Source organism: Streptomyces sp. MGP-BFMKR1 (assembly GCF_057766585.1).
This window is the reverse complement of the sequence record NZ_CM173408.1, coordinates 3,158,645-3,273,987: the sequence shown is the minus strand read 5'-3', so window position 1 is coordinate 3,273,987 and position 115,343 is coordinate 3,158,645. Positions and strand designations below refer to the sequence as shown.

Here is a 115,343-nt window from a genome sequence, read left to right as displayed (position 1 = left end):
CTGCCCTCGCTCATCGGCACCGTCGGCCAGCGCGAGATGCGCCGCTTCGCGCCCCGCCTGGAGGCCGCCAGCGGTACCCGCCGCGGCCTGGTCGGCGCCGGCGGCGGCGCGGACGAGGCGGCCAGGGACAGCCGTCGGGGCTGACCCGACCCCGGCGCACACGCGAAGGGACGCGCCCCCGTGGCGCGTCCCTCCGTCGCATCCCGCGCGGGTGGCGGGGGAGCGGTGTCACGTGAAGCGGTCCTTGGCGTCGCCCAGCTTGTCCTGGGCACGCTCCTTGGCCTCGGCGCCCTTCTGCTGGCCGCGCTCCTTGGCGCCGCCCTGGGAGCCCTTCTCGCCCTTGCCCTTGCCCTTGCCGGCCTTCTCCTTGGCCTGCTGCTTCATCTGTTCGGCCTTGTCCTTGAACTGGTCCGAAACGCCCATGGTGTCGTCCCTCCTCAGGGTGATCGGGGATGGGCCCCGATCAGCCTGACACGACCCCGCACACTTCGCATGTTGGGCCATTTCGCCCAGCTCGGAGACGCCCCGCTCGTGCCGGCCCCAGCCCGTGCCCGCCCAGCCGTGACTGCCCCGCTCGTGCCGGTCCAGCCCATGGCCGCCCAGCCGTACCCGCGCGGCCCGTGACCGTGCGGCCCGAGCCCCCGCGTACGCCGGGGCCCGGGTCAGGCGCGCGGCGGCAGCGGCGGGCGGCTGCGGTCCGGGACGCCGGAGTAGTCGGGCGGCTCCGCGGCGGGGTGCCGCTCAAGGAGGTCGAGCGCGGTGCGCACGGCGACGGCCAGTTGCGGGTGCTTGCCCTCGGCCCAGTGCAGCGGCGAGCGCAACGCCTCGATGTCCGGCTCCACGCCGTGGTTCTCCACGCCCCAGCCGTACGCGTCGAACCAGGCCGCGTTCATCGGCACGGTGATCGTCGTGCCGTCCACAAGCCGGTGCCGGCCCGTCATCCCGACGACCCCGCCCCAGGTGCGCAGGCCCACCACGGGGCCCAGGCCCAGCAGCCGGAACGCGGCGGTGATCATGTCGCCGTCGGACGAGGTCATCTCGTCGGCCACGGCCACCACCGGCCCGCGCGGCGCGTCGCTCGCGTAGCTCACCGGCTGGGCGTTGCGGGTGAGGTCCCAGCCGAGGATGGTGCGGGTCAGCTTCTCCACCACCAGCTCGCTGATGTTGCCGCCCGCGTTGCCGCGTACGTCCACGATCAGCGCGGGCCGGGACATCTCCATCCGCACGTCCCGGTTGAACTGCGCCCAGCCCGAGCCGCCCATGTCGGGGATGTGCAGGTAGCCGCACTTGCCGCCGCTCAGCTCGCGTACCACCTCGCGCCGCTTGGCCACCCAGTGCTGGTAGCGCAGCGGCCGTTCGTCGATCAGCGGCACGATCGCGACCCGGCGCGGCGGCCCGGCGCCCTCGGCGGGGGTGAACGTCAGCTCCACCGTGGTCCCGCCGGCCGCCGCGAGCAGCGGCGCGGGCCCGGCCACCGGGTCCACCGGCCGCCCGTCCACGTGGGTGAGCGTGGCGCCCTCGCGGATGCCCGAACCGGCCAGCGGGGAGCGGGCCTTGGAGTCGGACGAGTCGCCCGGCAGGATGCGCGAGACGACCCAGGAGCCGTCCTTGGCGTGCGTGAAGTCGGCGCCGAGCAGGCCGATGGCCCGCTGGTAGTGCGGCGGCCCCTCGTTGCGGCGCGACGGCGAGACGTACGCGTGCGAGGTGCCCAGTTCGCCGAGCACCTCGCGCAGCAGGTCGGCGAACTCGTCGGGTGAGGCGACGCGTTCGAGCAGTGGCCGGTACTGCTCCAGGATCGCGTCCCAGTCCACGCCGCCGAGCCCCGGTTCCCAGAAGTAGGCGCGGATCAACCGGCCCGCCTCCGCGTACGCCTGCCGCCACTCGGCCGGCGGGTCGACGTCGTGCAGGATGCGCCGCAGGTCCATGTGGACGGTGGTGTCCGCGTCCGCGAGGTCGGTCGCGGGCACCACCCGCAGGTCGCCGTCGTCGTTGACGACCAGCCGCGAGCCGTCGCCGCTGACCGCGAACCAGTCGACCGAGCTGGTGAGTTCACTGCGCCGCGCCTTGGCCAGGTCGAAGTGTTCCAGCGTGGGCCGGCCGGAGGTGTCGGCCGGGTTGGCGAACGTCTCGCCGAGCGCGCCGGAGATCGGCCAGCGCAGCCAGACCAGGCCGCCGCCGCTGACCGGCCGCAGCGCGGAGTACTTGGACGCGGCGACCGGGAACACGGTCACCCGACTGGCCAGCCCCTCCACCTCCACCAGCACCTTGCTGTCCAGGTCGCCGGCGGTCACCGCGGCATCGAGCCCGCCGGCGGCCGGTCGGCCCTCGGGCGAGAGCGCGAACGGCGACGGCGTCGCCGAGGACAGCGGCACCAGGTACGGGCGGCAGCCCAGCGGGAAGGACAGGTCGCCGGTGTGCACGTCGTAGACCGGGTCGAAGCCGCGCCAGGACAGGAAGGCCAGGTACCGCCCGTCGCGCGTGAACACGGGCTGCTCGTCCTCGAACCGCCCGTCGGTGACGTCCACGATGGCCCGCCCGAGGGTGCCGGTGGGCCGCAGCCGGGCGATCTTGATCTTCCGTAGCGAGCGCCCGATGTGCGGGTGCGACCAGGCCAGCCACGCCGAGTCGGGGGAGAAGGCCAGGTCCCGCACCGGCCCGTTGGCGGACCGGGTCAGCTCGCTGACCTCCGGCGCCTCCGGTCCCTCTGGGCCCGCGTAGTCCGCCTCGGGGCCCACGCCCGGCAGCGGCTCGGTCATGGCCCGCGCCTCGTCCTCCGGGCGGGGCGTCGCGTCCACGAGCAGCAGCCGCCCGTCGTGGGTGGCCACGGCCAGCCACTCGCCGTCGGGCGAGGCGATCAGTTCGTGCACCCGGCCGAGCTGCCCGGCCGCGAGCCGGCGCGGCCGGGACGGGCCGGTGGCCCGCGGGAGCTGCGCGATCTCGATCGCGTCGGCCCCCTCCGCGTCGGTCACGTACGCCACCCGCCCGGTCGGCCCGAGCATCTCCGGCAGCCGCACCCGCACCCCCGGCGTGTCGGCGATGGTGCGCGCCGGCCCGTCGCGGTGGGTGAGCCAGTACAGGCTGCCGCGCACGCCCACCGCGCTGGCCCGGCCGGTCTCGTCCACGGCCAGCGAGCGCAGGTGGGCCGCGGCCGGCACCTGGTACGTGCGCCGCCCGGCGCGCGGCCCGCCGAGCCGCACCGGCACCCTGCGCGGCACGCCCGTCGGGCTCAGGTCGTCCGCCAGCCACAGGTCGCCGGCGCACTGGTAGACCACGCGGGAGCCGTCGGTGGCGGCGTGCCGGGCGTAGAAGTCCGCGTGGTCGGTGTGGCGCCGCAGGTCGGAGCCGTCGGGCAGGCAGGAGTAGAGGTTGCCGACGCCCTCGTGGTCGGAGAGGAAGGCGATCCGCCCGGCGACGAACATGGGGCTGTCCAGGTGTCCGACCACGTCCGGCACCAGCCGGGTGCCGTGCAGCCACAGCCGGCCCATCGCCCCGCCCCGGTACCGCTTCCAGGAGGCCGGCTCGTGCGGCGGCTTGCCGGTCAGCAGCAGCGTGCACCGGTTGTCCGGGCCCTCGCCGGCCAGCTCCTCGCCGCCCAGCTCGACCCCGGCGAGGTCGGCGCCGGCCAGGTCGGCGACGGCGATGTGGGAGACGGGACCCCACGGCAGCCGCCCGCCCGGGCTGCCGTCGGTGGGCAGGCTGTAGGCCCAGGAGTAGTACGAGAACGGCTGGCCGTGCGAGGAGACGGCCAGGATGTCCGAGCGCTGGTCCCGGTCCGGCGGCGTCCAGCCGCACACCCGTGTGTCGGTGCTGCCCCAGTAGGTGAGCCGCCGGGCCGGGCCGCCCTCGACCGGGGTCAGATAGATCTCCGGGTCCAGACTGCGCCAACTGGTGTACGCGATCCACGAGCCGTCGGGCGAGAAGCGCGGATGGCCCACCCGGGTGCGATCGACGGTCAACCGCCAGGCCCGTTCCGGCGTCCTGTCAGGTGCGGTCAGGGGCGCGACCCACAGGTCGTCCTCGGCCGCGAAACAGAGCAAGTCCCCGTGCAGATGCGGAAAGCGGACATAGGCGTCGTCGCTAGCGGTCACCCGTCCATGCTTTCGGTCCCGGGGTCGCGCGGCAACTCGGTCGGGCGCACTTCCTGCGTGCGAGGTGTTTTACCCGCGCATGGTTGCGCTGTGATGCAGAACACGAGCGAAACGTCATCGTTTCGTTGACGCGCGACGTATGCTGAGCGAGTACGAAACCGTTTCGTTCGGATGGGGGTGGACTCATGCAGGTCGCAGAGCGCAAGACCACGTCGCGGCGTAGCAGGCTGACCCCAGAGCGGGAGGGCGAGCTCTACAACGCCGTCATCGATCTGCTCCGCGAGGTGGGTTATGAGGCGCTGACGATGGACGCGGTCGCCACACGCACCCGGGCCAGCAAGGCCACGCTCTACCGCCAGTGGAGAGGCAAGCCGGAGCTGGTGGCCACCGCACTGCGGTCGCTCAAGCCGGGCACGCTCAAGGAGATCGACACCGGTTCGCTCCGGGGTGATCTGCGCGAGATGGTGCGGTGCGGCGAGCACAACGCGGAGCGTGACGCGGACCTGCTGCGCGGGCTCGCCCACGCGGCGCACGACAATCCAGACCTACAACAGGCGCTTCGGGAGCTGCTCATCGCACCCGAACTCGTCGCCCTTGACGCGCTGCTGACCCGCGCTGTCGCCCGGGGGGAGATCGCCGCGGGAACGCCCGCCATGCACTTCGTGCCGCACATGATGACCGGGGCCTTCGTGGCCCGCCCGCTGATCGACGCCGCGCACGCGGACGACGCCTTTCTCTACGAGTACATCGACGCCGTGATCCTCCCCGCTCTCGGCGCCGACCCTGACGTCTCCGCAAGCCTGGCCGTCACCTAGATTCGGTTTCACCCGAACGTCCCCATCCCAGCGCGCCGCTCTCGTCGCTGGGCTGGTCCTGCACGTCCCTGCCACTCCACTCACTCGACGGGAGCACCCCTTCTCGTGGCCACCTTCCTATACAAGCTCGGCCGATTCGCCTTCAGGCGACGCCGGTTCGTCGCCTTGTTCTGGGTAGCGCTCTTGGCGGTCGCCATCGCTGGCGCCGTCGCCGCCCCCAAGCCGACCAACGAGAGCTTCTCCGTACCCGGCACGGAGGCGCAAGAAGCCTTCGACCTGATGGAGAAGCGCTCGCCCGAGTCCAACGCCGACGGCGCCAGCGCCCGCATCGTCTTCCACGCGCCCAGCAATGAGAAGATCACCGACCCGGAGAACAAGAAGGAAGTTCTCAAGGTCATCGCGGACGTCAAGAAGAGCTCCGACGAACTGAGCCGCATCGGCGACCCGTTCGCGGACGGCACCGTCAGCAAGGACGGCACCACCGCCTTCACCACGGCCACCTACAAGGTCACCTCAATGGAGCTTGAGGACGAGACCAAGGACGGCCTGAAGGAAGCGGTGGTCGAGTACGACGACGAGGGCGGCAAGAACCCGACCGTCGAGATCGGCGGCGACGCGCTGGAGGCCATGCCCGAGCAGGGCGCGACCGAGATCATCGGTATCGCCGTCTCCGCGGTGGTCCTCATCATCACCTTCGGCTCGCTGGTGGCCGCCGGGCTCCCGCTGCTGACCGCCCTGATCGGCGTCGGCATCGGCATCGCCTCGATCACCGCGCTGGCCAACGTGCTCAACCTGGGCAACACCACCTCCACGCTGGCCATGATGATCGGCCTCGCGGTCGGCATCGACTACGCGCTGTTCATCGTCTCCCGGTACCGGGCCGAACTGGCCGAGGGCAGGGAACGCGAGGAAGCGGCCGGACGCGCTGTCGGCACCGCGGGTTCCGCGGTGGTCTTCGCCGGTCTGACCGTCATCATCGCGCTGGTCGGCCTCGCGGTCGTCAACATCCCGGTGCTCAGCAAGATGGGCTTCGCGGCGGCCGGCACCGTGGCCATCGCCGTCCTCATCGCCATCAGCATGATCCCGGCGCTGCTCGGCTTCGCCGGAAAGCGGATCTACGGCCGCAAGGCCCGCAAGAAGAGCGAGAACGGCATTCCGCCGATCTCGGAGAAGCCCAAGATGGGCACCCGCTGGGCGCGCTTCGTGCTCCGCCGCCCGGTGGCCGTGCTGCTCTTCGGCGTGGTCGCGCTCGGCGCGGCGGCGGCCCCGGTCGGCAAGCTGGAACTCGGCCTGCCGGACGACGGCGCGCAGCCGACGAGCACCACCCAGCGCAAGGCGTACGACCTGGTGTCCGAGGGCTTCGGCGCCGGCTTCAACGGCCCGCTCATGGTGGTCGTGGACGGTGCCAAGGCCAAGGACGCGACGACGGCCGCCAAGACCGTCGCCGCCAGCATCAAGAAGCTGGACGACGTCGCCAGCGTCACCGACCCGGCGTTCAACAAGGCCGGCGACACCGCGACGGTCACCGTCGTCCCGGCGTCCAAGCCGAGCAGCCTGGAGACCGAGGACCTGGTCGCCAACATCCGCGACAGGGCGGACGGCTGGCAGGGTGAGACCGGGGCCAGGGTCCTGGTCACCGGCACCACGGCGATGAACATCGACGTGTCGGCGAAGCTGAACGACGCGCTGGTGCCCTACCTCGCGCTCGTGGTGGGCCTGGCCTTCCTGCTGCTGATGATCGTCTTCCGCTCCATCCTGGTCCCGCTCAAGGCGGCGCTCGGCTTCCTGTTGTCCGTCGTCGCGGCGCTCGGCGCCGTGGTCGCGGTCTTCCAGTGGGGCTGGCTGTCGGGCCTGTTCGGTGTCGAGCAGACCGGCCCGGTGATGAGCATGATGCCGATCTTCATGATCGGTGTGGTCTTCGGTCTCGCGATGGACTACGAGGTGTTCCTCGTGACCCGTATGCGCGAGGCGTACGTCCACGGCGAGAGCCCCGAGCAGGCCGTGGTGACCGGCTTCACGCACGGCGCCCGCGTGGTGTCGGCGGCGGCCGTCATCATGATCAGCGTCTTCGCGGGCTTCATCGGCTCGCACGACCAGATGGTCAAGATGATCGGCTTCGGCCTCGCCATCGCGGTGCTGTTCGACGCCTTCATCGTCCGCATGACCATCGTCCCGGCGGTGCTCGGGCTGCTCGGCAAGAGCGCCTGGTGGCTGCCCGGCTGGTTGGACAAGATCCTGCCGAACGTGGACGTGGAGGGCGAGAAGCTGCACAAGGAACTGGGCGACCCGAACCAGGTGCAGCAGGACTCCGACCCGGACGCGCGACTGACCCGGGTGTGAGCGCGGGTCCGCGCGGTCCCCTCCCGGGCCCGCGCGGACCGACCTGGCCGCCGCCGGCCGAGTGACTCGGCCCCGGCGGCCCCCGGTGGTCAGCGACCACCGACGAGACGCCCGGGAACGCGGGAGGGCGGCGATCCTCCCGCCGACCGGGCAGTGCCTGCCCGTGGGGACGGGGACAGGCACGCGTAGTGAGAACGGCGGCGGCTCCCTGGGGCAGGGGGTCGCCGTCGGCGTTCTCCGCGGTCCCCGCGTACCGGGTCCGGGGCCGGGGCCCCGCGTACCGGGTCCGGGGCCGCGCCGTCGGGCCCGTCGTCGTCGTCCTTCGCCGGCGCTTGCCGCCGGTCCCCGCCGGGCCCGCCCCGCTTTGGGTGGCTTCGCGGTGGCGCGGCGGTGATCGGGCAGGCCGGGACCCGGCATAAGACGGCCACGGGACGCATTGCACCATGGAGGGTGCACAGCGCGGCGAAACGGAACGTGGGAGTAGACAACAGTGGTGGACGTCCAGGGCACGGTGGCGCCCGGTTTCGAACCGGTCCGGGACGCGTTCGCGGCCAACTTCGCGCAGCGCGGCGAGCGGGGGGCCGCGGTGACCGTCTACCGGGACGGGGCCAAGGTCGTCGACCTGTGGGGCGGCGTCCGAGACGCGGACGGCCCCGCCGCGCGGGAGGCCGAGGGCCCCGATGGCCAGGCCGAGCCGGAGCGCGCGGCGCCCTGGGAGGCCGGGACGGCGCAGGTCGTCCGCTCGGCGACCAAGGGCGTGGCCGCGGCGGTGCCGCTGCTGCTGCACCAGCGCGGGCTGGTGGACCTGGACGCCCCGGTGGGCACGTACTGGCCGGAGTTCAAGGCGAACGGCAAGGAGCGCGTCCTCGTACGGCACCTGCTCTCGCACCGGGCCGGGCTGCCCGTCCTCGACACGCCGCTCAGCCCGGCCGAGGCGCTGGACGGGGTCAGCGGGCCGCGGGCGCTGGCCGCGCAGGCGCCGCAGTGGGCGCCGGGCACGGCGCACGGGTACCACGCGCACACCTACGGTTGGCTCATCGGCGAGTTGGTGCGCCGCATCACCGGCCGCACGCTCGGCACCTGGGTGGCCGAGGAGATAGCCGGCCCGCTCGGGCTCGACCTGTGGATCGGACTGCCGGACGCCGAACGGCACCGGGTGGGCCGCATCGCCGCGATCGAGGCGCCCGCGCCGCCGGCCTCGCGCGGGCTGCGGGTGCGGGCCAAGCAGACCGTGGCCGACGCGTACCGGGACCCGGCGTCCCTGACCCGGCGGGCCTTCGGCGTGATCGACCCGCTGCCCGACGAGAACGACCCGGCCTACCGCGCCGCCGAACTCCCCGCCTCCGGCGCCGTGGCCACCGCCCGCGCCCTGGCCCGCTTCTACGCCGCCCTCATCGGCGACGTCGCCCCGGACCCGGGCCACGGCACGGTGCCGGGCGCCACGGACGCGGCGCCCGCCGGGGGAGCGGGGACGCTGCCCGGCGCCCGGCGGCTGTTCGCGCCGGCGACGCTGACCCTGGCGCGTACGGAGGAGTCGGCGGGCCCGGACGAGGTGTTGGTGGTCCACACGCGCTTCGGGCTCGGCTACATGCTGCACGGCTCGGCGGCGCCGCTGCTGGCGCCCGGCTCGTTCGGCCACCCGGGCCGGGGCGGCTCGCTGGCCTTCGCCGACCCGGAGTCGGGCATCGCGTTCGGCTACGTCACCAACGGCATGCAGAAGAACGTGACGGCCGACCCGCGCGCGCAGGCGCTGGCCCGCGCCGTCCACCGCAGCCTGGCCTGACCGGCCCGGCGCGTACGGGCCGTCCACCACGCCATCCCTTACGTCGAGCGCGCTCGCCGCTTACCCTGCCGGGACCAGATGATCAACGGCGGAAGGGCGGCACCTGATGCGGCGGTTCGAGGGGTACGGCGTACTGATCACCGGGGCGGCCCGTGGCATCGGCGCGACGACGGCCCGCAGGTTCGCCGACGAGGGCGCGAGCGTGCTCGTCACCGACCTCGACGGGGCGCGCGCGGAGGAGGTCGCGGAGGAGATCCGGGCGGCGGGCGGAGTGGCCCACGGCCTCGCGTGTGACGTGGGGGACCGGGCGGCTGTGGAGGCCGCGGTGCGGCAGGCCGTCGAACGGTTCGGCGCGCTCGACGTGCTGGTCAACAACGCCCTGTCGTGCAACCCGGACACCGACCTCTTCGAGGACCAGGGCGACGAGGAGTGGGAGCGCGACCTCGACATCACGCTGACCGGCGCGTTCCGGTGCGCGCGTGCCGCGCTCCCGGAGCTGGCCAGGGCGGGTGGCCGGGGCGCGATCGTCAGCGTCGGATCGGTCAACGGCGAACAGGACTTCGGCAACCACGCCTACAGCGCCGCCAAGGCCGGGCTGGCCAGCCTGACGCGTACGCTCGCCGGCCACGCGGCGCCGCGCGGCGTACGAGTCAACCTGGTCGCGCCCGGCACGGTGCGTACGCCGGTGTGGGACGGCCGTGACGAGTCGCTGCGGCGGGCGAGCGCGGAGTATCCGCTGGGCCGCGTGGGCGAGCCCGAGGACATCGCGGCGGCGATCACGTTTCTCGCGTCGAGCGACGCGGCGTGGATCACCGGGGTGACGTTGCCGGTTGACGGCGGGCTGCTGGTGAGCAATGTCGCCTTGCGGCGGGCTTTGTCGGGGGAGTAGTCGCCTCGCGGCGGGCGGGGTGGTCGCTCGCCGTGAGGCCGCCGTTTACGTGTACTCCCGCAAGTAGTGGCGGATCAGGGCAAGTGAATCGGCTGGTGTCAGGGCCTGTGCGCATGCCACGTTGAACCTGTGCTGGTGGTCAACGACCTGCCGGGGAGCAGAAATCACTTCGCCAGCGGCATAGCTTTCCAGCAGGGCCGTTGTCGTTCCGTTCTCCAGCGTCAGCAAGGTGAGGCTGCCGCCCATCACCGGGTGAAAGAGCTCGGCTAATGGCATGACTTGAAGGGTGATGTGGGGCTCTGCTGCAACGCGGAGCAGGTGCTCTAGCTGAATGGTCATGAGGCGGGGGTCGGCTGTCAGCCGCCGCAAGGCCGACTCATCCATGATCGCCCAGTACTGCGGGGGGTCTTCGCGCTTGAAGAGCTCCTGCCTTCGTAGCCGGAACGCCACGATCTCCTCCAAGGCGGGCAAGTCTTCCCTCGCGAGCCCGATCGAAAACGCCCCTCTGGCGTACTCCTCGGTCTGTAATAGTCCGGGCACCAGGTTGCTGCTGAAGACCTGAATGCGAATGGACTTGGACTCCAGGGGAAAGCAGTCCCGGCTTTGCTTCGTCACCATGGAGTCCTGGGCGATGGTGAGCAAATCACCGAACAGGCCCCCTGTTGCGAAGAATTCGTCCAGCGCCTTCGCCAATGCTTCGGACGGTAGTTGTTCGTAGTGCTCGACGCGGCTGATGTACGAGTGCGGGTAGTGCAGCTTTTCTGCGAGCGCACGCAGTGAGAGGCCCGACTGTTCGCGTAAGCGTTTGAGGTGCCGTCCCGGGAGCGTGCGTGCCGTAGCCCTGATGCCCTCACTGGGCAGGGCATGGAGTTTCATTCGCATGCCTTTCTCGTATGGGCGGTACCTGCGATTCCCAGGTACCGGGTCGCCGGTTGTGAGCGTAGCCCCCGCAGCGCAATCCTGTGAGGAGTCGATCACCATCTGTCACTGTGCTCAGCATTCGTGTTGCCAAGTGCCAACTCCGCTGCGCCTAAGTGACGTTGTCAGCCGTCGTGAGGAACGAGCACCGTCGTATGGAACTGCACACGCTGACCCTGCGGGTCTACCGCCAACGCCCCGGCGAACAGCCGGTTCCGGTTGCCCCGCCCACCACCGTCCATGTCGACCCCAACGCCGTCACCCGTGGGGAACTTGAGGTGCTGCACCTGCCCACCGCCTGGGGGCCCTGCCGCTGCCCCCGGCACCGTGCGGGAGGTTCCGGTGAGTGACGCGACCGAACCCGACGACGTACCGCCCGCCACGGACGGCGAGTCCGGATTCTCGGGGGGATACACGCGCGCCCTGCGCTACGTACTCTCCGGCGAGCACGAGATTCACACCGTGGCCGGTGTCGTGCTGAGGTTCTTTCTCGCTGATGGCGGAGGGAATGGGGCGGCGGGCGGCTGGCGGGCCGTAACTGACCGGGAGTTCCAGTTCGCGTACGAGAACTCGCTGTTCGACATGGAGGCGGCGAAGAGGAACGAGATCCGACCCAATGCGCGGCACGTGCAACTCACCCTGGACGCCCTTGCCGGGGCGGGTGCGTACTTCTGGTCGGACGGGTTCGGGGCGGCTGGGGTCATGACGGCGAACGGGAAGACGCCCGAGGAGTGTGGGTTCCGGGTGCCGGAGGCACCGGGGCAGTCGGGTTGTGGGGGTGGCGCGTGAGGGGGGCGCATCGGTTGCGGGTGGTGCTGGTGGTGTGGAAGCCGCGTAACGCGGACGATCCGTCCGACGTCACGACGGCCGGCTGGCCGCACGTGCTCCAGGTGCAACTGGCCCGTGACCGGGAGGTCTGGGAGCCGCCGGGCGTCATCGTACGGCCCGGGGAGCGGGTGGTGACGGCGGCGGTGCGGGTCGCGGACGCGGTGGGGATCGGGCTGCCGAACCTGCACCGGGTGCTGGCCGTTGACGAGCGGCCGGCGGTGGGCGGGGCGCCGGCCGAGCTGACGCTCCTGGTGGACGGCGGGTGGTGCACGGACGCCGACGTGGTGGAGGTGCCCGACTGCCTCTGCGCGCACGAGCGCGGGTGCCGGCACCGGCGTCGGTGGGCGACGGCTGAGGTGGCGTGCGCGGATGACGCGGCGCTGGCGGTGGGGCTCGGGGCGGCGGTGGGGATGGCCCCGGCGCTCGTCGTCGCGCGGGAGGGCGGGGGCGCGGCGAAGGGCGCGGCGTACCCTCGGCCGTCCGGCCGCTGACCTGCGCGTCCGCGCGTCCGGTGTGGACCGCCCTACGGCGCCGGGGCACAATCGGTGCTCCGCGTGTGGCACATGAGGCAGGTCGAGGGGGAACGGTGCGGATGGTTGTCGGAGCGGCCGAAGGACAGCGGGGGGCCAGGCCACCCGCCGGAGCGGTGGCCGGTGCGGGACGGGGGTGGTAGCCGTGGAGGTCATGCCCGACCCGGCCGCGTCCCGCGCCGTACTCATCGGCACCACCGGTAACGCCGAGATCGCGCCGCTGCCCGCCGTGGCGGCCAACCTCGTCGCGCTCGCCGACGTTCTCACCTCGGACCGCTCCTGGGGCCTGGCCCGCGACCACTGCGCGGTACTGGCCGAACCCGTGACCTCCGACGCCGTCGCCGCCGTGCGCACCGCCGCCGCCGAGGCCACCGACGTCCTGCTGGTGTACGTGGCCGGACGCTGCCGCGTCGACCCGGCGAGCGGCGAGTTGGTCTTCGGCCCGGCCGCTCCGGCGCCGGGTCGGTCGGCCACGGGGCTCGACTACGCGACGCTGCGCCAGGCCGTGTTGTCCGGGCGAGCGCGGCGCCGGGTGGTGCTGCTCGACTGCTGCCTCACCGAACCGGTGCCGGGCTTGCCGTCCGACCCGGCGTCCGGATCGGCGCCCGGCTCGGCGTCCGATGTGTCGGGCGGTGCCGTCGCGGTGGCCGACGCGGCCCAGCTCGCCGACGGTTACCTGCTGGTCGCCGCGACCGGCGACGTCGACGCGTACGCCTCGGAAGAGGGCCAACACACCCCTTTCACCGGCGAGTTGCTGCGGGTGGCGGCGGACGGCATCGCGTACGGGCCCGAGGTGCTGCGGCTCGACACGGTGTACGAGCACGGCCGCGCGAGCCTGGCGGGCCGGGAGCGGGCGCTGCCCGAGCGCCGCGACCTGAGCGGCGCGGCCGAGGCGGGCCGGGTGCCGTTCGTCCGCAACGCGGCCACGACGACCGGGGCCGCGCCCTTCGGGGCGACGACCCTGCTCCGGGCCCTGCCGCCGGCCACGCCGCCGGCGACGACGCCGACCGTGACGCTGGGCACGGCGGGTGACCCGGCCAGTTCCGAGGCCAGCCCCGACGCCGGGGCAGCCCCCGTGCCGGACGCCGCTGCGGCTTCGCCCGCGAATGCCGTACCCGAGGACGCGCCGCCACCCGCCGATGCCGTACCCGAGGCCGCGCCACCTGTAGACGCGCCACCGACCCCGCACCCGCCGGCCCCGCCGGCGCAACCCGCGCCGGGGGCGGCGCAACCCGCGCCGGCGCAACCCGGCGCGTTCGGGGCGCCTCCGCCCGCCTTCGGCGCCGCCCCGCCGCCGTTCGACGCGACCCCACCACCGCCCTTCGGCGCGGCGCCGGGACAGCAGCCCGCCGCGCAGCCCGGCCAGCCGCCGGCCCCACCGGCCGGGCCAGCCGGCCCGCACGCCGTCCCGCCGCCACCCGCGCAGCCGGGAGCGCAGCCGGGTGCGCAGCCGGGTGCGCAACCCGCCCCGTACGGCGCGCCGCCCGCCCCGTACCCCGGATCGCTACCGGCGCCGCCCCCGCCCTTCGGGCCGCAGTCGGGCGCCCCGGGCGCGCCACCGGCGCAGGCCGCGCCGTCCGCGCCCGGCGCCGGGGCGGGGTTCGCGCCGCCGCGCGCGGACGGGTCCGACGGGCCGTGGTGGCGGCAACGGCGGGTGCGGTACGGCGCGCTGGCGGTGGCCCTCGCCGTGGTCGCCGGGGCGGTGATCACCGTCGTGTGGCCGGAAGACGACGGGGGCAAGGACGCCCCGTCGGACCGGCCCAAGTCCAGCCAGAGCGCGAGCGGGAGCCCGGGGGCCGAGGGCGACAAGCCCGGTGGCGGGCCCGGCGCCGCCGCGTACGACGCCGCGACCAAGGGCGTCGTCAACCCGTCGAAGCGGCAGGGCGGCACCCTCAGGTTCGTCTCCACGATGGACGCCGACTCCTGGGACCCGCAGCGCGCTTACTTCGGGTTCGTGTGGAACTTCTCCCGCTTCTACACCCGCCAACTCCTCACCTACGCCGGCGAGCCGGGCGCCGGGCCCGCGCGCCTGGTGCCGGACCTCGCGACCGGGCGGGCCCGGGTGGGGGACGGCGGCAAGACGTACACGTACACGCTGCGCCCCGGGGCCACCTGGGAGGACGGCTCGCCGGTGACCTCCAAGGACGTCAAGTACGGCATCGAGCGGGCCTGGGCCGCCGACGTGATCAGCGGCGGGCCCTCCTACCTGCGCGAGGTGCTCGACCCCAAGAGCGACTATCCGGGCCCGTACAAGGACAAGGCGAAGGACAAGCTGGGCCTGCGCGCGATCGAGACGCCGAACGACCGGACGATCACGTTCAGACTGCCGCAGCCCTACCGGGACTTCGAGCACCTGCTCGCGATGCCCTCCGCATCGCCGGTGCCACGGGCGAAGGACACCCGGGAGAAGTACGCGCAGCGGCCGTTCTCCTCGGGCCCGTACAAGTTCGACGCGTACCAGCCGAGCAAGTCGCTGTCCCTGGTGCGCAACGAGCGGTGGCAGCGGTCCTCCGATCCGGTGCGCACCGCGCTGCCGGACCGAATCACCCTCGACATCGTGGCCTCGCCCACCACGCGGGACGCGGCGCTGCGCGCGGGCCGCTACGACCTGGACGTCAGCGCCTTCGGCGTCGACGCCAGCCAGCGCGTGGGGTTGCTGGCCGACGCGAAGACGAAGGCCCAGATGGACAACCCGTACACCGGGATCGTCCGCTACGCGGCGCTGGCCTCCAACGTCGCCCCGTTCAACGACGTGCACTGCCGCAGGGCGGTCTTCTACGCGACGGACAAGCGGTCCGTGCGGACCGCGATCGGCGGCCCGCAGGTGGGCGACGAACTGGCCCCGCACCTGCTGCCGCCGGGCGTCTCGGGCAGCGAGCCGGACTACGACCCGTACGGCACCAAGCGCTCGGGCGGCGCGCCGGACCTGGAGCGGGCGCGGCAGGAGTTGAAGGAGTGCGGCAAGCCGACCGGTTTCCGCACCACCGTGACCGTCTCGGACGGGCCGCAGGACGTGGCGATCGCGGAGGTGATCAAGGCGTCGCTGGCGCGAGTCGGGATCACGGCGAAGGTGGAGCAACTGCCGTTCGCCGAACTCGCCACGACGATCGGCAAGCCCGACCAGGTCAAGCGCAAGGGGTACGGCATCATCCTCAGGCGGTGGAGCGCCGACTACCCGACCGGGCGCGGCATGCTGGAGCCGCTGGCCGACGGGCGCCGGATCACGCCGCAGGGCAACGTCAACGTCGCCCTCCTCAAGGACAAGGCGCTCGACAAGCTCTTCGACACCTCCCGGACCAACCAGGACGCGGGGCGGGCGGAGAGCGACGACCAGCAGATCAACCACAAGGTCTCCGACGCCGCCGCCTACCTGCCGCTGACCTTCGAGAAGGCGCTGATCTGGCGCAACCCACGGCTGACGAACGTCACGACGACCAGCGCGTACGGGGGCGGCTACGACTTCGTCTCGCTCGGCGTGCTGCGGTAGCCGGCGGCCGGCTCGGGGTCGGGCGGGGGTGCCGGCTCGGGGCCGGGCGGGCCCGGTGGTGGTCCGGCTCGGCCCCGTCCGGCTCAGCCGGCGTAGAGCATCAGGCCGATGCCCGCGACCATCAGACCGGCGGCGGCGATACGGGCCGTGCCGAACCGCTCCCTGAGGAACAGCGCGCCGATCGCGGCGCCCACGATGATGCTGGACTCGCGCAGCGCGGCGATCGGCGCGAGCGGCGCCCTGGTCTGCGCCCACAGCACCAGCCCGTACGCGAAGACCGACAGCACCCCGCCGCCCAGGCCGCGCACCGCCACCGGCCGGAGCTGGCCGACGAGCGCGCCGCGCCGGGTGGCCAGCGCGTACGCGGGGATGGCCAGGCCCTCCAGGATCATCAGCCAGCCGATGTAGCCCATCGAGGTGCCGGAGGCGCGCACGCCCACGCCGTCCACGACGGTGTACGCGGCGATCGACAGGCCCGTGGCCACCGCAGCGGCCAACGCCGCCCAGTGCGGCCGGGCGCCGGAGCCACGGATGCCCCACAGGGCGAGGCCGACCAGGCCGGCCGAGGCGACGACGACGCCCGCCGTCTGCCAGCCGCCCGGTCTCTCGTGCACGAAGACCGCGGCGAGCACGATCACCACCAGCGGCGCCGTGCCGCGCGCGATGGGGTACATCTGCCCGAAGTCACCGAGCCGGAACGAGCGCATCAGCAGCGCCTGGTAGAGCACGTGGATCACGGCGGAGGCCACGAGATACGGCCAGGCCCCCGCCGCCGGCACGGGCGCCCACACGGCGATGCCGAGCCCGCACACCAGGCCGCCACCGGAGACCAGCGTGAAGGCGAGGAGCTGGTCCCTGAAGCCGTGCGCGATCGCGTTCCAACTCGCGTGCGTGACGGCCGCGATCAGGACGACCGCCGCGACGACCGGGGTCACGCGCACACCTGGCGCGCGCGGGCGGCGGGCACCTCACGCGCGCGGGCGGCCGGTGCGTGGTCGGTGGGGCAGGGGAGGTCAGGGGGACAGGGGGGAGCGTCGTCCATGGCGGCCACCGTAACCGAAGTTGTATAGCCAACACGATGAGGTGGGTCACGCGGGGTGCCCTCCGGGCGGGGTGCGGGGTGAGGGGTTTCGGGTGTTCTGGGAGTTTCGGGCACGGCCGGGCTGGCTGGGGCCTGTATCGAAAGTGGCTGGTTGTGACTCTGTGGCCTGTGTTTCCATGCCCGAGTGAACATCGAGAGCTCCGGGGTGCCGGACGAGAGGCCGAGCCGCTGGGTCCGGCACAGGGCTGATGGCGATGTCGAGGAGTGCGTGCGGGTCCTCGCGGAGGTCCATGCGCGCGACGGCTACCCGGTGAACTGGCCGGCCCAGCCCGGCGAGTGGCTGTCACGCGGCCCCCTGCTGGGCTCCTGGGTCGCCGAACTCGAAGGCGGCCTGGTCGGGCATGTCAGTTTGTCGCGAGGCGGCGAAGGCGATCTGGCCCCGACGTTGTGGAGCGAGCGGAGCGGGGCGACGCGGGACACGACCGCCGTTGTCAGCAGGCTGTTCGTTGCCCCGCAGGCGAGGGGGCACCGGATCGGTGCACTGCTGATCGGCCAAGCAGTGGAGGAAGCGCGGCGACGTGGCCTGCATCCGGTGCTCGATGTCGTCGCATCGGACACCGCGGCGGCAGCCCTGTATGAGCGGCTCGGCTGGGAGCTGATGGCCACCGTCGAGCAGCGGTGGAGTCCGCACCAGACGGTGGTCATCCGCTGTTACGCAGCGCCGTCGTGAGGTGGTCAGTCACCGCCACTCGTTGACGGCCGCTACGAGGACGGTCGCCTCGTAGCGACACCGCCGGGCAACTCCTCCTACAGATCCCCCCTTTCCTCTCCTCGCCCCGGCGGCGTGCTGGAGAGCGCGGGCTGGGGAGCGGCCCGCCCGCCGCGGCCCGCGCCGTCGTGCGCCGCCCGCTCGTGGGCCGCCGGTGCGCGACCGGACACGCGGCGGCGCGCGGGAGGGGGCGGGCGCGCGGCGTGGCGCTGGAGGACCGCCGTCCGCGGCGCGGACGGGGCGCGCGACGGCGGAGGCGCGGGGCGCCTCGTGCTGCGAACACCACGGCGGTAGGGGAAACCCGGGGCGTCGGGACGGCGACGGGCGTCGCTCCAGTGGGCACATAACGAGAGCGAGGACATCGCCACACCGCAGCCACACCGCCCGGAGGAACACATGACCAACACCGTGGGCCGTACCGCCCTGCGCCCCTGGGGCGTGGGGCGGATGCGCCCGTACCCGCCCATACGCCCGGCCGGACACGCCCGCGTCGGCGTCGACCCCGCGACCCAGCTCACCGTGTACTGGGACAGCCGGGGCCAGGTCATCGAGATGGGGAAGCACGGCACCGCGCGGGGCACCGAGACCGCGGCGGAGAGCACCAACCTGGACAGCCGCAACGACACCGACCACGATCAGGACAGCGAGCAGGACTGATGCCACGGACCGCCGGGCCGGTGCTGGTCGTGACCGAGCCGGACGACGTCACGGCCAGCATGGTGATCGCCGAGCTGAACCGCAGGCGCGTCCCCGTGGTCCGCTTCAACCCCGCGGACATCGGCGACGCGCTGCACGTGTCGGCGCGCTTCGGCGCCGGCGCTCCCCCCGTGTCCGGATCACTGCGCACCTCCTCCAGGGCAGCCGCGCTGGAGCAGGTGCGCGCGGTGTACTGGCGGCGCCCCGTCTGGCCCCGCTTCCCGCACCTGGCGCCGCCGGACGCGCGCTTCGCCACGGCCCAGGTGCGCTACGGGCTGGGCGGCATCCTGCACGCGCTGACGGAATGCCGGTACGTCAACCACCCGTTACGCAACTACGCCGCCGAACACAAGCCCCTCCAGCTCGCCACCGCCACCCGCATGGGCTTCACCGTGCCCCCCACACTCATCTCCAACGACCTGGGGGAGATCCGATCCTTCGTGCGGGACCACGGACCCGTCGTCTACAAGGCGTTGCGCTGGACGGCGTACCACGACTCGGACGGTCAGGGGCTGACGACCTGGACCGAACCGGTGGACCCCGCGGAGCTGGACGAGAGCGTCAAGGTCGTGCCGCACCTCTTCCAGTCCCGCGTGGACAAGGCGGCTGACGTGCGGGTGGTGGTCGTGGGCGGGCGCGTCTTTGCGGTACGCATCGACTCGGAACTACTCGACTGGCGACGCGACTACGGAGCCCTGACCTACCGCGTGATCGATCTCCCCACTCAGACCGCAGAGGGACTCGTGCGTTTCTTGCGTCACTTTGGACTGGCCAGTGGCAGCTTCGACCTCGCCCTCGGCCGGGACGGGACGCTGCACTGGCTGGAGTTGAACCCCAACGGCCAGTGGGGATGGCTCGAAGACGCGGCCGGGCTGCCGCTCGCCGCCGCGTTCGCCGACCTCCTCGCCCAAGGAGAGCCATGAATGGCCACAGAGCCGCACCCGAACCCCGCTGCTCCGCCCTGAGCGCGGCGCGCGGCGCCCTGCTCGACCGCCTCGAAGCCGAGCGGCACATCGGCCCCGGCTGGGCGGCGGCCGTCCGCGCGGTGCCCCGCGAACGGTTCCTCAGCGGCGGCGTGTTCCTGCCCGAGGGCCACGCCGCGCGCTGGCGACCCGTGACCCCCGACGGGCTGCGCCCCGAGGAGTGGGCCGAACTCGCCTACAGCGACCAGTCGCTGGTCACCCAGCTCGACGGGACGCTCACCCCGGACCGGGCCACCGGCCCCGTCGAGGGCTACCCCACCTCCTCGTCCACCTCGCCGGCCACGGTCGTCGGCATGCTGGAGGAGCTGGAGGTGCGCGACGGCGACCGCGTCCTGGAGATCGGCACCGGCACCGGCTACTCCACGGCCCTGCTCTGCCACCGCCTCGGCGAGGACAACGTGACCACCGTGGAGGCCGACCCGGAACTCGCGCGCCGGGCCGACGACGCGCTGGAGGTCGCCGGCTACTCCACCTGGACCGTCACCGACGACGGCCTCCTCGGCCACCCGTCCCGCGCCCCGTACGACCGGATCATCGCCACCTGCGCGGTGCGCCGCATCCCCCACACCTGGCTCCGACAGGCCCGCCCTGGCGCCATCGTCCTGGCCACGGTGGGCAGTTGGTCGTACGGGACGGGCCTGGCCAAGGTCGTCGTCGCGGCGGACGGCACGGCCGAGGGGCGTGTCACCGGCCCGTCGTCGTTCATGCCGGCCCGCGCGCAGGCCGCCGCGCCGCTGGGCGGGAGCCTGGCGGCGCGCGCCGCGTACGCCGACAGCGTCCGCCGCGCGCGCGTCGCGCCCGGTGTGCTCCGCGACTGGATGCCGGCCTTCCTGGCGCAACTGGCCGCGCCCACGGCCCAGTTGGTGCGGGCGGCGGCCGGGGGGACGGAGAAGCAGTACCTGATCGACGCGGGGCGGGAGTCGTTCGCCGAGCTGGCGCCGGAGGGCGACGGGTGGGTGGTCCGGCAGGGCGGGCCGTTGGCGCTCTGGGACGCCGTGGAGCGCGCGATCACCGGATGGCGGACGGCGGGGGAGCCGGGCATCGACGCGGTACGGCTGCGCGTCACGCGGGAGGCGCACACCTACTGGATCGACGCGCCGGGCCACCTCGGACTGCGCTGGGAGCACCGCCACCCGCCGCTGCCGTGAGGGCGCCGAGGATCTGGGGCAGGGGCGCGCCACGAGACAGGGGTGAGGGCGTTCGGCGGGGCGGCGGCGCTCGGTGGGGTGGGGGCGTCCGGCGGGACGAGGGTGCTCGGCGGGGCCGTCAGGCCACGGGCGGCGGGTCGTTCGGGCCCGGGACGCGGAAGGGCGGGGTGCTCGTACCGGTGACGCGGTAGCGGTCCCACGGGTCGGGGTCGGACAACTCGCCCCGCGCCTCGCCCTGCGGGGTGCGGACGAGGGCGGCGGTGCGCTTGCCGCCGAGAAGGGCGACGAGTTCCGGGGCGCCGATGACGCGGCCGTACCAGTGGTAGCGCCCGTCGACCGGTTGGAACGTGCCGCGCAACTCCACGTCGACGGCGCGCTCCTCACCCCCGAACTCCAGCGTGGCGGGCCCACGGTAGCCGGCTTCGTGATCGTGGTTGTGGTCTTGGCTGTCCCCGTCCTGTGTGCCCGGTGCGTCCTGCGTGCGCTGCGTGCCCTGCGTGGCGCGCGGGGGTGTGGTGGCGGGGGTGGGGCCGGCCGACGGTTCCTGCGGGGGAGTGACGGCGTTCACTACACGGCTCCTTGGGACGTTTCCTCGACGCCTTGGCGTGGTGCGGCGGGCCCGGCCGCCCTCGCCCGTGCGATGGGCGCGCCCGCGGACGTCGCTCGCGAGCGCATCCGCCGACGTTGCTGGCGGGCGCCGAGCCCTTGACTCCCGTAACGAGAGATTCCATGCTCCTGAGAGTGGCTGTTACCTCGGGTAACACCTTAGTTCGTGAAGGAGTGGAGCGCCATGGCCCGTTCACTGCCCGATACGAAGGTGGGCGACAGGGAGAAGACCGCCGCCCGACTGCTGGCCTCGTCGGCGAAGAAGTTCTACGACCCCGAGGTGGACGTCGACTGGGACGCGCCGCTGGTCGACGGCAAGCACTACCTCCTGCCCCACCGCATATCCCTCTACGGCACCCCGATGTGGGACCGGCTCAGCGAGGAACAGCGGCTCGAACTCGGCAAGCACGAGGCCGCGACCATCGTCAGCGTCGGCCTCTGGTTCGAGCTGCTGCTGATGAAGATGCTGGTCAAGGCCGCGTACAACGGCGACACGCGCACCCGGCACATCCAGTACGCGCTGACCGAGGTCGCCGACGAGTGCCGGCATGTCACCATGTTCGCCCGGCTCGTGGAACGCATCGACTGCCCGGCCTACGGCCCGCCGCGCCACCTGCACCAGGTCGCCAAGATCCTGCCGGCCATCGCGTACGGCCCGGCCATGTACGGCTCCATCCTGGTCGCCGAGGAGATCACCGACCGGCTCCAGCGCGAGATGACCGGCAGCGACGAGATCCAGCCCCTGATGCGGATGGTGAACCGCATCCACATCATGGAGGAGGCGCGCCACGTCACCTTCGCCCGCGAGGAGGTCGTCCGCGGCATGGCCGGGCTCGGCCGCGCCGAACTCCACTACCAGCGGCTGCTGACCGCCCTCGTCTCGTACTGCATCTGTCGCAGCCTCATACATCCACGGGCTTACGCGGCCGTCGGCCTCAACCCCAGGGAGGCGTGGCGGGTCGCCCACACCAACCCGCACTACCGCGAGTCGATGCGGTTCCTCGGCGAGCGCATCGTGCCGTTCCTGGACGACGCCGGCCTGGTCGGCGCCCCGGGCATGCGACTGTGGCGTGACTCGCACCTGTTGGGCTGAGCGCCGGCCTCTCGGCTCTGTCTGGCTGGGCGCCGGCCCTCGGCTCCGGCGGGCCGCGTACCGGCCCCCGGCCCCGGCGGGTTGGGCGCCGGCCTCTCCACCAGGGCTGGCCGCCGTCGCCGTCGGTACCCTGCCTGCCGTGATCAACTCATCTGCGGGGCCCGACGACACCGCCCCCGCCACCGACGCCGCCCCCGCCACCGACACCGATGCCGGGGTCGCGATCGCCGCGGCGCGGGCCGGTGCTGACGTGGTGCGCGACCTGTACGGCCAGCGGCTCACCCGTATCGACAAGGGCGGCGGGGACTTCGCGACCGCCGCCGACGTGGCGGCCGAGCAGGCGATCGTCCGCGTCCTCCGCGCCGCCCGGCCCGACGACGCCGTGCTCGGCGAGGAGGGCGGACAGCAGGGCGCGCCGGAGGCCACCCGCCAGTGGCTGGTGGACCCGCTGTGCGGCACGCTGAACTACGCCGTCGGCACCGCGCTGGTCGCCGTCAACGTGGCGTTGCGCGGCGGGCCGGCGGCGGTGGCCGATCCGTTCAGCGGCGAGGTGTTCCACACCGATGGCCACACCGCCTGGGTACGGCGGGACGGCGCCGACGCCCCCCTGGCGCCCACGTCCGCCACCCGCCTCGTGGACGTCAACCTCGACCCGCCCTTCCCCGGCGCGCCCGGCTTCCGGGCGGTGGACCTGCTGGCCGACGATCGGTTCGTGGCCCGCTTTCGCCCCCGGGTCGTGTCCACGAGCCTGGCCCTGACCTGGGTCGCCGCGGGCAAGCGCGCCGCGTACGTCACGGACGGCGGCGACCTGTCGGAGAGCGTGCACTTCGCCGCCGGGATCGCGCTGTGCCGCGCGGCCGGGTGCGTGGTGACGGGTGTCGACGGAGAACCGGTCGGGCGGTCCGGGCAGGTCGGGCAGGCCAGACGAGCGGGAGCGGCCGGCCAGACGGGGGCGGCGGGGCCGGCGGGCCGTGGGTTGGTGGTGGCTGCCGACGCTGAGACGCACGGGCTGCTGATGTCGATGATGCGGGGGTGAGGGTGTAGGGGTGTGAGGGCGCGGGGGTGCGGGGTGGGTGACGGGGGAGGGTGCGCGCGGCTTCGGGGCGTACGACCGTGGGGCGACGGCTGACCGGCTGCCGGGCCCTGGGCCGTACGACTGCGTTCGGTCGTATGGCTACGCGGCGTACGACTCCGGTCGGTCGTACGGCGCGGCGTACGACTCCGGCGAGCGCCCCGGTGCTACGTGCCGTCGGTGAACAGCTCCGCCACGTGCTCCGCGAGGTGTACGACCTGGTCCCGATCCGGCCCGCTCCGGGCCACGGTGTACCCGTGCCGGCGGCCCCAGAACGCGGCGCGCACGGCGTGTAGTTGGGCCCAGCGCCGCACACGTACCCGGTCCAGCTCGGCCGCCTCCGCGAAGACCTCCACCGCCCGACGGAGGCCCCCGGCCAGATCACCGCCGGACTCGACGAGCGGTACCGCGCACGACGTCAGCAGCGCACCGGAGTCGTACGCCGGGTCCCCCACGTACCCCTTGGGGTCGATGGCCAGCCAGGGTTCGCGGTCGGCCCGCAGGATGTTGCGGGCGTGCAGGTCGCCGTGGACGAGGGTCTCCGGCTGGTCGGGGCCCAGCTCGCGGAGGGTCGCGGCGGCGGCGTCCAGGACGCGGGGCGACATGCCGTGCGGCAACTCGGCGGCGTCCGCCCGGAGCTCCGGCTCCCACTCCGCGACCCGGTCCCGCAGCCGCGGCAGGCCGGCGGGCGCCGGGACGGCCAGCCGGCGGCTGAGCTGACCAGCGGTCGCCGCGACCTCGTCGCCATCCGTGACACCGGCCAGCGTCTCCGGATGGGCCCGCTCCAACAGCATCGCGAAGTGCTCGTCGTCGCGCTCGTGCAGGAGCACCGCCCCGCGCCCGCCCCACACCGCGAACGCGTCCGGCTCGTGAACGTTGCCCGGGTGCGGAAACGACACCTTGACCACGGCCGGCGCCGCGTCCCGCCGCCGCACCACCGGTACGACGATCCCCACCGCCCCGTGCCCCACGTCCCCGTCCAACACGCACTCCCAGCGGCCCAGCAACTGGTCGGTCAGAGCCGGTAGTTGCTCGACCCACGCCGCCCCGGCCGCGCCCTCGCGCTCGATGGTGGTCCGCCTGAACTGCTCCGGTACCTCGATCATTCGGGCACAGTACGCGCCACGTCGCGCGCGCTGTCGAGTAACCCCCCGGCCAGGCTTCGGGGCGGTCTCGGGTAGGCGCCGGGGCAGGTGCCGGGCTGGCTTTCGGCCTCGCCGGCGGGGCGGGTGACGAGGTTACGGGGGTCGGCCAGGGCGCTGCGGCGGGGCCGGAACCGGGGTGGCGGGGGCTCGGGAGAGGGGCGGAGGGGCCGGGCCCGGGGTAGCGACAGTTCGGAGATGGCTGGCGGTGACGACGGACGGCGCGGGGGCCGAGCCCCCGCGCCGTCAGGTGTCATCTGTCGGAGTGGTCGTCGCGGGCCTCGGGCCCGCCCGGCATCCCCCCGCCTCGCGTCGGGTCAGCCCGCGCGCAGTAGCGAGGCCACGATCGGGCCGGCCGCCTCGCCGCCATGGCCACCCTGCTGGACCACGGCCGCCGCGGCCACGTCACCGCGGTACGCCGTGAACCAGCCGTTGGGCTTCTTCTGGCCGTCCACCTCGGCCGAACCCGTCTTCGCCCCGATGTCCCCGGACAGGCCCGACATCGCCTGCGCACCGGTGCCCGCCGTCGCCGTGAGCTTCATCAGCGACTTGAGCTGCTTGACCGTGTCGGGCTTCATCGCGCGCGGGGCCTTGGCCAGCGTGCGGTTGTCCAGGCTCGGGGCCACCAGGTACGGCTGGCGGAACGTGCCGGTGCTCGCGGTCGCCGACACCGAGGCCATCGTCAGCGGGTTCATCCGCACCCCGCCCTGGCCGATCAGCGACGCCGCCTTGCTCGCGTCCTGCTGCACCGGGACCGCGCCGTCGAACGTCGGCACGCCCGTCTGCCAGTTGAGCCCGATCCCGAAGACGTCCCGCGCCTCCTTCGTCAACGCGTCGTCCGACACCTTGGAAGCCTGGGTGATGAAGGCCGTGTTGCAGGAACGGGCGAAGCTCTGATCGAAGGTGCCGCCCTTGATCTCGAACTTGTCGAGGTTCTGGAACTTCCAGCCACCGTACGAGGCGAACTTCGGGCACGGGTGCTGCTTCCCCGTACCCGCCAGCCCCTTGTCGATGAGCAGCGCCGACGAGACGACCTTCATCGTGGAACCGGGCGCCAGCGAGCCCTGGAGCGCGGTGTTGAAACCCTCGGCCGGCGAGTTGGCGAGCGCCAGCACCTCACCCGTACTCGGCTTGATCACCACGGCCGACGACTTCGGCTTCTTCGCCACCTGCTGCTCGGCGACCCGCTGCAACCCCGCGTCCAACGTCGTACGCAACGTGCCCGGCGTCCCCTTGGACAGCACCTTCAGCGTCTCGTCCGGCGTCTTCCCCGCCCGATCGACGTACAGCTCCACGCCCGCCGTGCCGCCCGCCTTGGCCCCGTACTTGTCACGCAGCCCGGACAGCACCACCTTGAGCGTGGGGTGCTCGGCGGGGACCAACTCCTTGCCGTTCCGATCCACGGCCTTGATCGGCGGCTTCTTCGCCGGCCCGGTACGCACCGTGTCCCCGGTCCGCAACGTCGGGAAGACCACCGAGGGCTTCCAGTCCACGCGCGCCTCGCCCGTCCCCGCGTCGCGCACCACGGTCAGCGCGGAGTCGTACGCCCACGTCGCCCGCTGCTCCGCGTGCGTGATCTCCGCCGAGACGCGGAACGGCGCCTTGGCACCGGTCGGCGTACCCGGCGTCAACGTGACCTTGTTGACGCGCGCCTGCTTGCGGTAGCCGTCCAACGCGGCGCGGGCGGCCTTCTCGTCGCTGGTGAGCGCGGCGGCCTCGGCCGCGTCCCCCCGACCCCAGGCCGCGAGGAAGTCCCCCACGGTCTTCCGCACCTCGGCATCGCTCGGCGGGCCGGTCTTCACCGGGGCCTTCGACTTCGCCGCGCCGTCGGTCTTCGCGCTGGTGACCGTACCGTCGCCGGCGGAGTCGCCATCGTCCGAGGTCAGGCTGTACGCGCCGTACCCGGCCGCGCCGACCATTGCCACGAATACCCCACCGATGACGGCGGCCTTCGCACCCTTGCGCATTCGAGAACCCCCACAGTTCCTCAGCCCCCTCGTCAGTTGCTGAAGGGGGCGGCGCGGGGCACTCTACCGGCACTCTTCGTAAGCCTTTGCCCGCCCTCCGTCGCTTTCGGGCTGGTCGCCGTCGCTGAGGCGCGCCGTGGGGGCGCGTCGAGCGGGGCACGTCACAGGGGGAGCCGTCAGGTGGCCGTGACGAACTCGTCCGTCTCACCCACGCGGTAGACCAGGCCCACACCGTGGTCCGCGAGGAGTTCCACCAGGTCCGCGTCGGGCAGCCCGGGCAACAGGACGACCAGGGCGGGCGGCACGTCCGGCTCGGCGTCGGTGCGGACGTAGCGGCCGTAGTCCAGGAGTTGACCCAGCGCCATCCGTACCGACTCGCGCCTGGTGCTGCCCTTGACCTCGTACAACACGTGGTCGGTGGCGTCGTACAGGTCGGTGAGTAGGGTGGAGGTCTTGCCCTTGAGACGTATCTGGAACCGGCCCACCGCATGGCCCCGCGCCGTGAGCTGGGCCTCGAACGCTTCGCTCAGCTCGGCCTCGCGTCGCCGGACGGCGATGGCGGCAACGGCGGCCCGCTCCCCCTGTCGACTCTTGTTCTGCTCCGGCTCGACCATCTTGCTGGTGGTGACGTCGGCGGGGACGAGTTCCATCTCGGTGTCCTGCGCGGGCGGGATCTCGTCGCCGGCCGACCGCTGGAAGGCGCCGGTGGGGCGCAGCCGAAAGATGATGGCCCTGCGGAGCACACCGCCCTTGCCCGGGGTTTGCCGCATCACATACGGTTCGGCCGCGTCGAGCGCGAACGCCCCGACGTAGCGGTGACGCTTGGCCTTTCTACCGGGCACTGTGCCCACCGCGACGAAGAGATGCAGCGTGCGCCCCTTGTCGGCGTGGTTGAGGATGGCGGAGTTTTTCTGACCCAGCGGGCCATCGAAGACCTGGTCACTGCGGCCGGCGCCGGTGTATTCGAAGACGGGCCCGAGCTCGTCCTCCTCCCGCAACCAGCCGTCGTAATAGCCGTACTCGGCCCCGGCCTCGGCGTCCGAGAACAGCAGCACATTGGCCTTCTCGTCGGACGGGACGATGCCGCCGTACAGGCTGCCGCCCAGCACGGGTTTGATCTCCTCGCGCGTGCGGACGTCGCCGGGCTTGATCGGGAGCGCGTCGGTGGCCATGGAGGGACGGTAAACGATCCCACTGACACTCGGGTGGGGCGCCGGCTGTCGTCGCTGGCGCTCCGTCACGCGCGCCGGGCCTGGGCGTGGACAGCGACTTCGGGACGGACACGGCGTGGATCGCCGATTCCACCCCGGTGCCGTGCGGCATGTCGCCTCCGACGGTGCGGGACGGGCATGCCGATCATGTGGGCACTGGCCGCTGTATCTGGCACAACAACAAGATCGGCGCACCAGTCACCCGGTCACTGATCGCCCACGACCACTGATTCAGGTATAGGCCGCCGTGTCGCGCACTTCACCGAACCGGGGAAAGATCTTTTCCACGGTGAGGTCGTGTTCGTCAGCAGCGAAGCCGGACATCGCGTCGGCGACGAACTCCAACTCGTAGCCGTGGTCGCTTGCGGCCCGCGCGGTGGACTCGACCCCCATCGTGGTAACCAGCCCGGCGAGTACCAGCGTGTCCACGCCCAGATCGCGCAACTGGTTGTGCAGGTCGGTGCCATGGAACGCACCGACGGTCCGCTTGACGACCACGATGTCGCTGGGCTGGACCAGACCGACAGCGAAGCCGCTGCCTGGTGGCTGCTCGGTTGTGTTCGGCCTCTCCACCCGAACCAGCACCACCGGGCGATCGCTCGCCCTGAACACCTCAGCCAACCGACGGCAGCGCGTCAGCACCTCTTCGCCGGAGTGCGGGGCGAGGGGCAGGGCGATGATGCGTGGCATCAGGTCGATGAGGATCAGCGCGGAGGTCACGGAGTCGATGGTAAGCCAGGGTCCGAGGCCGCATCGTTCAGATGTGCGAACAGGTGAGCGCTTCGGACTCGTTGGTCTAGATCCACGTATCCAGCCACATCCGGTCCCGCCACGCCTCCAGCGGGATGGCCTGGCCGGTGTAGATCGGGAAGAAGTAGATGAAGTTCGCTCCGGCCCGGCCATACAGTCTCTGACCTGCCTGTATGGCCGGATCGCGGGGCCGCGTCTACGTGTGGGCCGTCTGTGGGCCGTGATCTTGGTTAGGGCGACCGTACAGCCCCTCGACTGCGCGGCGAGTGCGCTCCTCGCTGCTAGGCATCAAGTGTGTGTACGTCCGGAGCGTGAAGCCGGGGTCCGAATGCCCGAGGTAGCGACTCAGCGCCTTGATGCTCTCTCCAGCGTCCAGCAGCACTGAGGCGTAGAAGTGCCTCAGCGCATGCATACCGTGTTCGCGAGCGGCATCGTATCGCTGACCTTTTTCCGGCTTTGGAATTAGGCCGGCTGATGCGAGTGCGGGTTTCCACATGAAGTCGTTGAAGTAGCTGGCGCGCACGTGTAGCCCTCCTGTGCCGCTGAAATAGAGTCGGCGGGTGCGCGGCTCCCCATTCACTGTCCTCCATGGGAGAGTCACGGCTATCGGAGGGTAGGTCTCAGTGTGAACCTGGAGTGCCTTCGCGACGGGTTGAGAAAGGGGGACCTTACGCGTTTTGCCGCCCTTAGGTGGCGCGAAAACGAAACGCCCACCAAGCCGCTTGATCTGGTAGCTAACCGTCAGCCAGCCCTTAGCGAAATCGGCTTGCCCGATACCCAGTCCGAAAATTTCCCCCTGTCTGAGCCCGCACCCGGCGCCCAGGTCCACGGCCGCGCGGAAGCGCTCGGGGAGCGCGCTCTGTACTGCGAATGTCTGCTCTGCGGTCCACGGGATGATTTCGTCATCACTGGACTTCGGCATCTGAACTGATTTGGCCTTGAATGGATTTCGGGCAATGAGCCCGTCATCTACTGCGGCATTGAATACGGCTGAAACCGTAGCGGCGATGGCTCGTCGATGAGAATCATTGGGAACCGTTCTTTTCAAGCTCGCAAGCCATTCGCGAATATGCTCCGGCTTGAAAGCCCCCAGGGGGCGCCTGCCTAGAGAAGGATAGGCGTGCAGCCTCAGACGTCTTTCGGCCCCCGCGCCGCTGTTAACTTCCCCGGAGTGCGAGTCGGACCAGCGTTCGCCGTACTGTTGAAAAGTGGTTCGCCCTGCCTTCGGGTCGATGTATTGACCGCTTTCCATGTCGGCAGAGATTTTGTCAAGCCATTTCTCGGCGCGGCGCTTCTGTCGGTCAGGGAAGCTCTGAGACGTCTCCGAGCCATCGGGGCCGACGTACCGCGCGCGGTAGCGCATGCCGGTGCCGTGGCGGTCGGTCTTTACGCGGCGGGGTTTGCCGTCAGGGCTGATTTCGGTTTTGAACCAGCGGTCTTGGACGTGGCCTGCCATGGGGTGTTGTGCTCCCTGGTCGCGCGCGGGGCGGGGGTGGCCGTGGTCGGCCGCCCCCGCTCTGCGGGTTCTGGTGTTGTGGCTACGCGGCGTCTTCGATCGCGCGCTCGGTGACCCAGCGGTGAACGGCAGCCGGGTCGTACCGCAGGTGCTTGCCGACCCGGAAGCCGGGCGGTCCGGTGCGCTTCTTGCGCCACTGGTAGACGGTCTCCAGCGGGACGTCGAAGAGTTCGGCGACGTCGATCGGGGTGAGATAGCGGTCCGGCAGTCCGGCGCGGAGGGTGGCGCGAGGATCTGACCGAACGGGGGCGGTGGGCACGACGGGTCCTTCCTGCGCTGACGGGCGTCCGGGCTTCCCGTCGCTCGTGTGTGTCCGAGGTGTGGATTTCTGCGTCACCACGTCATGCGCGTCACGTGTGGCTCTGACCTGCGGGTATGCGGTGACGCAGGATGGCCGGGTGTGTCACAGGGCAGGGGGGCGGTCCGTCACGCGTGACGCGGGTGACGCGGGGTGTCGCAGGCGCCGGGTGTCTGCGTCACGGGTTGCGCCGCAGGTCCGACCCGGTTTCTGGGTCGGTGGTGACGCGGGTGACGCAGCGTCTCTTCCCTTAGGAAAAACACGAGTGGTGTCTGTAGTAGTGCCGCGCGGCTCAGCGCGTGAAGAAGGAGCCGCTTCGCGGCGCGTCTTGTGCAGCGGCGCGAAGCGCCGGACAAGCAAGAGGAGCACGCGGGGCCGGGTGCTCCTCTTGCTTGTTCAGGACCGTGGCGTGGTCAGAACGCCGGTTCCTGCTGGTGCGGGGGCTGGTCGGCGCGGGTCATCTCGATGTAGCGGCCAGCGCGGGTGCGGCCCCAGTCGATGAGGACGCCACGGGCGGCGAGAGTGGGTTGGAGGCGCTTGAGGCGGTCGGAGAGCACCTTGCCGGTGGTCGGCCAGCCTTTGGGTAGGGGTCGGCATTCCTCGCCGCTGTGGAGGGTGCTGAGGCAGTGCAGCCACTCAGAGGAGGTCATACGGGCTTCCACACCCGCGTCCAGCCCAGCCGCGTACTTCAACACCGTCTGGGCCAGCAGGTCGCCCTCGATCACGTCGTCGTTGAGGTCGTCCAGGCTGGCCCGGTAGGCGGCCAGAGCCCCCAGTCCGGTCGCGGTGTCGAACTGGGCGCACAGGTGCGCGAAGTCCGCCATACGCAAGTCGGTGGGAGTCTCCGCCTCAGCCGCGCGGACCTTGACCGTGAGGTCGAGCAAAGACCCCAGGATGACGGGCAGAGCCTCAGCGAACTCCGCCCACAGCTCCGCTTCACGGCGCCGCACACGCGGGCGCTCCAGGCGCAGCGGGAGAAGGCGTTCGGCGAGGTCGGGCCGGATGACACCGACGTCGATGCCGGTCAGCAGCATCGGGCGGCGGTAGCGGGAGCGGACCACGTCCCCGTCGGTGAACAGGGCGCGTTTGATGCTCTCGGCGCCGGTGACGATGCAGCACATGAGGTCGGACATGTCCGGGGGCAGGTGGGAGAGGTTGTCCAGCGCGGTGACCCATCCGGCGGCCACGGCCGTGATCAGGTTCTCCTCGTCCTTCGGGGCGCGGCGTAGGTCGCCGCTCATGCCCTCGATGATCCGCACCAGCATCCGCCCAGCCGTGGACTTCCCCGCACCTTGAGGGCCGGTGAGGAACGGAGCGGGCACGGGCACGGACGGCTCCAGGCAACCGATCAGCCAGGCAATGGTCAGGCATTCGGTCTCGGCGCTGGCGAAGTTGGTCAACCGCAGCAGCAGGTCGATGCCCTTGCCGTCGGTGTCGCGGGCGGGCAGAGGGAGTTCACCGGTGAGCTGGGTGCGGCGCCAGCACACTTCCTGCGGGTCGGGGGTGCGGATCTCCCAGCCGGTGGGGTGGATGCGCACCGACTGCCCGTCGGTGCGCCCCAGGTCCAGCCATGTGGCCCCATCGAATCCGGGGGCAACGCGGATGTGGGCCGGTTGCACGGACTCGGACAATGCCAGTGCTTCGATCAAGTCCAACGCCTCCTTGAGGGCGGTGCCGTTGAATACGCCGCGCCCGTCCTTGAACAGGCCGACCATGAGTTCTTGGCGGTGGCTTCCGGTGGTGCCTTGGGAGCGGATCGGGCGGGCCACGGGGTGCCCGTTGTGCTGCGCGTATACGGTTCCGTCGGCGGTGCGGAAGTACCGGAAGTGCGTCTGTGCGTAGTCGGTGATGACCTCGCGGGCGGGGTTCTTGTCGTCCTCGGCCACGGGTTACAGCCCCAACGTGGCGCGGGCGTTGGTCCACGCGTCCGTGCAGTGGCGCGGGGACTCGCCCTTGGTCTGCGCGGCGGTGAACAGCCGCGTGACGTGCGTGTCGGTGAGGCAGCCGCACCGGCCGTGAGTGGAGAGCACCGCGAGGAACGCCCGGTAGACCGTGGCATGGACCGCGCTGCGAGCGGCCGTGATCTGCTCCACGGCCATGGTGATGCCACGTTCCAGGTAGGCGGGGGTGCGATGCGGGCACCGCCCACCACCGGCGTGTGCCAACCCAGTGACGACGTGGGGCGCCGGCCGGGCCGGGCGAGGCGTCTTGACGGTCAGCGCGCGCACGGCATCCGGCAGAGGAACCACCGTGCCGGTGCCGTGGCCACGCCACCGGGCGTAGGCCATCAGACTCTTGATGTCCACCCCCGGCCGGACCGCGTTGGAAGAGCGCATGGTGCCCTGGTAGATCCAGTGCTCACCACGCGTCGTGGCGACCGTGAGCGTCGGTGGCAGGCTCTCCTGGGCCCAGGCGATGGCGGCCGAGTCGTCCAGGTCCACCACGGTCAACCCAGCCCCACCGGGGTGATAGGCGACGGCTACGGCGGTGCGCCAGGCACGGGCCCAGTCGCGGGAAGTCAGGGTGGCGGGGTCGGTGGTGGCCGCGGCCCAGGCGTGGCACGGTCGGGGGCACTGGCACGGACCTGCGGAGAGCATGTTCGGCCGCTCTCCGCACGCGCCCCGGGCGCACCGGGGGCAGTTGGCCACGGGGGCTTTACCGTCCCCGCCGTGGCGCAGGGGCAGCACGGGCAGGCCACGGGCCGCGAGCGCGAGCGCGGTACTCAGGGGGTTGTCAGTGGCCAACGGCGGGCGGGGTGGGTGGTCCGCTACTCGCGGGGTGGGGGCAGTTTGGGTCATGCTGGGGGCCTCCAGACTCGGAAGGGTCTTGGTGGAGGGGCGGCCCCGTTCTTTGGCGAGATGTGGGGGCCGCCCCGTTTTGCTGAGTTGGGTAAAGAGCTGGAATGGGCGCTGTAACGTCGCAGGTCGGGAAGTGAGCCCCGCGCGAGCGGGGGTGGCCCGACCCCGACGAGCGGCGACGACGCCATCGGCGGGTGAGCCCCGCGCGAGCGGGGTTGACGTTCAGGGCACGAGTGGCCAGGTGCCGTTGACCGTTGCGTTGGGGTCGGTGCGCCGCAGGTGTGCCTGTAGGCCCGCTGCTTGTTCTGCTGCCCATGTCTGCTGGCGGGTGTGGAGTTCGGCGAGCGGGATGGCGGCGAGGCTGGGGTGGACGCGGGGCAGGCGCCAGGCCAGGCGTGCAGCGGCCAGTGCGTCTTCGGTGGCGTTGTTGGGGCCGTCGTGGCGGACGCGGTAGTGAGTGCACAGCGCGGGCAGGGTGCGGCGTCCGGCGCGGTAGCGCTCAACGTGCTTGTCGAGAACGGCCGGGTCGATGACCGGCGCTACCTCGTTCAGGAAGGTGGCGCCTGTGCGGGTGCATTCGCGGGCGAGCACGGTGAGTGCGTACGGGGCCCGGAAGACGACCAGCGGAAACCCCGCTTCCAGCGGCTCGGCCAGCGCGTTGATGATCTCGGTGAGTGCTTCGGCCGAGGGCCGGCCGTTGGTGCGGGCCTGGTCGGTGGTGATGCCGTGGATGGCGGTGGCCTCGGTGGGGATCTCAACGCCGGGGTCTATGAGCCACGTCGTGGTTTCGGGCGAGGCGCCTCCTCCGACGGTGGCTATGGCGGCGGAGACGATGCGGGCGGTGTCGGGGTCGATGCCGGTGGTTTCGAGGTCTAACGCCAGCATGGGTCCGTCCGGCCAGGTGGGGGCGTGGGGGTGTTCGGTGGTGCTCATGGGTGGTGTCCTTTGGCTCAGGTGTGGAAGTGGTTGCGTTTGATGACGGCTTTGCGGATGTTGACCGTGGTGCCGCTGCGAGCGGGGCGGTGGTGGAGGATTTGGGCGGCGATCCAGCCGCCGAAGATGACGGCGGCCAGGATGATGAGCTGCTGTATGAGCGCGGCCAGGGCGGCGATGAACGTGGTGAGCAGGACCAGTCCGCCGCAGATGGCGCCGAACCCGATTCCGCCGAGCGCGACGTTGACCGCGGTGCGGGAGATGACCGGCCGCGGCTCAACGGGCGCCGGAACCGGCGCCGGGTGCGGGGTGAGGGTGTAGCCGGTGACGATGCGGCCGTCGGGGAGTTGGACGCTGGAGAGGGCCGGTGCCGTGGCGGGTTGGATGGGCGCCAGGGGCGCGGGGTGGGGAGGGAGTGGGACGGGGTGGTGGATGACGGCCGGGGGCCGTTCGTGGTTCATGGCGAGTCTCCGTTTTCGACCGGTGTGGGCCCGCGCCGAAGATGCGCGCGGGCCCACAGGGATCGGAGTGTTAGGCGAGGCGTGAGGGGTGTTACGGGGCGGTGTGAGGCCCGCGTAACAGCGCGTTTGCCTAGGGGTTTGGGTGTTAGGCCGGCGTAACGCGTTACGGGTGTTACGCCGCTGTGAGGGCGGGCAGGATGCGCCAGCGGCCCGTGGTGTTCGTCGGCTCCAGACGCCCATCCAGGGCGGCTTCCTTGAGGCGCAGGGAGACCCAGGAGCGCGAGAGCTGGTGCTCATCGCACCAGTCCATGAAGTCCTTGGGGCCGACGATCATTCGGCCCTCGGCTTCGAACTGGGCGAGCGCGTCGGCGAACAGGCGCCGGGCCTCTTCCGGGCTCGGTCGGCGCCCGGCCGGGGTGCCGAAGATCGGGGAGTCGTCCCCGGGTTCGGGTGCGGCGAGGTCGGCTTCGGGGTCGATGCCGGCGTCGTCCGGGTCGTAGTGCGGCTCGGGGCCCATCTCGTCCTCTTCCGCGAAGCCCGCCCCGCCATCGGACGGGCCGGAGCCGGCCGAGCCGGTGTGGGTGTTGGGGGTGGGGTTGGTGGTGGTGCGGCCGGTGTAGGCGCGGCCGGCGACGCTGGCCGCGGCGCGGGCGGTGATGGGGTCGGCGCTGGCGCCGTTGCGCTGGGCCCAGGTGGCCAGCAGTTCCATGACCGCGATCGCGCGGGTGGTGAAGCGGCGGGTACGACCCGGGGAGGGGTAACGATCCTCCGCGATGCCCGGGGAAACGATGTAGCAGTACCCGGGCCTGCGGTTGCCCCACGCCCCCGGATGTGCGCCAGCGTCGATGACCGACTCCGGCAGCGAGAACCCTTCGTCGCGCGGGTCGCAGCCTAGGGCGATCACGGAGGGGAGGGAGGCGCGGGTGCTGGTGGACATCTGGTCGTAGGAGGGGCGTTGGAGCGAGACGACCAGGCTGATGCCGGCCGAGCGTGCTTCTTGGGCGATGCCGGTGAACACGTCGTCGCCCAGAGCGCGCAGGGTGTTGGCGGCCTCTTCCATCCAGGCCACCAGGAACGGCATCCCCGCACACCCACACGCCCGCCCGTCCCCACGGCAGGAGTGCTCGGGATCGGTCTGGGGCTGTGCACACTGCGGGAGCCATTGGCGGTAACCGTGGGCGCCCAGCCAGCGCGTGCGCTCAGGAATGGCGGCTTTGACGGCTTCGATCAGGACTTCGGTGTCCGTGCCGCCTTCCACGCCCCAGTCCAGGCCGGGGCGGAGTGGGGCGAAGTCCTGGAACGCCTTGGGGTCGGAGAACCAGACGATCACATCCCGGCGGGAGAGGATCTCCGTCAGCAGGTTGAGTGCGGTGTCGCCCTTGCCGGAGCCGGTGCCGCCCGCGATCAGCAGGTGAGTGGAGTTGCGCCCGGCCTCCGGATCACCCGGCAACCAGATCAACAACGGCGCCCCATCGTCATACCGCCCCAGGTCCAGCGGTTCGGTGATGGAGCCGCCCAGGTTGGAGGGGCCTTCCCACTCCACCACCTGGGAGAGCATGTCTTCGGGGACGATGACCAACTCCCCGCGGCGCTCGGAGGAGGGGTCGGGGGTGTAGCGCACGGCGTTCTTCGGCAGGTCCAGCGCCGATGCCAGGCGGGCCAGGGCCTTGGTGACGTCGTCGTTGGTCTGCTCCCCCGGCTCCAGCAGCACGGGTGCGGTGACGCGGTTCGGCTCGACCTTCGTCGCCCCGAGCTGCGCCCGCGCCAACCCCACCTTCGCCAACAGCCCCTTGTCGGAGGACTCGCCGGTTGAGTCAGTGCGGCGCATGACCAGACGCACGTTCCACGAGGCGGCCACCAACGGGCCACCGATCAGGTAGAGGTCGCCTACCGGGCTGGTGGTGGGGCCGGCCAGGCAGGCGGCGGTCAGCCACGCCGAGCCGGATGCCACAGTGATGGCCGAGTGCAGCCGGCGTTGGGCGCCGGTGGAGCGGCCCACCCACCACGTGGTGCCCGTCAGCGCGACGGAGGCCAGGGTGAGTCCGACGCCGGCCGCGGCGGAGTCCGCCCAGCGGGCGTGGCCAAGCACGCCGGCCAACCCGGTCCCGGCGACCCCCAGCCAGGGGGGAAGGTGCGGCTTGGCTCGGTGCAGCAGGTATCCCCGGACGGAGCCGCCCGTGCCCGCGTTTGTGTCACCAGGGAGAGTGAGCGGGTACGCCCGGCCACTTTGATCAGTCCATTTACGCGCCACGGTCCTACCTCCTTACTGCTGGGTCCAGTCGATGCGCGGCGTCTGGGGGCGCCGGGCACGGTGGCGGACGCGGTTGATCTCCTCTTCGTACTGCTGCTGGAAGACCGCGTACGTCGCCGCGGCAGCAACCCCGGCCGAGCGCAGCTCGTCAGCGGACTTTTGCAACTTGCGCGCCACGCGTGCGGCCCGCATCCGCGAGCCGCCCAACCGGCCGTCCGGGTCGGGGACGGCGGCCAGGACGCCTTTGAGGATCTCGGCGGCCATGGCCACCTCGATGGCCAGCGTGATGGAGGCGGCTCGCAGGGTGTTGCAGTAGTTGCGGACCTGCGCCGGCGAGGTGAAGTCCGGCTCCGGCAACAGGGACTGGGCCTGCGGGCGCTCGCGGCCCTGGCTAAGAGTTGTGGTGGTGTTGCGGTTGACGGTGACGTTGATCGGGGGCACGAACGTGCTGCCCATGGCCCCGACGAACCCGCCGGCCGCGGCGCCGGCGTTGGAGAACTTGTTCGGCTTGGCCGCCCCGCCCGCTGCTGCGCCGCTGGGCTGGCCCGTGGTGGATGCCATCAGGTGAACTCCTTTACTTCGAGCGGCGGACCATGAGCCAAGCGGCTTGCGCGCCGCTTGCCAGTACGAGCCAGGCCAGCGGCAGCGGCCCGCACAGCGGACCAAACCCAGCCGCCAGCGCCAGCCACGCCAGGGCGGTCACGGCCAGCAGGGTCAGCGCGATACGCCAGCCCAGCGCGGTGCCGGTGGCGGGGTGGGTGTGCTGGGTGCGCACGAGCCACACCAGCGGCGCGATCGCCACAGCGGCCAGCACCAGCCCAGACCACCACGCCACGGCGTGCAGCAACGCGGTAGCAGCCACAGCGAACAGCGCGGCGGCCGTGGGAGCCAGAGCGCGGCGCGAGCGCCAGAGCATGCGACCGGCGAAACCCAGCGCTTCGCGGGCCCAGGAGGGCCGCTCGGGCACGACGACCACGAACGGCTGCGAACGACGCCCGCGCTGGCGCGGGATACGGATGGTGGTCACACCCCCGGCCGTCTTCACGGCACGGGTACGACTACGACGGGACACGAAATCGAGTCCTCTCGATCAAGAAGAAGGGGTACGCCGGGGCCTCTCACCGGCCCGCCCGCGGCACCCGCTCGTACCCAGCGCGAGTACGCCGAATACGAGCGGGCGGGGGCGGGACGGGTACGGCGGGTACGGGCGTACTCGGAGTGAGGATCAAGCGGGGTACGCGCACGTCACGCACAGGCCCAGCGAGGTCGGGATGCAATACCCGGCATCGACGCGACAGCCCGAACAGGTACACCGAGCGCGCATCGCGGCGGCCAACGCCCGCACCCGCCCCGGCGTCATCGCGCGCACCGGCCGCGCCAGGTCCAGGCGGTACAGGTACGCGATGGCCACCCCTGCCTTACGGTGACGCGAGCGGCGCATGATCTGTGCCGCGACCGGCTGGCCCGCGGGCCGAAGTCCGCGGGCGCGCAGTTGGCGGCGCGTGGCTAGGCCGTCGGGGGCCAGGCGCCAGGGGTAGGTGGGGATGCCGTACCGGGCGCCGGTGGGGTCGTAGCAACGGCTGAACGCGGGGGACATCAGGTCGCCACCAGCGTGTGCAGCAGCTCCTCGCGGATGCGCTCAGCACGCTGCTGCCCGATGCCATACGCCTCACGAAGCTGCCGATACGGCACCGGCCGCCCCTGCTCCACGAACCCGGCAAAGCGCTGCCGAGCATCAGCGGTCAGGCTGTCCTCAGCCGGCGGGGCGGGACTGTCGTCGTGCGGCTCCACCCACCCCAACTCCAGCCGCTCCGTGTCTGGCTCCGGATCGGCGGGCGCCTCGGGTACGTCCTCGGGTACGGCGTCGGCGGGTGCCTCGGCCACGAGTACGGGCCCCGATTCGGCGGGTACATCCGGCGCCCGGTCATCCTCCGGGGCCGGCTCGGGCCGGGCCACGAGGGGCAGCAGCCGCACCCCGACAGGTACGGCCTCAGGGACCACGGGTAGGGCCTCGACCGTGGCGGGTACGTCCGCGTCCAACTCGGGTCCGGGCGGGGCGGTCAGGCGCTGGTGTACCTGGCGCATCAGGGCGCCGAAAGCCAGCAGCGCGGCGACCGGGGGTACGGCGGCCACCACGTACTCCAGCGGCCGACTCCCCTCCCCCACACCAGCGATGTTCAACGCGATCGAACCCAGCGAACCGGAAGCGGTAAGGCCGATGGCCCAGCCGTCGGTGCGGCGCATGAGCGAGGCGCGGAGCATGAGCAGCTCGCCGACGATGATGAACAAGTCGATCGTGCCCGGCCACGCCCAAGCACGAGCGCCACTCAACCCGTTGGCGGCGGCGGTGTCGTGCAGGTGCTCGTAAGAGAGCCAAAACGCACCGGCCGTCAACAACACGGTCACTGCCCCAGCCCCACCCGCCAACGCCTGCCTCGAAGCAGAACGAGCGCTCATCACGCCACCTCCGCGCCGGTTGGCGCCTGCGCGCCGGGCCCGTAGGCGACCAGGCGCACGCTGGCACCGGCGAACTCGGTGTAGGTGCTCAGGACGTGCGTGCGTCCACCGGACTGCACCGCGAACTCCACGGCATCCGGCTCGACACGTAGCGCCTGGCGCCAGGTCTCGAACGCGGCGAACCCACCCAGGTCCTCGGCGTCGCCGTGGAAGGAGAGTTCCAAGCGGTCCGGGAAGATCTCGGTGACCCTGATGGTGGGGGCGGGCAGGTGCGTGAAGTCGGTGGCCAGCAGGCGCAACGCCCGTAGCGGGGTGGCCAGCTCCTCAACCGTGGGCGCGTTCACCTGGCGCCCCCCGTCGGGTGGGTGCCGGGGCGGCCCGGGCGGCGGCCGTTGACGCTGGCGATAGCGGTGTGGTCGCTGTGGGCGATACGCCACCCGCCACCCGTGCGCTTGACCGCGTACATCGCCTCATCCGCCCCGCGCAGCAGCCGGGAACGGTCGGCCAGTGGCCAGTGCGGCGACCACACCGCGCCCACCGATGCCCCCAGCGTCACGGTGCGGCCCTCGAAGGGCACCGCGGCGCTCAGGTTCTCGTGCAACGTGCTCAGCGCGTCGGGCAGGTCGGTGGCGTGGGGGATGGTCAGGGCGGCGGCGAACTCGTCCCCGCCCAACCGCGCCACCACCCAGCGCTCAGCGTGTGCGGCGGCCCAGCGGTTGAGGCGGCTTCCGGTCGCGGTGATCGCGGCATCCCCGGCCAGGTGGCCGTGAGTGTCGTTGAGGACCTTGAACCCGTCCAGGTCGATGACCACCAGCATCACCGGCACCCGGCGCCGCAGCAGACGTTCCACGCCCTTCTCGAAGCGAGCACGGGTGGGCAGGCCGGACAGCGGGTCCAACCGGGCCTGGTGCAGGCGCCGGTGTAGCCACCACGTGGTGGCCGACCAACCCGTTAACAGCGGGGCCACCATCGCGGTGGCAGGCATCAGGGCACTCATGCCGCACCCCGCGGAAGGCTCTGCCTCGCGCGGGTGGCCAGCGCGGCCCGGGCGGCCAGCGCCTGGCGCCGGGCCCGGCGGACACGCCGCTCATCCAGCTCGCTCGGGGTGCGGTCCAAGGCGATGATGTGCGCGTCCGACAGGTCGATCTCCGCCAGGATCAGCGGCATCTCGGCCTCGATCGCGTCCAGCTCAGCGTCCGTCGGCTCCATCCACGGAGCGAACGCGGTAACGGCCTCCAGCAACGAGACCTTGAATGGGACGATGTGCATGGGTCGGTTTCCTTCCACGGGTCGGCCCAGTACGGCGCGGCCCCGGTGGTAGGACACCGGGGCCGTGTTCTTTCGGGGGTGGAAACGATCGGGTTGGTGATCCCGGCGCTCCTCACCGCCCCCGGCTCTCGCGAGCCAGGGGCGACTGAGCAACACAGGGCTCAAACCGCGGAGTCGAACCGCGACCAAGCGTTGAAAAAGGGGGCCGTGGCCTTACGGCTGGTAGCAGCCGGACGGCCGCGCAAACACGAGCTTCATAACGTTCACAGCGACCGTCCTTCCATCGAATCGGTGGCCAACCGGCCACGGCCAAGACGTACAAACGCCCCCTGCCGCCGCCCCCGCCCACCACAGCGGGCAGGGCATCACGGCGACGCAGAGAAGCGGGCCGCGCAGCCCCCACTCACGCTGTGCGTGGCGGAAGCTCCCGCGGCAGATGACGCAACGGGCTACGCGCCGGCCGGTCCAACCGACGCGCACCCTAGGTACTTCGGCGATGCATCACAGGTCCCTCCGATCGAACGGACCTCGGGTGATCACTGACCACACGCTGCCCGACCGAAAGATCGGGATGCTCGCGCGGCCCCCTACCCGCTCCCAAGCGGTCAGCAGGCAGAGCCCCTTTTCTTGCCCCGGGGAGGAGTCGCCCCAGACCGCCATCACGGCCGACGGTCGCCGGGACGCCGCAAATCAAAGGTGCTACGCAAACAGCGGCGGCGTCTCTCAAAGATCACTGTGGAGTTCTCAACGAACGAACGCTTCCTTCTGGCCCGTTTCACGAGGCCCTCCGGGCGCCACACACCGACCAGCCTGACCAACTTGGCTAGCCCGGTGAGCACAAGAACAACGTAGCCATCCTGGCTAGTCATGTCAACACATGGCTGTCCTGGCTGCTCTGGACCAGTCGTGCGGCCGTAGCATCGAGGGCATGACCTTCGCGCCTGAGCCGCTAGACCCGGACGACGACCGCCCCCCGTACGAGCAAGTCGCGCGCGGCCTGGCGGCGGCGATCCGCACGCGCAAGCTCAAACCAGGGGAAAAGCTGCCCTCCCACAAGAACTTGACCGAGCACTACGGGTTCGCCAGGGCCACGATCCAGAGGGCGTTGCGCGACCTCGAAGACGAAGGACTCGTCGTCTCGCGCAAGGGGAGCGGCGTCTACGTGCGGGAGCGCACCGAGCGCCCAGCGGGCTTGCGGCCCTACGTAGAGCAGGCGTTTGCCAGTGAGCACGTCACCATTGACTTCGCTGGCTTCTCCAGTGAGACCCTGCACAACACGCTGCAAGAGCCAATCGACAAAATCCGCGTGGGGCGACTGACGCCATCGAGCATTCGCATCCGAATTCTCGTCCCGGACATGTCTGTCACGCACGCAGCGCCAGTCCTCACGGATGGCGCAGACGACCCCCGGTTGCGGCGCCGCATGCACGATATGATGATGGGTTTCACCCGCAGTATCTCGAACGCAATCATGGAACTCAAACATCTTGAGCTAGTGCAAGATGCGAGCGTATCCGTTCGACTGCATAGCGGAACCCAGTTCTTCAAACTATACGTAATCAACGAGCGAGACGCATTCTTCGGGTACTACCCGATCCGACCCAATAAGGTTCTCGTACAGGGGAAAATGGTCGAATTCTTCGACCTTGTCGGAGCGGATGCCACGCTGTTTCACCACTCAGTCAACGATGGCGACTCCACCAGCGGTGCCCAGCAGGTAGAGCAGGCTAAGCGGTGGTTCGAAAGCGTATGGGGAACCATCGGAAGGGATTTTGACCCGAATGCCGAATGAAAGCCTGGTGCGACTCTTCGCGACTCGCGAAAGCGTGCTCTTCGACTTCGATGGGCCAGTTTGTGATGTATTCGCCGAGCACCCTGCGCGCGACATCGCACTTTCTCTCGCTGGCCTGATCTCGCGAGATAACGTTGCCCTTGGAGTCAAGGCGCAAAGCGTGACCGATCCCATGGAGGTGCTCCGCATCTCTCAGCAGTGTGGCGACCACGTCCTGAGTGCTGTAGAAGACACGCTTACGGAGGAAGAGGTGCGGGCCGTCCGCCTGGTCGAAGGCCCCGTGCAGGGGGCCAGGCTATCCCTTGAATCCGCACATTCATCGGGGCGTAAGGTGGCCATTGTTAGTAACAACTCGGTCGAGTGCGTTACTGAGTTTCTCGCGCTCCATGACTTGCAGGGCTTGGTGCACGAGGTAATTGGTCGTCCATATCGCCGACCAGACCTCATGAAGCCCGCGCCCCACTCGATCAATCTTGCCGCCGAGTCGCTGCACAGCGACCGGCGTAAATCCGTGCTGATCGGCGATTCAGTGACCGACATCGAAGCAGCGCACTCCGCGGAGGCTCTGGCCGTGGGGTTCGCCAACGCACCGCGGAAGGTCGCGGCTATGCGCGAAGCGCACGCCGACGCGGTGGTGACGGACATGGCCACCGTGGGGCACGCGCTGGCTGCGGCCTCGTGGGGGCCATGACGGCGGAAGGTCGCCGGGGTTTATCTCCGCACGCGCGGGGGCCAGAGAGGCGAACGGCAACGCGGCCGTGCGCGAACAGGGAACCGCCCCCGCAGGCGCGGGGACCAGGGCTGGGCGCCGCCCGCGTGCGGCCTGCCCGAGGGGCCATCCCCGCGTGCGCGGGGACCAGGGCGAAAGGGGCAAAGAGGGGCGGTGGGGCGAGGGGCCATCCCCGCGTGCGCGGGGACCAGCGGCGGGGTCGGTGGTCATCGGGTCTCCGGTGGGAACCATCCCCGCGTGCGCGGGGACCAGTTCGACGCGACGGGCAAGGTCGCCACGGCCGGAGGGCCATCCCCGCGTGCGCGGGGACTAGACCGTCGAGCAGACCATCCCGACCACCTTCCGAGGGCCATCCCCGCGTGCGCGGGGACCAGCCGGACAAACTCCGGCGGGGCGATCAGGTCTGGGGGCCATCCCCGCGTGCGCGGGGACCAGGTCGCAGAGCATGTGTTCAGTCGAACGGAGGCGGGGCCATCCCCGCGTGCGCGGGGACCAGCTCACGACGATCGGGACGTGGATCACGACCGCGGGGCCATCCCCGCGTGCGCGGGGACCAGCCCCGAGGTCGCAGGGGACGCATTCCTGGAGGGGGGCCATCCCCGCGTGCGCGGGGACCAGGTGGCGGTGTGGTGCCGGACCCGCTCCGAAATGGGGCCATCCCCGCGTGCGCGGGGACCAGACCCCCTGGCGAAAGCGGGTCAGGACGGCGGTGGGGCCATCCCCGCGTGCGCGGGGACCAGTCGATCACGTACCCGTGCTGCCGCATCGTGCCGGGGCCATCCCCGCGTGCGCGGGGACCAGGACACGGACGGGGACGGCCTGGCGGACACGGAGGGGCCATCCCCGCGTGCGCGGGGACCAGAGGTGGAGGGTTCGCGCGTGAACATGTCGGGCAGGGCCATCCCCGCGTGCGCGGGGACCAGAAGACGGTCTCGCGCTCCAGGTTCCACTCGGTGGGGCCATCCCCGCGTGCGCGGGGACCAGAGGTTCTCGTCTCGCACGTCTTCGGGGGTGTGGGGGCCATCCCCGCGTGCGCGGGGACCAGCATGCCCTTTCTGGAAAGTGGTGGCCTCGTGGTGGGGCCATCCCCGCACGCGCGGGGACCAGAGCAATTGACCTGCGGGTTCATCCGACGGAAGCCCGGTTTTTTGCAACTTCCATCGATCGCGACCTATCGCCCAATCTCGACAGAGTGGTCATAGCGCCCTAATCACCCCCTAACCTTTACGAGGCTATCGCCACTGGCTCTCTCCGCGCTGCTCGTTGTCCTGGTCTTTGTCCCGTTCGCTCGCGGTCACCACCGTTCACCGCCGTACGCACACCCTCTCTGGCCTGCCACGCGAACTTCGGCGAACGCCCCTGCACCACGACGGATCGGGTGCAGAGGAGGCAGGCTCGATGACTTCGGATCACACCTCTCACCAGGGCCTGCCGGCCCCTTCCCGGGCCGCCTCTGGGCCGTGTGGGGGCCGTCAAAGGGCGACTTGCAACGACCGGCGACGACCAACAACGACCTCCACCCCCCGCGCCGCACAACGGCTCGTCCTCCCAGCTAGATCCACGTATCCAGCCACATCCGGTCCCGCCACGCCTCCAGCGGGATGGCCTGCCCGGTGTAGATCGGGAAGAAGTAGATGAAGTTCCACACGATCAGCAGGACCAGCGCGCCCGCGCCGACCGCGCCGACGGTGCGGCGGCGTTCGGTGGCGGCGTGGGGGCCGACGATGGCGCCGAGCATCATGGCGACCGCGAGGCACAGGAACGGGATGAAGACGACCGCGTAGAAGGAGAAGATCGTGCGGTCCTGGTAGGCGAACCAGGGCAGCAGTCCGGCCGCCGTGGCGCCCAGGATGGCGCCCGCGCGCCAGTCGCGGCGCAGGGCCCAGCGGTAGAGGAGGTAGAGGAGCGCGAAGCAGGCCGCCCACCACAGCAGCGGCGTGCCGAGCGCGAGGACCTCGCGGGCGCACTTCCCGGAGGTGTCGGACGGGCAGCCGGCGGTGCCGGGCTCCGGCGACTCGTAGAAGTAGGACACGGGGCGCGACTGGATCAGCCAGGTCCACGGGTTGGACTGGTACGTGTGGGGCGAGTCGAGGCCCACGTGGAAGTCGTAGACCTCCTTCTCGTAGTGCCACAGGCTACGCAGCGGGTTGAGCAGCCAGGCGAAGGCGCCGTCCGACGAGTGGCCGCCGTCGGTCTCGGCCCAGTGCCGGAAGTAGCCGCTGTGCCGCCAGCCCAACTCCTCGCTGTAGCTGCCGCTGTTGGCGAACCAGCCGGCCCACGAGGCGACGTAGGTGGCGATCGCGACCGGCACCGTGGCCAGGAACGCCCACGGCACGTCGCGGCGCAGGGCCGTGCGGTAGGGGTGCCAGGCGCCCGCGGTGCGCCGGGCTCCCGCGTCCCAGACGACCGTCATCAGGCCGAACGCGGCCAGCACGTACAACCCGTTCCACTTGGTGCCGCACGCCAGGCCCAGGCTCACGCCGGCCACGATGCGCCAGGGGCGCCAGCCGAGGCCGAGCCGTTCGGCGACCGTGGCGTCCGGCCTGGCCAGGCCGTCGGAGCCGACGGGCAACGCCGCCGCGAGCCGGGCCCGGGCCTGGTCCCGGTCGACCAGCAGGGCGCCGAACGCCCCCAGGATGAAGAACATCAGCACCAGGTCGAGCAGCGCGGTGCGGCTCATCACGAAGTGCAGCCCGTCGACCGCGAGCAGGCCGCCGGCCAGGCAACCAAGGGCCGTGGAGCGGAACAGCCGCCGCCCGATGCGGCACAGCATGAGCACCGACAGGGTGCCGAGCAGCGCCACCATGAAGCGCCAGCCGAACGGGTTCAGGCCGAAGAACTGTTCGCCCAGCGCGATGACCCACTTGCCGACCGGCGGGTGGACGACGTACGACGGGGCGTCGCTGAGCGGGATGCGCTGCGGGTCGGCGACGATCTGGTCGTTGGCGTTCTTGCTCCAGGTCCCCTCGTAGCCGTACTGGAGCAGCGACCAGGCGTCCTTGGCGTAGTACGTCTCGTCGAATATGACCTCGTTCGGGCTGCCGAGGCGCCAGAACCTGAGCAGTCCGGCGAACAACGCCACCAGCAGCGGACCGATCCAGCCCCACCAGTGCGCCAGTCGGTGCGCCGGGACCGAGCCGATGCCGAGTGCCGTCCACAGCCGGGTGCCGGGCTCGGGGAAGGGCGGCACCAACCGGTCACGGACGTCGGTCCGCGCCCGGCCCGCGTAACCGAATCGGCGCAGCCTGAGCTGCCAGGGCAGCGGCTGCTGTTCGGCGGCTTGGCCCCGCTGGGCGTGGGTCGCGGTGTCACTCGTCACCGCGCCATCGTAGGGAACGGCCTGTCGACAGTCGCGGGGGCGGCGCTGCGCGGCCGTGTCCGCCGGGGGCCGGAGCCCCGGGGATCGCGGCCCGGGCCGGTCAGCCCCGGCCGGCGCCGGGCCGCCCGGCTGGGAGGATGGGGCCGTGACTGGAACGGTGAGCGGAACACTCGTACTCGCAGGGACCCCGATCGGCGACCCGGCCGACGCGCCGCCGCGGCTGGCCGCGGAGCTGGTCGCGGCCGAGGTGATCGCGGCCGAGGACACCCGACGGCTGCGCCGGCTGACCCAGGCCCTGGACGTGCGGCCGACCGCGCGCGTCGTCTCCTACTTCGAGGGCAACGAGTCGGCCCGCACGCCGGACCTGGTGGCCGCGCTGGAGGGCGGCGCGCGGGTGTTGCTGGTCACGGACGCCGGCATGCCGTCGGTCTCCGACCCCGGCTACCGCCTCGTCGCCGCCGCCGTCGAGCGCGACATCACCGTCACGGCCGTGCCCGGCCCGTCCGCCGTGCTCACCGCGCTCGCCGTCTCCGGGCTGCCGGTGGACCGCTTCTGCTTCGAGGGGTTCCCGCCGCGCAAGGCCGGCGAGCGGCTCAGCCGGTTGCGCGAGGTCGCGGCCGAGCGCCGCACGCTCGTGTACTTCGAGTCCCCGCACCGGGTGGCCGAGACGCTGTCGGCCATGGCCGAGGCGTTCGGCGCGAACCGGCGGGCGGCCGTGTGCCGGGAGCTGACCAAGACGTACGAGGAGGTCAAGCGGGGCTCGCTGGCGGAGCTGGCCGCGTGGGCCGCCGGCGACGTACGGGGCGAGATCACCCTCGTCGTCGAGGGCGCGCCCGAGCCCGGGCCGCAGGACCTGACCCCCGCCGAGCTGGCCCGCCGGGTCGCGGTCCGCGAGGAGGAGGCGGGGGAGCGGCGCAAGGAGGCCATCGCGGCGGTGGCGGCCGAGACCGGGCTGCCCAAGCGCGAGGTGTTCGACGCGGTGGTGGCGGCGAAGAACGCGGGCTAGCTGTTTCGTCCGGGCCGGGCGCCGGCCACGCGGGCCGGGACGCCGGCTGAGCGCCGGCGGTCGCCTGACGGGTACGGCGCGCTCGCGGTGCGCCCCGGTGTGCGGGACCGGGGAGAGTCGTCGGCGAGGAATGCTCGGCATGCCCGAATGGAGGGCGCAGGTAAATGCGGTGACCGTCCGCCCGTTTCTCCGTGGGCGAGTTCGGGATGTGACGTGACCGCTTAGGGGAGAAGCTCCTCCGGATTTCCGAAAATCGCCCCGGTGAAGGCCGATGGGGAAATGGAGTGACCGGAGCGCGTTAGCGAAGTGATATGAGTGCGGCGCGTGGCGCTTGGCAGGTACGGGGATTTCCTGACGGTCGCGCGGGGGCTGCGCGCCAGCGGGTGCGGGCCGGGTAGCGGGGGCGGGCGTCGAAGGGGCTCGTATGAGCGCCACTACTGCGAAGGCGAGCGCGTACGCTGCGACAACGTGTTCACCTCCGTTTCGGGCGTCCAGGCCGGAACCCCGTGGAAGGTAAAGGGCTCACCGCGAAAGGTAAACACGAGACCGCGCATTCGGCCCTTTTGGCACCGGCTATTCAAATGTGCCCCAAGGACTGGAAACCCCTACTGCGCGAGCACACTCACGGGAGTCCACTGGACGCGGGGGGAAATCCCCGATCCCGGAAGGCTTGTCCCACGGACAAGAGGAGCTGCCATGAGCGACACCACAGAAACCACGGGCGGTAGCCATTCCCTACCCGAGGCGCTGGCCCGCGCGCAGGCCGCGCCGTCCGGCACCGCGGCCGGCACACCGGCCGCGCACGAGGCGTACGCGTTCGCCTGCATGCACTGCGGGCACGGCTGGGAGCAGGCGTACGACATCGAGCACCACGTGGACGCCCTCGGGCAGGCGTACGTGAGCTACCACGCGGGCGGCGAGCGGGTGCCCTCGCCGCTCACCCAGCCGACCTGCCTCAACTGCGGCGCGCACGTGCTGCGCATCATGCGGTCGGGCCAGGTCACCTCGGCCTCGCGGGCCATGCCGTACGGGCGGACGCCGGGCCAGCGCACCGCGGACGCGGGGACCACCGACGCCCGGGCCACGGCTGCCGCGGCGAGTTCGGCCGGCGGCCACCACTGGCACCTCGCGGACCTCTGGCCGTTCCACCGCAAGTGAGCCCGCGCGGGCGCCGGCGGCGTGCGGGCGCGGGACCCCGCCCCCACGCCCGCCGCCCGGCGCGCCCCGCCCCGTGTCCCCGGGCCCCGTGCTCGCGCGCCGCCGCCCGTCCCCGACCATGCCGGCCTCCGGCCATGCCGTCCCTCGGCCATGCCGGCCTCCGGCCGTACCAGCCCCCGACCATGCCGACCCGTCGGCCACGCGGGGCGCTCCTTACAATCGCGACCATGGCGGAGACGGCACACACCAGCACCAACGGCGGCGCTCCCGCCGCCCCGGGCGGCGGCAACCGGAGCGCTGACCGATCCAAGGACGCGCCCCCGCCGCTGCCGGAGCCGCTGCGGGTGGCGGTGGCCGACTCGCACACCCACCTGGACATGCAGCGGGGCACGGTGGACGAGGCGTTGGCCAAGGCCGCGTCGGTCGGTGTGACGACGGTCATCCAGGTCGGCTGTGACCTGGCGGGTTCGCGCTGGGCGGCCGAGACGGCCGCCGCGCACGAGGCCGTGTGGGCCACCGTGGCCCTGCACCCGAACGAGGCCCCGCGCATCGTGCTCGGCGACCCCGAGGGCAACGAGACGGGCGGCGGCCGGCCGCGCCCAGCGCGCCCGGCCGGCGGCGACGCCGCGCTGGACGAGGCCCTGGCGGAGATCGACGCGCTGGCGGCGCTGCCGCAGGTGCGCGGCGTCGGCGAGACGGGGCTCGACTACTTCCGCACCGGCCCGGAGGGCATGGCCGCGCAGGAACTGTCGTTCCGCCGCCACATCGACATCGCCAAGCGGCACGGCAAGGCGCTCGTCATCCACGACCGCGAGGCCCACGACGACGTGCTGCGGGTGCTGGACGAGGAGGGCGCGCCCGAGACGGTCGTCTTCCACTGCTACTCGGGCGACGCCGCGATGGCGAAGGTCTGCGCGGAGCACGGCTACTACCTGTCCTTCGCCGGGAACGTCACCTTCAAGAACGCCCAGCCGCTGCGCGACGCGCTCGCCGTCGCCCCGCTCGACCGGGTCCTGGTCGAGACGGACGCCCCGTTCCTGACCCCGATGCCCTACCGGGGCCGCCCCAACGCCCCGTACCTGATCCCGCTGACCCTGCGGGCCATGGCCGACGTGCGCGGCATCGGTGAGGACGAGTTGGCGACGGCCGTGGCCGCCAACACGGCGCGCGCCTTCGGCTACTGAGACGTTGCTGAGAGCGGACTGCTGAGGCGGGTTGCTGACAGCGGATCGCTGGGAGCGGCCGGGCCGGGGCCGGAAGGACGCCGCCCCGCAGGGGCCCGGCGGGCCGGGCGGGCGCGCGGAAGCGGGCGCGCGAGGTGCGCCGGGGGCGGGCGGGCGCGGTGGGGGTGGCGGCGTGGGCCGTAAACTCAAGCGGTGAGCTCCACCCCTAACGCCGATGACCGCGCCGGCGACCCCGCCCCCTCCGGACCCGCCGCCTCCGGCTCCCCAGCCAGCCCCAGCCCGGCCGCCCCGCCCCCCGGGCCCGCCGCCGAGCCGTCGGCCGCGCTGCTCGGGCCCGCCGACATCCGCGAACTGGCCGCGGCGCTCGGGGTGCGCCCCACCAAGCAGCGCGGCCAGAACTTCGTGATCGACGCCAACACGGTGCGCCGCATCATCCGCACCGCCGAGGTGCGGCCGGACGACACGGTGGTGGAGGTCGGCCCCGGGCTCGGCTCGCTCACCCTCGCGCTGCTCGAAGCGGCCGAGTGGGTCACGGCGGTGGAGATCGACGACGTGCTCGCCGCGGCGCTGCCCAGCACCGTGGCCGCCCGGCTGCCCGAGCGGGCCGAGCACTTCGCGCTCGTGCACTCCGACGCCATGCGCGTCACCGAACTGCCCGGGCCGCCCCCCACCGCCCTGGTCGCCAACCTGCCGTACAACGTCGCCGTGCCCGTCCTGCTGCACATGCTCGCGACCTTCCCCAGCATCGAGCGCACGCTGGTCATGGTCCAGGCCGAGGTGGCCGACCGGCTCGCCGCGCCGCCCGGCTCCAAGGTGTACGGGGTGCCGTCGGTGAAGGCCGCCTGGTACGCGGAGGTCAGGCGGGCCGGCGCGATCGGCCGCAACGTCTTCTGGCCCGCCCCGAACGTGGACTCCGGCCTCGTCTCGCTGGTCCGCCGTGCCGCGCCGCCGCAGACCAGCGCCACGCGGGCGGAGGTGTTCGCGGTCGTGGACGCCGCGTTCGCGCAGCGCCGCAAGACGCTGCGGGCCGCGCTCGCGGGGTGGGCCGGCTCGGCCGCCGCCGCCGAGGCGGCGCTCGTGGCCGCCGGGGTGTCGCCGCAGGCGCGCGGCGAGTCGCTGACGGTGGAGGAGTTCGCGGCGATCGCGGAGCACGGCCCCGGCAAGTGAGGCCCGGCGCCGTCCGGTCGCCGGCCGTCGCCGGGCCGGCGCGGGAGTCCGCCGGCGACGCGCCCCGCGTGCGCCGTGGCTCGCGGCGGGCCGGTCGCGGGAGCCGGGCGCGCGACAGGTGAGACGCCGGCCAGCGGCCCGACACCCGGAGTCCGTAGGGTGCGATCACCACCAACCGTCGCCGCCCGCACCGCGGCGGCCCCGGAACCGAGGAGCCAAGAGCCCGTGATCGACTCCATCGCCGTTCGCGTCCCGGCCAAGGTCAACGCCCAGCTCGCGGTGGGTGGCCGCAGGCCGGACGGATTCCACGACCTGGCCAACGTCTTCCTGGCCGTCGGCCTGTACGACGAGATCACGGTCACCCCGGCCGACGAGCTGCGGATCACGGTCGAGGGCCCGGACGCCGACCAGGTGCCCCGCGACCGTACGAACCTCGCCGCCCGCGCCGCCGAACTGCTCGCCGCCCGACACGGCATCGAACCCCGGGTGCACCTCCACATCGCCAAGGACATTCCGGTCGCCGGCGGCATGGCCGGCGGCAGCGCGGACGGCGCCGGCGCGCTGCTGGCCTGCGACGCGCTGTGGAACACCGGCGCGACGCGCGAGGAACTCCTCGACATCTGCGCCGAGTTGGGCAGCGACGTGCCGTTCAGCCTGGTGGGCGGGGCCGCGCTGGGCCGGGGCCGGGGTGAACTGCTCACCCCGCTCACCGTCGGCGGCACCTTCCACTGGGTCTTCGCCGTGGCGGACGGCGGGCTCTCGACGCCCGCCGTCTACGGCGAGTGCGACCGGCTGCGCGCCGAGCGTGGTGCCGGCGACACCACCGACGACGTGCCGGCGCCCGAGCCGTCGGCCGCCCTCCTCGACGCGCTGCGCGCCGGCGACGCCACCGCGCTCGCCGCCGCCCTGACCGCGGGCCCGGACGGTTCCAGCAACGACCTCCAGGCCGCGGCGGTCTCGCTGCGCCCCTCCCTCGCCGACACCCTGCGGGCCGGCACCACGGCGGGCGCGCTCGCCTCGCTGGTCTCCGGCTCCGGCCCGACCTGCGCCTTCCTGGCCAAGGACGCGGCGGGCGCGGAGCAGGTGGCCACGGCGCTCGCCGCCTCCGGGACCTGCCGCACGGCCCGCGTGGCCGCGAGCCCGGCCGCCGGCGCCACGGTGGTACGCGAGGACCGCCGGGCCCCGAGCGCCTGACCGCCCGCCCACCTCCCCGTACGCCCCTGGCCGTACGACCGCCCGATCCGTACGCCCCCGCTCGTACGACCAACCGGCCAACCAACCAACCGGCCGATCGCGCGCCGGCCGGCCGAACCCTTGGGCCAGGGCCCGCGCGCCCGCCCGCTCGCGCCCCCACGCGCCGGCGCGTGGGGGCTCCGCACCCCGCGCGACGGCGCGATCCGGGGCCCGGCCCGTGGCGACTACGCTGGAGCTCGAACGCCCCCCGTCCCAGGAGTGAGATGGCAACGAACCTCGTCAATCTGGAAACCGTGAGCAAGGTGTACGGCACCCGTGCCCTGCTCGACGGGATCTCCCTCGGCGTCAATGAGGGCGACCGGATCGGCGTCGTCGGCCGCAACGGTGACGGCAAGACCACCCTCATCCGGATGCTCGCCAAGCTGGAGGAGGCCGACCAGGGGCGCGTCACGCACTCCGGTGGGCTGCGGCTCGGCGTGCTGACCCAGCACGACTCGCTCGACCCGGCCGCCACCGTGCGGCACGAGGTGATCGGCGACCTCGCCGACCACGAGTGGGCGGGCAACGCCAAAATCCGCGACGTGCTGACCGGCCTGTTCGGCGGGCTCGACCTGCCCGGCTTCGGGCAGGGCCTGGACACCGTGATCGGCCCGCTGTCCGGTGGCGAGCGGCGCCGCATCGCGCTCGCCAAGCTGCTCATCGGCGAACCCGAGCTGATCGTCCTGGACGAGCCGACCAACCACCTCGACGTGGAGGGCATCTCCTGGCTCGCCGGCCACCTGCGGGCCCGCCGCTCGGCGCTGGTGGTCGTCACCCACGACCGCTGGTTCCTCGACCAGGTCTGCACCCGCATGTGGGACGTGCAGCGCGGCCAGGTGCACGAGTACGAGGGCGGCTACAGCGACTACGTCTTCGCGCGCGCCGAGCGCGAGCGCATCGCGGCCACCGAGGAGGCCAAGCGGCAGAACCTGATGCGCAAGGAGCTGGCCTGGCTGCGGCGCGGCGCCCCGGCCCGTACCAGCAAGCCGCGCTTCCGCATCGAGGCCGCCAACGCGCTGATCGCCGACGTGCCCCCGCCCCGGGACAGCGCCGAGCTGATGAAGTTCGCCAACTCCCGGCTCGGCAAGACCGTCTTCGACCTGGAGGACGTGACCATCCAGGCCGGGCCGAAGACCCTGCTCAAGCACCTGACCTGGCAACTCGGGCCCGGCGACCGGATCGGCCTGGTCGGCGTCAACGGCGCGGGCAAGACCTCGCTGCTGCGCGCCATGGAACGGGCCGCCCGCACCGAAGGCGAGGAGCAGCCGGCGGCGGGCCGGATCGCGGTCGGCAAGACCGTACGCCTGGCCTACCTGTCGCAGGAGGTCGCCGAACTCGACCCCACCTGGCGCGTCCTACAGGCCGTCGAACAGGTGCGGCAACGCGTTGACCTGGGCAAGGGCCGCGAGATGACCGCCTCGCAACTGTGCGAGCACTTCGGCTTCGCCAAGGAGAAGCAGTGGACGCCGGTCGGCGACCTGTCCGGCGGTGAGCGGCGCCGGCTGCAGATCCTGCGACTGCTGATGGACGAGCCCAACGTGCTCTTCCTGGACGAGCCGACCAACGACCTCGACATCGAGACGCTGACCCAGCTTGAGGACCTGCTCGACGGCTGGCCCGGCTCGCTCGTGGTGATCAGCCACGACCGGTACTTCATCGAGCGCACCACCGACCGCGTCCTCGCGCTGCTCGGCGACGCCACGCTGCGGATGCTGCCGCGCGGCGTCGACGAGTACCTGGAGCGGCGCCAGCGCACGCGGGCGGCGGCCTCCGCCGCGCCGGCCGCCCCCACGGGCCCGGCCGCCGGCGCCGCCGGTGACAAGGACCGGCCGCGCGAGAAGTCGGCGGGCGAGCAGCGCGCCGCGCAGAAGGAGTTGCAGCGCATCGAGCGCCGCCTCGACAAGATCAGCGAGCAGGAGACCAGGCTGCACGCCCAGATCGCCGAGCACGCCACCGACTTCGAGCGCGTCGCCGAACTCGACGGCAAGCTACGGGAGCTGTCGGGCGAACGGGACGAACTGGAATCGCGCTGGCTGGAACTGGCCGACGACGCGTGACCGTTCGCGCCCCCGGCCCCGCCGCCTGACGCGCCTGCGCGACCCGGCCCGGCACCCGCCACACGGGTGCCGGGCCGGGTCGTATCCGGGCCGCTCGCGGCAGGTCGGCGCCGGGATGGCCGGCCCGGGCGGTGCAACGGTCTCGTCACGGGCCGGTATCAGCTCCTGGGCCGGCCGGCCACCGGCACCTGTCATGCGATGACCGGGTGATACAAAGAACACCCGCTCGCCTGCCATCGCCAGGCCGCATTCATGTCCGATTCGCTCCGTCTCCGATGGATTTCAGCCACGGTGACAGCGGGGGAGGCCGGTCGGCCATGGCCCCACGAGAAGGAATGCCGATGTCACAGCCGCCCCAACAGCCGCCGCAGGGCGGCTACGGCGCACCGCGGGACCCGCACGACGGGTCCACCCCGGGTTACGGCGACGCCCCCGGGAGCCACGCGCAACAGCCCGCCCCACCCGGCTACGGCTACCCGCAGCAGCCGACCCAGGTGGCCAACTACGGCTACCCGCAGACGCCGCCCGGCCAGCAGCCGCAGCCGCCGCAGACCCCGCCGCCGGCCCAGGCGCCGCAGACGCCGCCGCCCCCCGGGCCGCCCGGCACCCCGCCGCAGTTCGCCAAGGCCCCGCAGACCCCGCCGCCGCCCGGCCCGCCCGGCGCCCCGGCCCAGGCGCCGCAGACCCCACCGGTCGGCGCCGGAGGCTACGGCTACCCGCAGGCCCCGACCCAGGCGGGCGGCTACGGCTACCCGCAGGCGCCGACCCAGGCCGGCGGCTACGGCTACCCCACGCAGCCGGGCGCGCCGTACGGCGCCGGGCAGCAGGGCCCGTACGGGCAGGGCCCCTACGGGCAGACCCAGCCGGGCGGCTACCCGGCCGGCGCGCCGTTGCCCCAGGGCGCCCCGGGCGGCGACAACCGGCCGGGCAAGCAGCGCATGGCGATCATCGTCAGCGCCGTGGTGGCGATCGCGCTGATCGTCGGCGGCGGCGTGTGGTTCGCCACCAAGGGCGGCGACGACGGCGACAGCGAGGCGAAGAAGAAGGACCCCGGCACCAGCCAGGGCACGACCGGCGGTGAGGAGGGCGAGGGCGGCGTCAAGAAGCGGCCCAAGCCGAAGCTGGTCGGCGGCAACCTGGTCTCCAAGGTCCCGATGCCCCGGGTCAGGGAGCAGGCGAACTCGCCCGGCCTGTGGGCCACCGACAAGGTGTGGGCCAAAGGCCAGATCGACAAGATCGTCGGCTACCCGGTCAGCGGCGGCTCGTCCGCGCAGTACGAGATCCCGCTCGGCGGCGAGCTGTGCTGGGGCAGCACCCAGGTCACCAAGGAGGGCATGACCGCCGTCGTCTTCCAGGACGGCAAGCCCACCGCCGAGAACAAGTACCCCGACTGCAGCGAGGTCGGCCTCGTCGACCTGAACAACGGCAAGCTCGTGTGGCAGCGCAGCATCAAGGAGGCCGACGAGAAGCTCGAGTTCGACGAGGTCACCATCGGCGGCGGCACCATCGCCGCGGGCGGCCTGGACGGCGGCGCCGCGTGGTCCATGAAGGGCGACAAGCTCTGGTCGCCGCAGGCCAACGAGGAGTGCTCGGACTACGGCTACGGCGGCGGCCCCAAGCTGGTGGCGGTGCGCGGCTGCGGCGAGTACGGCGAGGCCCGGATGTCGGTCCAGCTCATCAACCCCAAGGACGGGAACATCCTGTCCGAGTACAAGCTCACCGACGGCCTCGACGACGTGCACGTGGTCTCCACCGACCCGATGGTCATCGGCGTGGACGCCGGCGACTCGACGGGCGCCTCGGTCTCCGACTTCATGACCATCGACCCCTCGCAGCGCAAGGGCAAGCTGGTCAGCAAGATCGCGACCGGCAACGGCAAGTTCACGGCGGAGTGCCAGACCAACGAGGTCGAGTCCTGCACCAAGGTCGTCATCGCCAAGGACAAGCTGTTCATGGCCACCGAGGAGCGCAGCGGCTCCTCCGACACGCTGCCGCAGAACGAGGTCGTGGCGTACTCGCTGACCACCGGCAAGACCGTGGGCAAGACCGACGGCGTGCCCACCTCCAGCATCACGCCGATGCAGTTGGACGAGGACGGCTACCTCATCGCCTACCAGGACACCACGTACCGGGAGGGCGGCGCCGTCTGGCAGATCGACCCGAACACGTACGAGAAGGCCAAGCTGATGCAGAACGCGACGGCCACCGCGGAGACGGAGTCCAACTACAGCCTGGGCCACGAGGTGTTCCTGTGGGCCAACAAGAAGCTGTACATGGGCGACATCTACGCCACCGAGCCGCGCGACTACCAGCGCGGTGAGGACCTCCTAGCGATGGTTTTCGGCCCCAACTGACCAGTGCGGCACTGCTGCACGGATGGTGGCCCCACCGGTACGTTCCGTACTGGTGGGGCCGTTGTCGTGTCGAGAGGATCTCTTTGTGAGCGGAACTGAGCGCGATGGGACGGGTTTCGGCACACCGGCTGCTTCTTCCTGCTAAGGGGCGCGCAATGTCGAACAAGCGTGTAGCTTCCGGGGGCAAGAGATCGGGGGCCGGGTGCGGGCTGGGGGGCTCGCACCGTCGCGACGGCACGATCTCGATCGACACGGGGACCACGGACAACCGGGACGGTCGTCCCCGGGCGGATGGGGGGAGTTCATGGGCGTGCGAGTCATGGTGGTCGACGACCACCGACTGCTCGCCGAGGCGCTCGCCTCGGCGTTGAAGCTCCGCGGGCACCGGGTGCTCGCCGCTGCCGCGCCGAGCGCGGGGGCCGCGGACCTGGTCGTGAGCCGGGCACCCGAGGTGTGCCTGCTGGGCACCGGAACGCCCGCCGAGCCGGGCGTGTTCGAGCCGGTGGTGCGGATCAAGAAGGAGCGGCCCCAGGTCGCGGTCGTGGTGCTCGGTCCGGTGCCCAGCCCGCGCGGCATCGCCGCCGCCTTCGCGGCCGGCGCCTCCGGGTACGTGCGGCACGACGAGCGCATCGAGGGCGTCGAGCGCGCCATGATCAAGGCGCGCGCCGGGGACGCGGCGGTGGCGCCCGGCCTCCTGCAGGGCGCGTTCGCGGAGTTGCTCAACCCCGCGGCGCAACCCGACGACGAGGGCGCCCGGTTGCTGCAACTGCTCACGCCGCGCGAGGTGGAGGTGCTGGTCCGGGTCGCCGAGGGCGAGGACACCCGGCTGATCGCGGCGGGCATGGCCATCGCGCCGAGCACGGCCCGCACGCACGTGCAGCGCGTCCTGATGAAGCTGGGCGTCGGCTCCCGCCTGGAGGCGGCGGCGCTCGCGGCGCGCACCGGGCTGCTCGACCGGGCCACGGCCTCCCGGCGCGCCGCCGCCACGCTGGACGCGCCGGCCGACGCGCCCACCGACGGCCCCGGCGCGGCCCCGCCGCACGCCACCGGCCCGCTGACCCCCGGGCGCCCCGGCGCCGGCGGCCCACCAGCCCCGGGCCGGCTCGGCCGCGGCGGCCAGACCCCGCCGAGCCGCGGCGCCGTCCAGGGACACCCGGGGCGGGTCAGCCCCGGATACGGCGAAGGAGGCCAGGTCCCACCGGGCCGTGGGCCGAACGGCCCCGGCTACCCCGGCCGCCCGGGCCGACCCGAACTCGGCCCACGCGGCGGCGGCGCGGGCCCGGCCCCGGGACCCGGCCGGGGCTGAGCCTCCGGCCCGAGACCGGGCCGGCCGGCGCTGACCTGGCGCGGGACCTGCCGGCCGGCGCTGACCTGGCGCGGGACCTGCCGGCCGGCGCTGACCTGGCGCGGGACCTGCCGGTCGGCGCTGACCTGGCGCGGGACCTGCCGGTCGGCGCTGACCTGGCGCGGCCCGGCCGGGGCCGGGTGCGCGCGGCCCGGCTCAGGGGGCCGGCGTGTCCCGGTCCGGGTCCGGGCCCGGCGTGGTGTCTGCCGCCCGCGACGGCTCGGCCGGGGGCGGCGGGGGCATGGGGCGCAGGTAGAGCCAGCCGAGGAAGAACACGCCGAGGGCGAGCATGCCCAGGCCCGTCCACAGGTTGATGTTGATGTTCTCGGCCTTCTCCAGGTCCGCGTCGGACGCGGTGAGGCCGGCGATGGTGACCAGCACGCCGTAGACCACGAACAGGCCGCCGATGATGCGGCGTACGTCGAAGAGTCGGGCCGCGGTCGCTGACGTGCGCTCAAGCTCGTCGACCTCGTGCTGATAGTCGCTCATGAGGCTGCTTCCTTCGCGGGAGAGGGGCGCTCGGCGCCCGGGTGCGGGGCGGCGGTCACAGGGAGAAGGGGAGGTAGCACAGCGCGGCCAGGATGACCGCGCCCCAGCCGAGCAGCGCGGGCTTGCGGTACCACGCGTCGTCGCCCTCGGCGGGCGGTTCCGACATGCCGGGCGAGCGCGTCCCGTAGACCAGGCCGGCCAGTTGCTCCACCGGCTTGGGCTTGGTCACCAGCGTGACGGCCACCATCACCACCGCGCCGACGACGAAGGCCACGATCGCGGAGACGAAGTTGGCGCCCTGGTCGGAGGGGATGTCGATGACGTGCTGTTTGTACAGCCAGAAGTAGTTCAGCATCGCGGCCACCGTGCCCGACAGCAGCCCCCAGAAGCCGGCCGGGCCCGTGGAGCGCTTCCAGAACATGCCGATGATGAACACGCAGAACAGCGGCACGTTGAAGAAGGAGAACAGGGTCTGGAGGTAGTTCATGATGTTGCTGAAGCTGGCGGCGATGAACGCCGTGCCCATGCCGAGCACCACGCCGATCGCGGTGATCCAGCGCCCGGTGGCCAGGTAGTACGCGTCCGGGCGGTCCTTCTTCACGTACGCGCCCCAGATGTCGTTGGTGAAGACCGTGTTGAAGGACGAGACGTTGGCGGCCATGCCCGCCATGAACGCCGCCAACAGGCCGGTCACCGCGATGCCGAGGACGCCGTTGGGCAGAAGGTCGCGCATGAGGACCGGGATGGCGTCGTTGTACTCGAGCCCGCTGCCCTCCTTGCCCAGCGTCGGCTCCATCACCAGGGCGATCAGGCCGGGCACGATCACCACCATCGGGATGAGGATCTTGGGGAAGGCCGCGATGAGCGGGGTGCGCTTGGCGGCGGAGAGGTTCTTGGCCGACAGGGCGCGCTGCACCTCGGCGAAGTTGGTCGTCCAGTAGCCGAAGCTGAGGACGAAGCCGAGGCCGAGGACGATGGTCAGCCAGTTGGCGCCCAGCGCGTTGGCCTCGCCGATGCCCGTGCCGTCCCAGGCGCTGAGGAAGTCCTCGCCGCCGGTGCCCTCCTTGCGGCCCTCGCCGGTCAGCGAGTCGGTCAGGCCGTCCCAGCCGCCGACCCGCTTGAGCCCGACGACGGTGAGCGGAATCAGCGCGGCGAGGATGACGAAGAACTGGAGTACCTCGTTGTAGATGGCTGAGGAGAGGCCGCCCAGGGTGATGTAGCCGAGCACGAAGAACCCGGCGACCACGATCGCCACCCACTGCGGCCAGCCGAGCAGGGCCTCCAGGACGATCGCCATGGCGTACAGGTTGACGCCGGCGATCAGCACCGAGGAGATGGCGAAGATGAGGGAGCTGAGCAGGTGTGAGGAGGGCCCGAAGCGGTGCAGCAGGAACTCCGGCACGGAGCGCACCTTCGACCCGTAGTAGAAGGGCATCATCACCAGGCCCAGGAAGACCATGGCCGGGATGGCGCCGATCCAGTACCAGTGCACGGTGTACGCGCCGTACTGCGCCCCGTTCGCCGCCATGCCCAGGATCTCCGTCGCGCCCAGGTTGGCCGCGACGAAGGCCAGGCCCGTCACCCAGGCGGGCAGCGACCTGCCCGACAGGAAGAAGTCGAGGCTCGTACGTACGCTGCGGCGCGCGGCGTAGCCGATGCCCAACACGACGACGAAGTAGATCGCCAGGATGGAGTAGTCGAGCCAGTTGATGGAGAGCCGGAGTTCCTCGGCTAGCTGATGCATGGGCCTCTCGCTTCTTCGCGCGAACGGAACGCCAAAGAAAGTACGCGCTATTGTTTGATTCTGAAAGCTAATGTTGGAACGTTTTCGGATCGTGACAGGGGTACGGAGTGAAGAAGACGTCGACCCGCCTCGCGGATGGGCGCGAACTGATCTACTACGACTCCCGCGACGACGTGGTGCGCGACGACCGGGACCCGCGACCGCTGGAGCCGGTCGCCACCTCGTCCGAGATCCGGGCCGACCGGCTGCTCGGCGACCGCGTCGCCATCGCCTCGCACCGCCAGACGCGCACCTACCACCCGCCCGCCGACGCCTGCCCGCTGTGCCCCTCGCGCCCGGCCGACCCCGGCGCGAGCGGCGCCGCCGCCGCGGCCCGGCACAGCGAGATCCCCGCCACCGACTACGACGTCGTCGTGTTCGAGAACCGCTTCCCCTCGCTGGCCGGCGACGCCGGGCGCTGCGAGGTGGTCTGCTTCACCGCCGACCACGACGCCTCCTTCGCCGACCTCACCGAGGACCAGGCCGCCCTCGTCCTCGCCGCCTGGCGCGACCGCACCGCCGAACTGGCCCAACTCCCCGCCGTCGAGCAGGTCTTCTGCTTCGAGAACCGGGGCGCCGAGATCGGCGTGACCCTCGGCCACCCGCACGGCCAGATCTACGCGTACCCCTTCGTCACCCCGCGCACCGCGCGCATGCTGGAGTCGCTGGCCGCGCACCGACAGCGCACCGGCGGCCGAAACCTGTTCGACGACGTGGTCGCCGACGAGCTGGCCGACGGGCGCCGCGTCGTCATCGACGCCGAGCACTGGACGGCCTTCGTCCCGTACGCCGCCCACTGGCCGTACGAGGTGCACCTCTACCCCCGGCGCCGGGTGCCCGACCTGCTGGCCCTGGGCGAGGCGGCGCGGGCCGAGTTCCCACGGGTCTACCTGGAGCTGCTGCGCCGCTTCGACCGCCTCTTCGGCCCCGGCGAGCCGCCCACGCCCTACGTCTCGGCCTGGCACCAGGCGCCGCTCAGCGTCCCCGACCGGGCCGATTTCGCCCTTCACCTTGAGCTTTTCACCATCCGACGGACTTCCGGCAAGCTGAAGTTCCTCGCGGGTTCCGAATCCGGCATGAATGTGTTCATCAACGATGTGCCGCCAGAGGCCGCGGCGCAGCGACTGCGAGAGGTAGCGAGCACGTGAGCAACGGACAGAAGTACCTGGTCACCGGCGGAGCGGGATACGTCGGGAGCGTGGTCGCCGCACATCTGCTGGCGGCCGGGCACCGGGTGACCGTCCTGGACGACCTGTCCACCGGGCACCGGGTGGGCGTGCCCGAGGGCGCCGAGTTCATCGAGGGGCGCGTCCAGGACGCGGCGCGCTGGCTGGACTCCTCGTACGACGGCGTGCTCCACTTCGCGGCGTCCTCGCAGGTCGGCGAGTCGGTCACGCACCCCGAGAAGTACTGGGCGAACAACGTCGGCGGCACCATGGCGCTGCTGGCCGCGATGCGCGACGCGGGCGTGCGCACCCTCGTCTTCTCCTCCACGGCCGCCACCTACGGCGAGCCCACCGCGACCCCCATCGTCGAGGACGCGGCGACCGCGCCCACCAACCCGTACGGCGCCAGCAAGCTCGCCGTGGACCACATGATCAGCGGCGAGTGCGTCGCGCACGGCCTGGCCGCCGTCTCGCTGCGCTACTTCAACGTCGCCGGCGCCTACGGCCGCTACGGCGAGCGCCACGACCCCGAGTCGCACCTGATCCCGCTGATCCTCCAGGTCGCCCAGGGCAAGCGGGAGGCGATCTCCGTCTTCGGCGACGACTACCCGACGCCGGACGGCACCTGCGTGCGCGACTACATCCACGTGGCCGACCTCGCCGAGGCCCACCTGCTCGCCCTCACCGCCGCCACCGCCGGCGAGCACCTGATCTGCAACCTCGGCAACGGCAACGGCTTCTCGGTCCGCGAGGTCATCGAGACGGTGCGCAAGGTCACCGGGCACCCGGTGCCCGAGGTGATCGCGGGGCGCCGGGGCGGCGACCCGGCGGTGCTCGTCGCCTCCGCCGAGCGCGCCAGGGACCGGCTCGGATGGCAGCCGACCCGCGCCGACCTGGCCGGGATCGTCGAGGACGCCTGGGAGTTCGCCCAGCGCGGGGAGCGGGAGAGCGCGTGAACGAGAGCGGCGCGCGGCGGCCGACGGCGGACCGGACAGCCCGGTCCGCCCCGGCCGCCGCGCCCCCCGGCGACGGGGCCGACGGAACCGGTGGCGGCGAGCGCGCGCGGGTGGCGGCGGCCGTCGCCGGCTTCCGCGCGGCGCACGGCACCGAACCGGCCGGCGTGTGGGCCGCGCCGGGCCGGGTCAACCTGATCGGCGAGCACACCGACACCAGCGGCGGCCTGGCCATGCCGTTCGCGCTGCCGCACACGACGCTGGCCGCCGCGTCGGCCCGCCCGGACGGGGTGCTGCGGCTGCACTCGGCCAACGCCCCGGGCGGCGCCGTGGAGTTGGCCCTCGACGCGCTGAGCCCGGCCGCCGGGGGCGGCTGGGCGGCCTACCCGGCCGGGGTGGCGTGGGCCATGCGGGAGGCGGGGCTGCCGGTCGGCGGCGCCGACGTGCACGTCACCAGCACCGTGCCCACCGGCGCCGGCCTCTCCTCGTCGGCGGCCCTTGAGGTGGCCACGGCGAGCGCGCTGAACGACCTGTACGGCCTCGGCCTCACCGCCGAGCGCCTCGCGCGGCTCGCCCAGCGGGCCGAGAACGGCTTCGTCGGAGTGCCCTGCGGAATCATGGACCAGATGGCGTCCGCCTGCTGCACTGCGGGCCACGCCCTCTACCTGGACACCCGCGACCTGACCCACCGGGCCGTGCCCTTCGACGTGGCGGCCCACGGGCTGCGGCTGCTGGTGGTCGACACCCGGGTCCAACACGAACTGGGCGACGGCGCGTACGCGAACCGGCACGCCGCCTGCGAGCTCGGCGCGCGCCGGCTCGGCGTGCCGGCGCTGCGGGACGTGGCGTACGGGGAGCTGGACGCCGCCCTGGAGAAGCTGGCCGACGACCCCGTCGTACGGCGCCGGGTGCGGCACGTGGTGACCGAGAACCGCCGGGTCGAGGAGGTCATCGCGCTTCTTGAGGCGGGCGAGGCCCGGGCGATCGGGCCCGTGTTGACCGCTGGCCACGCCTCGCTCCGCGACGACTTCGAGGTCTCCTGCGCCGAACTCGACCTGGTGGTGGAGACGGCGAACGCGGCGGGCGCGCTCGGGGCGCGGATGACCGGCGGCGGTTTCGGCGGCAGCGCCATCGCGCTGGTGCCGGACGCGGCGGCGGACGCGGTCGCCGCGGCCGTCACCGAGGCGTTCGCGGCGGCGGGCTTCCGCGCCCCGCGCATCTTCCCGGCGACCCCCGACGCCGGCGCGCGCCGGCTCCCGACCGCCTAGCCCCCGCGCCGCAGCGGCTTCCGGCCAGGCGGCGATCGGCTCGCCCCCTGGCCGGCGGGCCCGCTCCCGTCAGCGGGCGGTCACGGGGCCGCGCGCGCCGTCGGCGCGCGGAGGCGGGTGGGGCGCGGGGCCGCGCCCCGGACCGGCGGCGGCCCCGCGCGGGCCTTGGCCCGCCCTCGGGCCAACGTGCCAGCCCCGCCCCCGCGCCAACCCGCCTCCGCGTCAGCCCTGCCTACGCGTCGGCGATGCGCTTGACCAGCAGGTGGTCCGTCTCGCCCGGCGGGTAGTCCTCGACCACGCCCACGATCGTGTAGCCCAACTTCTCGTAGAAGCGCGGCGCTTGGAACCCCCAGGTCTCCACCCGGGCGTGTACGCAGTCGAGTTCGTCGCGCGCCTTGCGTTCGGCCTCGGCCATCAGCCGCGAGCCGAGGCCCGCGCCGCGCCACCGCTCGTCCACCCACAGCAGGTCCACGTGCAGCCAGTGGCCCCAGGCGTACCCGACGAGGCCGCCGGCCAACTCCCCGTCCGCGTCCCGGGCGTAGAGCTGAAGTGGCCGTTCGTCATCGGCGGGGGTGCCGCGCAGCGCGCGCATGACGGGTGACCGGGCGGAGTTGGTGTCTTCCAGCCGCTCCTCGATCACATTTCTTCGGTCATGATTGACTTCATCCTCAATGTGGAACACAGGGCTCAGCCTAAACAGTTGGCTGGGGCAGTTTTGTAAATTCGCTTCCGTTGCACGACCTCGGTCGTAGGCTGATGCACAGCGCCGGTGGGGGCCGGTGCGTATCAGGGGGCGAGGCAGGCAGGTACGACGCCTGGGGCTGCGTCTTCGGCTCCGTGCGGCGGCGGCCGTCGGGACTGGTGGCGGGGCACGTGGGTTTCGGCCGGCGGGCTTGAGTTCCGGGCGCCGTACCCGCACTGTTTGTTCGCTCACACGCGCTCCACCTGGTCCACGGCACATTCGCACGGTTCTCCGCACGCACCGGTTCGTGGTTTCTCGCTTTCTGTTCTCCGTTCAACGTCTCTCTTTTTCTCCGTATCCGCGTTCGCGGGACATGGGTAGTCCATGGGGGTGGCTATGGCACGTATCCGGGTTCTGGTGGCCGACGACCATCGCATCTTCGCCGAGTCGCTCGCCGCCGCCCTCGCGGCGGAACCGGACGTGGACGTCGCGGCGGCCGGCAGCGGCCCAGCCGCCATGCGTTCCCTGGAGCGGGCATCGGCCGAGGGGCGGCGGTTCGACGTGCTGCTGGTCGACGCCGACCTCGGCGTCGCCATCAGCGACATCGCGCCACCCAGGCCCGAGCGGCTGCCCGAGGGGGTGGCCGAGCGCCCCGAGCGGCGCGCGGTGGACGGAATCTCCCTGGTCGACGGGGTGCGCACGGCGCAGCCCGCGGTGCGCACCGTGGTCCTTGCCGAGCGCGACGACCCGCGCCGGGCCGCGCTGGCGCTCCAAGCCGGGGCGAGCGGCTGGGTGGCCAAGGACTGCTCGCTCTCCCGGCTGCTCGCGGTCATCCGCGGCGTACTGCGCGACGAGACCCACCTCCCGCCCGCGCTGCTGACCGGGGTGCTGCGCGAGCTGACCGCGGCCCGCAAGCACCGCACCGAGAGCGAGCGCCTGGTGGAGTCGCTGACGCCCCGCGAGCGCGAGGTGCTGCGCTGCATGGTGGCCGGCCTCGGCCGCAAGGCGGTCGCCGAGCGGCTGTACCTGTCGCCGCACACGGTCCGTACGCACATGCAGAACGTGCTCGGCAAGCTGGGCGTGCACTCCACGCTGGCCGCCGTCGCGCTGGCCCGCCGCGCGGGGGTCGGCCCGGTGGACCTAGCCGGGGAGGTTGTCGAACGGGGCGGTCAGCTCGCGTAGCAACCCGGCCAGTTCGCGGCGCTGCCCCGCGGACAACTCGGCCAGGATGGCCCGCTCCTGGGCGAGCAGCCCGGCCAGCGCCTGATCGGCGCGGTCCCGGCCCTCGGCGGTCAGCCGCACCAGCACCCCGCGCCGGTCGCTGGGATCCGGCAGCCGCTCGACGAGGCCCTTCTTGGCGAGCCGGTCGATGCGATTGGTCATCGTGCCCGACGTGACCAGCGTCTGTGTCAGCAACTGCCCGGGCGAGAGCTGGTACGGGGCCCCGGCGCGCCGCAGCGAGGTCAGTACGTCGAACTCCCACGGCTCCAGTTGATGCTCGGCGAAGGCGATCCGCCGCGCCCGATCCAGGTGTCGGGCGAGCCTGCTCACGCGGCTCAGCACCTCCAGCGGCTCCACGTCGAGGTCCGGGCGTTCCCGCCGCCACGCCGCGACCAGCCGATCGACCTCGTCCTCCATGTCGATCAGTGTAGTGGGTCTGTCGATATGAAGTCTCTTGACGTCGAGAGATATTTGCCGTGATGCTTGGGCATCGAAGGGCGGGAAGCGCCCTTGCGCTTCGGATCGACCTGAACCTGCAAGGGGGTTCGAACATGCCCGAACTACCGCTCTGGGACCCGAAACAGTATTTACGTCACTCCGTCCACCGCACGCGCCCCTTCCTCGATCTCCTCGCCCGCATCCCCGACCTGCCCGCGCCACCGGCCGACAGGGCGCCCGCCGACCCCACGCCCCGACCCACCCCACCTGCCCCGCGCATAGCTGACCTGGGCTGCGGCCCGGGCAACGTGACCGCCCTGCTCGCCACCCGGTGGCCCACCGCGCACATCACCGGGTACGACAACTCGACGGACATGCTCCGCGAGGCGCAGTCCCACGCCGGGCCCACGGAGGGCGGCGGCAGGCTCGATTTTCGGCCCGCCGACGCCGCCACCTGGGTGCCCGACGAGCCGTACGACCTGATCGTCTCCAACGCGGCCCTGCAGTGGGTGCCGAACCACCCCGAGTCCTTCGAGTCCTGGGTGGGCGCCCTCACCCCGGGCGGCACCTTCGCCTTCCAGGTGCCCGGCAACTTCGTCTCACCCAGCCACGCGCTGCTCGGCGAACTGTGCGACACCCCGCGCTGGCGGGACCGCCTCGACGGGCAGGGCCGCCGCTTCGTGCACATCCTCAGCCCGGCCGCCTACCTGGAGCGCCTGATCGGCCTCGGCTGCACGGTCGACGCCTGGGAGACCACCTACGTCCAGGTGCTCGCCGGCGCGGACCCCGTGCTCGACTGGGTCAAGGGCACCGCGCTGCGGCCGATCCTCACCGCGCTGGCCGACGACCCCGAGACGACCGCGGAGTTCCTCGCCGAGTACCGGGACCTGCTGCGCAAGGCGTACCCGCAGGGCCCGTACGGCACGGTCTTCCCCTTCCGCCGCATCTTCGTCGTGGCCCGCCGGGCGGACGGATGATCGCCGCGGTGGACCACGTACAACTCGGCGCCCCACCCGGCCGCGAGGACGCGCTGCGCGCGTACTACGGGGGCGTCCTCGGCCTGACCGAGGTCCCCAAGCCACCGGCGCTCGCGGCCCGGGGCGGCTGCTGGTTCGAGGCCGGCCCGGTCGCCCTGCACCTGGGCGTCGAACCGGGCTTCCGCCCCTCGGCCACGGCCCACCCCGGGCTGCGGGTACGGGACATCGACGCGTTCGCCCGCCGCCTTGAGGCCCACGGGGCCGCGGTCACCTGGGACGACAGACTTCCGGGCTACCGCCGCTTCTTCGCGCACGACCCGGTGGGCAACCGGCTGGAGTTCCTGGAGCCGACCCCGGACCGGACCGCGCCCGGCGCACCCCAGCCGGCCGACCCGGACGGTTGAGCACCCCGCTGAGCAAGCGCCGGCCCCGGCACCCGGCCGGGCCGGCCGCCCGGGCGGGCAGGTGCGGGGGCGCGGACGGGCACGTGGCGCGCGGGGCGCGCGGGAAGTGCGCCCGGCGCCCGACCACGACCCGGGCTGCGGCAGCCCTGGCCGGGCGCTGTGCGGGCCCCGGGCCCGGCGGGCGGGGGCGCGGGCTACGCGTCGAAGACGCGGCGCAGGTCGATCTCGACCGGGTACGGCACGTCGGTGCGCAGCACGTCGGTGTGCACGGGGCCCGCCGGGGCGGGGGCGTACACGCCGGTCCGCGCGTCCAGGTGGAACTCGTGCACGACCGGCGCGTCGTCCTCGCCGCGCTCCACCCGCCAGAAGTACGGCACACCCGCCTCCGCGTACATCGCCGGCTTGCGGAACCGGTCCTCGCGGCGCGAGCGCTGCGAGACGACCTCCACCACGAGCGCCACCGCCGTCACGGGTACGCACTCCAGCGAGAAGAAGTCGAGCCCGGTGCGGTCGAAGACGACCACATCGGGCTTCGGGGGGTTGTACGCGTCGACCAGGACGCAGCGGTGCGCGTTGACGGCGAAGGGGGCGGAGCGGGCACCGCGCAGCGCGAAGTACAGCTCATCTCGCACCGTGTCGTGCCACTGACAGGTCATGCCCCGGACCACGATCGCCCCATCCACCAGTTCCCAGTCGAAGGGCAGATCCAGGTTCTTGACCTGCTCACAGGTCCAGCCCTGAGCTGGCGGATGCATCCAGTCGACTGGCTCGGCGGTCACGGCTTCCCCCTATCTCCTTCAGCCTAACTGCCGGCCCCGCCAGGAGATCCGTTTCAGCGGCCGGCCCCAGCACGCGAAAGCCCCGCCCCCCGGTCGTACGAGACGCGGGGGAGCGGGGCCGGTGCCAGCGAGGTGGGGCTCAGTTCTTGCGGTGGCCTATCAGGCGGGGCTTGGGCTCCAGGCCGTCGAGGCCGTGCCAGGCCAGGTTCACCAGGTGGGCGGCGACCTCGGCCTTCTTGGGCTTGCGGACGTCCAGCCACCACTGCCCGGTGAGGGCCACCATGCCGACCAGGGCCTGGGCGTACAGCGGGGCCAGCTTGGCGTCGAAGCCGCGGGCCTTGAACTCCAGGCCCAGGATGTCCTCGACCTGGGTGGCGATGTCGCTGATCAGCGAGGCGAAGGTGCCCGTCGACTGCGCCACGGGGGAGTCCCGCACCAGGATGCGGAAGCCGTCGGTGTACTGGTCGATGTAGTCGAGCAGGGCGAAGGCCGCCTGCTCCAGGAGTTCGCGGGGGTGCCCGGCGGTCAGGGCGCCGGTCACCATGTCGAGGAGTTGGCGCATCTCGCGGTCCACGACGACGGCGTACAACCCCTCCTTGCCGCCGAAGTGCTCGTAGACCACCGGCTTGGAGACCCCGGCCTTGGCCGCGATCTCCTCCACCGAGGTGCCCTCGAAGCCGCGTTCGGCGAAGAGCGTGCGACCGATGTCCAGCAGTTGCTCGCGGCGCTCCTTGCCCGTCATGCGGACGCGCCGCGCTCGCCGGCCTCCCGCGCTCGCGGACCGGCTCTTGCTGCTACTGGTACTGCTGTCGATCGCCACGTCCTCCATCATGCCGCGCCGGCGGTTTCCCTCACCCGATCGGCGGTGGCGTCCGTGCGGCGGGCGTCGAGCCGGTTCTCGGTGGGCCAGCGCACGTCATAGGCCCAGCCGGCCTTCTCGAACCAGCGGATGATGCGGGCGCTGGAGTCGATCTGGCCACGCATCACGCCGTGCCGGGCGCTCGTCGGGTCCGCGTGGTGCAGGTTGTGCCAGGACTCGCCGCAGGAGAGCACCGCCAGCCACCACACGTTGCCCGAGCGGTCGCGGGACTTGAAGGGGCGCTTGCCCACCGCGTGGCAGATGGAGTTGATCGACCACGTCACGTGGTGCAGCAGCGCGACCCGCACCAGCGAGCCCCAGAAGAAGGCCGTCAGCGCGCCCTGCCAGGACCAGGTGACCAGGCCGCCGACGAGCGGCGGCAGGGCCAGCGAGACGAGCGTCCACAGCACGAACTGGCGGGAGATGCGGCGCAGTGCCGGGTCCCTGATCAGGTCCGGCGCGTACTTGTGCTGCGGGGTCTGCTCCTCGTTGAACATCCAGCCGATGTGCGCCCACCACAGGCCCTTCATGAGCGCCGGGACGCTCTCCCCGTACCGCCACGGCGAGTGCGGGTCGCCCTCGGCGTCGGAGAACTTGTGGTGCTTGCGGTGGTCGGCGACCCAGCGGACCAGCGGGCCCTCGACGGCCAGCGAGCCGGCGATCGCCAGGGCGATCCGCAGGGGCCGCTTCGCCTTGAATGAACCGTGCGTGAAATACCGGTGGAACCCGATGGTGATGCCGTGGCAACCGATGTAATACATCGCGACCAGCAGTCCGAGATCCAGCCAACTGACCCCCCAACCCCAGGCCAGCGGGATCGCCGCCAGCAGGGCGGCGAAGGGGACGACGATGAACACCATCAGGGTGATCTGCTCGATCGACCCCTTGCTGTCACCGCCCAGCGTCGCGGTCGGAAGAGAGGATTCCGGGGCTTTTGGCACGTCGTCGATCACGTCGGGGCTTGCAGTCATGGGTTCCCTCAGGGGGGTCGGGACACGGCTACGCAAACGTAACCTACGGCTACGTAAGTATGGCAGGGCCGCGACCCAGGACAAGGGGGCTGTGGACAACGGGCGATGCAGCGCCCGCGACCAGGGGTCCTATCCTGGTGCGGTCGGACAGCGCGGTCCGCAAAATCGCCCAAAGTGCTCGTACTCGCGAGGAGCCGCACCTGTGAGCAGTGCCGAGACCGCCAGCAACGCCCATCTGGTCCCCGAACACACCAACCCCGCGGACGGTGCCGCGAGCGCCGCGGACGCCACCCGGCAGGGCGCGGCCCTTCGGGCGGACATCCGCCGCCTGGGGGACCTGCTGGGGGAGACCCTCGTCCGCCAGGAGGGTCGCGACCTCCTCGACCTCGTGGAGCGCGTGCGCGCCCTGACCCGTACCACCGGGACGGGCAAGGACGCCGAAGCCCAGCCGGGCGAGTCGGCCGCCGAGCTGCTCGAGGCCACGGACCTGGAGACCGCCGCCAAGCTCGTGCGGGCCTTCTCCACCTACTTCCACCTGGCCAACGTCACCGAGCAGGTGCACCGTGGCCGCGAGCTGCGGGCCCACCGCGCGGCCGAGGGCGGCATCCTGGCCCGCACCGCCGACCAGCTCAAGGACGCCGACCCCGAGCACCTGCGGGAGACCGTCGCCCACCTGAACGTACGGCCCGTCTTCACCGCGCACCCCACCGAGGCCGCCCGCCGCAGCGTGCTGAACAAGCTGCGCCGCGTCGCCTCCCTCCTGGACCGGCTCGCCGACGAGGGCGACAGCCGCCGCACCCAGTTGCGGCTGGCCGAGAACATCGACCTGCTGTGGCAGACCGACGAGCTGCGGGTGGCCCGGCCCGAGCCCGCCGACGAGGCCCGCAACGCCGTCTACTACCTGGACGAGCTGCACGCGAACGCCGTCGGCGACGTCCTGGAGGACCTCGCCGCCGAGCTGGAGCGCGTCGGCTCCCCGCTGCCCGCCGGCACCCGGCCGCTCACCTTCGGCACCTGGATCGGCGGCGACCGCGACGGCAACCCCAACGTCACCCCCGAGGTCACCTGGGACGTGCTGCTGCTCCAGCACGAGCACGGCATCACCGACGCCATGCGGGCCGTGGACGACCTGCGGGCGGCCCTGTCCAACTCCATCCGCAACGGCGGGGCCACCGAGGAACTGCTGGCCTCCCTCCAGGCGGACCTGGACCACCTGCCGGAGATCAGCCCCCGCTACAAGCGGCTGAACGCCGAGGAGCCGTACCGCCTCAAGGCCACCTGCGTCCGGCAGAAGCTCATCAACACCCGCGAACGGCTCGCCGCCGGCACCGCCCACCAGGCGGGCCGCGACTACCTGGGCACCGCGGAACTCCTCGCCGACCTCCAGCTCATCCAGGACTCGCTGCGCCAGCACCGTGGCCAGCTCATCGCCGACGGCCGCCTGGAGCGCACCATCCGCACGCTGGCCGCCTTCGGCCTCCAGCTCGCCGTGATGGACGTACGCGAGCACGCCGACGCGCACCACCACGCCCTCGGGCAGCTCTTCGACCGGCTCGGCGAGGAGTCCTGGCGGTACGCCGACATGCCGCGCGACTACCGGCGCAAGCTGCTCGCCAAGGAGCTGCGTTCGCGCCGCCCGCTCGCGCCCTCCCCCGCCCCGCTGGACGCCGCGGGCGCCAAGACGCTCGGCGTGTTCCGCACCGTGCGCGAGGCGTTCGAACGGTTCGGGCCCGAGGTCATCGAGTCGTACATCATCTCCATGTGTCAGGGCGCCGACGACGTCTTCGCCGCCGCCGTGCTCGCCCGCGAGGCCGGGCTGATCGACCTGCACGCCGGCTGGGCCAAGATCGGCATCGTGCCGCTCCTCGAGACCACGGACGAGCTGCGCGAGGCCGACCGCATCCTGGACGACATGCTGGCCGACCCCTCCTACCGACGCCTGGTCGCGCTGCGCGGCGACGCGCAGGAGGTCATGCTCGGCTACTCGGACTCCTCCAAGTTCGGCGGCATCACCACCAGCCAGTGGGAGATCCACCGGGCCCAGCGCCGGCTGCGTGACGTCGCGCACCGGCACGGGGTGCGGCTGCGGCTCTTCCACGGTCGCGGCGGCACCGTCGGGCGCGGCGGCGGCCCCACCCACGACGCGATCCTCGCCCAGCCCTGGGGCACCCTGGAGGGCGAGATCAAGGTGACCGAGCAGGGCGAGGTCATCTCCGACAAGTACCTGGTGCCCTCCCTCGCCCGGGAGAACCTGGAGCTGACGGTGGCGGCCACGCTCCAGGCGTCCGCGCTGCACACCGCGCCGCGCCAGTCCGACGAGGCGCTCGCCCGCTGGGACGCCACCATGGACACGGTCTCGGACGCGGCGCACGACGCGTATCGCGCGCTGGTGGACGACCCGGACCTGCCCGCCTACTTCTTCGCCTCCACCCCCGTCGACCAGTTGGCCGAACTGCACCTGGGCTCGCGCCCCTCGCGCCGCCCCGACAGCGGCGCCGGTCTCGACGGACTGCGGGCCATCCCGTGGGTGTTCGGCTGGACCCAGTCGCGGCAGATCGTGCCCGGCTGGTTCGGCGTCGGCTCCGGGCTCAGGGCCGCCCGCGAGGCCGGGCTCGACACCGTCATCGACGAGATGCACGAGCACTGGCACTTCTTCCAGAACTTCCTGTCCAACGTCGAGATGACGCTCGCCAAGACCGACCTGCGCATCGCCCGGCACTACGTGGACACCCTCGTGCCCGACGAGCTGAAGCACGTCTTCTCGGTCATCGAGGCCGAGCACGAGCTGACCGTCCGCGAGGTGCTGCGCATCACCGGCGGCAAGGAACTCCTGGACACCAACCCGGCGTTGAAGCGGACCTTCCGCGTCCGGGACGCCTACCTGGACCCGATCTCCTACCTCCAGGTCACCCTGCTGCACCGGCAGCGCGAGGCCGCCAAGCGCGGCGAGGAGCCCGACCCGCTGCTCGCCCGCGCCCTGCTGCTCACCGTCAACGGCGTGGCGGCCGGACTGCGCAACACGGGCTGAGCGCGCGCGTACGACACGCGTACGGCAGTCGAACCGGGCCGGCTCCCCTCGGGGGCCGGCCCGGTCCGCGTCCGGCCCCGCCGCGCCGTGACTCCGACGCGCCGCGCCCTGACGCCCCGGCGTACTACGCGACCCGTGGGCCTCAGCGGCACGTCAGGGTGAGGCGGCGCAGCTCGATCCGCTCGCTGGACCTGGTGGCGCCGGTCTCGTACAGCACCGCGACTTCGTCGCGCCCGGTCGGGGCGAGGTCGGAGTACGCGGCGGGCCCGGCGGCGACCACGGCCTCGCGCGCCCAGGTGCGGCCGGCGTCCGTGCTGCGCCGGACCGTCAGATGGCGGCGCTCGCGGGGGTGTTCGGGGGCGGAGAAGAGCAGGGCCGGGCAGGCGGCGTCGTCGGCGTGCAACAGCGCGCCCTTGACGACGGGCGCCACCAGCTTGGGACGCGGCTGGTAGGGCGCGGTGAAGCGCGTGCCGCCGTCGGCGCTGTACGTGTCGAGCCGGGTCGCGGGATGGCTGCCGCCCTGGTCGCGGGCGTTGACGTAGAGCCGGCCGTCGGGCAGTTCGGCGACGGCGTTCTCGTCCGGCCGCAGCCTGCCGTCCGTGTGGTGGTCGAGGGCGCCCACGCGCCAGCTCTGGCCGTGGTCGTCGCTGTAGAGCAGGTGGGCGCCGGAGCCGCGCGCCGTGGTGTGGTTGGCGGCCACCACGAGCCGCCCCGGGTGCCGCTGCGTGAGGGCGATGCCGTGCCCCGGGCCGGTCGCGTACCAGCGCCACCCGGCTGGCTTCACACTCCGGGTGATCTCCGTGGCCCGGGACCAGGTCGCCCCCGCGTCGGCGCTGCGCTGCACGTACACGCGCCGGCCGTCGCCGGGCGACACGCCGCCCGCCTCGATCTCCGGCTGGGTCACCGAGCCCGACTGCCGGGTGGTGAGCAGGACGATGTCCCCGCTGGCCGGGTCGACGACGGGGGCGGGATTGCCGGCCACGTTCCGCCCGTTGTCCGCGACCCGGGCGAGCGGCCCCCAGCGACACCCCCCGTCGGTCGAACGCCGGCTGACCACCTCGATGTCCCCGTGGTCCGCGGCGCTGGTACGGCGCGCTTCGGCGAAGGCGAGCAGATCGTCCCCGACGCGGACCAGGGCGGGGATGCGGAACGTGTGGTAGCCGGCGGTTCCCGAGACGAAGGGGGTGGAGGTGGTGCAGGCGGCGGCACGGGGCGCGTCGTCGGACTTCTTGAACGCCTGGGCCGTGAGCGGGATGGCGGCGACGGTGAGCACTAACGCGGCGGCGCCCCACGGGCGTCTTCGCCGGAAAAGGGTGCGGATCATGCCGGGACTATGGCACCGCGCGCGAGGGGTTGTGCGGATATTCCGCCATTTATGGGCGCTGCGGGCGTGACCCCTCCGCGGCCCGCCCCACCCTCACAACACCACGAACGCCGCCCCCAGCACCCCCACCCCCGCGAGGCCCAGCGCCCAGGCCGGGCGGTGGAGGCGGAGGGCGCCGGCTAGGAGGACGGAGGCGAGGAGGAGGGCGCCGCCCAGGGGGACCCAGGCGTAGAGGAGGCCGGGGAGGCCGGTGCGGACCGCGTCGTGGGTGCCGGGCTTGAGGACGACCGGGATGCGCTGGCCCTTGCCGTCGGTGACGGTGGCGTCGATGCGTACCTTCGGATGGTCCGCGCCCGCGGCGCCCGCCGTGAAGGGGCCCGTACACCAGTCGTCGTGGCAGGCGGCGACCGTGAGCGTGCCGCGCTCCTTGCCCTTGGTGAACATCGCGTGCTGGGCCGTGCCCCACGACGTCCACACCCCGGCCGCCAGCACCACCAGCACGATCAGGGCCATCACCACGTGCCGGCCGAGCAGCAGCAACCCGTACGCGCTCTCGCCGGCCCGGCGCAACCGGCCACGGCGCGCGGCGCGGCCGGTCGTCCGGCGCGGCGGCGGGGCGGGGGCGGCCGGCGCGTGCCCGGGGTCGGGCGCGGGAGCGGAGCCGGGAGCGGGTCCGGTCTCGGCGGTGGGCGCGACCCGTTGGGCGGGGATGCGGCCCGCCGCGGCGGCGCGGGCGGGAGCGGGGGTCGCGCCGTGCGCCGGGCGCTCGGAGTTCGTTCCGGTCGGCACCATGGCGGCGATCCTTGGGCCTGTGGGCCGGCCGCGTCAAGGCGCGGGTTACGTCTCGGTAGCAACGGTGGCCACATGTCCGCTATGCCCCCGCCCGGTGGGCTCGGCCCGAGGTCATGGGCGTGCGCCGGCCCGGCAGGCCGTGGTGGCCGGCGCTACGTCACGAGTTGTACGTGCTCTGCGCGCGCTCCAACCCTTCGAGGATCAGCGCCTCCACCGCGTCGGCCGCGCGGTCCACGAAGTAGTCCAACTCCTTGCGTTCGGTGGACGAGAAGTCCTTGAGCACGAACGCCGCCACGTCCATCCGGCCCGGCGGGCGGCCGATGCCGAAGCGGACCCGGAAGTAGTCGGGGCCGAACGACTTGGTGAGCGACTTGAGCCCGTTGTGCCCGTTGTCGCCCCCGCCGCACTTGAGCCGCAGTGCCCCGTAGTCGATGTCCAACTCGTCGTGGACGGCGATGATCCGCGCGGCGGGCACCTTGTAGAAGTCGCTGAGCGCGGCCGTCGGGCCGCCCGAGAGGTTCATGTACGACATCGGCTTGGCCAGCACCACGCGGCGGTTCGCCGGCCCCGGCGGGCCGACGCGTCCCTCCACGACCTGGGCCCGGGCCTTGTGCGCCTTGAACCGGCCGCCCATCCGCTCCGCGAGCAGGTCGGCCACCATGAAGCCCACGTTGTGCCGGTTGGCCGCGTACTCGGGGCCCGGGTTGCCCAGGCCCACCACGAGCCAGGGGCCGTCTGTGTCACTCATCTGCGTGCTCTCCGGTGCGTGGGGTGAGGTGGGGCGGCTGGGCTGCGGGGCGCCGCGCGGGTGGCGGGCGCGTGAGAACCGTAGCGGGCCGGGCGAGTCGTCCACCGCGTGGGCCCCGGACGCCGCGCGCCGCCGGCCCGGCCCGGGGTGCGGGGGCGGAACGGCGGCGGCGGTGTGGTGCGGGGTGACACCGCAGGGGTGTCGGGGTGACTCCTGGGCTCAGCCCTCGGAGCCCTCGCCCTCACCCTCGGACTCGGCCGGGGCCTCGGCCTGGGCGGCGACGACCTGGAGCACGACGGTGTCCTCGTCGACGGCCAGCGTGGTGCCGGCGGGCAGGGTGATGTCCTTGGCCAGCACGGAGTGGCCGGAGTCCAGGCCCGCGACGGAGACGGTGACCGACTCCGGGATGTGGGTGGCCTCGGTCTCGACGGGCAGCGAGTTGAGCAGGTGCTCCAGCAGGTTGCTGCCCGGCGCGAGGTCGCCCTCGGTGTGGATCGGGATGTCGACGGTGACCTTCTCGCCGCTCTTGACGGTCAGCAGGTCCACGTGGACCAGGAAGCCACGGATGGCCTCACGCTGCACCGCCTTGGGGATGACGAGCTCCTTCTTGCCGTTCAGGTCGAGCGCGATGAGCACGTTCGGGGTCTTGAGCGCCATCATCAGCTCGTGGCCCGGCAGCGCGACGTGCACCGGGTCGGCGCCGTGGCCGTAGATGACACCGGGGACGTGCTCGGTGCGGCGGAGACGGCGGGCGGCGCCCTTGCCGAACTCGTTGCGGAGCTGTACGGGAACCTTGACCTCAGCCATTGCTGCACTCCTCGTAGAAAAGGGATCTGGAAGCCGTTACTCGGCCTACGACAGACCTGCTACGAAGAGCGCGTCGATAACGGATGGGCCTGTACGGAACAGGGCCTCCCTCGCCGAGCAACTCACCCATGCTACCCGGCGGCACACGGCTCACCAATTCGGCGGGTTCCGTGCCTGGTCGAACCCCGTGCCTGGCGGAACCCCGTGCCCGGCCGAACCCCACGCCCGGCCGGGCACCGGTCCCGGAATCCCACGGCCGGGCCCGGCCGGCAGACCCGCCCGGCGGGCCCGGGTCCTCGCGGGCTAGTCCGTCGCCGCCAGCACGTCGCGGATCACCGGGCCCGCCGAGTCCGAGCCGTGCTGGGCGCCCTCCACGACGCAGGCGATGGCGATCTCGTCGTCGTAGGCGACCAGCCAGCCGTTGTTCGGGCCCTCCTCGGTGACCTCGGCCGTACCGGTCTTGGCGCCGACCTCGCCGGGCAGGTCGGCCAGCACCTTCGCCGTCCCGTCGGTCACCGTGTCCCGCATCAGGGAGCGCAGCGTGCGCACCACGTCGGGCGGCAGCTCCTCGGTGCGCGGGGCCTCGCCCTCGCGCGCGGTGCCGCCCTCGCGCACCAGCAGCGGCATCCGGAACGTGCCGGAGGCGGCGGTGGCCGTCGCCGAGGCCATCACCAGCGGGTTCGCCCGCAGCTTGCCCTGCCCGAACAGCGCGGCCGACTTCTCCGTCTCGTCGCCGGGCACCGGCACCTCGCCGTCGAAGGACGGCGCGCCGGTGAACCACTCCTGGCCGATGCCGAAGTACGTGGACGAGAACTCCGTCAGCTCCCGGTCCCCGAGCTTGTCCCGCAGGCTCACGAAGGCCGTGTTGCAGGAGTGGATGAAGTCCTCGCGGAAGGTGGCCCCGCGGATCTCGGACGTCTCCACGTTGTGGAACTGCTTGCCGACCGTCAGGTACTTCGGGCAGTCCACGACGTCGTCCGGCGCCACCACCCCCTTGTTCAGCAGCGCCGCCGAGGTGATCACCTTCATGGTCGAGCCGGGCGCGTACGTGCCGAGGAAGGCGCGGTTGAAGCCGCCGGCGGGCGTGTTGGCCACCGCGACCACCTCGCCGTCGGCGATGCGCAGCGCCACCAGGCCCGCGTTGCGGCCCTTCGCGTGCCGCTCCAGCGCACGTTCCGCGGCGCGCTGCACGGCCGGGTCGATCGTCGTACGGACCGGCCCGCGCGCGCTCGTCGGCCCGCCGAACCGGGCCTCGGTGCCCCGTACCTCGTCGGTGTCGCGGTCGATGAGCTGCACCGCGCCGCGCGGCTTGCCGCCGCCGACGCCCAGCGCCTGGGCTACGGACGGGTGGTCGGTGCCGGACAGCTTGCCGCCGTCGCGGTCGAGCACGTCGGGCGTGCCCTCCTCGCGCACCAGGCGGAACTTCGCCTCGTCGGTCAGCTTGGGGTGGACCAGCCCGAGTTCCCAGCGCACCCGCCAGCCGGCCGCGCCCCCGCCGTCCTGGTCGCCCTCGCTGCCCGCGCCCTCGTCCGCGCGGACCAGCGGCAGCGCCGAGCGGTACTGCCAGGTGCCGAGCCCGCTGATCGGCAGCTTGGCCGCGAAGGGCACGCTGGCCCCGTCGTCGCCGTCGGCTGTGGCCCGCTTGGCGACGAAGGACGGGCGCTCGATGTCCAGGCCCGCCGTGAAGTTCCGCAGCGTCGTCTCGGCCCGCTCCGGCGCGTCGGTGAGCGACGCGGCCTTCGTCAGGTCGCCCGCCGCCCAGTGGTCGAGGAAGGCCCGCGCGGTGCGCAGCGCGCGGGGGTCCGCCTCCCGCGCGCCGCCCGCGCCGCCGTCTCCGGAGTTCCACTCGGCCACCGCCCACGTGCCGCCGCCCGCCACCACCACCGCGGCGATCGCCGCCGCCACCCCCGCGCGCCGTCTCCGCCGCCCCGCCCGGTACGTCCGCACCCCGGCCTCCCCTCGTGTCGCCGCCTTCGCGCCGACGCCGCCAACGCGGCGCCCTCAGCGGCAGCAGAACAGAACGGGGGCCCGCCAGTCCAAGACCCTTATCGCCAGGAAAGCCATAGTCATCTGCCTATCATTGCCGCTCATGGACCTGCTGCGGCATCTGCGCTACTTCCGCACCGTGGCCGACGAGCAGCACTTCGGCCGCGCCGCGGAGCGGCTGCGGCTGGCCCAGCCCTCGCTGTCGCAGCGCATCCAACGCCTTGAGCGCGAGTTGGGGGTGCGCCTCTTCGACCGGGGCAGCCGCGGCGTGTCCCTCACCCCGGCCGGGCGGCTCGTGCGCGCGGAGGCCGACGCGCTGCTCGCCGCCGCCGACCGGCTCGACTCCGTCGTCGCCCGGGTACGCGACGGCGCGGCCGGCACGCTGCGCGCCGCCGTACCGCCCGACCTCGGCGGGCCCACCGTCGCCGCGCTGCTCACCGGCTACCAGGACCGCTCCCCGGGCAGCACCCTCGACCTGCGCGAACTCACCACCATCCAGCAGGTGCGCGAGCTGGCCGTCGGCACCCTGGAGGCCGGCATCGTGCGCCACCCGTGCCCGGCCGAGGGGCTGGACTTCGGACCGCTGCTGCACCAGCCGCTCGGCGTGCTGCTGCGCGCGGACGATCCGCTGGCCGCCGCGCCCCACGTCCCGCTCGCCGACCTCACCGGCCGCGACCTGGTCCTCTTCCCGCGCGCCACGGCTCCGTCGCTGTACGACGAGACGCTGACCCGCGCCGCCCGGCACGGCTGCACCCCGGCCGCCGTGCACGAGGCCCGTGGCGGCGACTTCGCCCAGGCCCTGGTGCTCTCCGGCGCGGCCGTCGCGTTGCTGCCCAGCGCCGCCGGCCAGCCCGGCGCGGTGTGGCGCCCGCTCGCCGGCACGCCGCTGACCTGGCGCACCTCCACGGCCTGGCCCCGGGACCGGGACAGCCCCGCGGTGCGACGGTTCGCCGAGGCGGCGTACGAGGCGCTGCGCGCCGGCGCCGGCATGCTGCCCGACCGCCCACCGGGCCCGCCACCGACGGCGGGCCCGCCGCCCACCCCGGGCGCGGGCGCCGGGTCGGGCGAGGCTGACGGCGCGGCCCTCGGCGCGCCGCTCGACGCCGCCTCCGCGCCGCGCGCCGGTGCGGCGCCCGCGCCGGCCCCGGGCCCCGGGCCGCGCCCGGAGCCGGGCGCCGGCACCACCGAGGAGGGCCGCTCGGGCACGGACGCGAGCGGTGGCCCGGGCGGGCCGCCGGCTGCGCCCGCGCCCGCCGAGGAGGAGACTCGCGCCCGGCCGCTGTACCCCCGTCCCGCATCGGAGTTCCCGCTGTGACCGACCACGACCCCGGCCGCCCCGGTCGCGGCGCCGACCAGCCCAGCGCCCCCGCGCCCGGGGCCGAACCCCTCACGTCCGGGGCCGGCGCCTCCGCGTCCGGGGCCGGTGCCGCGTCGGCCGCCGGTGCCGGGCCGGGGCCCGCGGGGCCGCCCGTCCGGGGGGCGACGCGGGCCGTGGCCCGGATCAGGGACGCCTTCGCCGACGCGGGGGTGACCGGGCTGCTGCACGCCCGGGACATCGACACCGGCGCGGAGCTGGGGCTCGGCGCCGACGCGCTGATGAGCACCGCGAGCGTGCACAAGCTGTGCCTGGTCAGCACGGTGTTCCGGGAGGCGGCCCGGGGCCGGATCGACCTCACCCAACAGGTCGAGGTGCCGGCCGGGCAGCGTACGAAGGGGCCCACCGGGCTCGCGGCGATGCTGGACCCGGCCCGGCTCTCGCTGCGGGACCTGGCCGCGCAGTCCATCGCCGTCAGCGACAACACCGCGGCCGACGTGCTCTGGGACCGGGTCGGCCTGGACGCCGTCAACCGCACCATGGCCGAGCTGGGGCTGCGCGACACCCGCGCCGTGCACATGATGCGCGACCTGTACGCGTCGATGACCGCCGACGCGGGCGCGGCCGGGGTCGCGGCGCTGGTTGAGCCGGCGACCCTGGCCAGGCTGCGGGTGCTCGACCCCGCGCACACCAACCACAGCACCGCCCGCGACCTGACCGCGCTCCTCGCCGCGGTCTGGCGCGACGAGGTGTGCGCCGGCGAACACGGCAGGCTCCTGCGGCGCGTCCTCGGCCTCCAGGCGTGGAGCCACCGGCTCGCCTCCGGCTTCCCCTTCGACGACGTGCGCGTCTCCGGCAAGACCGGCACCCTGCCCACGCTGCGCCACGAGGCGGGCGTCGTGGAGTACCCCGACGGGGGCCGGTACGCCGTCGCCGTCCTGACCCGCTCCGCCAGCACCGCCATCACCCTGCCGGCCGCCGACGCGGTGATCGGCACGGCCGCCCGGATCGCCGTGGACGCGCTGCGCGCCGGCGCGCGCTGAGGCGGCGCGCCACGCGCCGGCGCCCGCCGACCGCCGACCCCCGACCACGAGCCCGCCCGTACGCCGGGCCGCACGTCGACCCGTGGGCGTACCCCCGCGCGTACGCCCCCCCCACCTGGCCCGTACGCGCACGCACCGCGCCCGGACACGCGAAAGGGCCGCTCCCCGGTCTGGGGGAGCGGCCCTCTGCGGTGGACCCGAGGGTTCGCCGGGCTAAGCGGCCCGGCGTGAGGTCACGCCTGCTCGTCGAAGAGGCTGGTGACGGAGCCGTCCTCGAAGACCTCGCGGACGGCACGCGCGATGGTCGGCGCCATGGACAGGACGGTGACCTTGTCGAGGTCGATCTCGCTCGGCGTGGGCAGGGTGTCGGTAAAGACAAACTCGCTGACCTTCGAGTTCTTGAGGCGGTCGGCGGCGGGGCCGGACAGCACACCGTGGGTGGCCGTCACGATGACGTCCTCGGCGCCGTTGGCGAACAGGGCTTCGGCGGCGGCGCAGATGGTGCCGCCGGTGTCGATCATGTCGTCGACCAGGACGCAGACCCGGCCGCGCACGTCACCGACGACCTCGTGCACGGTGACCTGGTTGGCGACGTCCGGGTCGCGCCGCTTGTGCACGATGGCCAGCGGGGCGCCGAGCCGGTCGCACCAGCGGTCGGCGACGCGGACCCGGCCGGCGTCGGGGGAGACGACGGTCAGCTTGGAGCGGTCCACCTTGGCGCCCACGTAGTCGGCCAGCAGCGGCAGGGCGAACAGGTGGTCCACCGGGCCGTCGAAGAAGCCCTGGATCTGGTCGGTGTGCAGGTCCACGGTGAGGATCCGGTCGGCGCCGGAGCACTTGAACAGGTCGGCGATCAGCCGGGCCGAGATCGGCTCCCGGCCGCGGTGCTTCTTGTCCTGGCGGGCGTAGCCGTAGAACGGAACGATCACCGTGATGCTGCGCGCGGAGGCCCGCTTGAGCGCGTCGATCATGATGAGCTGTTCCATGATCCACTTATTGATCGGAGCCGTGTGGCTCTGGATCAGGAAGCAGTCCGCACCGCGTGCGGATTCCTGGAAGCGAACGTAGATCTCGCCGTTGGCGAAGTCGAATGCCTTGGTCGGGACCAGGCCGACGCCCAACTGCTGGGCGACCTCCTCGGCCAGCTCGGGGTGGGCGCGGCCGGAGAAGAGCATCAGCTTCTTCTCGCCGGTCGTCTTGATCCCGGTCACAGCAGATCTCCTTGGATTTCACTTCGCGTGCGTTTCCCCACGGTACGCCCCACTTGGCGTACCACTCGCACGCTCACTGATCGGACTCAGGCTCCTGAGCGGTGGCCTGAGCGGCCTGCGCGGCGGCGCTTCCTGGGCGCTTTCGAGCCACCCAACCCTCGATATTCCGCTGCTGCCCACGGGCGACAGCGAGCGAACCCGGGGGCACGTTCTTGGTGATCACCGACCCGGCGGCGGTGTAAGCCCCGTCCCCAATCGTGACAGGAGCCACAAACATGTTGTCCGAACCGGTACGGCAGTGCGAGCCGACGGTGGTGTGGTGCTTCTTCTCGCCGTCGTAGTTCACGAAGACGCTGGCGGCGCCGATGTTGCTGTACTCGCCGATGGTCGCGTCGCCGACGTACGACAGGTGCGGCACCTTGGAGCCCTCGCCGACCTGGGCGTTCTTCATCTCCACGTACGCGCCGGCCTTGGACTTCGGGCCGAGGTCGGTGCCGGGGCGCAGGTAGGCGTACGGGCCGACGGTGGCGCCCGCGCCGATCCGGGCGCCGTCGGCGACGGTGTTGCTGACCGTGGCGCCGGCGTCGACCGTGGTGTTGGTGAGGCGGGTGTGCGGGCCGACCTCGGCGTGCGCGGCCACGTGCGTGGCGCCGATGAGCTGGGTGCCGGGGTGCACCAGCGCGTCCGGTTCGAAGGTGACGGTGACGTCCACCCAGGTGCTGGCCGGGTCCACGATGGTGACGCCGCTGAGCATCGCCTCGCGCAGCAGCCGCTCGTTGAGCAGCTTGCGGGCCTCGGCGAGCTGGACGCGGTTGTTGATGCCGACGATCTCGTGGTGGTCGGCGGCGACGGAGGCGCCCACCCGGTGCCCCGCCTCGCGCAGGATGCCGAGGACGTCGGTCAGGTACTCCTCGCCCTGGCTGTTGTCCGTGCGGACCTTGCCGAGGGCGTCGGTGAGGAGCTGCGCGTCGAACGCGAAGACACCCGAGTTGATCTCCCGGATGGCGCGCTCGCTGTCGCTGGCGTCCTTGTGCTCCACGATGGCCGTCACCGCGCCGCTGGCCGCGTCGCGCACGATGCGGCCGTAGCCGGTGGCGTCGGGCACCTCGGCGGTCAGCACGGTCACCGCGTTGCCGTCGGTGGCGTGGGTGCGCGCCAGCGCGCGCAGCGTCGCGCCGGTCAGCAGCGGGGTGTCGCCGCAGACGACGACCACGGTCCCGTCCAGCGCGGTGCCGCTGGCCCGCAGTTCGTCCAGGCCCATCCGCACGGCGTGCCCGGTGCCGTTCTGCTCGTGCTGCACGGCGGTGCGCACGTCCGGGTCGATCTCCGCGAGGTGGCCGCGGACCTGGTCGCGGGCGTGCCCGACGACGACCACCAGGTGCTCGGGGGTGAGTTCGCGGGAGGCGGCGACGACGTGACCGATGAGGGAGCGACCGCAGATCGCGTGCAGCACCTTGGGGGTGGTCGACTTCATCCGCGTGCCCTCACCGGCCGCCAGGACGACGACGGCCGCGGGTGGGATATCCCCTTTTCGAGCGGTGCCGACGTCGCGGGGAAGGTTGGCGCTCACGGGGATACCCTTCGGCTTTTTCGGGAGGTGGACATCCGAAGGATACCGGTGCGTATAGGAGGCGACATGCGGGCGGGTCCCGGCGGAAAGGGCCGGGACCGGGGATCGCGTACGAGGATGTGGGCTCCCCCGCCAGGACTCGAACCTGGACAAATGGCTCCAAAGGCCACTGTGCTGCCGATTACACCACAGGGGATGGTCAGACTGGCCAAACCGGGCTCCCGCTTCGGCTGGCCGCTCGGCCCCCAACACTATGCCGTACCGGGCGCCCTCGATGCGAGAGTAAAGCCCCACGGTGCGCGGGGTGCGCGCGGGGCCCGCGATGCGCCGCCGGCCGCGTCCGCCCCCTTCTTCCCCACCCTCCTCCGCACCCCTTCTTCTCTTCTCCTCGCTTCTCCCGCGTCTCTTCCTCATCTCTCCCCGATCTCTCCCGTTCCTTCTCTCCTTCCTCTCCGCCCGTTTCCCGGCGCAGGCGCTTCGCGGGGATAGGGGCGTCGTTCGCGTGGTTCGCACGAGGAAGCGCATTCGATCCGGAAATCGCCCGAGTTCCGGGGTGCGCGTTCGAACGGAAAACAAGTGGCACCCACCCGTACGCTGGCAGGTATGACGACGACGGGGGAAGCCATGGAGCCGGGCGCGCGGGGCGCGCCGAGTGGGCCGTGGTGGTGGGAACGGCGCCGCAGCATGGTGCTGGACGTGTCGATAGCCCTCGCGTCGGTGGCCGAGTGCGTTTTCGAAGGGTTGGACTTCGCCGGTGAGGCGGGCATTCCGGGCGGCGCGGGCGTCCTGCTCGGCGTGCTCGTGGGGGCCGTGCTCGTGGTCCGGCGGCGCTGGCCGATAGCGGTGGTGCTGGTCTCCATCGCGGCCTCGGCCGCCTCGATGGGCGTGCTGCTGACCATCATCGGCCTGTACACGATGGCCGCGTCCGGGCTGCCGCGGCGGATCACGGGCGTGCTGTCCGGCATGTCGATCAGCGGCACGTTGATCGTCACGGTCGTCAGGTTCCAGCAGGACATGGCCCAGGACGGCTACCACCCGCCGTTCTGGGTGGCCGGCCTGGTCGCCGCGCTGATGGCGGTCGGCATCACGCTGCCGCCGGTGCTGTCCGGGCTGTACGTGGGGGCGCGGCGGCGGCTCGTGGAGAGCCTGCGCGAGCGCGCCGACGGGTTGGAGCGCGAACTGTCGCTGCTGGCGGACCGGGCCGAGGAGCGCGCGGAGTGGGCCCGTAACGAGGAGCGGACCCGGATCGCCCGCGAGATGCACGACGTGGTGGCGCACCGGGTGAGCCTGATGGTCGTGCACGCGGCGGCGCTCCAGGCGGTGGCGCTCAAGGACCCGCAGAAGGCGTCGAAGAACGCGGCCCTGGTCGGCGACATGGGCCGGCAGGCCCTGACGGAACTGCGCCAGATGCTCGGCGTCCTGCGGGCCCACGAGGCGCAGCCCGCGGGCCACGCCGGCGCCACCGAGCCGCTGCCGCTGGCCTCGGTGGCCGCCGCCGCGTCCGCCGCCTCATCGGCCGCGGGCCACGCCGGCGCGGCCCCGGGCGCCGAGCGGGGCGCGGACGCCGCCGGGACGCGGCGGGCTCCCGATGACTCGCTCGCGGGGCCGTGCCTACGCGAACTCGCGGGGCTCATCGAGCAGTCCAGCGCGGCGGGGATGGTGGTCGAGTTCCTGGAGGAGGGCGAGGAGCAGGCGTACGCGCCGGCGGTGGAGGCCACCGCGTACCGCGTGGTGCAGGAGGGCCTGACCAACGTGCACAAGCACGCGCCGGGCGCGCGGACCCGGGTGCGCCTCGCGCGGCGCGCCGGCGAGGTGGCGGTCCTGGTGGAGAACGGCCCGTCCGACCGCGCCGTCGCGGACGCGGGCCTGCCCAGCGGCGGCAACGGCCTGGTCGGCATGCGCGAGCGGGTGGCCTCGCTCGGTGGCGGCTTCGTGTCCGGGCCGACGGACGCGGGCGGCTTCCGGGTCTCGGCGGTGCTGCCGGACCGGACGGCCCGCCCGGCCCGCGAGACCGTGCCGGACCAGCCCGCCCGTGAGACCGTGCCGGACCAGCCGGCACGCCGGCCGGCGGTGCCTGAGCCAGTGCCCGGTTCGGCGCCTGAGCCGGTCGCCGAACCGGTGGCTGGAGTGGTGGCCGAGCCGGCGGGTGGAGTGGTCGCCGAGCCGGCGGGTGGGCTGGTCGCCGGGGCGGTCAGCGAGTCGGTCGCCGAACCGGCGGAGGGCCGCGGGTCCCTCTGAGCGACCCGGTCCGACGGGCCGCGCGCGGCGGCGCTGATGAGCCCGCACATGCTGGTCAACACGGGGCGGGCGGACGCGACTCCTCGCGCGCGGCGTACGAACGGATGCGGCTGCGGGCCGGGTTCGCCAGCACGGAGCGGGTGCCGACGGCGAGCGGGGTCGCGGCGGGCGTGAACGGCCTGCTGGTCGCCCGCAGGGGGCCGGCCGCCGACAGGTAGGCCCGCCCGCGCCGGTGCGAGCGCGGGCGTACGGCGTCGGTCGTGCGCCGTCGGTCGTCGCGCCGATTCGGGCGTCAGGCGCCGCCGGCCGCCACCCGTCGCCGACCCCCAGGTGCCGCGACCCTCACGTGCCGCCGACCGTCAGGCGGGTGGGGCGCACGCCCGTGACGAGGGTGTCCAGGGCCCGGTCTATGTCGCCGCCGAGGAACCAGTCGCCGGTGTGGTCGAGGCTGTAGACCCGGCCCTCGGCGTCGATCGTCAACAGCGCTTGGCCGTCCGCCTCCTGGCCCAGCGGGCAGACCTCGGTGCCCAGCGCCCGGCCGAGGTCGGTCAGGGTGCGGGCTAGGTGCAGGCCGTGCAGCGGGTCGATGCGGAACGGGGTGGGCGCGAGGTGGCGGCCGGCGCCCGGCGGCTGGATGTGCAGCCCGCCGAACTCGGCCCACGCCTCGACGGCGGCCGGGAAGATGATGTGCCGGTGCCCGCCGGGCGAGACGTGCGCCCGCAGCGCGTCGGCCCAGGTCTCAGCCTGTCGGATGTCCCAACGGCCCGGCGTCCAGCCCGCGTCCCGCAGCGCGGCGTCGACGCCGACGGGGAAGCGCGTGGCGGCCGTACGGTCGAAGGCACGCATGGGTTCAGCCTCGCTTCCTGAGCGACCCGGCCGGGGTCGGCGCCGCGACGTCCACCGCGCGGACCCCGAACTGGGCCAGCAGCGGCGCGCAGGAGCGGCAGGGCGGGGCGTAGGAGCCGTGCGCCGGGTCGCCGTCCTCGCGGATGTGCCGCGCGGTGATCTTCGACTGCTTGAGCGCGCGCCTGGCCTCGCCCGGGGTGAGCGGCTTGCGGGAGGCGCGCTTGCTGCGGCCCGCCTCGGCGTGGGTCAGGAACCGGGAGAGCAGGATGGCCTCCGGGCAGCGGCCGGTGAACCGCTCGCGCTGGGCGGTGCCGAGCGTGTCCAGGAAGTCCTGGACCAGCGGGTGCAGGGCGGGCGGCTGGTCGGCCTTGCCCGCGGTACAGGTGAGCGTCTGGCCGCGCACCGAGAGCGCGGCGGCCACGGTGGGCAGGATGCCGTCCCTCCGGTGCAGTAACGGCGGCGGCAGGTCCCGGCCGTCGGAGCTGCTCCAGCTCAACCGGGGATCGCCCGGTGTAGGCGCGGCCTCGCCGCTGTCCTGTGCGGTGTGCATGGTGGTGCTTCCCTCCAGGTGCAATCCCCCTGTTGCGGGGGTCAGCCTGCCAAATGGGACGCGTGGTGCGGAAGTCAGGTGTGCGCCCGATGGGGGATCCTGTCCGGTACGTCACCGTCGCGTGACAGGTAGTCGCTGACGTGTCGGCGAGTCGTGCGATCGCGGTCGATGGCTGAGAAAGTGCGGCTCATGCGTACACACATCCGGCGCGGCGCGGTGGCCGTTCTGCTCTCTTTCACCCTGGCGTGTTCGGTCGCGTGCTCGGCGGACTCCGGGGGCGGGGGCGGCACGGGGGAGCCCAGCGCGGCGGGCGGCGGGACGGGCCGGGAGCCCGGTGGGAGCGGCGGCACCCCGCCGCCCTCCGGCACGGCCGAGGCGTCCGACGAGGCCGGCGGCGGGCCCGGCCGCGCCTCGCGCACCCGGCCGTTGACCCGCGCCGAACTGCAACGGGCGCTGCTCACCCAGGGCTCCGTCGCCGGTTACACGGTGCGCCGCGGCCCCAAGGACGCGCTGCCCGCCGACGCCACGGTCGCCGCCGACCGCGCCGAGTGCCGGCCGATCGTCGACGCCTTCGGCTCCCGGCCGAAGTACCCGCGCACCGCCTACACCTCGGCCAGCCTGACCAAGGGCGACCTCAGCGGCACGGGCGAGGGGACGCTGAGCCAGCTCCTGTTGGCCGCGTACCGGGTCGGGGACGCGCAGCGCTGGCTGGCCGAACTGCGCCGGGCGGTCGCGGTCTGCCGTGGCTTCACGGCCATCGACGGGGCGGGCGACCGGGAACCGTTGGCGATCACGCCGGGCCGGAACCTGGCGGTCGGCGACGCGTCCGTGAGTTTCCTCATGCGGGACGAGGCCGGAAAGGACGCCCCGGTCGCCATCACCGTGGTACGTACCGGAGCCAACACGGCCACCTACCTCTCGGCCGGGACGAGCGGTAGGCCCGAGCCGGTGGCGCGGGCGGTGGCGGACGAGCAGCACCGTCGCATGGTGGACGCCGGGAAGGTCGCGCGGTGAGCCGTTCGCGCGCAATGGCGAGAATCGGAGCGTTTGAAGGGGAGATGGCGTGATGTGTCGCTGTTTTCCGCGCCCGCCGCATGGCTGTCCCATGGCCGTTCCACGGCCATTTCGTGGGCGCGGCGGCGGGCCCTCGCGGCGGCGGTCGCTGTTGCGGCACCGCATAGGCTGTCGGTAGTAGCCAGCAGCAGCAGGGGGCACCGCCATGACGACAGGTCGGCTCGGGCACACCGCGCCACCGAACACGGCCTACGCCGGGCAGGTCGTGCACTTCCCGGACCCGGTTCGCGCGGCCCGACACCCCCAGGGTGTCCGGGTGGACGGGGACGGCTATCCGGACTTCACGCCGTACGCCAAGGCCGCCGTGGAGATCGCCGAGCCCCCGGAGGGGTTCGGCGTCGACGAGTTGCGGCTGACCGACTTCGTCTCGGCCAACGCCGCGCTGCACGCCGCCGGGCACGAGCTGTGGGAGGGCGGGTCGCCGGTGGCCACGCCGCACGGCTGGACCTGGCACCACGTCGCCGGCACGCGGCGGGTGCAGTTGATCCCGGTCGAGGTGAAGGCGCTGCTGCGGCATCACGGCGGGCTCGCCACGGCCGGCGTCGACCAGGACAAGCGGGGCACCCGACCGCTCCAGGAGACCCGCCCCGCGCACTTCGGACTGCCCAAGCGCGGCCTGTCCGTCACCGAGGACCAGGTGCTCGTGGTCGAGGAGGACCTCGGCTACCGGCTGCCCGACGCCTACCGCGCCTTCCTCAAGGCGGCCGGCGGCTGCGCCCCGGTGGGCGCGGCGCTCGACCCGGAGCTGGGCCTCCTGGTGGACCAGCCGTTCTTCACGGTCCGCGACGAGGCGGCGGTCAACGACCTCGTCTACGCCAACAAGTGCCTGCGGGACCACTTCACCAAGGACTACCTCGGTGTCGGGTTCGTGCAGGGCGGCGTCATCGCGGTCAAGGTGCGCGGCGAGGCGATCGGGTCGGTGTGGTTCTGCGCGTACGACGACGCGCGGGACCGGGACGGCTGGAGCGTGCGGGACCGGGTCGCGGAGCTGATGCTGCCCTGCGGCGACGACTTCGACGCCTTCCTGCTGCGCCTGGCGGGCAACCCGCCGGAGCTGGAGACCGTGGCCAACTTGATGGTGGACGGCGGCTTCGCGTACGTCGTCCCGGTGGAGGGATGAGCGCGATGGTGACCTTCGCGCAGGCGCAGGAGCGCGCGGAGCAGTGGGTCAACGGAGACGTCCCGCGCTACCAGCAGCGCGAGGTGCGGGTGCGGGAATTCGACCTCGGCTTCGTCGCCTGGGCCGAGGACCGCCCCGACGGGCCCTCGCGGGCGCCGGGCACCCAGAGCGCGCGGCTGGTCATCGCCCGCGACAGCGGCGAGACCACGCTGTGGCCGGGACTCCCGGTGGGCGAGGTGATCCGACGGTACGAGGAGGAGTACGGGGCCGCGGCCCAGGCCCCCGCGGCGCCCGCCGCGCCGGCCGGCCGGCTCGACCTGGAGGCCACCTCGTTCCTGCTGACGCCGCCGGAATGGCTCCAGGAGGCGGCGAACACGCTGGGCGGCGGCGTCCCGACCCGGCGCCCGGCGGCCTCCGGCACCTCTGAAGCCTCCGGCGCGCCCGGCACGTCCGGTGCGGGCGCGTCCGCCGGCGGATCCGGGGCCCCCGGGTCCGCGGCCGGGTCCGAGACCAGCGGCTCGTCCAACGGCTCCAAGGCCACCGGCGCCGACGAGCCGGGCGACTCCGGGACCGCGACCCCGTCGGCCGGCGACGCGGCACCCGGCGCGCTCAGCTCGCCGCCCTCCACCCGCACGCCGTACCCCGACTCCGACGCGGACCACGGTCACGATCAGCGCGATGGGCAGAACGGCGGCGACCGGGACGCGGCCGGTGACGGTCCCGCCCCCGCCGACCGGGCCGCCGCCTCCGGCCCGGCCGTGCCCGACGCGCCCGCCTTCCCCGCCGCGCCCGGCTCGGCCTTCCCCGCCGCGCCCGCGTTCCCGTCCGCCCCCGGCTCGTCCACGGGCGGTGCGGTCGACGGGCCGTCCTGGGAGGACACCAACCACGGGGGTGACGACGGCGACCGTTCCGTCGCGCCGCCCGCCACCGTCTTCGCGCCGCCGCTCGCCGGCTTCGACGACGAGGACACCCCGGTGCCGGGCGTGGCACCGGAGGCCAAGACCGAGCTGATGTCGGCGGGCAGCGCGCTGCCGCCCACCGCCATCGCGCCCGCCATCGACGGCAGCTTCCCGCTCCAGGGCCCCGACTCCGCCGCCGGCCCGGGCGCCCCCCAGGTACCGGCGATGCCGCCCGGCCCGCCGCCTGGCCCGCCGCGCGCCGGCGGCGTGCCGGCGGCCCCGGGCGCGCCCGGCCCCGCCGCGTCCGCCGCCGGCCCCGCGTCCAGCGGCGGTCCCGGTACCCCGGTGCCGGCGCCCGGAGCGCCCGCCGGCGACGGCACGGGAGCCGCCGCACCCGGCGTGCCGACCGGACCGGGGGCGCCCGGCGCCCCCGCCGGCGGCTACGTCCCGACGCAACTCGTCTCCCAACTCGACTCCAGCAACCCGCTGGCGCCTCCCGGCGCCTCGGCCGGCGCGGGCGTGCCCGCGCCCCCCGGCGCTCCCGGTACGCCGGGCGCCGGTACGCCGCCTCCGGGCGCCCCTGGTACGCCGCCTCCGGGTGCCCCGGGTGGGGTGCACGCGGCGGCGACGATGTTGGCCGGGCCGAACGGCCCGGCCGCGCCCGGTGCTCCGGGTCAGCCCGGCGTCGGTGGCCCGCAGCCGCCCGGGCCCCCCGGCGCCCCCGGCGCCGGCCACGGCACCCCGCCTCCCGGCGCCTCGGCCGGCGCGGGCGTGCCCGCACCGCCCGGCGCTCCCGGTACGCCGGGCGCCGGTACGCCGCCTCCGGGCGCCCCTGGTACGCCGCCTCCGGGTGCCCCGGGTGGGGTGCACGCGGCGGCGACGATGTTGGCCGGGCCGAACGGCCCGGCCGCGCCCGGTGCTCCGGGTCAGCCCGGCGTGGGCGGCCCGCAGCCGCCCGGGCCCCCCGGCGCCCCGCACACGCCGCCCCCGCCCGTGCCCGGCCAGCCCGGCATGCACGGCCATCCGGGAATGGCCCCGCCGCCCGGCCCGGGGATGCCCGGCCCGGGCATGCACGGCGCGCCCGCCATGGCCGGCCCGTACGGCTACCCGCCGGCGCCCACCGGGCTGCCCACGGTCGGCCCGGGCTACATGGCGGTGCTCCGCTACCGGGCGCAGGACGGCTCCGAGCAGCAGATCATCCGCCGCTCCGCGCCCGGCACCCCGCACCCGGAGTGGCAGATCCTGCACGAGCTGCGGGCCATGAACGTGCCGCCGCAGCAGGTGCTCGAACTCCACACCGAGCTGGAGTCCTGCGACCTGCCCGGCGGTTACTGCGCCCGCATGATCCGGGAGTCCTGGCCCCAGGTGCGGATCAGCCACACCGCCCCGTACGGCCGCGACCACGCCACCCGGCAGCAGGGCGTGCGCCATCTGATCGAGCACCAGGGCGAGTTGCACCAGGTCGCGGACGGGCCGGCCAGGCCGGCGCCGGTGCGGGTGCCGTTGCCGCATCCGAGCCAGGTGCAGCGGGCGCCGGCCGTCCCGCCGGAGGGTCTCGCGCAGGAGTTGCTCAACGCGTTCGGGCCGCAGGGCATCTTCCGCTTCGACCAGCGCGCCGTCTCCCGGCAGGGCGTGCCCGACATCGTCGCCCAGACGCTGGTGTGGGCCGGGCTGCCGGTGGACTTCGGGCCGTTCTTCTGGGCCCAGGCGCAGCCGGGCCGGCCGGTGCCCACGCTGGCCGAGCTGGCCGCCGAGCGGCAGGTGCAGCCCGCGTCCGACGCCGGCTCGTACCTGGTGATGGGCAACGACTTCGGCCGCCAACTGTGCGTGCAGTACGGCACGGCGCACATCGTCGCGGTCCCGGTCGAGGCCGGACCCGGCGGCGCCCCGGTGCCGCCGCAGTTCGTCAACACCGGGCTGCCGGAGTTCGTGCGCTGCCTCGGCCTCCTTGGCTGGATGTGGCGGCTGCGGGCGACGCTCACGCCGGAGCAGGCGGGGCGCTGGACGGTGGACTTCCAGAACCACCTCTCCGCCCTCGACCCGGCGGCGCTCGCCTCGCCGGAGAACTGGTGGGCCGTGCTGCTCGAACAAATGTGGGACGGCCTGCTGTAGCGCCCCGTACACCGGCCGCACCGGCGTACGCGCCCCATACGCCGGTCGCCCGACCGCACCGCCGCGCCCCCACCCCGGGGCGCCGCCGCGCCGCACGTCGGCGCCCGCCGCCCGGCCCGGTGCGGGTGCGCCCGTGGCTCATAACCGGAGGGGCATGTCCGCATGCCGCATTTGGTAGTGGAAGGCATACGAGGCGGCACCTAACGTCGCTGTCATGACGGAAACGCACTTCACCAGTTACGTAGAGCTGATCCTCGACAGCCTGCGGGAGCGGCCCGAGCGCACCGTGCTGCGCACCGAGGACGGCGCTTCGATCAGCGCGGGCGCGTTATGCGACGCCGTGCACGGGATGGCCGCCGAGCTGACCGACCGTGGCATCGGCCGCGGCGACACCGTCGCCCTGCTGTCCGGCAACCGCCCCGAGACGCTGACCGCCCGGTACGCCGTGAACCTGGTCGGCGCCCGCGTGGTCATCCTCTACGAGGCGCTGGCCGCCGAGATGCTGGCCCGACTCGCGGCGAGCGTGGAGCCGGCCGCCCTGCTCGTGGACCCGCGGCACGACGCGCGGGCCGCGGAGTTGCTCACCCACCACCGGCCGCCGCTCGTCCTCTCCTTCGGCCCCAGCGAGGTGGGCGCCGACCTGCTCGCGCTCGCCGAGGGGCACCGCGGGCGGCGGGTGCCGAGCGCGGCCCGCGCCGAGGACGACTGGTGCATCCGGCACACCGGCGGGACCACCGGCCTGCCCAAGGGCATCCGCATGGCGCACGGCTTTCACCGACAGGCGCTCAGCTCCGGCACGGCCGCGTCGGGCCACGCGCCCACCTTCCTGGCCTGCACGTCCCTGGCGCATCTGGCCGGCATGGTCGCCGACCTGGCACTGCTCTCGGGCGGTCGCGTGATCATCCAACGGTCCTTCGACCCGGCGGCGGTGTTCGCCGCCATCGAGCGCGAGCGCGTCACCGACCTGTGGCTGCTGCCGCCGCTGCTGTACGCGCTGCTCGACCACCCGGCCCGGGCGACGGCCGACCTGTCGAGCGTGCGCCGCATCGCCTACGGCGGCTGCGCCGCCTCCCCGTCTCGGCTGCGCGAGGCGGCCGAAGCCTTCGGACCGGTGCTGAACGGCTGGTACGGGCAGGCCGAGGCGGGCATGATCGCCACGGTGGGCCCGGCGGAGCACGCGGTGGTGGGCGCTGCCGGGCAGATCACGGTGGGTCGCCCCGCGCCCGGCGTGCGGATCGAGATCCACGACGAGCGCGGGCGGCCCCTCCCGGCCGGCGAGAGCGGCGAGATCTGCGTGCGTACGCCGTCGATGATGAACGGGTACTGGAAGCAGCCGGAGGCCACCGCCGAGGTGCTGCGCGACGGCTGGGTGCACACCGGTGACATGGGCTACCTGGACGAGGACGGCTACCTGTTCATCGTGGACCGGCTGAGCGACAAGATCGTCGTGGTGGGCGGCCACGTCTACCCGACCGACGTGGAGGAGCTGCTGCTCAGTCACCCCTCCGTGGCCGCCTGCGTGGTGTTCGGCGTGCGCCGCCCCGACCAGACCGAGGCCGTACACGCCGCGGTGGTCCCGGCGCCCGGCCACAGCGTGCGCCCCCAGGAACTCAGGGCCTTCGTGACCGACCACCGCGGCGCCATGTACGCGCCGGAGGCCGTACGGATCGTCGCGGAGATCCCGCTGACGCAGGCGGGCAAGCCCGACCGCAAGGCGCTGCGCACGCTGGCACTCGCCGACGCGGACGCGGACTCCGGCCCGGACTGCGACTCCGGCCCGGACTGCGACGCTGGCCCGGACTGCGACGCTGGCCCGGTCTCCGGCTCGGGCTCAGCCGCCGGTGCCGGTGCCGGTGCCGGCGCCGGCGCCGGGGACGGGGCGCGGGCCGAGCCGGGCGTGGCCGGCCTCGGCGCGGGCGCCAGGCAGCGGTAGGGCCCCGCCCGGCGGCCCGGGTGTCCGCCCCGACGCGGCCCGTCGGGGCGGACACCCCGCTCGCTGTGTCGCTCGTGTCTCTCGTGTCTCTCGTGTCTCTTGTCTCCCTCGCGTTCCCGGGGCCCATCGCACCCATCGCGTCCGTCACATCCGCCACGCCGCCACTCCCGCGCCCCGCCCGCCCCGTACGCCCGGCGCCCCGCGAGCCCCGCGCGACACGCCCCGTACGCCCGTACGCCAGGCGACCGGCCCGGCCGCCTGCCGCGCCTGCCCCGCGCGATACGGCCCGCGCACACGGGGCGTAGGGCCCACTTCGGTCGCAAGGTCAATACCGTCACGGTTCGCTGTATCGATGCTGTACTGGCTTGAAATCCCTGAGATTGCGACTTCCGGCGTCAATTGCCGCATCCTTGCCTGAGAAACTGGGTGGAGTGTCGCGGTATGGGCATTTCGCTCGCATCTACAAAGATGTTTGGCGGAGACACCGGATAGAGGGGCTTCAAGGATGAGCGGGACGGATTCACCCCACGGCTTCACCACCACCGGGCGGGGCGAGCGCGGCTACCGTCCTGCGCAGGTGGAGCAGTATCTGTCGCAGTTGTCCGCGGATCGGGACGCGGCGTGGGAGCGCGCCGCGCGGCTGACCGTGCTGGCCAACGAGATGGCCGCGGAGGCGGAACGGCTGCGCGAGGTGATCGCCCAGCTCCCCCCGCTGACGTACGAGGAACTCGGCGAGGGCGCGCAGCTCATCCTGGCCACCGCCGAGCAGGAGGCCGAGCGGCTGCGGGCGGGCGCGCGGAGCGCCGCGAAGGAGGCCAGGGTGGCGGCGGCGGAGTACGCCGACGCGACGCGCGACGCGGCGGACGCCGCGGCGAATGCCCTGCGTACCGGGGCCGAGAGGTGGGCCGAGCAGCGGATCGAGGCGGCCCGCGCCGCCGCCGCCGAACTGCGTGAGGCGGCCGAACGGGACGCGCTGCGGGAGCGGCGCGACGCGGTCGTCGAGCTCCACCAGGCTCGGGAGCGGACGGAGGAGTTCCTGGCCGAGCAAGAGCAGCAGCACGCCGATCGCTGGGAGGCGCTCGGCGTCGAGATCGCCGAGCGCGAAGCCGCCCTGGAGTCCCGCATCGCCGAGTTGGAGGCCCTCGGCGAGCGCACCGTGGCCGAGACGCAGCGCGCGTACGCCGCGGTCGAGGAGGCCGCCCGGCACGGGCAGGAGGACGCGGAGGCGCAGGGCGAGGAGCTGATCGCGCGAGCGCGGGCCCGCGCGGAGCGCATGGAGCGCGAAACGGAGCAGATCCTGCGCGCGCACGCGGAGGAGCGCGAGGAACTCACGTTGCAGATGGAGCACGTGCGCGAGAGCCTCGGCGTCCTGACCGGCCGGCGCGTGCCGGTCGAACGCCGGGCCGAACGGCCCCCCGCCACCCCGGACACCGCTACGGTCTCCCACGCGTCCCGGGGCGCGGCGGACGCGGCCGGTGCGGCCGAGGGGGCTGCCGCGCCCGGCGCGTCCGGTGCGTCTAGTGCGCCCAGTGCGCCCAGTGCGCCCAGTGCGTCTGGTACGGCTGACGCGGCGGGCGTGGCTGGTGGCTACGGGGACGTCGCGGGTGCCGGCGCCGGCACCGGTGCCGGTGCTGGCACGGGCGTGGTGACCGGTGCGGGCGGTGGCCAGGGCTCCGGGGGTGCCGCCCGCGCGGGCGGCCCGGTCGATGCGGCGGGTGCCGCCGGCGGCGACGCCGGGGAGGGCGACGTCCCCGCCGATGCCGGTGTGAATGCCGGTGCCGGTGCCGATGCGGGTGCCGGGGACGCCGGCCGGGCCGACCGGGGCGCCGATGGCGTGGGCCCCGCCGTGCCACGGCCCTTGGCCGGCCCGGGGAAGCGCAAGCTCGGCGACGACGATGACACGATCGAGGTCGAACTCCCGGTCATGCCCCCCGCGGACCGCCCCACGTCGTAACCGCGCCTCGCGGGCGGCTGTCTCGCGCACGGCCACCCCCGCTCTTCGCGGGGCGCCGTAGGGCCGACCCGCTACCGCGCGTCGCCGCGCGGGCCGCCACCAGTGGGACCAGTCGGCGCCCCACCGGCCGGCCCGTCCACCGGCGGCTCGGGGTGATCCGGCGCGCCGGGGGCGGCAGGCGCCTCGGAGGTGGTCGGCGCGTCGGATGCGGCCGGTGTGTCGGCGGTGGCCGATGCTTCGGATGTGGTCGGCGAGTCGGTCGCGGGGGCGGTCGGGTCGTCCACGTGGGTGGGGAAGACGCGCGGGGCGAGCAGGAGCAGCGCCAGGACGGCGAGGACGGCGGCCAGGGCGGCGCCGAGGTAGACGTAGTCGACGGAGTCGTCCACGGCGCGGCGCAGGTAGTCGGCGGCCTCGGCGGACAGTTCGCCGGGGTGTTCCAGGGCGCGGGACACCGAGTCCAGGTCGTCCGGGAGGTCGCCGCCGAGCGAGTCGGGGGCGTCCGCGAGCCGGGCGGCCATGGTGGCGTTGGCGACGGCGCCGAACAGGGCCGCCCCCACGCTCTGCCCCACCTGGCGGCAGAAGAGTATGGAGCCGGTCGCCGTGCCGCGCTCCGCCCAGCCGACGGACGACTGCACCCCGACGATCAGCGGGAGTTGGAAGAGGCCGAGCGCCCCGCCGAGCAGCAGCATGATCAGCGCGGGCTGCCAGGCCGAGCCCGGGTAGGGCAGCAGTGGGAACGCGAACAGGATCAGCGCGGCCAGGCTCATGCCGACGATGGCGCTCTGCCGGAAGCCGATGCGCAGGTAGACGCGGCTGCTCAGGGCCGCGGATATGGGCCAGCTCAGCGTCATCGCGGACAGCACGAACCCGGCGGCGGTGGGGGAGAGACCGAGGACCGACTGCGCGTACGTGGGCAGGAACACGGTCGGGGCGATCATCAACAGGCCGAGGCCGCCGAGCGAGAGGTTGACGGCGGCGATCGTACGGCGGCGCCACACCCAGCCCGGAATGATCGGCTCCGCCGCCCGCCGTTCGATGACCACGGTGCCGGCCGCGCAGGCCGCGCTCGCCGCGAGCAGGCACAGCGAGGGCGTCGAGAGCCACGGCCAGGCCACGCCGCCCTGCACGAGCGCGGTCAGCAACAGGCTGCCGGAGCAGAAGATGCCGAGCGCACCGGCCCAGTCCACCCGGGGCCGCTCGCGCCCACCTCCCGTACGGCGTCCGCCCGTTCGCCGTCCGTCCGTACCCCGCCCTCCCGTACGCCCGTCGCCCGTGCGCTCCGCGCTCGCCCGCGGGGCGCGCGCCGGCTCGTGCAGGTGGCGCACGACGAGAAGGAGGGCGACGGCGCCGACCGGCAGGTTGACCAGGAAGATCCAACGCCAGTCCGCGTACGTGGCGATGAGCCCGCCGAGCGCCGGGCCGGCCACCGACGACGTGGCCCACACGGTGGAGAGCCTGGCCTGGATCTTCGCGCGCTCCCGGTGCGGGTACAGGTCGGCGGCGATCGTCTGCACCGTGCCCTGGAGGGCCCCGCCGCCCAGGCCCTGCACGACGCGGAACGCGATCAGGCTGGCCATGTTCCACGCGGTGGCGCACAGCAGCGAGCCGACCAGGAACAGCGCGATGCCCACCAGCAACACCGGCTTGCGGCCGAAGGTGTCCGACAACTTCCCGTACACCGGCAGCGACACCGTCACCGCGAGCAGGTAGCCCGAGAAGAGCCAGGAGAAGACGGAGAAGCCGCCGAGGTCGCCGACGATCTGCGGCACGGCCGTGGCGATGATCGTGGAGTCCAGCGCGGCGAGCGCCATCGCGAGCATCAGCGCGGCGACGACGGGCCCGCGACGCTCGACTCGCGGTGGTCCCGCGGCCTGTGGCGCGGGGTCCTGGTCCGTGTGCCGTGCGGTGCCGCCCACCGTGCGTCTCCCTCGCTCGTTGTACTCGCCACCTTTCCACGGGTCGCGGTCTCGCGGTACCGGTCACCGCCCCGGCCGTCCCGCCTCGCCCTCCGGGTCTCCCGTACGGCGACCCCTACCGCCCCACCGACCGCTCCAGCACTGCTCCCTGGCCTGAGCGGCGCGCCCCGCGGGCCCGCGCCCGGTGGTTCGCGGCGCCTCGCACCCTGAGACCCGGGTGCGACCTGAGGCCCACCCCCTAGGGGAGCGAACACCCTTCCCCTGACCCCGGGTTCGTACCGACGGATGACGAGGTCAGGAGGCTGTTCTTCCTAGTCTTGGTGCGGGCCGCACGACTACGAGGGTGGGGCTAGCCCCAGGTCGGATACGGCGCTGAGCACCATCGCGAGCCCGCTCCCATTCGAGCAATCTTGTTCACGCGGCAAGGACCGCGCCGAACACACCTACCGAGGAGAAGTACCGTGACGACGGCTGTATCGATTCCCAGGACCGGGGGCAGCGGAGGGCATACGGCCGTTGCCGCGCGAGCACGTCAGGTGGTCAAGGCGTACGGCTCCGGGGAGACGCGGGTGGTGGCCCTGGACCACGTGGACGTGGACATCGCCCGGGGCCAGTTCACCGCGATCATGGGCCCGTCCGGCTCCGGCAAGTCGACGCTGATGCACTGCCTCGCCGGCCTGGACACCGTGACCGCGGGCCACATCTACGTCAACGAGACCGAGATCACCGGGCTCAAGGACAAGAAGCTCACCCAACTGCGCCGGGACCGGATCGGGTTCATCTTCCAGGCGTTCAACCTGCTGCCCACGCTGAACGCCATCGAGAACATCACGCTGCCGATGGACATCGCGGGCCGCAAGCCCGACCGGGCCTGGCTGGACCGCGTGGTGGAGACGGTGGGCCTGGCCGGGCGACTCAAGCACCGGCCGAACCAGCTCTCCGGCGGCCAGCAGCAGCGCGTCGCCGTGGCCCGCGCCCTGGCCGCCCGGCCGGAGATCATCTTCGGTGACGAGCCGACCGGCAACCTCGACTCGCGGGCCGGCGCCGAGGTCCTCGGCTTCCTGCGCAGGTCCGTTGACGAGCTGGGCCAGACCATCGTGATGGTCACCCACGACCCGGTGGCCGCCTCGTACGCGAACCGGGTGCTCTACCTCGCCGACGGCCGGATCGTCGACGAGATGTACCAGCCGACCGCCGAGTTGGTCCTTGAGCGCATGAAGAACTTCGACGCGCGGGGGCGTGTCTCGTGACCGTGTTCAAGACCTCGCTGCGCAACTTCTTCGCGCACAAGGGACGCATGGCGCTCTCCGCCGTCGCCGTCCTGCTGTCGGTGGCGTTCGTGTGCGGCACGCTCGTCTTCACCGACACCATGAACTCCACCTTCGACAAGATCTTCTCCGCCACGGCGCCCGACGTCAGCGTCAGCCCCAAGGACGCCGCGAGCGGCGACGACGTGCAGCGCTCCCGCAAGGTGCCGACCATCCCCGCGTCGAAGATCGCGGAGCTGGAGAAGGTCAAGGGCGTCAAGTCCGCCGTCGGCGACACGGTGTCCACCTCCGTCACGGCCGTGGACTCCAAGAACAAGAAGATCGGCCTGGCCGAGGGCGCCCCGTCGGTCGCCACCAACTGGGACAGCGCCGAACTCTCGTCCGTCGAGATCACTTCGGGCCACGAGCCGCGCGGCCCGACCGAGATCATGGTGGACGCCGACACCGCCGACAAGAAGAACCTGGAACTCGGCGACAAGGTGCGCATCATCGCCGTGCCCGGCGACGCCAGCTTCACCATCACCGGCATCGCCACCTTCCAGGTGACCAACCCCGGCTCGTCCATCTTCTACCTGGACGACGAGACCGCCCAGCGCCGGCTGCTCGGCGCCACCGGCAAGTACACCTCCATCGCGCTGACCGCCGCGCCCGGCGTGAGCAACGACGAGCTCAAGCAGAGCGTCCTCGCCTCGCTCGGCCCGGACGACGACCTCAAGGTCAAGACCAAGGCCGAGACCAAGGAGGAGAACAAGGACGAACTGGGCTCCTTCCTGGACGTCATGAAGTACGCGATGCTCGGCTTCGCCGGAATCGCCGTCCTGGTCGGCATCTTCCTGATCGTCAACACCTTCTCGATGCTGGTCGCCCAGCGCACCCGCGAGATCGGCCTGATGCGGGCCATCGGCTCCAGCCGGCGCCAGATCAACCGCTCGGTGCTCTTCGAGGCGCTGCTGCTCGGCGTCGTCGGCTCCATACTCGGCGTGGCCGGCGGCATCGGCCTCGCGATCGGCCTGATGAAGCTCATGGGCACCATGGGCATGAACCTGGACACCTCGGAGCTGACGGTCAAGACGGCCACGCCCGTCGTCGGCCTGGTCATCGGCGTCCTCACCACCGTCGTCGCCGCGTACATACCGGCCCGCCGAGCAGGCAAGATCTCCCCGATGGCCGCGCTGCGGGACGCCGGAACGCCGGCCGACAGCCGTGCGGGCCGCGTACGGGCCGTGCTCGGCCTGCTGCTGACCGGCGCCGGCGCCGCGGGCCTGGCCATGGCCGCGAACGCCGACAAGGCGACCGACGGCTCGATGTTCCTCGGCCTCGGCGTGCTGCTGACCCTGATCGGCTTCATCGTGATCGGCCCGCTGCTGGCCGGCGTGGTGGTCCGGGTGCTGAGCGCCGTACTGCTGCGGATGTTCGGCTCGGTCGGCCGGATGGCCGAGCGCAACGCACTGCGCAACCCGCGCCGCACCGGTGCCACGGGAGCCGCCCTGATGATCGGCCTCGCGCTGGTCGCCTGCCTGTCGGTGGTCGGCTCGTCGATGGTCGCGTCGGCCAGCGACGAACTGGACAAGTCCGTCGGCGCGGACTTCATCATCGAGCCCGACAACGGCGTCATCAAGCCGCAGGTGGAGCAGGCGGTCAAGCGGGCCAAGCACCTGGAGCACGTCAGCGACTACAAGATCCTCGAGAACGCCACCATCACCACGCCGGACGGCAAGAAGGTCAAGGACGACCTGGACGCGGCCAGCCCGAGCTACGCCAAGGACCTGCGCTCCCCGGTGATCGAGGGCACGCTGGTGGACGCGTTCGGCAAGAACGCCATCGGCGTCCCGGAGGGCTTCGCCAAGGACCACAAGGTCGCCCTGGGCGACGTGCTCAGCGTGGACTTCAAGGAGGGCGGCACGGCCAAGCTGACGGTCCGCGTCATCACCTCGGAGGACACGGCGTTCAACAAGGGCGCGATCTACCTCGGCGTCGACACGGCCAAGGACTACATCAAGCCCGACCAGATGCCGCAGAACCTGATGATGTTCGCCGCCGCCAAGGAGGGTCAGGACCGCGAGGCGTACAAGTCGCTCAAGGCCGAGCTGACGACCTACCCGGACGTGACGGTGCGCGACCAGGCCGACTACAAGAAGCTCCTGGAGGACCAGATCGGGCAGATGCTCAACCTGGTCTACGGACTCCTCGGCCTCGCGATCATCGTCGCCATCCTGGGCGTCGTGAACACCCTGGCCCTGTCGGTCGTCGAGCGCACCCGCGAGATAGGTCTGATGCGCGCCATCGGCCTCTCCCGCCGCCAGATGCGCCGCATGATCCGCCTGGAGTCGGTCGTCATCGCCCTCTTCGGCGCCCTGCTCGGCCTCGGCCTGGGCATGGCCTGGGGCGTGACGGCCCAGAAGCTGCTGGCACTTGAGGGCCTGAAGACCCTGGAGATCCCGTGGCCCACGATCGGCGCGGTGTTCGTCGGGGCGGCGGTGGTCGGCCTCCTCGCGGCCCTGGTCCCCGCCTTCCGCGCCGGCCGGATGAACGTCCTGAACGCCATCGCGACGGACTAGGCGCACCGAACGCACCTGAGCAGGCCGCTGCCCCGCCACGAAGGGGCGGCGCGCCGCCCAGGTCAGAGCAGGCCGCCCGGCCCGGCGGGAGCCCCCCGGCTCCCGCCGGCCGGACGGCCGACGGACGGCGGGTGCCATGGGGATGGTCCGTCGCCGCGGCGGCCGGCCCGGGAACCCTCCCGGACCGGCCGCCGCAACGGCGTCCCCGCCCCGGCCACGGCCTCGGCCACGGCCTCGGCCACGGCCGAAGCCCGACCGTGCGGTGGCGCAGCGACGGAACCGGGCGGGCACGGGACGCCGGAGCCCCCCGCTGCCTGTGCGTTCGCCTGCCCAGCCAGCTCCACGCCGCTGAGCCCAGCCCCACGCCGCTGAGCCAGCTCCACCCGCCGCCCCACCAGCCCGCCGCCCGATCCACCCACCAACCCGCCGACCGGCCCACCCCCCCGCGCGTGCCGCTTGCCTTCGAGTGCCCTCCAGGTCCTACCGTTCCCCCATGGCTGACAGGAGCGTGGCGGACACGGACACGGACACGGACACCGACACCGGCACGGACACCGACACGGCGGGCGCGCGTGGGGCTGGCGCGACCGCCGTGGCGGTGCTCGGCACCGGGATCATGGGTGGGCCGATGGCCCGTAACCTCGCCGGGGCGGGTGGGTTCGACGTGCGGGTGTGGAACCGTACCCGGGCCAAGGCCGAGCCGCTGGCGGAGGCCGGGGCACGGGTCGCGGACACGCCGGCCGACGCGGTGGACGGGGCGGACGTGGTGCTCACGATGGTGCACGACGGGCCCGCCGCGCTCGACGCGCTGCGCGAGGCCGCGCCCGCGCTGCGCGCCGGGACGCTGTGGCTCCAGTCGAGCACGGTGGGGGTGGGCGCGGTCGGGCCGCTGGCGGAGTTCGCCGCGGAGTACGGACTCGACTTCGTGGACGCCCCCGTGCTGGGCACCAGACTCCCGGCCGAACAGGGCGCGTTGACCGTCCTCGCGGCGGGTCCGGTCGCCGTGCGCGACCGGGCCGAGCGTGTCTTCTCGGCGATCGGCCAGCGCACCCTGTGGGTCGGCGAGGACGGTGGTGCGGGCACGGCCAGCGCGCTCAAGCTCGTCGTCAACAACTGGGTGCTCACCCTCATCAACGGCGCCGGCGAGTCGCTGGCCCTGGCCGAGGGCCTCGGCGTGGACCCGCGCGCCTTCCTGGACGCCGTCGCCGGCGGCCCGCTGGACTCCGGCTACCTGCGGACGAAGTCCGAACTCATCCTCGCCGGCGACTACGCGCCCAGCTTCACCGTCTCCGCCGCCCGCAAGGACGCCGCCCTCATCGCGGAGGCCGCCGAGCGCTCCGGCGTACGCCTGGACCTGGCCGCCGCCGCGGCGGAGCGGCTGCGCCGCGCGGAGCGGCAGGGGCACGGCGGCGAGGACGGGGCGGCGGCGTACTTCGCGAGCTTCGGCGGGACGGACGACGGCGGGGCGTGAGGGGCGGGCCCCCGACCGGGGAGGGAGCCTCGCCGACCGGGGCGAGCCTTCGGAGGGGAGCCGAGGCGAGCGCGTCCGGAACCGTTCGCCGCGCGGATTCCGCCCCGTACGGTGTGCCGCGGCGGCTGCGGCGGGCCGTCGCGACCACCGAGGAGCCAGCCATGACCACACCACCGTTGTCTCCCGGAGAAGGTGCCCTGGGGGAGGCCGTGATCCCGCGGCCCGACAGCACCTTTCCGGCGCTGCGGGCCGCGCTCGCGCGGGTGGCCCCGACACGGCTTCCCGAACTGATCGCGGAGCGGGCCACCGTCTTCACGATGGCCACCCGGTCCAGCAGCTACCAGCCCATCGCCCTGTACCAGCTCAAGTGGGCCACCGTGATCGAGATCGAGCGGTTCCCGGCCCTCGCCCGGCGGCTGCGTGCCGCCGAGCACGCCGCCCGGTCGCTCGATCGGGACGACGCCGCATGGCGTACCGCCATGGACGAGATCCGAGCCATCATGGACGCCGCGCGTCGTGCCGTGCTTAGCCCGTCCGGCCTATGTGGATGACCACAATCGACGCTGTGGCCTCCGTGATCTCGTACATCGCCCGGTAGCGGCCGACGTGCACGCGACGCAGGTTTGGTGAGCCGTACTCCGCCGCACCCGCGGGCCGCGGATTGTGGGCCAATAAATCGATCGCGTCAAAGAGGTGGCGCAACCCTACCGGGTCATCCTTGAGGAAGCGGGCCGCTGCGTTGATCGCGGGCTCGTCCCAGACGATGTCGTACGTCACCCACGCTCCAGCCCGAGGCGGGCGCGGACCTCGTCGTGCGAGGTGGCGAGCGTGGCATCGGCGGCCTGGCGTTCCCGGTACTGAGCGAGGGCCAGTGCGTCCTCCAGGTCCGCCAATTCCGTGGGGTTTATCAAGACAGCGGCGGGCTGGCCGTGGTCGGTGATGACGGTGCGCTCGCGGGCATGCGCGGTGCGGCGGACCAGGGAGCCGAGGCGGGCGCGGGCCTCAGTGAGGGGCAGCGTGTCACTCATGTACAGAACTGTACGCTACTTGCAAGTTGCGTACAGAGGGCTTCCGGATAGCGCTGTCACACCCCCGGCGTACCCTGAAGACATCCCGGCCGCCGGCCCCCGGACACGTCCGTGGGCCCCCGGTCTTGGCTCCGCCAAGGCCCGTGCCGGGCCGTTCGCGTTGTCCAGCCCCGGGACGGGAAGCCCTACATGAGCCTGCACGGTCTGCTCGATGCCGTCGTCCATGACCCCGCGCTCGCCGAGGCGGTGCGCGCGGCCACGGACGGTCACCGCACGCACCTCGACCTCGTCGGGCCGCCGGCGGCGCGGCCCCTGGCCGTGGCGGCGCTGGCGCGCGGGGCCGGCCGGCCGGTGCTCGCCGTGACCGCGACCGGGCGCGAGGCCGAGGACCTGGCCGCCGCGCTGCGCTCGCTGATGCCCGAGGGGCAGGAGCACGGCGTGGTGGAGTACCCGTCGTGGGAGACGCTGCCGCACGAGCGGCTCTCGCCGCGCTCGGACACCGTCGGGCGCCGCCTCGCCGTGCTGCGCCGGCTGACCCACCCGAGCGCCGACGACCCGACCGCCGGCCCGGTCAGCGTGGTCGTCGCGCCCATCCGCGCCGTGCTCCAACCCCAGGTCAAGGGCCTTGGCGAGCTGGAACCGGTGGCGCTGCGCGGCGGGCAGAGCGCCGACCTGGGCGAGGTCGTGGAGGGCCTGGCGGCAGCCGCGTACGCCCGGGTCGAACTGGTCGAGAAGCGCGGCGAGTTCGCCGTGCGCGGCGGCATCCTGGACGTCTTCCCGCCCACCGAGGAACACCCGCTGCGGGTGGAGTTCTGGGGGGACGAGGTCGAGGAGATCCGGTACTTCAAGGTCGCCGACCAGCGCTCGCTCGAAGTGGCCGAGCACGGGCTCTGGGCGCCGCCCTGCCGTGAGCTGCTGCTCACCGCCGACGTGCGGCGGCGCGCCGCCGAGCTGGCCGAGTCGCACCCGGAGTTGGGCGAACTGCTCGGCAAGATCGCCGAGGGCATCGCCGTCGAGGGCATGGAGTCGCTGGCCCCGGTCCTGGTGGACGAGATGGAGCTGCTGCTCGACGTGTTGCCCGCGGGCGCGATGAGCGTGGTGTGCGACCCGGAGCGGGTGCGGACCCGGGCGGCCGACCTGGTGGCCACCAGCCAGGAGTTCCTGGCGGCGTCCTGGGCCGCGTCGGCCGGTGGCGGCGAGGCCCCCATCGACCTGGGCGCGGCCTCGCTGTGGGGCATCGCCGACATCCGGGACCGGGCCCGCGAGCTGGGCATGATGTGGTGGTCGATCTCGCCGTTCGCCGCCGGCGACGGCCTCGACGAGGCCGGCGTGGCCGGCGGGGCGACGGACGGCGACACCCTGACCCTGGGCATGCGCGCCCCCGAGCTGTACCGGGGCGACATCGCCCGGGCGCTCGCCGACACCAAGGGCTGGCTCGCCGACGGCTGGCGCACGGTCTACCTCACCGAGGGCCACGGCCCCGCCTCGCGCACCGTCGAGGTGCTCAGCGGCGAGGGCATCGCGGCCCGCCTCGACCCGGACCTCGCCGAGCTGTCGCCCTCGCTGGTGCACGTGTCCTGCGGCTCCGTCGAACGCGGCTTCATCGACCCGGGCCTCAAGCTCGCGGTGCTCACCGAGACCGACCTGACCGGCCAGAAGGCGGCCGGCAAGGACGGCACCCGGATGCCGGCCAGGCGCCGCAAGACCATCGACCCGCTCACCCTCCAGGCCGGCGACTACATCGTGCACGAGCAGCACGGCGTGGGCCGCTACATCGAGATGGTGCAGCGCACCGTGCAGGGCGCGACCCGCGAGTACCTGCTGGTCGAGTACGCGCCGGCCAAGCGCGGCCAGCCCGGCGACCGACTGTTCGTGCCGACCGACCAGTTGGAGCAGGTCACCAAGTACGTGGGCGGCGAGGCCCCGACCCTGCACCGGCTCGGCGGCGCCGACTGGACCAAGACCAAGGCGCGGGCCAAGAAGGCGGTCAAGGAGATCGCCGCCGACCTGATCAAGCTCTACTCGGCCCGGATGGCGGCCCCCGGCTACACCTTCGGCCCGGACACCCCCTGGCAGCGCGAGCTGGAGGACGCGTTCCCGTACGCGGAGACGCCCGACCAGCTCACCACCATCGCCGAGGTCAAGGAGGACATGGAGAAGTCGGTCCCGATGGACCGGCTGATCTGCGGCGACGTCGGCTACGGCAAGACGGAGATCGCGGTGCGGGCCGCGTTCAAGGCCGTGCAGGACGGCAAGCAGGTCGCCGTCCTGGTGCCCACCACGCTGCTGGTGCAGCAGCACTTCGGCACCTTCAGCGAGCGGTACGGGCAGTTCCCCGTCGTGGTCAAGGCGCTGTCCCGGTTCCAGACCGACACCGAGGCCAAGGCCGTCCTGGAGGGGCTGCGGGACGGCTCGGTGGACATCGTCATCGGCACCCACCGGCTGTTCTCGTCCGAGACCAGGTTCAAGGACCTGGGCCTGGTCATCGTGGACGAGGAGCAGCGGTTCGGCGTCGAGCACAAGGAGCAGCTCAAGAAGTTGCGCGCCAACGTCGACGTGCTGACCATGTCGGCCACGCCCATCCCGCGCACCCTGGAGATGGCCGTCACCGGCATCCGCGAGATGTCCACCATCACCACCCCGCCGGAGGAGCGGCACCCGGTGCTGACCTTCGTCGGCCCGTACGAGGAACGGCAGATCGGCGCGGCCATCCGGCGCGAACTGCTGCGCGAGGGGCAGGTCTTCTACATCCACAACCGCGTCGAGTCCATCGACCGGGCCGCCGCCAAGCTGCGTGAGATCGTGCCCGAGGCGCGCATCGCCACGGCGCACGGGCAGATGGGCGAGAGCGCCCTGGAGCAGGTGGTGGTGGACTTCTGGGAGAAGAAGTTCGACGTGCTGGTCTCCACCACCATCGTGGAGTCGGGCATCGACATCTCCAACGCCAACACCCTGATCGTCGAGCGCGGCGACAACTTCGGCCTCTCCCAGCTGCACCAGCTCCGCGGCCGGGTCGGCCGGGGCCGCGAGCGCGGGTACGCCTACTTCCTGTACCCGCCGGAGAAGCCGCTGACCGAGACCGCCCACGAACGCCTGGCCACCATCGCCCAGCACACCGAGATGGGCGCGGGCATGTACGTGGCGATGAAGGACCTGGAGATCCGCGGCGCGGGCAACCTGCTCGGCGGCGAGCAGTCCGGACACATCGCGGGCGTCGGCTTCGACCTGTACGTCCGCATGGTCGGCGAGGCCGTCGCGGACTACCGGACCTCGCTGGAGGGCGGCGCCGAGGAGGAGCCGCCGATCGAGGTCAAGATCGAACTCCCGGTGGACGCGCACGTCCCGCACGACTACGCGCCCGGCGAGCGGCTGCGCCTCCAGGCGTACCGGTCCATCGCCGCGGCCAACAGCGAGGAGGACATCGCCGCCGTCCGCGAGGAGCTGACCGACCGGTACGGACCGCTGCCCGAGCCGGTGGAGAACCTGCTGCTCGTCGCCGGCCTGCGGATGCTCGCCCGCGCCTGCGGCGTCAGCGACATCACCCTCCAGGGCTCGCAGATCCGCTTCGGCCCGGTGGAGTTGCGCGAGTCGCAGGAGCTGCGGCTGCGGCGGCTGCACCCGCGAGCGGTGCTCAAGCCGGGGCCGCGGCAGATCCTGGTGCCCCGGCCGACGACCGGCAAGATCGGCGGCAAGCCGGTGGTGGGCCGCGAACTGCTCGCCTGGACCGGCGAGTTCCTCACGACCATCCTCGGCTCGTAGCCCTCGTAGCCCTCGTAGCCCTCGTAGCCCTCGTAGCCCTCGTAGCCCTCGTAGCCCCGGCGGCCTCGCGGCCGTCGGGGGTGGGCGAGCCCAGACGCCGGGCCGAGCGTGACCTCAGGTGGCCCGGCGTCTGGGAGCGGTGGGCCGGGCCGAGCGCGTCTCGGCCCGGGGGAGTGGCGCCGGGTTACGCCTCGGGGGCCGGCGGGGCGGACAGCACGCGCCGGAAGCTGATCCGGTCGTGTCCGGGCCCGTCGTAGTCGCGGTGGACGGGGACGCCGTCGCTCTCGTAGTCGCCGCCCTCGGGCCGGAAGCCCATCGAGTGGTGGAAGGCGATGGACGGCTTGTTGGCCGGCGAGACGATCGAGCGCACCTCCTGCCGCCCGGCCGCCACCGCCCGGGCGAAGAACCGCTCGTACAACTGCCGGGCCACGCCCTGGTGGCGCAGCTCCGGGTGGACGCCGACGAAGTGGATGTAGGCCGTGCCGGGCCGGTCGGGCGAGTGGAAGCCGACCAGGAACCCGGCGAGCGCGCCGGCTGCCTCGTCCGGGCCCGCCCCGTCCGGCTCCTCGGCGTCGGGCCGCCGCTCCACGATCAGGCTGGTCGCGGCGAAGTGCTGGAGGAAGAGCCGGGGCAGCAGCAGGGACAGCTCGCGGGCCTCCTCCGGAGTGCGGGTCTCGCCCCACCAGGTCTGGATCGACGCCACGATCGGAGCGTGATCCTCCTCGCGGGCCTGTCGGAAGGTGAGGTGTGCCATGCGTTCTCTCCCGTACGTCGGTGCGCTCGCGCCGTTCGGGGCCCCGTTCCGGGCCCACCAGGGCAGACGCCCTACCGGCCCGTAGGGGTTACCCGGTCTCCGCGTACGGGTCGGCGGGCGCCCGCACGCCCGAGCACCAGCCGACGGTGAGCTGGGCGGTGGTCAGCGCCGCCGCGAGCGGGCCGAGGAGGCAGCGCAGCCGTTCCACCGGGGCCCCGGGCCGCACCGCCCAGGTCAACCCGGTGCCGGTGTCGGTCAACGCCCCGGGCCCGGGCAGCACGACGCGCGCGCCCGCGCCGTGGTACTCCACGGTTCCGGCCGTGAGCAGCGCGCCCAGCCAGGGCGCCGCCCCGCGCGGGACCAGCAGCCGCATCCGGCCCGCGGCCCCGTCGACCAGCGTGGGGAAGTGCAGGGGCCGCACGGTACGGGCCCGCCCCGCGCCCCCACCACGCCCACCACCGAGCCCGAACCGCCCCCGGACCCCGAAGCCCCCGGGCCCGAACTGGCCGGCGAGCCCGAACCGGTCGTACGAGGCCGCCTCGGGCGACGGACAGGTACGCGCCGCGTCCAGCGACGGGCCGGCGTGCGCCCGTAGCGCGACCCGGCAGGCGCGCCTTCGGTGCGCCCCGGCTCGCGGACGCGCCCCGTCGGGAGCGGTGTCGGACGCCGGGCCGGACGGGCCAGCGGCATCAGCGGGGCCGGAGGAATCCGCGAGGCCGGAGAGGCCAGCGAGGCCGGAGAGGTCGGATAACGCGGACAACGCCGACGAGCCGGAGAAGGCCGTGCCGGCCAGTTGGGCCTGCCAGGCGCCGGCCGGCGCGCCCGTCCGGCGGCGCAGCAGGTCCAGGGCCTCCATGCCGGTCCGCAGGTCGACCGTGACCGCGTCGAAGGTGCGGCCGGTGGCGAGCCGGACGCCGCGCCGCGGGTCCTCGCGCCACAGCGCGCGCACCGCGTCGGGATCGTCCGCGGCGGCGGCGACCCAACGAGGGACGCGCGCCGCCGCGCACGGGCGGGCCGTCACCGCTCCGCCTTCGGCAGCGCCAGGTAGGGGAACGTCTCGCGCGGCACCCCCGTAGCCGCGCTCGCGTCCAGCCCCATCGTGACGGGCATGCCGAGCACCAGCTCGAACATGACCTCCGGCGCCGGGTCGGTCAGCGCGCGCCCGTTGCGCCGCTTCACCCCGAAGTGGGCTTCGGTGCCCACCTCGTAGCGCAGCACGTCCGGCAGCAACAGGTCGCGCACCCGGGCCGCGTGGGCGGCGGGTTCGGCGACCGCGCCCGCGGCGCCGGCACCCCGCTCGACGGCGGCCCCCACCTCGGCCCCGTACCGCTCCCGGTCCTCGGCGGGCTCGGTCGCGTTGAAGTCGATGTGCTGGTCGGGGTCTTCGAGGTCGAAGAGGGTGTTGAGCAGCGGCGTCGCGCAGCGGTTGATCTGCCGCCAGCCGCCCGCGTCGGTCGCCAGGACCGTCACGCCCCAGAAGCCGATCTCCTGGGCGCCGCCGAGGTCGGCGTCGGGCACCTCAAGGACGATCGCGTGCACGTCGGTGTCGGCGAAGATGTTGCTGGCCCGCGCGGGGTCGAACCCGGCCAGGTCGGGGGCGGTGCCCTGGGCGATCCCGGTCTTGACGGCGGTGACCACCGTGCCCTCGATCCAGAACGGGTCGCCGGCCTGCCCGGCCCAGGCCCGCAGCCCGCCGCTCGGGTCCTCGTCGCCGCCGGCGCCCGCGGCGGGCAGCACGAGTTCGGCCGGCTCACCGGTCACGCCGCGCAGCAGCACCGAACCCTCCGCGTCGCGGTCCCGCGCGGCCTCGCCGTCGAACCGGCGCAGCTCCCAGCGCTGCGTGCCGCGCGTGCTGAAGGGGGCGAAGGTGATGGGGGCGAAGGTGAAGCGGTAGGTGATGTCCTCGACCGCGTCGCCGTCGGTGTCGATCTTGATCTCGTACAGGCTCTCGTCGTCGTGGAAGCCGCCCGTGCCGGAGAGCGGGTTGACGTTGACGACGAAGACGGTGCCGCGCTCGCCCCGGAAGACATAGACGTCACTGATGTCGAGCCGGGGGTCCTGGCGTGCGAGGAGCGAGTCGTGGTGATGACTCATCAGCGATCCTGTTCTGCTTCGAGGGAGGGCGCGTCGGCCAGGCACCGGCGGGCCACGGTCGCGGTCGCAGCGGCTCAATAGGGGGGAACCGCGCGCTGCCTCGTCAGGGAGGGGGAAGAGGGTCAGCATCCGGTCCGGCCCGCCGGGGCCTGGTCTGGACCCTAGGCCGAGGCGTCACGCGCGGGCGAGGAACAGAATGCACAGTCAGGGCGGTAACTGGTTGCCCACCGACCGGTGGTTGAAGGACGTACCGGTAACTCGGTACGGGACGAGGCCACCGCGGGTCCGACGGGCGGGAGTTGGGGGGGGCTTGTACGGTCGCAGCGCGGGGCGTAGGGGCTCGGGCGCGTAAGGCCCGGCCCCGGGGTGCGCCGGGGCCCGGGGTGCGCCGGGGTGCGGGGTGCGCCGGGGTGCGGGTGCGCCGGGGCCCGGGGTGCGCCGGGGTGCGGGCGGCGCCGGGGGTGCGGTAACGAGGGGCGCGGTGCGGGCGTGTGGGTTCAGCGCGTCCGGGTCACAGCGCCTTGAGCGCCCGCATAGCCAGCCACAGCTCGTACTTGGCGCTCGGCGCGTGCAGCAGCGAGCGGCCCAACGCCTCCTCCGCCCTGGTCAGCCGCTTGCGGGCGCCGGGCAGCGAGATGCCGAGCGCGCCGGCGGCCTGCGGCAGCTTCGCGTCGGCCCGCAGCCAGGCGCGTACGGTCTCCGTCCCCGACGGCAGGTTCGCCCGCTCCAGCGGCTGGAGCTGGGCGCGCGCCCAGACGCCGGCCGCCGGCGTGCCGAGCAGGTCCTCCAGCGTGGCCGGCGGCCGGTCGGTGGGCGTCGGCAGGGGGGCGCCACGGAGCTGGAGCGCGAGCCAGGCGGCGGACTGGTCGGCCAGCCGGCCGAGGTCGAGCCCGAGCAACTCGTCGATCAGCCGCACCCGGGCGCCCAGCGTGTTGCGGTGGATCTTCAGGTGGCGGCTGGCGGCGCCGCCGAAGGTCAGCCACGAGCCGAGCGTGCCGAGCAACTCCTCACCGCCGGGATCGGCCCGTCGCGGCGGCACGTAGTGCAGGCAGGGCGCCAGCAACTCCTGGGCCCAGCGCAGCCCTTCCGGGGTGGCCAGCGGCGTCAGGTCGAAGTCCCGTTGGAAGCTGGCCCGCCCACTGGGAGCGGTGCGGGCCACGGCCAGCGCGTGGAACGCCTGCTCGTAGCCGATCGGGGTCTCGCGCAGCGGCACCTCGCCGCTGACCCCGATCAGGCACTCGGGCACCCGCTCGGCGATGGCCCGGTCAAGCCCGCGCACCCCCACCGTCTCGACGGCCGTGCCGGCGCGCCCGCTGCGGCTCAACGCGGGGGAATGGTGCGGGAGTTCGCCGAAGGTCGCGCGGAAGTCGGTGGCGCAGTTCTCGTCGTCCACCTGCCCGACGGCCGCGTCGCCCCCCGGGCCGACGGAAGGCCGTGCGGGAGGCGTCATGCCCTGGTCGAGCGCCGCTCTGGCGGCTCCGCCCGCCCTGCCCGCCGGCTCCGGCACGGCCGGGACGAGGGCGATCAGATGGGTGGGCCGCACGGGGCAGGGCACGATCCACGCCTTGCCGCGCGCGGCGTGCGCGATCCGGTCGGCGATCTCGTACCGCCGCTGGCCCGGGCACTCGATCACGTAGACGTAGGCGAGCTGGGGCAGCGGTGGTTGCAGGGCGGCGGCGATGCGGTGGGCGGCCGGGACGCTGCCGACCATCAACAGGTGCAGCACCGCCTCGCGGCCGTGCGCCTCGGCGGCCTCCACCCGCACCCGGTCGCGGTCGGCCTCCTCAAGCCGCCAGCACAGGCCGAGCGTGCGGGCCGCGTCGGCGAGCAGCACCTGCGGGCGCCCAGGCCGCCGCCCCGGCCCGTCGGGGGCGATCAGTACGAGGTACGGGGCCTGCCGGCGCGGACCGGCCTCCGCGTGCGCGCCCCCGGCCCCGGCGGTCAGCGAGACCAGGAACACCGTGCTGCCGCCGTCGGGCTCGGCGCGTTCGCCCGCCGCCGGGACGCTGAGCACCGCCGATGGCGTGCCGCGCCGGTGCAGCCCGGCCACGGCGCCCGTCGCGGCGCTCAGCGCGGGGCTGGGCGGCGGGGCGGGGGTGACGGCGGGCGTGCCGTCGGCGTCGATCAGCGTGGCGACGCCGCCGGTGCGGTGCGCGAGCCACTCCAGGATCGCCCGGACGGCACCACGCTTGGTCGCGAGGCGCGAGAGGGTCATGACGTCGTCGGCGCGCACGGCGCGGTCGGCCTGCTCGGGCCGCTCGTCGCCGGGCCGCTCGGGCCGGTCGTCGCCGGGCTCGTCGGCCCGCGTCGGCCGCTCGCTCAGGGGCTCGCCCGCCGCCCGCCGCGCCCCCACCTCAGTGCCCAACGCCGCCCGTCCCATGAAGCAGCAGATTAGTGCGTCAAAGCCGGTCGCGGGGGCGAAGGTTGGACTCCACCAGCCCCATGTCGCCCAGCTCACCCCACGGGCCCCAACCGCCCCGGTACGCCACGCCGAACGGCCCGCGATCCGGCCATCGCCGCGCGGCACGTGACCCCGGCCGGCCGCTCCGCGCGAGGCGCTCCGGTCGGGGGTGGCTCCGTCCGGAGTGGCTCCGTCCGGGGGTGGCTCCGGCCCGGGCGGCTGTCGCGCGGTCGGCGGTGGCACGGAGGGAGCGGGACGTGACGGAGGGCGGAACCCGGCGCGAGGGTGGGTTCCCGGGCGCCGGCGGGGCGGCATGGGGGTTCGCCTTGCAGCGCGACGGCGCGTGGGCGGATGCGCGCGCCCCCGCCGTGCGCGTCCGGTGAGGTGTTACCGGACGGTCGGGTAGGGGCGCGACGTGACCGGCGACGGGGTGTCGCGATCTCCCGCTCCCGATCGTCTGGGCGGCCTCAACGCCCGTACGCGAAAACGGAGTTAACCTCTCGGTAACCGTGCGCGACAACGGGATGAATCACCCTGTTCGGGGCGGAGTACGCGCCGTACGGGCGGGTCGGGCGGTGGTGGGGCGGCCGGGACGGGGTCGAGCGCGGCCGGCGCGGGAGCCGTGTTGGTGGCCGCTGACGGGAGCGGACCGGGGCGCTCCGTGACCGTATGCCAGTTCGGAGAGCCCTGTTCACGCGCCGTGGCGGCCAACAATGCGCCGGGTGCCAGGGGTTGCACCGTCCTGAGCGTTCGTGTTCGATGCGTGCACCGCCAGTTCCGTGAGCCAGAGGGGGAGGAACTCACCGTGACGGCGTGTCTTCCTGTCTGGTCCGCGGTGCGCCGCTGCGTGTCGGCCTCTCGACGCACGGCGCTGCTGCTGTGCGCCCTCGGCGGCTTCCTCGCGCTGGCGAGCGTCCTCGCGGGACAGGCACACGCCAACGGCTCGCAGGACGGCGGGCGCGAGGCGCGCGCCGACCGGTCGGCGTCGCAGGGCGAGCGGGCGGCCAAGGGCGCGCGGACCACGGCGGCCGGCCCGACCCGAACCGCCACGACGACCGGCAAGGACACGGCGGTTCACGGCGCCCGAGCGGCAGGCAAGGCGAAGGCCAAGGGGAACGTCGGGGCCGCGCCTCATGCCACGGCGACCAAGGCCACGCCCGGGGACCAGCACGGCGGCCGGCAGGCCGCCGGCGACCGCAAGGCCGGCAAGGCCAACGCGCAGCACGGCCCCGGCCAGCCCGACCGGGCCAAGAGCCGGAGCGGGTCCAAGGGCGAAGCCAAGGGCAAGGGCGACAAGAACGCGCACGCACCGGCCAAGAAGGCGCACGCGGCAACGGAGAACGCGCACGCGAAGGCCAAGCAGACGCCGCGCGAGGCCGCGCACGCCACGTCCGGTGGCAAGGCGCCCGGCGGCAAGGGCAAGGCCCACGGCGACGGCTCGGGCAAGCCCCACGGCGAAGGCCCGGGCAAGCCCCACAGCGGCAAGGGCAAGGGCCCTGGCAAGGGCAAGGGCCCTGGCGGGGACGCCGGGGGCCCAGGCGGTCACGGCGGGGGACAGGGCGGGGGCGGCCAGGGGCGGCCCGGCGCGGAGCTGCCTCCGCCGGCGCGCCTGCTCCCCGCCGCGCCCGACGCGCTCGGCCCGCAGACCGGACCGCGCACGCCGGAGACCCCCGCGCACGCCGGCCCGCGCCTGCCGCACACCCCCGCGAACCCGGAGCCGCCGGGCCGCTCCGAGAGGCCGAACCGGCCGCACGGGCCGGGCACCTCGCTCCTGCCGACCCCGTCCGAGCGTCCGGCGTCGTCCGACTGCGCCGGCGACGGCGTGGACTGCGCGCGTCCCGGTCGGGGCGATGGGCCGGGCCGGGAGCGTTCGGCGGACGTCCCGCCGAGGGGCGAGGGCCCGCTCGCCCGATACGGCGCCGCGAGCGCCCTCGTCGGCCCGCCGTCCGGCCCGCTCGGCGCGGTCCGTACGAGCTTGGCCACCGGGACCGCCACCGGCGCCGAGCGACCGCACTCCGACGCGCCGGACTGCGGCACCGGGAACCGGCCGCACGGCGCGCCGGGATGCG

91 protein-coding genes, 1 tRNA gene, 2 pseudogenes and 1 CRISPR repeat array (2 of these 95 running past the window's edge) are annotated in these 115,343 nt (G+C 73.2%); of the genes and pseudogenes, 46 read left to right on the top strand and 48 right to left on the bottom strand.

What is annotated here, in order from left to right:
* Positions 1 to 144: the 3' end of an SDR family oxidoreductase gene (locus tag AC3CHW_RS12275; protein WP_398611891.1), read on the top strand. 753 nt of this gene lie to the left of the window's left edge; 144 of the gene's 897 nt are visible here — the last part of the coding sequence; the start codon falls outside the window, past its left edge; the stop codon is at positions 142 to 144.
* Between the two features lie 84 nt (positions 145 to 228).
* Here AC3CHW_RS12275 and AC3CHW_RS12270 read toward each other — a convergent pair whose 3' ends face one another.
* Positions 229 to 423, bottom strand: a complete 195-nt coding sequence (locus AC3CHW_RS12270; RefSeq protein ID WP_398611892.1) for a hypothetical protein — start codon at positions 421 to 423, stop codon at positions 229 to 231.
* 239 nt (positions 424 to 662) lie between these two features.
* Complete coding sequence (locus AC3CHW_RS12265) at positions 663 to 4,088, bottom strand: S41 family peptidase (RefSeq protein WP_488470473.1); 3,426 nt, start codon at positions 4,086 to 4,088, stop codon at positions 663 to 665.
* Between the two features lie 185 nt (positions 4,089 to 4,273).
* Between AC3CHW_RS12265 and AC3CHW_RS12260 the strand changes: the two genes are divergently transcribed.
* From AC3CHW_RS12260 to AC3CHW_RS12245, 4 genes are all read left to right on the top strand, one after another.
* Positions 4,274 to 4,903, top strand: a complete 630-nt coding sequence (locus AC3CHW_RS12260) for a TetR/AcrR family transcriptional regulator (RefSeq protein ID WP_398611894.1) — start codon at positions 4,274 to 4,276, stop codon at positions 4,901 to 4,903.
* Positions 4,904 to 5,008: 105 nt separating this feature from the next.
* A complete protein-coding gene (locus tag AC3CHW_RS12255) occupies positions 5,009 to 7,243 on the top strand; it encodes an MMPL family transporter (protein WP_488470472.1) in 2,235 nt (744 codons plus the stop codon).
* Positions 7,244 to 7,733: 490 nt separating this feature from the next.
* Positions 7,734 to 9,026, top strand: a complete 1,293-nt coding sequence (locus AC3CHW_RS12250) for a serine hydrolase domain-containing protein (RefSeq protein ID WP_488470471.1) — start codon at positions 7,734 to 7,736, stop codon at positions 9,024 to 9,026.
* A 106-nt stretch (positions 9,027 to 9,132) separates the two neighbouring features.
* Positions 9,133 to 9,915 (top strand): SDR family NAD(P)-dependent oxidoreductase, encoded by a 783-nt coding sequence (locus AC3CHW_RS12245; protein ID WP_488470470.1) that lies wholly within the window; start codon positions 9,133 to 9,135, stop codon positions 9,913 to 9,915.
* Positions 9,916 to 9,960: 45 nt separating this feature from the next.
* Here the strand turns inward: AC3CHW_RS12245 and AC3CHW_RS12240 are convergent, their stop codons facing one another.
* Positions 9,961 to 10,791 carry a helix-turn-helix domain-containing protein gene (locus AC3CHW_RS12240; protein WP_488470469.1) on the bottom strand — a complete coding sequence of 277 codons (831 nt, stop codon included), beginning with the start codon at positions 10,789 to 10,791 and terminating at the stop codon, positions 9,961 to 9,963.
* A 197-nt stretch (positions 10,792 to 10,988) separates the two neighbouring features.
* Here AC3CHW_RS12240 and AC3CHW_RS12235 point away from each other — a divergent pair, with 197 nt between their 5' ends.
* The 4 genes from AC3CHW_RS12235 (at position 10,989) to AC3CHW_RS12220 (ending at position 15,678) form a co-directional block, all read left to right on the top strand.
* Positions 10,989 to 11,183 carry a hypothetical protein gene (locus AC3CHW_RS12235; RefSeq protein ID WP_488470468.1) on the top strand — a complete coding sequence of 65 codons (195 nt, stop codon included), beginning with the start codon at positions 10,989 to 10,991 and terminating at the stop codon, positions 11,181 to 11,183.
* Positions 11,176 to 11,622 carry a hypothetical protein gene (locus AC3CHW_RS12230; RefSeq protein ID WP_488470467.1) on the top strand — a complete coding sequence of 149 codons (447 nt, stop codon included), beginning with the start codon at positions 11,176 to 11,178 and terminating at the stop codon, positions 11,620 to 11,622. The genes AC3CHW_RS12235 and AC3CHW_RS12230 overlap by 8 nt, the downstream gene beginning before the upstream one ends.
* Complete coding sequence (locus AC3CHW_RS12225) at positions 11,619 to 12,152, top strand: NUDIX hydrolase (protein WP_488470466.1); 534 nt, start codon at positions 11,619 to 11,621, stop codon at positions 12,150 to 12,152. The genes AC3CHW_RS12230 and AC3CHW_RS12225 overlap by 4 nt, the downstream gene beginning before the upstream one ends.
* A 193-nt stretch (positions 12,153 to 12,345) precedes the next feature.
* Complete coding sequence (locus AC3CHW_RS12220; RefSeq protein ID WP_488471028.1) at positions 12,346 to 15,678, top strand: caspase, EACC1-associated type; 3,333 nt, start codon at positions 12,346 to 12,348, stop codon at positions 15,676 to 15,678.
* An 83-nt stretch (positions 15,679 to 15,761) separates the two neighbouring features.
* Here AC3CHW_RS12220 and AC3CHW_RS12215 read toward each other — a convergent pair whose 3' ends face one another.
* Entirely contained in the window at positions 15,762 to 16,613 is an 852-nt protein-coding gene (locus AC3CHW_RS12215) for an EamA family transporter (protein ID WP_488470465.1), read from the bottom strand.
* 375 nt (positions 16,614 to 16,988) lie between these two features.
* On the opposite strand from AC3CHW_RS12215, the gene AC3CHW_RS12210 reads away from it, so the two are divergent.
* The 4 genes from AC3CHW_RS12210 to tgmC all read left to right on the top strand — a co-directional run bounded on the left by AC3CHW_RS12210 (position 16,989) and on the right by tgmC (position 20,316).
* Positions 16,989 to 17,450, top strand: coding sequence for a GNAT family N-acetyltransferase (locus tag AC3CHW_RS12210; RefSeq protein ID WP_488471027.1), 462 nt, complete (start codon positions 16,989 to 16,991; stop codon positions 17,448 to 17,450).
* A gap of 435 nt (positions 17,451 to 17,885) precedes the next feature.
* The gene (tgmA, locus tag AC3CHW_RS12205; protein WP_176163677.1) at positions 17,886 to 18,146 is read left to right on the top strand and encodes a putative ATP-grasp-modified RiPP; all 261 of its coding nucleotides are present in this window, start codon (positions 17,886 to 17,888) and stop codon (positions 18,144 to 18,146) included.
* Positions 18,146 to 19,108 carry an ATP-grasp ribosomal peptide maturase gene (gene tgmB, locus AC3CHW_RS12200; RefSeq protein ID WP_488470464.1) on the top strand — a complete coding sequence of 321 codons (963 nt, stop codon included), beginning with the start codon at positions 18,146 to 18,148 and terminating at the stop codon, positions 19,106 to 19,108. Before tgmA ends, tgmB begins: the two co-directional genes overlap by 1 nt.
* Positions 19,105 to 20,316: an ATP-grasp peptide maturase system methyltransferase gene (gene tgmC / locus AC3CHW_RS12195; protein ID WP_488470463.1), complete on the top strand. Its 1,212-nt coding sequence runs from the start codon at positions 19,105 to 19,107 to the stop codon at positions 20,314 to 20,316. Before tgmB ends, tgmC begins: the two co-directional genes overlap by 4 nt.
* Before the next feature lie 118 nt (positions 20,317 to 20,434).
* Here tgmC and AC3CHW_RS12190 read toward each other — a convergent pair whose 3' ends face one another.
* Positions 20,435 to 20,884, bottom strand: coding sequence for a DUF4873 domain-containing protein (locus tag AC3CHW_RS12190; RefSeq protein WP_488470462.1), 450 nt, complete (start codon positions 20,882 to 20,884; stop codon positions 20,435 to 20,437).
* A 222-nt stretch (positions 20,885 to 21,106) separates the two neighbouring features.
* Between AC3CHW_RS12190 and AC3CHW_RS12185 the strand changes: the two genes are divergently transcribed.
* On the top strand, positions 21,107 to 22,015 hold the full coding sequence (locus AC3CHW_RS12185; RefSeq protein ID WP_488470461.1) for an AurF N-oxygenase family protein: 909 nt from the start codon (positions 21,107 to 21,109) through the stop codon (positions 22,013 to 22,015).
* Between the two features lie 139 nt (positions 22,016 to 22,154).
* Positions 22,155 to 23,051 (top strand): inositol monophosphatase family protein, encoded by an 897-nt coding sequence (locus tag AC3CHW_RS12180; protein WP_488470460.1) that lies wholly within the window; start codon positions 22,155 to 22,157, stop codon positions 23,049 to 23,051.
* Between the two features lie 203 nt (positions 23,052 to 23,254).
* Here AC3CHW_RS12180 and AC3CHW_RS12175 read toward each other — a convergent pair whose 3' ends face one another.
* The 18 genes from AC3CHW_RS12175 to AC3CHW_RS12090 all read right to left on the bottom strand — a co-directional run bounded on the left by AC3CHW_RS12175 (position 23,255) and on the right by AC3CHW_RS12090 (position 40,140).
* Entirely contained in the window at positions 23,255 to 24,193 is a 939-nt protein-coding gene (locus AC3CHW_RS12175; protein ID WP_488470459.1) for an aminoglycoside phosphotransferase family protein, read from the bottom strand.
* 353 nt (positions 24,194 to 24,546) lie between these two features.
* Positions 24,547 to 26,196: a penicillin-binding transpeptidase domain-containing protein gene (locus tag AC3CHW_RS12170; RefSeq protein ID WP_488470458.1), complete on the bottom strand. Its 1,650-nt coding sequence runs from the start codon at positions 26,194 to 26,196 to the stop codon at positions 24,547 to 24,549.
* 176 nt (positions 26,197 to 26,372) lie between these two features.
* Entirely contained in the window at positions 26,373 to 27,368 is a 996-nt protein-coding gene (locus tag AC3CHW_RS12165) for an SRA domain-containing endonuclease (RefSeq protein WP_488470457.1), read from the bottom strand.
* Between the two features lie 270 nt (positions 27,369 to 27,638).
* Positions 27,639 to 28,127 (bottom strand): isochorismatase family protein, encoded by a 489-nt coding sequence (locus tag AC3CHW_RS12160; protein ID WP_488470456.1) that lies wholly within the window; start codon positions 28,125 to 28,127, stop codon positions 27,639 to 27,641.
* Between the two features lie 226 nt (positions 28,128 to 28,353).
* On the bottom strand, positions 28,354 to 29,613 hold the full coding sequence (locus AC3CHW_RS12155) for a tyrosine-type recombinase/integrase (protein ID WP_488470455.1): 1,260 nt from the start codon (positions 29,611 to 29,613) through the stop codon (positions 28,354 to 28,356).
* An 82-nt stretch (positions 29,614 to 29,695) separates the two neighbouring features.
* Positions 29,696 to 29,932, bottom strand: a complete 237-nt coding sequence (locus tag AC3CHW_RS12150) for a helix-turn-helix domain-containing protein (RefSeq protein WP_488470454.1) — start codon at positions 29,930 to 29,932, stop codon at positions 29,696 to 29,698.
* 452 nt (positions 29,933 to 30,384) lie between these two features.
* Positions 30,385 to 31,857, bottom strand: coding sequence for an ATP-binding protein (locus AC3CHW_RS12145; protein WP_488470453.1), 1,473 nt, complete (start codon positions 31,855 to 31,857; stop codon positions 30,385 to 30,387).
* Between the two features lie 3 nt (positions 31,858 to 31,860).
* The gene (locus AC3CHW_RS12140) at positions 31,861 to 32,769 is read right to left on the bottom strand and encodes a bifunctional DNA primase/polymerase (RefSeq protein WP_488470452.1); all 909 of its coding nucleotides are present in this window, start codon (positions 32,767 to 32,769) and stop codon (positions 31,861 to 31,863) included.
* Between the two features lie 222 nt (positions 32,770 to 32,991).
* A complete protein-coding gene (locus AC3CHW_RS12135) occupies positions 32,992 to 33,702 on the bottom strand; it encodes an exonuclease domain-containing protein (protein WP_488470451.1) in 711 nt (236 codons plus the stop codon).
* A 17-nt stretch (positions 33,703 to 33,719) separates the two neighbouring features.
* The gene (locus tag AC3CHW_RS12130) at positions 33,720 to 34,163 is read right to left on the bottom strand and encodes a hypothetical protein (RefSeq protein WP_488470450.1); all 444 of its coding nucleotides are present in this window, start codon (positions 34,161 to 34,163) and stop codon (positions 33,720 to 33,722) included.
* Between the two features lie 172 nt (positions 34,164 to 34,335).
* Positions 34,336 to 36,414, bottom strand: coding sequence for a plasmid transfer protein TraB (traB, locus tag AC3CHW_RS12125; RefSeq protein ID WP_488470449.1), 2,079 nt, complete (start codon positions 36,412 to 36,414; stop codon positions 34,336 to 34,338).
* 12 nt (positions 36,415 to 36,426) lie between these two features.
* Positions 36,427 to 36,975 carry a plasmid transfer protein TraA gene (gene traA, locus AC3CHW_RS12120; RefSeq protein ID WP_488470448.1) on the bottom strand — a complete coding sequence of 183 codons (549 nt, stop codon included), beginning with the start codon at positions 36,973 to 36,975 and terminating at the stop codon, positions 36,427 to 36,429.
* 13 nt (positions 36,976 to 36,988) lie between these two features.
* A complete protein-coding gene (locus AC3CHW_RS12115) occupies positions 36,989 to 37,486 on the bottom strand; it encodes a hypothetical protein (protein ID WP_488470447.1) in 498 nt (165 codons plus the stop codon).
* 153 nt (positions 37,487 to 37,639) lie between these two features.
* On the bottom strand, positions 37,640 to 38,011 hold the full coding sequence (locus AC3CHW_RS12110) for an RRQRL motif-containing zinc-binding protein (protein ID WP_488470446.1): 372 nt from the start codon (positions 38,009 to 38,011) through the stop codon (positions 37,640 to 37,642).
* A complete protein-coding gene (locus tag AC3CHW_RS12105; protein WP_488470445.1) occupies positions 38,011 to 38,820 on the bottom strand; it encodes a DUF2637 domain-containing protein in 810 nt (269 codons plus the stop codon). Before AC3CHW_RS12105 ends, AC3CHW_RS12110 begins: the two co-directional genes overlap by 1 nt.
* Before the next feature lie 50 nt (positions 38,821 to 38,870).
* Positions 38,871 to 39,215 (bottom strand): hypothetical protein, encoded by a 345-nt coding sequence (locus AC3CHW_RS12100; RefSeq protein WP_488470444.1) that lies wholly within the window; start codon positions 39,213 to 39,215, stop codon positions 38,871 to 38,873.
* A complete protein-coding gene (locus AC3CHW_RS12095) occupies positions 39,212 to 39,856 on the bottom strand; it encodes a GGDEF domain-containing protein (RefSeq protein WP_488470443.1) in 645 nt (214 codons plus the stop codon). Before AC3CHW_RS12095 ends, AC3CHW_RS12100 begins: the two co-directional genes overlap by 4 nt.
* Before the next feature lie 8 nt (positions 39,857 to 39,864).
* Positions 39,865 to 40,140 (bottom strand): DUF6284 family protein, encoded by a 276-nt coding sequence (locus AC3CHW_RS12090; protein ID WP_488470442.1) that lies wholly within the window; start codon positions 40,138 to 40,140, stop codon positions 39,865 to 39,867.
* Positions 40,141 to 41,068: 928 nt separating this feature from the next.
* Between AC3CHW_RS12090 and AC3CHW_RS12085 the strand changes: the two genes are divergently transcribed.
* Both AC3CHW_RS12085 and AC3CHW_RS12080 read left to right on the top strand, forming a co-directional pair.
* Complete coding sequence (locus tag AC3CHW_RS12085; RefSeq protein WP_488470441.1) at positions 41,069 to 41,932, top strand: GntR family transcriptional regulator; 864 nt, start codon at positions 41,069 to 41,071, stop codon at positions 41,930 to 41,932.
* Positions 41,922 to 42,623, top strand: a complete 702-nt coding sequence (locus tag AC3CHW_RS12080) for an HAD family hydrolase (RefSeq protein ID WP_488470440.1) — start codon at positions 41,922 to 41,924, stop codon at positions 42,621 to 42,623. The genes AC3CHW_RS12085 and AC3CHW_RS12080 overlap by 11 nt, the downstream gene beginning before the upstream one ends.
* 140 nt (positions 42,624 to 42,763) lie before the next feature.
* Positions 42,764 to 43,769: direct repeats of the CRISPR family, unit length 29 nt; unit sequence GGGGCCATCCCCGCGTGCGCGGGGACCAG.
* Positions 43,770 to 44,214: 445 nt separating this feature from the next.
* Here AC3CHW_RS12080 and AC3CHW_RS12075 read toward each other — a convergent pair.
* Positions 44,215 to 45,981 (bottom strand): dolichyl-phosphate-mannose--protein mannosyltransferase, encoded by a 1,767-nt coding sequence (locus AC3CHW_RS12075; protein ID WP_488470439.1) that lies wholly within the window; start codon positions 45,979 to 45,981, stop codon positions 44,215 to 44,217.
* A gap of 157 nt (positions 45,982 to 46,138) precedes the next feature.
* Here AC3CHW_RS12075 and rsmI point away from each other — a divergent pair, with 157 nt between their 5' ends.
* From rsmI to AC3CHW_RS12035, 8 genes and pseudogenes are all read left to right on the top strand, one after another.
* On the top strand, positions 46,139 to 46,987 hold the full coding sequence (rsmI, locus tag AC3CHW_RS12070) for a 16S rRNA (cytidine(1402)-2'-O)-methyltransferase (RefSeq protein WP_488471026.1): 849 nt from the start codon (positions 46,139 to 46,141) through the stop codon (positions 46,985 to 46,987).
* 696 nt (positions 46,988 to 47,683) lie between these two features.
* Positions 47,684 to 48,145 carry a hypothetical protein gene (locus AC3CHW_RS12065; RefSeq protein ID WP_488470438.1) on the top strand — a complete coding sequence of 154 codons (462 nt, stop codon included), beginning with the start codon at positions 47,684 to 47,686 and terminating at the stop codon, positions 48,143 to 48,145.
* A gap of 227 nt (positions 48,146 to 48,372) precedes the next feature.
* The gene (locus AC3CHW_RS12060; protein ID WP_488470437.1) at positions 48,373 to 49,329 is read left to right on the top strand and encodes a TatD family hydrolase; all 957 of its coding nucleotides are present in this window, start codon (positions 48,373 to 48,375) and stop codon (positions 49,327 to 49,329) included.
* 324 nt (positions 49,330 to 49,653) lie between these two features.
* Positions 49,654 to 50,496, top strand: coding sequence for a 16S rRNA (adenine(1518)-N(6)/adenine(1519)-N(6))-dimethyltransferase RsmA (rsmA, locus tag AC3CHW_RS12055; protein ID WP_488471025.1), 843 nt, complete (start codon positions 49,654 to 49,656; stop codon positions 50,494 to 50,496).
* A 225-nt stretch (positions 50,497 to 50,721) separates the two neighbouring features.
* Complete coding sequence (locus AC3CHW_RS12050) at positions 50,722 to 51,690, top strand: 4-(cytidine 5'-diphospho)-2-C-methyl-D-erythritol kinase (protein WP_488470436.1); 969 nt, start codon at positions 50,722 to 50,724, stop codon at positions 51,688 to 51,690.
* Between the two features lie 263 nt (positions 51,691 to 51,953).
* Complete coding sequence (locus AC3CHW_RS12045; protein ID WP_488470435.1) at positions 51,954 to 53,786, top strand: ABC-F family ATP-binding cassette domain-containing protein; 1,833 nt, start codon at positions 51,954 to 51,956, stop codon at positions 53,784 to 53,786.
* A gap of 341 nt (positions 53,787 to 54,127) precedes the next feature.
* On the top strand, positions 54,128 to 56,140 hold the full coding sequence (locus AC3CHW_RS12040; RefSeq protein ID WP_488470434.1) for a hypothetical protein: 2,013 nt from the start codon (positions 54,128 to 54,130) through the stop codon (positions 56,138 to 56,140).
* Positions 56,141 to 56,444: 304 nt separating this feature from the next.
* Positions 56,445 to 57,110, top strand: a pseudogene (locus tag AC3CHW_RS12035) (response regulator transcription factor); the annotation flags it as partial.
* A gap of 531 nt (positions 57,111 to 57,641) precedes the next feature.
* On the opposite strand, the gene AC3CHW_RS12030 reads toward AC3CHW_RS12035, so the two are convergent.
* Both AC3CHW_RS12030 and AC3CHW_RS12025 read right to left on the bottom strand, forming a co-directional pair.
* Positions 57,642 to 57,974: a hypothetical protein gene (locus tag AC3CHW_RS12030; protein WP_488470433.1), complete on the bottom strand. Its 333-nt coding sequence runs from the start codon at positions 57,972 to 57,974 to the stop codon at positions 57,642 to 57,644.
* A gap of 55 nt (positions 57,975 to 58,029) precedes the next feature.
* Positions 58,030 to 59,718 (bottom strand): sodium:solute symporter family protein, encoded by a 1,689-nt coding sequence (locus AC3CHW_RS12025; protein WP_488470432.1) that lies wholly within the window; start codon positions 59,716 to 59,718, stop codon positions 58,030 to 58,032.
* Positions 59,719 to 59,825: 107 nt separating this feature from the next.
* Here AC3CHW_RS12025 and galT point away from each other — a divergent pair, with 107 nt between their 5' ends.
* The 3 genes from galT (at position 59,826) to galK (ending at position 63,144) form a co-directional block, all read left to right on the top strand.
* Positions 59,826 to 60,905 (top strand): galactose-1-phosphate uridylyltransferase, encoded by a 1,080-nt coding sequence (galT, locus tag AC3CHW_RS12020; RefSeq protein WP_488470431.1) that lies wholly within the window; start codon positions 59,826 to 59,828, stop codon positions 60,903 to 60,905.
* Complete coding sequence (gene galE, locus AC3CHW_RS12015) at positions 60,902 to 61,879, top strand: UDP-glucose 4-epimerase GalE (RefSeq protein ID WP_459249190.1); 978 nt, start codon at positions 60,902 to 60,904, stop codon at positions 61,877 to 61,879. Before galT ends, galE begins: the two co-directional genes overlap by 4 nt.
* Before the next feature lie 110 nt (positions 61,880 to 61,989).
* Positions 61,990 to 63,144, top strand: a complete 1,155-nt coding sequence (gene galK, locus AC3CHW_RS12010; protein ID WP_488471024.1) for a galactokinase — start codon at positions 61,990 to 61,992, stop codon at positions 63,142 to 63,144.
* Positions 63,145 to 63,376: 232 nt separating this feature from the next.
* On the opposite strand, the gene AC3CHW_RS12005 is transcribed toward galK, so the two are convergent.
* Positions 63,377 to 63,826, bottom strand: a complete 450-nt coding sequence (locus AC3CHW_RS12005) for a GNAT family N-acetyltransferase (protein WP_398612216.1) — start codon at positions 63,824 to 63,826, stop codon at positions 63,377 to 63,379.
* 396 nt (positions 63,827 to 64,222) lie between these two features.
* Here AC3CHW_RS12005 and AC3CHW_RS12000 point away from each other — a divergent pair, with 396 nt between their 5' ends.
* On the top strand, positions 64,223 to 65,008 hold the full coding sequence (locus AC3CHW_RS12000) for a response regulator transcription factor (protein ID WP_176163696.1): 786 nt from the start codon (positions 64,223 to 64,225) through the stop codon (positions 65,006 to 65,008).
* On the opposite strand, the gene AC3CHW_RS11995 is transcribed toward AC3CHW_RS12000, so the two are convergent.
* Positions 64,967 to 65,464: a MarR family winged helix-turn-helix transcriptional regulator gene (locus AC3CHW_RS11995; RefSeq protein WP_176163697.1), complete on the bottom strand. Its 498-nt coding sequence runs from the start codon at positions 65,462 to 65,464 to the stop codon at positions 64,967 to 64,969. The two genes, AC3CHW_RS12000 and AC3CHW_RS11995, sit on opposite strands and share 42 nt — an antisense overlap.
* Before the next feature lie 134 nt (positions 65,465 to 65,598).
* Here AC3CHW_RS11995 and AC3CHW_RS11990 point away from each other — a divergent pair, with 134 nt between their 5' ends.
* Positions 65,599 to 66,462, top strand: a complete 864-nt coding sequence (locus tag AC3CHW_RS11990) for a trans-aconitate 2-methyltransferase (protein WP_398612217.1) — start codon at positions 65,599 to 65,601, stop codon at positions 66,460 to 66,462.
* On the top strand, positions 66,459 to 66,866 hold the full coding sequence (locus tag AC3CHW_RS11985; protein ID WP_488470430.1) for a VOC family protein: 408 nt from the start codon (positions 66,459 to 66,461) through the stop codon (positions 66,864 to 66,866). Before AC3CHW_RS11990 ends, AC3CHW_RS11985 begins: the two co-directional genes overlap by 4 nt.
* Positions 66,867 to 67,060: 194 nt before the next feature.
* Here the strand turns inward: AC3CHW_RS11985 and AC3CHW_RS11980 are convergent, their stop codons facing one another.
* From AC3CHW_RS11980 to AC3CHW_RS11970, 3 genes are all read right to left on the bottom strand, one after another.
* Positions 67,061 to 67,645, bottom strand: a complete 585-nt coding sequence (locus tag AC3CHW_RS11980) for a Uma2 family endonuclease (RefSeq protein WP_488470429.1) — start codon at positions 67,643 to 67,645, stop codon at positions 67,061 to 67,063.
* A gap of 139 nt (positions 67,646 to 67,784) precedes the next feature.
* Entirely contained in the window at positions 67,785 to 68,474 is a 690-nt protein-coding gene (locus tag AC3CHW_RS11975; RefSeq protein WP_398612227.1) for a TetR family transcriptional regulator, read from the bottom strand.
* Positions 68,474 to 69,475, bottom strand: coding sequence for an acyl-CoA desaturase (locus AC3CHW_RS11970; protein ID WP_459250955.1), 1,002 nt, complete (start codon positions 69,473 to 69,475; stop codon positions 68,474 to 68,476). The genes AC3CHW_RS11975 and AC3CHW_RS11970 overlap by 1 nt, the downstream gene beginning before the upstream one ends.
* A gap of 235 nt (positions 69,476 to 69,710) precedes the next feature.
* Between AC3CHW_RS11970 and ppc the strand changes: the two genes are divergently transcribed.
* Positions 69,711 to 72,503 (top strand): phosphoenolpyruvate carboxylase, encoded by a 2,793-nt coding sequence (gene ppc, locus AC3CHW_RS11965; protein WP_176166362.1) that lies wholly within the window; start codon positions 69,711 to 69,713, stop codon positions 72,501 to 72,503.
* A 142-nt stretch (positions 72,504 to 72,645) separates the two neighbouring features.
* Here the strand turns inward: ppc and AC3CHW_RS11960 are convergent, their stop codons facing one another.
* From AC3CHW_RS11960 to AC3CHW_RS11940, 5 genes are all read right to left on the bottom strand, one after another.
* Entirely contained in the window at positions 72,646 to 73,827 is a 1,182-nt protein-coding gene (locus AC3CHW_RS11960; protein WP_488470428.1) for a sialidase family protein, read from the bottom strand.
* 93 nt (positions 73,828 to 73,920) lie between these two features.
* Complete coding sequence (locus AC3CHW_RS11955; protein ID WP_488470427.1) at positions 73,921 to 74,619, bottom strand: hypothetical protein; 699 nt, start codon at positions 74,617 to 74,619, stop codon at positions 73,921 to 73,923.
* A gap of 157 nt (positions 74,620 to 74,776) precedes the next feature.
* Positions 74,777 to 75,367 (bottom strand): aminoacyl-tRNA hydrolase, encoded by a 591-nt coding sequence (gene pth, locus AC3CHW_RS11950; protein ID WP_187060105.1) that lies wholly within the window; start codon positions 75,365 to 75,367, stop codon positions 74,777 to 74,779.
* Positions 75,368 to 75,586: 219 nt separating this feature from the next.
* Positions 75,587 to 76,174 (bottom strand): 50S ribosomal protein L25/general stress protein Ctc, encoded by a 588-nt coding sequence (locus tag AC3CHW_RS11945; protein ID WP_398612223.1) that lies wholly within the window; start codon positions 76,172 to 76,174, stop codon positions 75,587 to 75,589.
* Positions 76,175 to 76,477: 303 nt separating this feature from the next.
* The gene (locus AC3CHW_RS11940; protein WP_488470426.1) at positions 76,478 to 78,079 is read right to left on the bottom strand and encodes a penicillin-binding transpeptidase domain-containing protein; all 1,602 of its coding nucleotides are present in this window, start codon (positions 78,077 to 78,079) and stop codon (positions 76,478 to 76,480) included.
* Positions 78,080 to 78,263: 184 nt separating this feature from the next.
* Here AC3CHW_RS11940 and AC3CHW_RS11935 point away from each other — a divergent pair, with 184 nt between their 5' ends.
* Positions 78,264 to 79,475, top strand: coding sequence for a LysR family transcriptional regulator (locus AC3CHW_RS11935; protein WP_488470425.1), 1,212 nt, complete (start codon positions 78,264 to 78,266; stop codon positions 79,473 to 79,475).
* Between the two features lie 176 nt (positions 79,476 to 79,651).
* Positions 79,652 to 80,518: a serine hydrolase gene (locus tag AC3CHW_RS11930; RefSeq protein WP_488471023.1), complete on the top strand. Its 867-nt coding sequence runs from the start codon at positions 79,652 to 79,654 to the stop codon at positions 80,516 to 80,518.
* Positions 80,519 to 80,751: 233 nt separating this feature from the next.
* On the opposite strand, the gene AC3CHW_RS11925 is transcribed toward AC3CHW_RS11930, so the two are convergent.
* From AC3CHW_RS11925 to AC3CHW_RS11915, 3 genes are all read right to left on the bottom strand, one after another.
* Positions 80,752 to 81,729, bottom strand: coding sequence for a ribose-phosphate diphosphokinase (locus AC3CHW_RS11925; RefSeq protein WP_383707699.1), 978 nt, complete (start codon positions 81,727 to 81,729; stop codon positions 80,752 to 80,754).
* A gap of 73 nt (positions 81,730 to 81,802) precedes the next feature.
* Complete coding sequence (gene glmU, locus AC3CHW_RS11920; RefSeq protein ID WP_398612229.1) at positions 81,803 to 83,251, bottom strand: bifunctional UDP-N-acetylglucosamine diphosphorylase/glucosamine-1-phosphate N-acetyltransferase GlmU; 1,449 nt, start codon at positions 83,249 to 83,251, stop codon at positions 81,803 to 81,805.
* A 172-nt stretch (positions 83,252 to 83,423) separates the two neighbouring features.
* Positions 83,424 to 83,495, bottom strand: a tRNA-Gln gene (locus AC3CHW_RS11915).
* Positions 83,496 to 83,902: 407 nt separating this feature from the next.
* Between AC3CHW_RS11915 and AC3CHW_RS11910 the strand changes: the two are divergent.
* Positions 83,903 to 85,282 (top strand): annotated as a pseudogene (locus tag AC3CHW_RS11910) (sensor histidine kinase); the annotation flags it as partial.
* Between the two features lie 597 nt (positions 85,283 to 85,879).
* On the opposite strand, the gene AC3CHW_RS11905 reads toward AC3CHW_RS11910, so the two are convergent.
* Both AC3CHW_RS11905 and AC3CHW_RS11900 read right to left on the bottom strand, forming a co-directional pair.
* Entirely contained in the window at positions 85,880 to 86,383 is a 504-nt protein-coding gene (locus AC3CHW_RS11905) for an SUKH-3 domain-containing protein (RefSeq protein ID WP_176163710.1), read from the bottom strand.
* A gap of 4 nt (positions 86,384 to 86,387) precedes the next feature.
* Positions 86,388 to 86,933 (bottom strand): YwqJ-related putative deaminase, encoded by a 546-nt coding sequence (locus AC3CHW_RS11900; protein ID WP_187061991.1) that lies wholly within the window; start codon positions 86,931 to 86,933, stop codon positions 86,388 to 86,390.
* Between the two features lie 189 nt (positions 86,934 to 87,122).
* Between AC3CHW_RS11900 and AC3CHW_RS11895 the strand changes: the two genes are divergently transcribed.
* The 5 genes from AC3CHW_RS11895 to AC3CHW_RS11875 all read left to right on the top strand — a co-directional run bounded on the left by AC3CHW_RS11895 (position 87,123) and on the right by AC3CHW_RS11875 (position 96,025).
* Positions 87,123 to 87,947 (top strand): hypothetical protein, encoded by an 825-nt coding sequence (locus AC3CHW_RS11895; protein ID WP_488470424.1) that lies wholly within the window; start codon positions 87,123 to 87,125, stop codon positions 87,945 to 87,947.
* Between the two features lie 205 nt (positions 87,948 to 88,152).
* Positions 88,153 to 89,127 (top strand): SMI1/KNR4 family protein, encoded by a 975-nt coding sequence (locus AC3CHW_RS11890; protein ID WP_176163713.1) that lies wholly within the window; start codon positions 88,153 to 88,155, stop codon positions 89,125 to 89,127.
* A 5-nt stretch (positions 89,128 to 89,132) separates the two neighbouring features.
* Positions 89,133 to 92,138 (top strand): SUKH-4 family immunity protein, encoded by a 3,006-nt coding sequence (locus AC3CHW_RS11885; RefSeq protein ID WP_488471022.1) that lies wholly within the window; start codon positions 89,133 to 89,135, stop codon positions 92,136 to 92,138.
* A 214-nt stretch (positions 92,139 to 92,352) separates the two neighbouring features.
* Entirely contained in the window at positions 92,353 to 94,071 is a 1,719-nt protein-coding gene (locus AC3CHW_RS11880) for an AMP-binding protein (RefSeq protein WP_488470423.1), read from the top strand.
* 505 nt (positions 94,072 to 94,576) lie between these two features.
* Complete coding sequence (locus AC3CHW_RS11875) at positions 94,577 to 96,025, top strand: hypothetical protein (protein WP_488470422.1); 1,449 nt, start codon at positions 94,577 to 94,579, stop codon at positions 96,023 to 96,025.
* Positions 96,026 to 96,096: 71 nt separating this feature from the next.
* Here the strand turns inward: AC3CHW_RS11875 and AC3CHW_RS11870 are convergent, their stop codons facing one another.
* On the bottom strand, positions 96,097 to 97,941 hold the full coding sequence (locus tag AC3CHW_RS11870) for an MFS transporter (protein WP_488470421.1): 1,845 nt from the start codon (positions 97,939 to 97,941) through the stop codon (positions 96,097 to 96,099).
* A 461-nt stretch (positions 97,942 to 98,402) separates the two neighbouring features.
* Here AC3CHW_RS11870 and AC3CHW_RS11865 point away from each other — a divergent pair, with 461 nt between their 5' ends.
* The 4 genes from AC3CHW_RS11865 to AC3CHW_RS11850 all read left to right on the top strand — a co-directional run bounded on the left by AC3CHW_RS11865 (position 98,403) and on the right by AC3CHW_RS11850 (position 103,789).
* A complete protein-coding gene (locus tag AC3CHW_RS11865) occupies positions 98,403 to 99,191 on the top strand; it encodes an ABC transporter ATP-binding protein (protein ID WP_176163716.1) in 789 nt (262 codons plus the stop codon).
* Complete coding sequence (locus AC3CHW_RS11860) at positions 99,188 to 101,767, top strand: ABC transporter permease (protein ID WP_488470420.1); 2,580 nt, start codon at positions 99,188 to 99,190, stop codon at positions 101,765 to 101,767. The genes AC3CHW_RS11865 and AC3CHW_RS11860 overlap by 4 nt, the downstream gene beginning before the upstream one ends.
* A gap of 493 nt (positions 101,768 to 102,260) precedes the next feature.
* Positions 102,261 to 103,238: an NAD(P)-dependent oxidoreductase gene (locus AC3CHW_RS11855; RefSeq protein WP_488470419.1), complete on the top strand. Its 978-nt coding sequence runs from the start codon at positions 102,261 to 102,263 to the stop codon at positions 103,236 to 103,238.
* A gap of 161 nt (positions 103,239 to 103,399) precedes the next feature.
* A complete protein-coding gene (locus AC3CHW_RS11850; RefSeq protein WP_488470418.1) occupies positions 103,400 to 103,789 on the top strand; it encodes a hypothetical protein in 390 nt (129 codons plus the stop codon).
* Here AC3CHW_RS11850 and AC3CHW_RS11845 read toward each other — a convergent pair.
* Both AC3CHW_RS11845 and AC3CHW_RS11840 read right to left on the bottom strand, forming a co-directional pair.
* A complete protein-coding gene (locus AC3CHW_RS11845; RefSeq protein WP_398611938.1) occupies positions 103,764 to 104,015 on the bottom strand; it encodes a type II toxin-antitoxin system RelE family toxin in 252 nt (83 codons plus the stop codon). The genes AC3CHW_RS11850 and AC3CHW_RS11845 overlap by 26 nt on opposite strands.
* Positions 104,012 to 104,266, bottom strand: coding sequence for a type II toxin-antitoxin system Phd/YefM family antitoxin (locus AC3CHW_RS11840; protein ID WP_387592019.1), 255 nt, complete (start codon positions 104,264 to 104,266; stop codon positions 104,012 to 104,014). The genes AC3CHW_RS11845 and AC3CHW_RS11840 overlap by 4 nt, the downstream gene beginning before the upstream one ends.
* 189 nt (positions 104,267 to 104,455) lie before the next feature.
* On the opposite strand from AC3CHW_RS11840, the gene mfd reads away from it, so the two are divergent.
* Entirely contained in the window at positions 104,456 to 108,025 is a 3,570-nt protein-coding gene (mfd, locus tag AC3CHW_RS11835) for a transcription-repair coupling factor (protein ID WP_488470417.1), read from the top strand.
* A gap of 184 nt (positions 108,026 to 108,209) precedes the next feature.
* Here mfd and AC3CHW_RS11830 read toward each other — a convergent pair whose 3' ends face one another.
* From AC3CHW_RS11830 to AC3CHW_RS11815, 4 genes are all read right to left on the bottom strand, one after another.
* Positions 108,210 to 108,779: a GNAT family N-acetyltransferase gene (locus AC3CHW_RS11830; protein WP_488470416.1), complete on the bottom strand. Its 570-nt coding sequence runs from the start codon at positions 108,777 to 108,779 to the stop codon at positions 108,210 to 108,212.
* 88 nt (positions 108,780 to 108,867) lie between these two features.
* Positions 108,868 to 109,800 (bottom strand): bifunctional DNA primase/polymerase, encoded by a 933-nt coding sequence (locus tag AC3CHW_RS11825; protein WP_488470415.1) that lies wholly within the window; start codon positions 109,798 to 109,800, stop codon positions 108,868 to 108,870.
* The gene (locus tag AC3CHW_RS11820) at positions 109,797 to 110,873 is read right to left on the bottom strand and encodes a DUF4331 family protein (RefSeq protein ID WP_488470414.1); all 1,077 of its coding nucleotides are present in this window, start codon (positions 110,871 to 110,873) and stop codon (positions 109,797 to 109,799) included. Before AC3CHW_RS11820 ends, AC3CHW_RS11825 begins: the two co-directional genes overlap by 4 nt.
* 511 nt (positions 110,874 to 111,384) lie before the next feature.
* A complete protein-coding gene (locus AC3CHW_RS11815) occupies positions 111,385 to 113,253 on the bottom strand; it encodes a helix-turn-helix domain-containing protein (RefSeq protein ID WP_488470413.1) in 1,869 nt (622 codons plus the stop codon).
* An 868-nt stretch (positions 113,254 to 114,121) separates the two neighbouring features.
* Between AC3CHW_RS11815 and AC3CHW_RS11810 the strand changes: the two genes are divergently transcribed.
* Positions 114,122 to 115,343: the 5' portion of a hypothetical protein gene (locus tag AC3CHW_RS11810; protein ID WP_488470412.1), read on the top strand. It continues 242 nt past the right edge of the window; the window shows 1,222 of its 1,464 coding nt (coding positions 1-1,222); it begins with the start codon at positions 114,122 to 114,124; its stop codon lies off the right edge, out of view.

Bases quoted from the DNA above. Each gene is read 5' to 3' on its own strand.
- AC3CHW_RS11820 (WP_488470414.1), bottom strand. From the start codon at position 110,873: ATGAGTCATCACCACGACTCGCTCCTCGCACGCCAGGACCCCCGGCTC.
- AC3CHW_RS12080 (WP_488470440.1), top strand. From the start codon at position 41,922: ATGCCGAATGAAAGCCTGGTGCGACTCTTCGCGACTCGCGAAAGCGTG.
- AC3CHW_RS11840 (WP_387592019.1), bottom strand. From the start codon at position 104,266: ATGAGTGACACGCTGCCCCTCACTGAGGCCCGCGCCCGCCTCGGCTCC.
- AC3CHW_RS11895 (WP_488470424.1), top strand. From the start codon at position 87,123: ATGCGTACACACATCCGGCGCGGCGCGGTGGCCGTTCTGCTCTCTTTC.
- tgmC (WP_488470463.1), top strand. From the start codon at position 19,105: ATGAATGGCCACAGAGCCGCACCCGAACCCCGCTGCTCCGCCCTGAGC.
- AC3CHW_RS12245 (WP_488470470.1), top strand. From the start codon at position 9,133: ATGCGGCGGTTCGAGGGGTACGGCGTACTGATCACCGGGGCGGCCCGT.
- AC3CHW_RS12060 (WP_488470437.1), top strand. From the start codon at position 48,373: ATGGCGGAGACGGCACACACCAGCACCAACGGCGGCGCTCCCGCCGCC.
- AC3CHW_RS11960 (WP_488470428.1), bottom strand. From the start codon at position 73,827: ATGATCCGCACCCTTTTCCGGCGAAGACGCCCGTGGGGCGCCGCCGCG.
- AC3CHW_RS11890 (WP_176163713.1), top strand. From the start codon at position 88,153: ATGACGACAGGTCGGCTCGGGCACACCGCGCCACCGAACACGGCCTAC.
- AC3CHW_RS12260 (WP_398611894.1), top strand. From the start codon at position 4,274: ATGCAGGTCGCAGAGCGCAAGACCACGTCGCGGCGTAGCAGGCTGACC.
- AC3CHW_RS11880 (WP_488470423.1), top strand. From the start codon at position 92,353: ATGACGGAAACGCACTTCACCAGTTACGTAGAGCTGATCCTCGACAGC.
- AC3CHW_RS12270 (WP_398611892.1), bottom strand. From the start codon at position 423: ATGGGCGTTTCGGACCAGTTCAAGGACAAGGCCGAACAGATGAAGCAG.
- AC3CHW_RS12140 (WP_488470452.1), bottom strand. From the start codon at position 32,769: ATGACCCAAACTGCCCCCACCCCGCGAGTAGCGGACCACCCACCCCGC.
- AC3CHW_RS11935 (WP_488470425.1), top strand. From the start codon at position 78,264: ATGGACCTGCTGCGGCATCTGCGCTACTTCCGCACCGTGGCCGACGAG.
- AC3CHW_RS12170 (WP_488470458.1), bottom strand. From the start codon at position 26,196: ATGCGCAAGGGTGCGAAGGCCGCCGTCATCGGTGGGGTATTCGTGGCA.
- AC3CHW_RS12175 (WP_488470459.1), bottom strand. From the start codon at position 24,193: ATGATCGAGGTACCGGAGCAGTTCAGGCGGACCACCATCGAGCGCGAG.
- tgmB (WP_488470464.1), top strand. From the start codon at position 18,146: ATGCCACGGACCGCCGGGCCGGTGCTGGTCGTGACCGAGCCGGACGAC.
- AC3CHW_RS12085 (WP_488470441.1), top strand. From the start codon at position 41,069: ATGACCTTCGCGCCTGAGCCGCTAGACCCGGACGACGACCGCCCCCCG.
- AC3CHW_RS12065 (WP_488470438.1), top strand. From the start codon at position 47,684: ATGAGCGACACCACAGAAACCACGGGCGGTAGCCATTCCCTACCCGAG.
- AC3CHW_RS12000 (WP_176163696.1), top strand. From the start codon at position 64,223: ATGGCACGTATCCGGGTTCTGGTGGCCGACGACCATCGCATCTTCGCC.
- AC3CHW_RS11850 (WP_488470418.1), top strand. From the start codon at position 103,400: ATGACCACACCACCGTTGTCTCCCGGAGAAGGTGCCCTGGGGGAGGCC.
- AC3CHW_RS12095 (WP_488470443.1), bottom strand. From the start codon at position 39,856: ATGCCTGCCACCGCGATGGTGGCCCCGCTGTTAACGGGTTGGTCGGCC.
- AC3CHW_RS11875 (WP_488470422.1), top strand. From the start codon at position 94,577: ATGAGCGGGACGGATTCACCCCACGGCTTCACCACCACCGGGCGGGGC.
- AC3CHW_RS11905 (WP_176163710.1), bottom strand. From the start codon at position 86,383: ATGCGTGCCTTCGACCGTACGGCCGCCACGCGCTTCCCCGTCGGCGTC.
- AC3CHW_RS12220 (WP_488471028.1), top strand. From the start codon at position 12,346: ATGCCCGACCCGGCCGCGTCCCGCGCCGTACTCATCGGCACCACCGGT.
- AC3CHW_RS12130 (WP_488470450.1), bottom strand. From the start codon at position 34,163: ATGAACCACGAACGGCCCCCGGCCGTCATCCACCACCCCGTCCCACTC.
- mfd (WP_488470417.1), top strand. From the start codon at position 104,456: ATGAGCCTGCACGGTCTGCTCGATGCCGTCGTCCATGACCCCGCGCTC.
- AC3CHW_RS11985 (WP_488470430.1), top strand. From the start codon at position 66,459: ATGATCGCCGCGGTGGACCACGTACAACTCGGCGCCCCACCCGGCCGC.
- AC3CHW_RS11990 (WP_398612217.1), top strand. From the start codon at position 65,599: ATGCCCGAACTACCGCTCTGGGACCCGAAACAGTATTTACGTCACTCC.
- pth (WP_187060105.1), bottom strand. From the start codon at position 75,367: ATGAGTGACACAGACGGCCCCTGGCTCGTGGTGGGCCTGGGCAACCCG.
- AC3CHW_RS12155 (WP_488470455.1), bottom strand. From the start codon at position 29,613: ATGGCAGGCCACGTCCAAGACCGCTGGTTCAAAACCGAAATCAGCCCT.
- AC3CHW_RS12165 (WP_488470457.1), bottom strand. From the start codon at position 27,368: ATGGCCACCGACGCGCTCCCGATCAAGCCCGGCGACGTCCGCACGCGC.
- AC3CHW_RS11970 (WP_459250955.1), bottom strand. From the start codon at position 69,475: ATGACTGCAAGCCCCGACGTGATCGACGACGTGCCAAAAGCCCCGGAA.
- AC3CHW_RS11975 (WP_398612227.1), bottom strand. From the start codon at position 68,474: ATGGAGGACGTGGCGATCGACAGCAGTACCAGTAGCAGCAAGAGCCGG.
- AC3CHW_RS12025 (WP_488470432.1), bottom strand. From the start codon at position 59,718: ATGCATCAGCTAGCCGAGGAACTCCGGCTCTCCATCAACTGGCTCGAC.
- AC3CHW_RS12110 (WP_488470446.1), bottom strand. From the start codon at position 38,011: ATGTCCCCCGCGTTCAGCCGTTGCTACGACCCCACCGGCGCCCGGTAC.
- AC3CHW_RS11945 (WP_398612223.1), bottom strand. From the start codon at position 76,174: ATGGCTGAGGTCAAGGTTCCCGTACAGCTCCGCAACGAGTTCGGCAAG.
- AC3CHW_RS12090 (WP_488470442.1), bottom strand. From the start codon at position 40,140: ATGCACATCGTCCCATTCAAGGTCTCGTTGCTGGAGGCCGTTACCGCG.
- AC3CHW_RS12030 (WP_488470433.1), bottom strand. From the start codon at position 57,974: ATGAGCGACTATCAGCACGAGGTCGACGAGCTTGAGCGCACGTCAGCG.
- AC3CHW_RS12135 (WP_488470451.1), bottom strand. From the start codon at position 33,702: ATGAGCACCACCGAACACCCCCACGCCCCCACCTGGCCGGACGGACCC.
- AC3CHW_RS12235 (WP_488470468.1), top strand. From the start codon at position 10,989: ATGGAACTGCACACGCTGACCCTGCGGGTCTACCGCCAACGCCCCGGC.
- AC3CHW_RS12185 (WP_488470461.1), top strand. From the start codon at position 21,107: ATGGCCCGTTCACTGCCCGATACGAAGGTGGGCGACAGGGAGAAGACC.
- AC3CHW_RS11885 (WP_488471022.1), top strand. From the start codon at position 89,133: ATGGTGACCTTCGCGCAGGCGCAGGAGCGCGCGGAGCAGTGGGTCAAC.
- AC3CHW_RS12040 (WP_488470434.1), top strand. From the start codon at position 54,128: ATGTCACAGCCGCCCCAACAGCCGCCGCAGGGCGGCTACGGCGCACCG.
- AC3CHW_RS11855 (WP_488470419.1), top strand. From the start codon at position 102,261: ATGGCTGACAGGAGCGTGGCGGACACGGACACGGACACGGACACCGAC.
- AC3CHW_RS11830 (WP_488470416.1), bottom strand. From the start codon at position 108,779: ATGGCACACCTCACCTTCCGACAGGCCCGCGAGGAGGATCACGCTCCG.
- AC3CHW_RS11900 (WP_187061991.1), bottom strand. From the start codon at position 86,933: ATGCACACCGCACAGGACAGCGGCGAGGCCGCGCCTACACCGGGCGAT.
- AC3CHW_RS11995 (WP_176163697.1), bottom strand. From the start codon at position 65,464: ATGGAGGACGAGGTCGATCGGCTGGTCGCGGCGTGGCGGCGGGAACGC.
- AC3CHW_RS11955 (WP_488470427.1), bottom strand. From the start codon at position 74,619: ATGGTGCCGACCGGAACGAACTCCGAGCGCCCGGCGCACGGCGCGACC.
- AC3CHW_RS12240 (WP_488470469.1), bottom strand. From the start codon at position 10,791: ATGAAACTCCATGCCCTGCCCAGTGAGGGCATCAGGGCTACGGCACGC.
- AC3CHW_RS11815 (WP_488470413.1), bottom strand. From the start codon at position 113,253: ATGGGACGGGCGGCGTTGGGCACTGAGGTGGGGGCGCGGCGGGCGGCG.
- tgmA (WP_176163677.1), top strand. From the start codon at position 17,886: ATGACCAACACCGTGGGCCGTACCGCCCTGCGCCCCTGGGGCGTGGGG.
- AC3CHW_RS12045 (WP_488470435.1), top strand. From the start codon at position 51,954: ATGGCAACGAACCTCGTCAATCTGGAAACCGTGAGCAAGGTGTACGGC.
- traA (WP_488470448.1), bottom strand. From the start codon at position 36,975: ATGGCATCCACCACGGGCCAGCCCAGCGGCGCAGCAGCGGGCGGGGCG.